This is a genomic window from Microbacterium kyungheense (assembly GCF_006783905.1).
GTDB lineage: Bacteria > Actinomycetota > Actinomycetes > Actinomycetales > Microbacteriaceae > Microbacterium > Microbacterium kyungheense.
On record NZ_VFPE01000003.1, the window covers coordinates 54894 to 167725 of the forward strand.

114 protein-coding genes and 3 tRNA genes (2 of these 117 cut by a window edge) are annotated in these 112832 nt (G+C 69.5%); 50 read left to right on the top strand and 67 right to left on the bottom strand.

Annotation, left to right across the window (positions count from 1 at the left end; genetic code table 11):
- The 18 genes from FB391_RS19705 to FB391_RS12825 all read left to right on the top strand — a co-directional run.
- Positions 1–103, top strand: the 3' portion of a protein-coding gene (locus FB391_RS19705) for a hypothetical protein (protein ID WP_185843055.1). It extends 62 nt beyond the left edge of the window; the window shows 103 of its 165 coding nt (coding positions 63–165); the start codon falls outside the window, past its left edge; the stop codon is at positions 101–103.
- The gene (locus FB391_RS12745; RefSeq protein ID WP_141894840.1) at positions 100–396 is read left to right on the top strand and encodes an HNH endonuclease; all 297 of its coding nucleotides are present in this window, start codon (positions 100–102) and stop codon (positions 394–396) included. Before FB391_RS19705 ends, FB391_RS12745 begins: the two co-directional genes overlap by 4 nt.
- Positions 397–511: 115 nt before the next feature.
- Entirely contained in the window at positions 512–2179 is a 1668-nt protein-coding gene (locus tag FB391_RS12750; protein WP_141894842.1) for a hypothetical protein, read from the top strand.
- Positions 2176–2406 carry a hypothetical protein gene (locus FB391_RS12755; RefSeq protein WP_141894844.1) on the top strand — a complete coding sequence of 77 codons (231 nt, stop codon included), beginning with the start codon at positions 2176–2178 and terminating at the stop codon, positions 2404–2406. The genes FB391_RS12750 and FB391_RS12755 overlap by 4 nt, the downstream gene beginning before the upstream one ends.
- Positions 2403–2807, top strand: coding sequence for a hypothetical protein (locus FB391_RS12760; protein ID WP_141894846.1), 405 nt, complete (start codon positions 2403–2405; stop codon positions 2805–2807). The genes FB391_RS12755 and FB391_RS12760 overlap by 4 nt, the downstream gene beginning before the upstream one ends.
- Before the next feature lie 56 nt (positions 2808–2863).
- On the top strand, positions 2864–3910 hold the full coding sequence (locus FB391_RS12765; RefSeq protein ID WP_141894848.1) for a hypothetical protein: 1047 nt from the start codon (positions 2864–2866) through the stop codon (positions 3908–3910).
- A 4-nt stretch (positions 3911–3914) separates the two neighbouring features.
- A complete protein-coding gene (locus FB391_RS12770; RefSeq protein WP_141894851.1) occupies positions 3915–5576 on the top strand; it encodes a hypothetical protein in 1662 nt (553 codons plus the stop codon).
- Between the two features lie 82 nt (positions 5577–5658).
- Positions 5659–6018 carry a hypothetical protein gene (locus FB391_RS12775; RefSeq protein WP_141894853.1) on the top strand — a complete coding sequence of 120 codons (360 nt, stop codon included), beginning with the start codon at positions 5659–5661 and terminating at the stop codon, positions 6016–6018.
- Positions 6015–6401: a hypothetical protein gene (locus FB391_RS12780; RefSeq protein ID WP_141894855.1), complete on the top strand. Its 387-nt coding sequence runs from the start codon at positions 6015–6017 to the stop codon at positions 6399–6401. Before FB391_RS12775 ends, FB391_RS12780 begins: the two co-directional genes overlap by 4 nt.
- A gap of 4 nt (positions 6402–6405) precedes the next feature.
- Positions 6406–6813, top strand: coding sequence for a hypothetical protein (locus FB391_RS12785; RefSeq protein WP_141894857.1), 408 nt, complete (start codon positions 6406–6408; stop codon positions 6811–6813).
- Between the two features lie 16 nt (positions 6814–6829).
- Positions 6830–7288, top strand: coding sequence for a hypothetical protein (locus FB391_RS12790; RefSeq protein ID WP_141894859.1), 459 nt, complete (start codon positions 6830–6832; stop codon positions 7286–7288).
- Positions 7285–8514: a lysozyme family protein gene (locus FB391_RS12795; protein ID WP_141894862.1), complete on the top strand. Its 1230-nt coding sequence runs from the start codon at positions 7285–7287 to the stop codon at positions 8512–8514. The genes FB391_RS12790 and FB391_RS12795 overlap by 4 nt, the downstream gene beginning before the upstream one ends.
- Positions 8511–8879 (top strand): hypothetical protein, encoded by a 369-nt coding sequence (locus FB391_RS12800; protein ID WP_141894864.1) that lies wholly within the window; start codon positions 8511–8513, stop codon positions 8877–8879. The genes FB391_RS12795 and FB391_RS12800 overlap by 4 nt, the downstream gene beginning before the upstream one ends.
- On the top strand, positions 8876–10522 hold the full coding sequence (locus FB391_RS12805) for a phage head spike fiber domain-containing protein (protein ID WP_141894866.1): 1647 nt from the start codon (positions 8876–8878) through the stop codon (positions 10520–10522). Before FB391_RS12800 ends, FB391_RS12805 begins: the two co-directional genes overlap by 4 nt.
- A gap of 15 nt (positions 10523–10537) precedes the next feature.
- Entirely contained in the window at positions 10538–11455 is a 918-nt protein-coding gene (locus FB391_RS12810; RefSeq protein ID WP_141894869.1) for a hypothetical protein, read from the top strand.
- Positions 11452–12237, top strand: a complete 786-nt coding sequence (locus FB391_RS12815) for a M15 family metallopeptidase domain-containing protein (RefSeq protein WP_141894871.1) — start codon at positions 11452–11454, stop codon at positions 12235–12237. Before FB391_RS12810 ends, FB391_RS12815 begins: the two co-directional genes overlap by 4 nt.
- Entirely contained in the window at positions 12234–12443 is a 210-nt protein-coding gene (locus tag FB391_RS12820; RefSeq protein ID WP_141894873.1) for a hypothetical protein, read from the top strand. The genes FB391_RS12815 and FB391_RS12820 overlap by 4 nt, the downstream gene beginning before the upstream one ends.
- Positions 12444–12459: 16 nt before the next feature.
- Positions 12460–12702: a hypothetical protein gene (locus tag FB391_RS12825; RefSeq protein ID WP_141894875.1), complete on the top strand. Its 243-nt coding sequence runs from the start codon at positions 12460–12462 to the stop codon at positions 12700–12702.
- Positions 12703–12763: 61 nt separating this feature from the next.
- Here the strand turns inward: FB391_RS12825 and FB391_RS12830 are convergent, their stop codons facing one another.
- The 7 genes from FB391_RS12830 to FB391_RS12860 all read right to left on the bottom strand — a co-directional run bounded on the left by FB391_RS12830 (position 12764) and on the right by FB391_RS12860 (position 15893).
- Positions 12764–13033, bottom strand: a complete 270-nt coding sequence (locus FB391_RS12830; RefSeq protein ID WP_141894878.1) for a hypothetical protein — start codon at positions 13031–13033, stop codon at positions 12764–12766.
- Positions 13034–13044: 11 nt separating this feature from the next.
- On the bottom strand, positions 13045–13977 hold the full coding sequence (locus tag FB391_RS12835; RefSeq protein WP_185843056.1) for a tyrosine-type recombinase/integrase: 933 nt from the start codon (positions 13975–13977) through the stop codon (positions 13045–13047).
- A 45-nt stretch (positions 13978–14022) separates the two neighbouring features.
- Positions 14023–14205, bottom strand: coding sequence for a hypothetical protein (locus FB391_RS12840; RefSeq protein WP_141894883.1), 183 nt, complete (start codon positions 14203–14205; stop codon positions 14023–14025).
- Positions 14206–14222: 17 nt separating this feature from the next.
- Positions 14223–14564, bottom strand: coding sequence for a hypothetical protein (locus FB391_RS12845; protein WP_221886306.1), 342 nt, complete (start codon positions 14562–14564; stop codon positions 14223–14225).
- Positions 14565–14660: 96 nt separating this feature from the next.
- Positions 14661–14733 (bottom strand) — tRNA-Arg (locus FB391_RS12850).
- 114 nt (positions 14734–14847) lie between these two features.
- Positions 14848–15237 carry an MmcQ/YjbR family DNA-binding protein gene (locus FB391_RS12855; protein ID WP_246093504.1) on the bottom strand — a complete coding sequence of 130 codons (390 nt, stop codon included), beginning with the start codon at positions 15235–15237 and terminating at the stop codon, positions 14848–14850.
- Between the two features lie 32 nt (positions 15238–15269).
- Positions 15270–15893 carry an asparagine synthase gene (locus tag FB391_RS12860; RefSeq protein WP_141894885.1) on the bottom strand — a complete coding sequence of 208 codons (624 nt, stop codon included), beginning with the start codon at positions 15891–15893 and terminating at the stop codon, positions 15270–15272.
- A 102-nt stretch (positions 15894–15995) separates the two neighbouring features.
- On the opposite strand from FB391_RS12860, the gene FB391_RS12865 reads away from it, so the two are divergent.
- Entirely contained in the window at positions 15996–16844 is an 849-nt protein-coding gene (locus tag FB391_RS12865; RefSeq protein ID WP_185843057.1) for an SDR family NAD(P)-dependent oxidoreductase, read from the top strand.
- 86 nt (positions 16845–16930) lie between these two features.
- A complete protein-coding gene (locus FB391_RS12870; RefSeq protein ID WP_141894887.1) occupies positions 16931–17131 on the top strand; it encodes a hypothetical protein in 201 nt (66 codons plus the stop codon).
- Between the two features lie 83 nt (positions 17132–17214).
- Here FB391_RS12870 and FB391_RS12875 read toward each other — a convergent pair whose 3' ends face one another.
- The 5 genes from FB391_RS12875 to FB391_RS12895 all read right to left on the bottom strand — a co-directional run bounded on the left by FB391_RS12875 (position 17215) and on the right by FB391_RS12895 (position 23289).
- Positions 17215–18159, bottom strand: coding sequence for an aldose 1-epimerase family protein (locus FB391_RS12875; protein WP_141894889.1), 945 nt, complete (start codon positions 18157–18159; stop codon positions 17215–17217).
- A 50-nt stretch (positions 18160–18209) separates the two neighbouring features.
- Positions 18210–19721 carry an L-arabinose isomerase gene (gene araA, locus FB391_RS12880; protein ID WP_141894892.1) on the bottom strand — a complete coding sequence of 504 codons (1512 nt, stop codon included), beginning with the start codon at positions 19719–19721 and terminating at the stop codon, positions 18210–18212.
- A gap of 16 nt (positions 19722–19737) precedes the next feature.
- Positions 19738–21393, bottom strand: coding sequence for a xylulokinase (locus FB391_RS12885; RefSeq protein WP_141894894.1), 1656 nt, complete (start codon positions 21391–21393; stop codon positions 19738–19740).
- A complete protein-coding gene (locus FB391_RS12890) occupies positions 21390–22088 on the bottom strand; it encodes an L-ribulose-5-phosphate 4-epimerase (RefSeq protein ID WP_141895219.1) in 699 nt (232 codons plus the stop codon). The genes FB391_RS12885 and FB391_RS12890 overlap by 4 nt, the downstream gene beginning before the upstream one ends.
- Positions 22089–22293: 205 nt before the next feature.
- Complete coding sequence (locus tag FB391_RS12895) at positions 22294–23289, bottom strand: LacI family DNA-binding transcriptional regulator (protein WP_141894896.1); 996 nt, start codon at positions 23287–23289, stop codon at positions 22294–22296.
- A 72-nt stretch (positions 23290–23361) separates the two neighbouring features.
- On the opposite strand from FB391_RS12895, the gene FB391_RS12900 reads away from it, so the two are divergent.
- Both FB391_RS12900 and FB391_RS12905 read left to right on the top strand, forming a co-directional pair.
- Positions 23362–24213 (top strand): NAD-dependent epimerase/dehydratase family protein, encoded by an 852-nt coding sequence (locus tag FB391_RS12900; RefSeq protein WP_141894898.1) that lies wholly within the window; start codon positions 23362–23364, stop codon positions 24211–24213.
- Positions 24210–24785, top strand: coding sequence for a DnaJ family domain-containing protein (locus FB391_RS12905; protein ID WP_141894900.1), 576 nt, complete (start codon positions 24210–24212; stop codon positions 24783–24785). Before FB391_RS12900 ends, FB391_RS12905 begins: the two co-directional genes overlap by 4 nt.
- A 66-nt stretch (positions 24786–24851) precedes the next feature.
- On the opposite strand, the gene FB391_RS12910 is transcribed toward FB391_RS12905, so the two are convergent.
- A complete protein-coding gene (locus FB391_RS12910) occupies positions 24852–25877 on the bottom strand; it encodes a LacI family DNA-binding transcriptional regulator (RefSeq protein WP_141894902.1) in 1026 nt (341 codons plus the stop codon).
- Between the two features lie 177 nt (positions 25878–26054).
- On the opposite strand from FB391_RS12910, the gene FB391_RS12915 reads away from it, so the two are divergent.
- The 4 genes from FB391_RS12915 to FB391_RS12930 are packed head-to-tail and all read left to right on the top strand — an operon-like array spanning position 26055 to position 31185.
- Positions 26055–27356 carry an ABC transporter substrate-binding protein gene (locus FB391_RS12915; RefSeq protein WP_141894904.1) on the top strand — a complete coding sequence of 434 codons (1302 nt, stop codon included), beginning with the start codon at positions 26055–26057 and terminating at the stop codon, positions 27354–27356.
- A 59-nt stretch (positions 27357–27415) separates the two neighbouring features.
- The gene (locus tag FB391_RS12920) at positions 27416–28348 is read left to right on the top strand and encodes a carbohydrate ABC transporter permease (RefSeq protein ID WP_141894906.1); all 933 of its coding nucleotides are present in this window, start codon (positions 27416–27418) and stop codon (positions 28346–28348) included.
- Between the two features lie 12 nt (positions 28349–28360).
- Positions 28361–29254: a carbohydrate ABC transporter permease gene (locus FB391_RS12925; RefSeq protein WP_141894907.1), complete on the top strand. Its 894-nt coding sequence runs from the start codon at positions 28361–28363 to the stop codon at positions 29252–29254.
- On the top strand, positions 29251–31185 hold the full coding sequence (locus FB391_RS12930) for a glycoside hydrolase family 127 protein (protein ID WP_141894909.1): 1935 nt from the start codon (positions 29251–29253) through the stop codon (positions 31183–31185). Before FB391_RS12925 ends, FB391_RS12930 begins: the two co-directional genes overlap by 4 nt.
- A 7-nt stretch (positions 31186–31192) precedes the next feature.
- Here FB391_RS12930 and FB391_RS12935 read toward each other — a convergent pair whose 3' ends face one another.
- Entirely contained in the window at positions 31193–31483 is a 291-nt protein-coding gene (locus tag FB391_RS12935; protein ID WP_141894911.1) for a DUF4287 domain-containing protein, read from the bottom strand.
- An 18-nt stretch (positions 31484–31501) separates the two neighbouring features.
- Positions 31502–31888 carry a cupin domain-containing protein gene (locus FB391_RS12940; protein ID WP_141894912.1) on the bottom strand — a complete coding sequence of 129 codons (387 nt, stop codon included), beginning with the start codon at positions 31886–31888 and terminating at the stop codon, positions 31502–31504.
- Between the two features lie 45 nt (positions 31889–31933).
- Between FB391_RS12940 and FB391_RS12945 the strand changes: the two genes are divergently transcribed.
- Positions 31934–32923, top strand: a complete 990-nt coding sequence (locus tag FB391_RS12945; protein ID WP_141894914.1) for an ArsR/SmtB family transcription factor — start codon at positions 31934–31936, stop codon at positions 32921–32923.
- A 188-nt stretch (positions 32924–33111) separates the two neighbouring features.
- Positions 33112–34383, top strand: coding sequence for an MFS transporter (locus FB391_RS12950; RefSeq protein WP_141894916.1), 1272 nt, complete (start codon positions 33112–33114; stop codon positions 34381–34383).
- A gap of 12 nt (positions 34384–34395) precedes the next feature.
- Here the strand turns inward: FB391_RS12950 and FB391_RS12955 are convergent, their stop codons facing one another.
- From FB391_RS12955 to FB391_RS12985, 7 genes are all read right to left on the bottom strand, one after another.
- Positions 34396–35412, bottom strand: a complete 1017-nt coding sequence (locus FB391_RS12955; protein ID WP_141894917.1) for a LacI family DNA-binding transcriptional regulator — start codon at positions 35410–35412, stop codon at positions 34396–34398.
- Positions 35413–35518: 106 nt separating this feature from the next.
- On the bottom strand, positions 35519–36559 hold the full coding sequence (yjfF, locus tag FB391_RS12960; protein ID WP_141894919.1) for a galactofuranose ABC transporter, permease protein YjfF: 1041 nt from the start codon (positions 36557–36559) through the stop codon (positions 35519–35521).
- On the bottom strand, positions 36556–37602 hold the full coding sequence (locus FB391_RS12965; protein ID WP_141894921.1) for an ABC transporter permease: 1047 nt from the start codon (positions 37600–37602) through the stop codon (positions 36556–36558). Before FB391_RS12965 ends, yjfF begins: the two co-directional genes overlap by 4 nt.
- Entirely contained in the window at positions 37599–39206 is a 1608-nt protein-coding gene (locus FB391_RS12970) for a sugar ABC transporter ATP-binding protein (protein ID WP_141894923.1), read from the bottom strand. The genes FB391_RS12965 and FB391_RS12970 overlap by 4 nt, the downstream gene beginning before the upstream one ends.
- A 75-nt stretch (positions 39207–39281) precedes the next feature.
- Positions 39282–40274, bottom strand: a complete 993-nt coding sequence (locus tag FB391_RS12975) for an ABC transporter substrate-binding protein (protein WP_141894924.1) — start codon at positions 40272–40274, stop codon at positions 39282–39284.
- Between the two features lie 257 nt (positions 40275–40531).
- The gene (locus FB391_RS12980) at positions 40532–41380 is read right to left on the bottom strand and encodes an ion transporter (RefSeq protein WP_246093505.1); all 849 of its coding nucleotides are present in this window, start codon (positions 41378–41380) and stop codon (positions 40532–40534) included.
- Between the two features lie 73 nt (positions 41381–41453).
- A complete protein-coding gene (locus tag FB391_RS12985; RefSeq protein WP_141894926.1) occupies positions 41454–42215 on the bottom strand; it encodes a DUF1684 domain-containing protein in 762 nt (253 codons plus the stop codon).
- A 143-nt stretch (positions 42216–42358) separates the two neighbouring features.
- Here FB391_RS12985 and FB391_RS12990 point away from each other — a divergent pair, with 143 nt between their 5' ends.
- Both FB391_RS12990 and FB391_RS12995 read left to right on the top strand, forming a co-directional pair.
- Entirely contained in the window at positions 42359–42748 is a 390-nt protein-coding gene (locus FB391_RS12990) for a PadR family transcriptional regulator (RefSeq protein ID WP_141894928.1), read from the top strand.
- 1 nt (position 42749) lies between these two features.
- Positions 42750–44135 (top strand): permease prefix domain 1-containing protein, encoded by a 1386-nt coding sequence (locus FB391_RS12995; RefSeq protein ID WP_141894930.1) that lies wholly within the window; start codon positions 42750–42752, stop codon positions 44133–44135.
- Between the two features lie 48 nt (positions 44136–44183).
- Here the strand turns inward: FB391_RS12995 and FB391_RS13000 are convergent, their stop codons facing one another.
- On the bottom strand, positions 44184–44522 hold the full coding sequence (locus tag FB391_RS13000) for a sugar ABC transporter ATPase (RefSeq protein WP_141894931.1): 339 nt from the start codon (positions 44520–44522) through the stop codon (positions 44184–44186).
- A 156-nt stretch (positions 44523–44678) separates the two neighbouring features.
- On the opposite strand from FB391_RS13000, the gene FB391_RS13005 reads away from it, so the two are divergent.
- On the top strand, positions 44679–45746 hold the full coding sequence (locus FB391_RS13005; protein WP_185843058.1) for a DNA polymerase IV: 1068 nt from the start codon (positions 44679–44681) through the stop codon (positions 45744–45746).
- 180 nt (positions 45747–45926) lie between these two features.
- On the opposite strand, the gene FB391_RS13010 is transcribed toward FB391_RS13005, so the two are convergent.
- The gene (locus FB391_RS13010; RefSeq protein WP_185843083.1) at positions 45927–46301 is read right to left on the bottom strand and encodes a DUF2255 family protein; all 375 of its coding nucleotides are present in this window, start codon (positions 46299–46301) and stop codon (positions 45927–45929) included.
- Positions 46301–47281: an aldo/keto reductase gene (locus tag FB391_RS13015; protein ID WP_141894935.1), complete on the bottom strand. Its 981-nt coding sequence runs from the start codon at positions 47279–47281 to the stop codon at positions 46301–46303. The genes FB391_RS13010 and FB391_RS13015 overlap by 1 nt, the downstream gene beginning before the upstream one ends.
- 97 nt (positions 47282–47378) lie before the next feature.
- Between FB391_RS13015 and FB391_RS13020 the strand changes: the two genes are divergently transcribed.
- Complete coding sequence (locus tag FB391_RS13020) at positions 47379–48143, top strand: MBL fold metallo-hydrolase (RefSeq protein WP_141894937.1); 765 nt, start codon at positions 47379–47381, stop codon at positions 48141–48143.
- Between the two features lie 15 nt (positions 48144–48158).
- On the opposite strand, the gene FB391_RS13025 is transcribed toward FB391_RS13020, so the two are convergent.
- The 7 genes from FB391_RS13025 to FB391_RS13055 all read right to left on the bottom strand — a co-directional run bounded on the left by FB391_RS13025 (position 48159) and on the right by FB391_RS13055 (position 56350).
- Entirely contained in the window at positions 48159–48974 is an 816-nt protein-coding gene (locus FB391_RS13025; RefSeq protein WP_141894938.1) for a serine hydrolase, read from the bottom strand.
- Between the two features lie 13 nt (positions 48975–48987).
- Entirely contained in the window at positions 48988–49830 is an 843-nt protein-coding gene (locus FB391_RS13030) for a serine hydrolase (protein ID WP_246093506.1), read from the bottom strand.
- A complete protein-coding gene (locus tag FB391_RS13035; protein ID WP_141894940.1) occupies positions 49827–50834 on the bottom strand; it encodes a S66 peptidase family protein in 1008 nt (335 codons plus the stop codon). The genes FB391_RS13030 and FB391_RS13035 overlap by 4 nt, the downstream gene beginning before the upstream one ends.
- A complete protein-coding gene (locus tag FB391_RS13040) occupies positions 50831–52477 on the bottom strand; it encodes an ATP-binding cassette domain-containing protein (RefSeq protein WP_141894942.1) in 1647 nt (548 codons plus the stop codon). The genes FB391_RS13035 and FB391_RS13040 overlap by 4 nt, the downstream gene beginning before the upstream one ends.
- A gap of 1 nt (position 52478) precedes the next feature.
- On the bottom strand, positions 52479–53396 hold the full coding sequence (locus tag FB391_RS13045) for an ABC transporter permease (protein WP_141894944.1): 918 nt from the start codon (positions 53394–53396) through the stop codon (positions 52479–52481).
- Entirely contained in the window at positions 53393–54433 is a 1041-nt protein-coding gene (locus FB391_RS13050; protein ID WP_141894946.1) for an ABC transporter permease, read from the bottom strand. Before FB391_RS13050 ends, FB391_RS13045 begins: the two co-directional genes overlap by 4 nt.
- 87 nt (positions 54434–54520) lie before the next feature.
- The gene (locus FB391_RS13055) at positions 54521–56350 is read right to left on the bottom strand and encodes an ABC transporter substrate-binding protein (protein ID WP_246093507.1); all 1830 of its coding nucleotides are present in this window, start codon (positions 56348–56350) and stop codon (positions 54521–54523) included.
- Positions 56351–56769: 419 nt separating this feature from the next.
- Between FB391_RS13055 and FB391_RS13060 the strand changes: the two genes are divergently transcribed.
- On the top strand, positions 56770–57810 hold the full coding sequence (locus FB391_RS13060) for a C39 family peptidase (protein WP_141894950.1): 1041 nt from the start codon (positions 56770–56772) through the stop codon (positions 57808–57810).
- Positions 57811–57857: 47 nt separating this feature from the next.
- Here FB391_RS13060 and FB391_RS13065 read toward each other — a convergent pair whose 3' ends face one another.
- A complete protein-coding gene (locus FB391_RS13065) occupies positions 57858–58982 on the bottom strand; it encodes a M20/M25/M40 family metallo-hydrolase (RefSeq protein ID WP_141894952.1) in 1125 nt (374 codons plus the stop codon).
- A 106-nt stretch (positions 58983–59088) separates the two neighbouring features.
- On the opposite strand from FB391_RS13065, the gene FB391_RS13070 reads away from it, so the two are divergent.
- From FB391_RS13070 to FB391_RS13105, 8 genes are read left to right on the top strand one after another with little or no spacing between them, the layout of a single operon-like run.
- Positions 59089–59904 (top strand): GNAT family N-acetyltransferase, encoded by an 816-nt coding sequence (locus tag FB391_RS13070; RefSeq protein ID WP_141894954.1) that lies wholly within the window; start codon positions 59089–59091, stop codon positions 59902–59904.
- Positions 59901–60587: a MurR/RpiR family transcriptional regulator gene (locus FB391_RS13075; protein ID WP_141894956.1), complete on the top strand. Its 687-nt coding sequence runs from the start codon at positions 59901–59903 to the stop codon at positions 60585–60587. The genes FB391_RS13070 and FB391_RS13075 overlap by 4 nt, the downstream gene beginning before the upstream one ends.
- On the top strand, positions 60584–61708 hold the full coding sequence (gene menC, locus FB391_RS13080) for an o-succinylbenzoate synthase (protein ID WP_141894958.1): 1125 nt from the start codon (positions 60584–60586) through the stop codon (positions 61706–61708). Before FB391_RS13075 ends, menC begins: the two co-directional genes overlap by 4 nt.
- A gap of 13 nt (positions 61709–61721) precedes the next feature.
- A complete protein-coding gene (locus tag FB391_RS13085) occupies positions 61722–62603 on the top strand; it encodes an aminotransferase class IV (protein ID WP_141894959.1) in 882 nt (293 codons plus the stop codon).
- Positions 62604–62607: 4 nt separating this feature from the next.
- Entirely contained in the window at positions 62608–64428 is a 1821-nt protein-coding gene (locus FB391_RS19950; RefSeq protein ID WP_141894961.1) for a membrane dipeptidase, read from the top strand.
- Positions 64425–66014 (top strand): serine hydrolase domain-containing protein, encoded by a 1590-nt coding sequence (locus FB391_RS13095; RefSeq protein ID WP_141894963.1) that lies wholly within the window; start codon positions 64425–64427, stop codon positions 66012–66014. The genes FB391_RS19950 and FB391_RS13095 overlap by 4 nt, the downstream gene beginning before the upstream one ends.
- Positions 66014–67594 carry an amidohydrolase gene (locus FB391_RS13100; protein ID WP_141894965.1) on the top strand — a complete coding sequence of 527 codons (1581 nt, stop codon included), beginning with the start codon at positions 66014–66016 and terminating at the stop codon, positions 67592–67594. The genes FB391_RS13095 and FB391_RS13100 overlap by 1 nt, the downstream gene beginning before the upstream one ends.
- Positions 67595–67610: 16 nt before the next feature.
- On the top strand, positions 67611–68642 hold the full coding sequence (locus FB391_RS13105; protein ID WP_141894966.1) for a P1 family peptidase: 1032 nt from the start codon (positions 67611–67613) through the stop codon (positions 68640–68642).
- A 35-nt stretch (positions 68643–68677) separates the two neighbouring features.
- On the opposite strand, the gene FB391_RS13110 is transcribed toward FB391_RS13105, so the two are convergent.
- Both FB391_RS13110 and FB391_RS13115 read right to left on the bottom strand, forming a co-directional pair.
- Positions 68678–70315, bottom strand: coding sequence for an FAD-dependent oxidoreductase (locus tag FB391_RS13110; protein ID WP_141894968.1), 1638 nt, complete (start codon positions 70313–70315; stop codon positions 68678–68680).
- A gap of 16 nt (positions 70316–70331) precedes the next feature.
- Complete coding sequence (locus FB391_RS13115; RefSeq protein WP_141894970.1) at positions 70332–70679, bottom strand: UBP-type zinc finger domain-containing protein; 348 nt, start codon at positions 70677–70679, stop codon at positions 70332–70334.
- 78 nt (positions 70680–70757) lie between these two features.
- Between FB391_RS13115 and FB391_RS13120 the strand changes: the two genes are divergently transcribed.
- Both FB391_RS13120 and FB391_RS13125 read left to right on the top strand, forming a co-directional pair.
- Entirely contained in the window at positions 70758–71153 is a 396-nt protein-coding gene (locus FB391_RS13120) for a DUF5684 domain-containing protein (protein ID WP_185843059.1), read from the top strand.
- A gap of 97 nt (positions 71154–71250) precedes the next feature.
- Positions 71251–71760, top strand: coding sequence for an O-acetyl-ADP-ribose deacetylase (locus FB391_RS13125; RefSeq protein WP_141894972.1), 510 nt, complete (start codon positions 71251–71253; stop codon positions 71758–71760).
- A gap of 6 nt (positions 71761–71766) precedes the next feature.
- Here the strand turns inward: FB391_RS13125 and FB391_RS13130 are convergent, their stop codons facing one another.
- Both FB391_RS13130 and FB391_RS20105 read right to left on the bottom strand, forming a co-directional pair.
- Entirely contained in the window at positions 71767–73110 is a 1344-nt protein-coding gene (locus tag FB391_RS13130; protein ID WP_141894973.1) for a D-alanyl-D-alanine carboxypeptidase family protein, read from the bottom strand.
- A 115-nt stretch (positions 73111–73225) separates the two neighbouring features.
- Entirely contained in the window at positions 73226–73792 is a 567-nt protein-coding gene (locus tag FB391_RS20105; protein ID WP_141894976.1) for a TetR family transcriptional regulator, read from the bottom strand.
- Positions 73793–73879: 87 nt separating this feature from the next.
- Here FB391_RS20105 and FB391_RS13140 point away from each other — a divergent pair, with 87 nt between their 5' ends.
- A complete protein-coding gene (locus FB391_RS13140) occupies positions 73880–74785 on the top strand; it encodes an SDR family oxidoreductase (protein ID WP_141894978.1) in 906 nt (301 codons plus the stop codon).
- Between the two features lie 188 nt (positions 74786–74973).
- Here the strand turns inward: FB391_RS13140 and FB391_RS13145 are convergent, their stop codons facing one another.
- Complete coding sequence (locus tag FB391_RS13145) at positions 74974–75573, bottom strand: class I SAM-dependent methyltransferase (RefSeq protein WP_141894980.1); 600 nt, start codon at positions 75571–75573, stop codon at positions 74974–74976.
- 61 nt (positions 75574–75634) lie between these two features.
- Positions 75635–76126, bottom strand: coding sequence for a GyrI-like domain-containing protein (locus tag FB391_RS13150; RefSeq protein ID WP_141894983.1), 492 nt, complete (start codon positions 76124–76126; stop codon positions 75635–75637).
- A gap of 176 nt (positions 76127–76302) precedes the next feature.
- Between FB391_RS13150 and FB391_RS13155 the strand changes: the two genes are divergently transcribed.
- Positions 76303–77061 carry an SDR family oxidoreductase gene (locus FB391_RS13155; RefSeq protein ID WP_141894985.1) on the top strand — a complete coding sequence of 253 codons (759 nt, stop codon included), beginning with the start codon at positions 76303–76305 and terminating at the stop codon, positions 77059–77061.
- Between the two features lie 38 nt (positions 77062–77099).
- Here FB391_RS13155 and FB391_RS13160 read toward each other — a convergent pair whose 3' ends face one another.
- From FB391_RS13160 to FB391_RS13245, 19 genes are all read right to left on the bottom strand, one after another.
- Positions 77100–77543, bottom strand: a complete 444-nt coding sequence (locus FB391_RS13160) for a GNAT family N-acetyltransferase (protein ID WP_246093519.1) — start codon at positions 77541–77543, stop codon at positions 77100–77102.
- An 86-nt stretch (positions 77544–77629) separates the two neighbouring features.
- Positions 77630–78247: a VOC family protein gene (locus FB391_RS13165; protein WP_246093508.1), complete on the bottom strand. Its 618-nt coding sequence runs from the start codon at positions 78245–78247 to the stop codon at positions 77630–77632.
- A gap of 831 nt (positions 78248–79078) precedes the next feature.
- Positions 79079–80611, bottom strand: a complete 1533-nt coding sequence (locus FB391_RS13170) for a family 43 glycosylhydrolase (protein ID WP_185843060.1) — start codon at positions 80609–80611, stop codon at positions 79079–79081.
- A 394-nt stretch (positions 80612–81005) separates the two neighbouring features.
- Complete coding sequence (locus FB391_RS13175) at positions 81006–81272, bottom strand: ArsR family transcriptional regulator (protein ID WP_185843061.1); 267 nt, start codon at positions 81270–81272, stop codon at positions 81006–81008.
- A 35-nt stretch (positions 81273–81307) separates the two neighbouring features.
- The gene (gene kce / locus FB391_RS13180) at positions 81308–82243 is read right to left on the bottom strand and encodes a 3,5-dioxohexanoate:acetyl-CoA acetone transferase (protein WP_141894996.1); all 936 of its coding nucleotides are present in this window, start codon (positions 82241–82243) and stop codon (positions 81308–81310) included.
- A gap of 117 nt (positions 82244–82360) precedes the next feature.
- Complete coding sequence (locus FB391_RS13185) at positions 82361–83602, bottom strand: GDSL-type esterase/lipase family protein (protein ID WP_141894998.1); 1242 nt, start codon at positions 83600–83602, stop codon at positions 82361–82363.
- A gap of 97 nt (positions 83603–83699) precedes the next feature.
- Positions 83700–85349, bottom strand: a complete 1650-nt coding sequence (locus FB391_RS13190) for a bifunctional 3-(3-hydroxy-phenyl)propionate/3-hydroxycinnamic acid hydroxylase (RefSeq protein WP_185843062.1) — start codon at positions 85347–85349, stop codon at positions 83700–83702.
- The gene (locus FB391_RS13195) at positions 85336–86364 is read right to left on the bottom strand and encodes an amidohydrolase family protein (RefSeq protein ID WP_185843063.1); all 1029 of its coding nucleotides are present in this window, start codon (positions 86362–86364) and stop codon (positions 85336–85338) included. Before FB391_RS13195 ends, FB391_RS13190 begins: the two co-directional genes overlap by 14 nt.
- A 100-nt stretch (positions 86365–86464) precedes the next feature.
- Complete coding sequence (locus FB391_RS13200; protein ID WP_185843064.1) at positions 86465–87238, bottom strand: HpcH/HpaI aldolase family protein; 774 nt, start codon at positions 87236–87238, stop codon at positions 86465–86467.
- On the bottom strand, positions 87238–88089 hold the full coding sequence (locus FB391_RS19710) for a cupin domain-containing protein (RefSeq protein WP_185843065.1): 852 nt from the start codon (positions 88087–88089) through the stop codon (positions 87238–87240). Before FB391_RS19710 ends, FB391_RS13200 begins: the two co-directional genes overlap by 1 nt.
- A complete protein-coding gene (locus tag FB391_RS13205) occupies positions 88086–88994 on the bottom strand; it encodes a VOC family protein (protein WP_141895006.1) in 909 nt (302 codons plus the stop codon). Before FB391_RS13205 ends, FB391_RS19710 begins: the two co-directional genes overlap by 4 nt.
- Complete coding sequence (locus FB391_RS13210; RefSeq protein WP_141895009.1) at positions 88991–89464, bottom strand: nuclear transport factor 2 family protein; 474 nt, start codon at positions 89462–89464, stop codon at positions 88991–88993. The genes FB391_RS13205 and FB391_RS13210 overlap by 4 nt, the downstream gene beginning before the upstream one ends.
- Before the next feature lie 134 nt (positions 89465–89598).
- On the bottom strand, positions 89599–90507 hold the full coding sequence (locus FB391_RS13215; RefSeq protein ID WP_185843066.1) for a LysR family transcriptional regulator: 909 nt from the start codon (positions 90505–90507) through the stop codon (positions 89599–89601).
- 203 nt (positions 90508–90710) lie between these two features.
- The gene (locus FB391_RS13220; protein WP_185843067.1) at positions 90711–91919 is read right to left on the bottom strand and encodes a carboxylesterase family protein; all 1209 of its coding nucleotides are present in this window, start codon (positions 91917–91919) and stop codon (positions 90711–90713) included.
- Positions 91916–92221 (bottom strand): carboxylesterase family protein, encoded by a 306-nt coding sequence (locus FB391_RS20110; RefSeq protein ID WP_141895015.1) that lies wholly within the window; start codon positions 92219–92221, stop codon positions 91916–91918. The genes FB391_RS13220 and FB391_RS20110 overlap by 4 nt, the downstream gene beginning before the upstream one ends.
- A gap of 25 nt (positions 92222–92246) precedes the next feature.
- The gene (locus FB391_RS13230) at positions 92247–93416 is read right to left on the bottom strand and encodes an MFS transporter (RefSeq protein WP_141895017.1); all 1170 of its coding nucleotides are present in this window, start codon (positions 93414–93416) and stop codon (positions 92247–92249) included.
- 555 nt (positions 93417–93971) lie between these two features.
- A tRNA-Ser gene (locus FB391_RS13235) sits at positions 93972–94060 on the bottom strand.
- 75 nt (positions 94061–94135) lie between these two features.
- Entirely contained in the window at positions 94136–95488 is a 1353-nt protein-coding gene (locus FB391_RS13240) for an LCP family protein (RefSeq protein ID WP_185843068.1), read from the bottom strand.
- Positions 95488–96765 carry an LCP family protein gene (locus FB391_RS13245; RefSeq protein ID WP_185843085.1) on the bottom strand — a complete coding sequence of 426 codons (1278 nt, stop codon included), beginning with the start codon at positions 96763–96765 and terminating at the stop codon, positions 95488–95490. The genes FB391_RS13240 and FB391_RS13245 overlap by 1 nt, the downstream gene beginning before the upstream one ends.
- A gap of 339 nt (positions 96766–97104) precedes the next feature.
- Here FB391_RS13245 and FB391_RS13250 point away from each other — a divergent pair, with 339 nt between their 5' ends.
- The gene (locus tag FB391_RS13250) at positions 97105–98961 is read left to right on the top strand and encodes a DUF4012 domain-containing protein (protein ID WP_185843069.1); all 1857 of its coding nucleotides are present in this window, start codon (positions 97105–97107) and stop codon (positions 98959–98961) included.
- A gap of 16 nt (positions 98962–98977) precedes the next feature.
- Here the strand turns inward: FB391_RS13250 and FB391_RS13255 are convergent.
- The 3 genes from FB391_RS13255 to serS form a co-directional block, all read right to left on the bottom strand.
- Positions 98978–99062, bottom strand: a tRNA-Ser gene (locus FB391_RS13255).
- A gap of 66 nt (positions 99063–99128) precedes the next feature.
- Complete coding sequence (locus tag FB391_RS13260) at positions 99129–100037, bottom strand: HAD family hydrolase (protein WP_141895022.1); 909 nt, start codon at positions 100035–100037, stop codon at positions 99129–99131.
- Positions 100034–101302, bottom strand: coding sequence for a serine--tRNA ligase (gene serS / locus FB391_RS13265; protein ID WP_141895024.1), 1269 nt, complete (start codon positions 101300–101302; stop codon positions 100034–100036). Before serS ends, FB391_RS13260 begins: the two co-directional genes overlap by 4 nt.
- A 95-nt stretch (positions 101303–101397) precedes the next feature.
- Here serS and FB391_RS13270 point away from each other — a divergent pair, with 95 nt between their 5' ends.
- On the top strand, positions 101398–102699 hold the full coding sequence (locus tag FB391_RS13270; RefSeq protein WP_141895026.1) for a diacylglycerol/lipid kinase family protein: 1302 nt from the start codon (positions 101398–101400) through the stop codon (positions 102697–102699).
- A 59-nt stretch (positions 102700–102758) separates the two neighbouring features.
- Here FB391_RS13270 and FB391_RS13275 read toward each other — a convergent pair whose 3' ends face one another.
- The 5 genes from FB391_RS13275 to FB391_RS13295 all read right to left on the bottom strand — a co-directional run bounded on the left by FB391_RS13275 (position 102759) and on the right by FB391_RS13295 (position 109255).
- On the bottom strand, positions 102759–103643 hold the full coding sequence (locus tag FB391_RS13275) for a carbohydrate ABC transporter permease (RefSeq protein ID WP_425462957.1): 885 nt from the start codon (positions 103641–103643) through the stop codon (positions 102759–102761).
- Between the two features lie 113 nt (positions 103644–103756).
- On the bottom strand, positions 103757–104725 hold the full coding sequence (locus tag FB391_RS13280; protein ID WP_185843070.1) for a carbohydrate ABC transporter permease: 969 nt from the start codon (positions 104723–104725) through the stop codon (positions 103757–103759).
- Between the two features lie 92 nt (positions 104726–104817).
- The gene (locus FB391_RS13285) at positions 104818–106191 is read right to left on the bottom strand and encodes an ABC transporter substrate-binding protein (RefSeq protein ID WP_141895031.1); all 1374 of its coding nucleotides are present in this window, start codon (positions 106189–106191) and stop codon (positions 104818–104820) included.
- A gap of 30 nt (positions 106192–106221) precedes the next feature.
- Complete coding sequence (locus FB391_RS13290; RefSeq protein WP_141895033.1) at positions 106222–107985, bottom strand: glycoside hydrolase family 13 protein; 1764 nt, start codon at positions 107983–107985, stop codon at positions 106222–106224.
- 262 nt (positions 107986–108247) lie between these two features.
- Positions 108248–109255: a LacI family DNA-binding transcriptional regulator gene (locus FB391_RS13295; protein ID WP_141895035.1), complete on the bottom strand. Its 1008-nt coding sequence runs from the start codon at positions 109253–109255 to the stop codon at positions 108248–108250.
- Positions 109256–109372: 117 nt separating this feature from the next.
- Between FB391_RS13295 and FB391_RS13300 the strand changes: the two genes are divergently transcribed.
- A complete protein-coding gene (locus tag FB391_RS13300; protein WP_141895037.1) occupies positions 109373–110728 on the top strand; it encodes a cryptochrome/photolyase family protein in 1356 nt (451 codons plus the stop codon).
- 21 nt (positions 110729–110749) lie between these two features.
- On the opposite strand, the gene FB391_RS13305 is transcribed toward FB391_RS13300, so the two are convergent.
- On the bottom strand, positions 110750–111736 hold the full coding sequence (locus FB391_RS13305) for an aldo/keto reductase (RefSeq protein ID WP_141895039.1): 987 nt from the start codon (positions 111734–111736) through the stop codon (positions 110750–110752).
- 83 nt (positions 111737–111819) lie between these two features.
- Here FB391_RS13305 and FB391_RS13310 point away from each other — a divergent pair, with 83 nt between their 5' ends.
- Both FB391_RS13310 and FB391_RS13315 read left to right on the top strand, forming a co-directional pair.
- Positions 111820–112494 carry an NADPH-dependent F420 reductase gene (locus FB391_RS13310; RefSeq protein WP_425462955.1) on the top strand — a complete coding sequence of 225 codons (675 nt, stop codon included), beginning with the start codon at positions 111820–111822 and terminating at the stop codon, positions 112492–112494.
- Between the two features lie 56 nt (positions 112495–112550).
- A protein-coding gene (locus FB391_RS13315; RefSeq protein ID WP_141895043.1) for an LLM class flavin-dependent oxidoreductase crosses the window boundary here: on the top strand, positions 112551–112832 show its beginning. Its footprint extends 792 nt past the window's final position; the window shows 282 of its 1074 coding nt (coding positions 1–282); it begins with the start codon at positions 112551–112553; its stop codon lies beyond the right edge, outside the window.

Sequence of the window (112832 nt, forward strand, 5' to 3'; positions counted from 1 at the left end):
GGCGACGTCGATCCGTCGACGTGGCGGATACCTCCGCATCTACCTCTGCGCGTGCGGCGCGTACCACCTGACCCACAAGCGACGGGCGGACCTCGGCCGATGAGCCAGCACCACCGAGCGAGCAAGCACACGAGCGCGACGCACAAGCTCCGCCCCGAGATCGAGGCACGCCTGCCGCTCCCGTGCGTCGAGTGCGGCCGGCCTGTCGAGAAGGGCATGCGCTGGCACGTGGCCCACCTGACCCCGGCGTCGAAGGGTGGCCGCACGACGCGCGCCAACACGGGAGCCGCCCACGCCGGATGCAACCTCCGAGCCGGCGGCAAGCTCGGCGCAGCCAAGACCAACCAGCGACGTCGCACGTCGCACGACAACCGCGAAGGAATCCGCCCGTGGTGATCCATGTCCTCGACATCATCGGCGCGGCGATCCTCGCCGTCGTCGTGATCGTCATCGCTGTGTTCGGAGGCGACCGTTGACCCGTTCTTTTGAGGTTGCGTTTGAACCTCCGCCTGTGGGCAGCACCGAATTCTCTCTCTACTTGTGGGATTCGGTCAGAAACCGCGGGATCAAGCCGGAATTCTACGGGCCGCTCCTGGAGGACGACGAGCTGCGCCGCGAGTTCCTCGCCGGCGCCCGATCGATGGGCTACGAGCTGGTCGACCTCGACGACCTCGACGCGATCGAGGCGCTCGGCGCGATGTCACCGAAGCGCTATCCGCTCCAGCCTCAGCAGCTCTGGATGGTCGACGCGCTGAACGCCGCCGGCAACGTCGACGACATCGACGAGGCTGTCATCGAGGCGATGCGCCGCAGCTCGAAGACGACAACCATCTTCATGTGGTGCCACGGGCGCTGCCTATCGCGGCCCGGCTATCAGGTCACCTTCTCCGCACAGTCCGGAGTCAAGTCGTCCGCCCGCCTCCGCGAGTGGAAGTCTCGCCTCGACCGCACCGACCCCGACCCCGACGCCCTCGCCGGCATCCCGCCGTGGAAGCGAGGCATCCGCACACAGCCCAAGGGACTCGCGCAGCAGCTCGCGCTCTTCGGCGACGACTTCCTGCCCGAGCCCGCAGCGCCGACCGAGCCCGACGGGCGCCGGTTCCGCATCCTCATGGGCGAGGTCGGCAAGGGCATCTACTACACCAACGATTCCCAGTTCCTCGTGCTCAAGCCCGACGCCGACGCCTACCGAGGCGAAGCCGGCGACGTCTCGTGGGTGGACGAGGCGCAAGAGCTGGACCCCGAGACCGGCGCCGACCTGCTCGCCGGCATCATCCCCCTGCAAGACACCCGACCGAACTCGGCGCTCGTCGTGTCCGGCACAGCCGGCGAGGTTCGCATCGGCCCGCTCTGGGAGCGCATCGACAAGCTGCGCAGCGGCGCGCCGATCGCGGGCGCTGACTACTGCTTCCCACCCGACACGCTGTGGGAGTCGATCGAGAACGAAGACACGGCCGTCGAGCTGATCGAGCGGCACCACCCCGGCGTCGGCACCCTCACCACCCTCGCGAAGATGCGCACCAACTGGCGCAAGATGGACAAGCCCAAGTGGGCACGCGAGTACGGATCGCTCTGGCCCGAGACGTTCGGCGAGCGTGCGATCCCCGGCGACTGGTGGACACGAGCCGCCAAGACGAAGCGCCCGAATCGCCCCGCTCGCGTCGCGTTCGGCGTCGCGATCAAGCCCAACGGCTCCGTCGCCGCGATCGTCGCTGCGTGGCGCGACTCGAAGGGCCGCGCCGTCGTCGAGGTCGTCGACCACCGCCCCGGCACCGCATGGCTTCCGAAGCGCATGCAAGAGCTGTCGCTGCGCTACCGCGGATCGTCGATCGCCTACGACGACATCGGAGAAGGCAAGGCGACCGCCGCCGAGGCCGCTCGTCTCCGCCCCAAGCCGCGACTGCGCGTGCAGACCTACACCGAGACCGCCGCCGGCTGCGTGCAGTTCCTCCGCGAGCTGGAGCGCGGGACCCTCATCCAGTTCGGACAGCCCGGCCTTGACGTCGCCGTGGAGCAGGCCGCGAAGCGGTACATGCGAAACGACGAGAAGGTGTGGCTGTTCACGCCGATGGAGAAGGGCGAAGACATCACCTGCCTGGATGCCGCAGTGCGGGCGCTGCGCAACTGGGACCAGCACCACGCCAAGACTCAGACCGAAACAGGGATCGTCGCCGCATGAGCACCACCACCGCACCCAAGATCACGCGCGAAGTCACCCGCAACGGCGTCGTCGTGCAGTACGTCTACTCGTTCTGCAGCTCGTGCTCGTACTGGCACGGATTCGCCTGGACGATGGCCGACGCCTACCTGCAAGGCGAGCGCCACCTGATCGCCGTGCACGACGTCGACCCTCGCACCGCGTCGACCGCACGCCGCGTCGCCGAGAGCCGGGAAGCGCACGCATGATCGACCTGGACCGAGTGAACATCGAGCAGGTCAACTGGGCCGGCGAACGCATCCGCGAGCGGCACCCACTCCCGCCAACCGGCTACCTCGCGGACCTTCCGCGCGCCGAATGCGACGCCTGGATCAAGACACACAACGCGATGGTGAAGGACTACTGCGGCATCATCGGCGCGCTGCGCTCGGGAAACCGTGCATGGCTCGATGTGCAGCTCGCGGACGGGCGATGGGTCGGGCGATGGTTCGACGAGTGTGCCAGCGAGTCCGCGATCCACTGCGTCTACTCGTGGGGTCCGATCATCGCGGCCGGCGTCGGCCTCAAAGACTCCGAGGCCGCTGCGGCGGCGCGCGCAGCTCGCGAGGCATCCGGCGATCTGCTCGTGCTACTCGGCGACGATTGGTGAACGTCGACACGCCGACGATCCGGAGCATGTAACACCTTCTCCGGATCGTTTTAGGCGTGAAGTTCGCACAGCGCCTCGACCTGATCCGCCGCATCCAGCGGACGTCGGCGAAGTCCCACGTGAGCGGGATCGTGAGCCCGTGGAGCGACGGCGAGCTGGAGAAGTTCGTCTGGTCCGACATCCTTGGACTCGACGTCGCCCCGGTCACCCGCAAGGAGGCGATGAGCGTGCCGGCCGTCGCCGCTGCTCGCCACCGCATCATCCAGCTCGCCGACCGTCCCCTGCGCGCGCTCGACAGCGACGACAGCGACGTCACGGCCAAGCACAAGTGGCTGTTCCGCACTGACACCCCGCAGACGCCGTGGGAGCGCATGGCGCACACCCTCGACGACTGGATCTTCTACCCGTGGTCGCTCTGGCTCGTCGCCCGAGGCGCAGCGGCCGACGGCGGGCTGGGCGCGATCGGCGACGCCCGCCACGTGCCGTACGAGCGATGGGGCGTGAACGACGACGGGCAGGTCACCGTCGACGATGAGGTCAAGGGCCCCGCCGAGTACCTGCTGCTGGAAGGTCCGTTCGACGGTCTGCTGTCGGCGGCGCCCGAGACGATCCGCGCGGCGAAGTCGCTGGAGCGGGCGTGGGCCGCGCGGGTGCGGAACCCGACGCCGACCGTGCTGATCGAGGAACAGAACGACGGCGACTTCACCAAGAAGGAAGCCAAGACCTACGTGACGAACGTCGCGACCGCGCTGCGCAACCCAGACGGCGCGGTCCTGTTCGTCCCCGCCAAGGCGAAGATCAACCTCGATCACGCCGAGTCCGGCATCAACGTTCTGACCGAGGCGCGCAACGCCGTGCGCATCGACATCGCGAACTTCCTCAACCTGAACGCGTCCGCGCTCGACGGCGCGAAGCCGCAGTCGACGCTCACATACGAGACGCAGGAGACCGAGGCGACCGAGCTGAACGACCGCATGGCTTTCTGGACGGCGCCCCTGGAGCACGCCCTGTCGGTCGATTCCGTCGTGCCGCGCGGGACTCGCGTGCGCTTCGACTTCTCCAACACGTCCACACCCCAGACCGGAACACCGACGGAGGACTGACCCCATGAACGAGCTGATCGAAATCGAGGGCGGCGAAGTCCTCGCCAACGTCGACGAGCGCACCATCACCGGACTGCTCATCCCGTACGGCGAGGTCGGCCGTACGAACGTGGGCCAGTTCGAGGTGGAGGCCGGCGTCATCACGATTCCCACCGATCCGTCCGTGGTGTCGCTGAACGTCGACCACGACCGCTACTCGCCGGTCGGCCGCGCCACGAAGGTGTGGGAAGAGTCGGCCGGCATCATGGCGACCTTCAAGCTCGCCGAGACCCCGGAGGGTGACGCAGCCCTCGCCGATGCCCGCGACCCGAAGGGCAAGCGTCGCCGACTGTCGGGCGAGTTCCGCACCGGCATCAAGGCCGGCAAGGCGACCGGCGGCAACCTCGCCGCGGCTGGCCTCGTCGAGATGGGCGCGTTCCCGTCGGCGATGGTGCTCGCCGCCGACACCCCCGAGCCCGGCGCCGAGTACGACGCGCCCGAGTCGACCAGCTCCAGCACGTACGTGAACGAGTTCACCGACGAGAAGGGCACCCGCTGGCGCCGCGTCGAAGAGAACGTTCGCACGACCACCGTCACGAAGGTTGACGGCGAAACCCCCGAGGAAGACAAGGAGGCCACCGACGTGGCTGACACCAACACCGAAGTGCAGGCAACCGTGGACCTCCCGAACAAGCCGGGACAGACCAAGGCGCGCACGCCCGAGCGGCGCGACATCCTCGCCGCGATCGCCACGCTCAAGTGGTCGAACCCGTTCGACGAGGGCGCCAAGGGCGTGCTCGCTGCGCTCTCCGACATCAAGCTCACAGGGTCGGGCGCACTGCCCGGCGCCGACGTGCTGCGCCCCAACTGGCTCGGCGCCGTCAATCTCGGCGACGCCTACGTGCGGGAGTACATCGGGCTGTGCAAGCTCGGCACCGACATCACCGCCGCCGGCAAAGCTGACTTCAAGTTCACTCGCCGCGGCACGTGGTCCGACGGCACGTGGACCGGCAACAAGACCGAGATCAACTCGGGCGCCGGCGACACCAGCAAGCGCACGTCGAGCTTCGAGCGCTACGCCCGCGGCGCCGACATCGGCCGCGAGTTCTTCGACCTCCCCGGCGGCGAAGACGTCATCGCCGCCTTCCTCGCCGAACTGGAGGCCGACTACCTCCAGTGGTCCGACGAGAAGGCCCTGGCGCTCATCGTCGAGACGGCCGGCGCCCCGGTCGCGCCCGCCGTCTACCCCGGCGTCGACGGCCACGACTACGCCGGCGCCGTCGGGCAGCTCATCCAGGGCATCCTGGCCGTCAAGAAGCGCAAGGCCGACGGACGCCGCGACACGCCGTCCTTCGCGATCGCGAACGAGCTGGCATACAACGAGCTGATCTACACGCCCAAGGACCTGCTCCCGGAGTTCGTGTCGATCGACGTCAACACCGACGGCACCGGCACCGCCGACGGCAAGGTGCACGTCGTCCAGGGCGACACCGGCGTGGAGGACACGTCGAGCGTCATCGTCGGCGCCGGCTACGGCATCGAGTTCGACGAGCTGCCCGGCGGACCGCTCCACGTCAACGCGCTCGACATCGTGAAGGGCGGCGTCGACGAGGCCGTGCACGGCTACCTCCAGAAGTTCGTGCGCCGCGCCGAGGCGTTCGTCCACATCGGCGTCGCCGACGCGTGACCGACCGCCGCGGCCCGCGCTGACCTCAGCGGCGCGGGTCGCGGCACCACTCCCCATCCGACCAAGCACAGGAGCGCACAACGTGGCCGTGGACTGGATCACCCCCGACGAGCTGGACGACCTGTGGGACGACGCCGACGGCATCGACGACGAGATGCGTCAGGCTCTCCTTGACGCCGCACAGGACGCTTGCGAGGCGTGGGTCCCGGAGGAAGGCGACCCCGAGCGGCCGCGCGACACGACCATTCGCCTCGCGCAGCTCACGCTCGTCCGCGGCCTGTGGAACGACGCGATCGCGGACGAGGGCGGCTCGATCGGCGCCGACGGGTTCGACTACAACCCGCCCTGGCTCGCCCGCGAGGCGCGCCGCATGATGCGACCGCCGCGCGGCGGCACGCCGCCGACCGGCCACGACCCCGAGCCGGAGCCGACGCCGCTATGACCGGGTACGCCGACCTCCGCGCCCGCCTGGAGAACAACCTGCTCGCGCTCGTCGACCCCGACAGGTTCCGATGGGTGCCGACGCAGACGAAGATCGACCGCCCGGCGAAACCGACGCTCATGCTCAAACTCGGCGGCGTCACCCGCTCGACCGTCGCGCAGGGCGTTCTCGTTCCGACGTTCGTGCTCACTGTCGTCTCTGAGCACCTCGACCCGTCGCAGGCCGACGTCGCGCTCGACGAGCTGCTCGACGACCTGCTCGCCCCGATCCAGTCCCTTCGCTGGGTCGCGTTCCGCGGCGCCGAAAAGGTGTCGTTCCAAACCAAGTACATGGCCTACGACCTCCAACTGGAGGCCTTGACCGCGATCAAGAGAGGGGCATAAGCCCATGTTCGATCCGACCTACATGACCGAATCCAAGGTCACACTCGGCGAGGGCGCCGGCCTCGACTACGGCGCCGAGGTCTCCGGCTTCCAGCTCGTGCCGACCTATCAGACCGCGACGTGGAAGGGACTCAAGCCCGGTTCCGTCTACACCAAGTCCGGCAAGGCGACGTGGGTCCTCACGATCAACTTCGGCCAGGACCACGAGGCCGCAACGAGCCTGTCGACGTTCCTGTTCGAGCACGAGGGCGAGACGATGCCGTACGACGTCGAGCCGATCGACGGCGGCACCGCGTTCAGCGGCACCCTCATCGCGCAGGCCGGCCCGATCGGCGGCGAGGTCGACCAGTTCGGCAACGCGACGGTCAACCTGCCCGTCAACGGCAAGCCGACCCGCACGCCCGCGGCCTGACCGCACGAGGTTCCGGATGATCCGCGTCAGCGCCTACAGCAGCCGTGAGCTGCTCGCCGTGCTGCGCGGACTCCGGAACCTCGACCGGGAGACCAAGAAGCAACTCCGCGGCCACCTCCGGCCGATGGTGCTACAGGTCTGGCAGCAAGCCGTCGCCGAACGGGCGTCGACGAAGCTCCAGCGCGTCGTCCTCGCCGACACCGCCCGCGCCAAGGTCTCCGACCAGAACGTACGCCTCACGTCAGCGCAGATCGGCCGTGCCCGATCAGGCGGACTGAAGCCCTCCCAGGACTGGCAGCCCGTCGAGTTCGGCGCCGGTCGCTCCACCCGCAACGCCAAGGCGTTCGGACCGCCAAACCGCAGCGGCAAGGTCGTCTATCCGGCCGCGGCATCCGTCATCCCACGCGTCCTCGCGATGTACGTCCAGACGTTCGTCCGAGCGATCCATGAAGCACTGGAAGGGAAAGCCTCGTGACCAAGGGCATCGACCTCGCGATCGCGGCCGACACGCGCTCCGCGATGTCGGCTATCACGCGGGGCGTCATCGACCCGCTCGAGGACGTGTCAGACCTCCTGGAGCAGATCGGCGACCAGCGCGACACCGACAAGCTCGAGCGCGGAATGCGCGACGCGCAGCGACGCACCGAGGACGCCAAGAGCGAGATTCGCGACCTCCGCGACGAGCTGAACAAGGCAGGCCGCGCAGGCAAGAGCGCCGGCGATGACATCGACGACGGCATGCGGAAGGCCGAGGCCGGAGTCAAGGACCTCAAGGACGAATCGAACTCGACCGCCCGGGAAGCCGCCGCATCCTTCGACGGTTCGGCGGAGTCGATCGCCGACGCATTCCAGGAAGTCGCGGCCAACGCGTTCGCCGGCTTCGGCCCGGCCGGCGCCGTCGCCGGCCTCGCCGTCGCCGCCGGCATCGGTCTCGGCATCGCCGCGATCGACGACATGAACGAGCGCACGAAGCTCTCCGAAGAGAACATCGCGAGCTGGGCGCAGAAGTACGTCGAGTCGGGCGGGCGGATCATCTCGGCATCCGAGGTTGTCGGCGGCGTGATCGCGATCGCCACCGATCCCGAGCAGTTCAAGACAGCCGCCGAGAACGCGAAGAACTGGGGCGTCGACGTGTCGACCGCCATGCGCGCCATGTCGGGCGACGCGACCGCGCTCAACGTCGTTCAGGGGTCCGTGAACGACATGCAACGGGAGTGGTCCTCCATCGTCGACGAGGCCGGCAACGCCTCCGACGGCTACGCGGCGAAGAACCTGAACCTGACCAGCGAGCAAGTGAAGCTGCGCGACCAGCTCTTCGCCGGCGCCGATGCGTTCCGCGAGCTCACAGGCGAAATGAGCGCCGGCAAGGATCGCGCCGACCTCGTGACTGAGAGCCTCGTCGGCCTCATCAACGACACGAAGGGCGCGACCAAGGAAGTCGACGAACTCGGCAACGAGCTGTACACGCTGCCCGACAACACGCAGATCATGATCGACGCCAAGACGGGTCAGGCGACGCAGAACGTCACCACGTTCAAGGGCGACCTCGACGGCATCCCGGAGGCCGTGACGTCGACCGTCAAGCTCCGCGTCGACAAGTCCGAGTGGGACAACCTCAAGCTCAATCCCAAGACGGTCCAAGTACTCACGCAGGGCGGCGCCGTCGGCCGCACCGGAACCACGAGGCAGCTCCTCCAATGACCGCCACCATCACTCGCCTCAGCGACGGCGCCACCACGACGCCCGACATGTTCGCTCTGCCCTACGAGATTGTCGACGAGTCGCGCAACGTCGAAACCGACCTCATCGGCGGCGGCATGGCGATCACGCTCGTTCCCCCGCGGCCCGCCGCCGGCGAGCTGACACTGATCTACGCGACGGAGACGGACGCTCGCGCGGCGCGCCAACTGCACCGTGCGCGGTCCGCGTTCACCCTCGACGACACCGAGAACCCCGCCGCCGGGATGACGTACGCGATCGGTCGTGGAGGCGTCCGCCTGGCGCTCGACGAGGCGACGCAGGACGCGTGGGTGCTGACGGTCTCGTTCCGAGAGGTCGAGCTGTGACGACGCGCCTTCTCGAACCCGTCGCGGTCGCCACGATCGACACGACCGACGTCAAGGTTGCGGGCGGGAAGACCCGGCTCGACTCGTCGACGGTTCCGTACGCGTCCGCGACGCTGGAGTTCCCTCTGCTCGACGACACGCTGCTGGACTGGCTCGACGGCCTCCGAGACGGCGTGCGCATCCCCTACGAGGCCGGCGACGAGGGCGACACGCCGCGACTGTTCGACCTGTCGCTGCGCGGCCGCGAGGTGGATCACACAGAGAAGCGGGTGACGCTCACGCTCGCGTCGGACGAGGCGCTGCTGATCAAGTACCAGCAGCTCACGCTCGATAGCGGCGCCCGCGCGCACGAGACGTCGCTGCGCGCGGTCTGCAACTACGTCCTCGCGAAGATCGGCGCCTCGCTGGAGGCCGGCGCCGACGACGCGGACGTGACGGCCTATTGGGCGGTCACCAACATGCTCCCCAACCCGTCGTTTGAGACGAATCTGACCGGATGGTCGACTGGGTTCGGCGCCACCTCGTTCACGCGGCCCGCGCACGGCGCCACTCCGGCCGGCGCCGGATCGGTGCTTCGATGGGTGGCGAACGCATCGACGAGCGCGATCGTGGCGGCGCCCGGCCCATCCTCGTTTCCAGTGACGCCCGGGCGCTCATACGTGTTCTCGATCTACGCGTACGGCGGCGCCGCGCGTACGGCCTCGGCGCGACTGCAGTGGTTCGCTTCGGACGGCACGGTCCTGATCGGCGAGGTAGCCGGCGCCGCGCAGGTGCTCGACGTGACCGGCGTGTTCAAGCGGTTCACCGTGACAGGCGTCGCGCCCGCCGGCGCGACGACGATGCAACCGATCCTGTACATCCATGCCACCGCGAACGGCGAAGCCTTCATCGCCGACTGCGCGATGCTCTACGAGGGCGACGAAGTGATCCCGTACCACGACGGCGCCACCGCCCCCGCCGGGTACACAGTCGCCTGGAGCGGCACCGCGCACGCCTCGCCCTCGACACGCACGCCAGTCGTCGAGCGCCGCCCCGAGCTGTTCACCATCAAGCCCGGTACATCGCTCTGGGACTTCCTGCTGCCGATCACGTCGCAGGCCGGGATGGTGCTGTGGTGCGACGAGCTGCGGCACTGGCACCTCGCGTTCCCCGAGAGCCGCACCATCCCCACGCTCGTGAGCGTGTCGGAGTCCAACACGTCACTCGGCGTGGACTCGCTCAGTCTCGACGACGAGGGCGCCGTAGTCTCCGGCGTCATCCTTCGATACCGCTGGACGGAGAACGGCGCACAGCAAGAGGCGTACGACACGGCCGGCGACCCCGACAACGCAATCACGATCGACATTCCAAAGCCCTACCCCGGCCCCGGCGCGGCATCCGCGGTCCTCGCCCGCCGCCAGGGTTCGGGGCGCCGGCAGACGGTCAAGACGATCACACAGCAGGCCGCAACACCGGGCATGACGGCGCAGATCAGTCTCCCCGGCGCGCCCGACACGATCGGCCGCATCCAGTCCGTCGAGTTCGACCACGACACCGGCTTCATGGACCTCGACGCGGCCGGCCTCGTCGACATCATCCCCGGCTCTGTCGACGCGCTCGTCGGCACCGTCGACAGTCTCGTCGGCACCGTTGACTCGCTCTAGGAAGGAAGACACCACATGGCTATTGGTGATGACGGAGTGCTCGGCGGGATGCCTCTCGTGCCGGGATCGCTGCCCGCAAAGGACCTCGACACCGAAGACAACCGCAGCCACGACTACATCGCGGGCGGTCCCGCGTTCTGGAAGCCCGGCGTCGTCGTGCCCATCGCGAAGGGCGGCACCGGCGCGGCCACGCCCGCCGACGCACGCGCAGCGCTCGGCGCCGCGCCTTCGGACAAGGTGACCAAGCGGTCGGGTTTCAACGACATCACGCTGTACTGGAACGGCGTGCGGGTGAATGTCAACGTCGACGGGTTCGAGGTGGGCACCATCCCGTACTCCACCGACATCGGCAGCGCCGTCGCCGCAGCGATGGCCGGCTACGTCGCCAAGAGCGGCGACACGATGACCGGGCACCTCTACCTGCCCAACAGCGTGGCCGCATCGACCGGCTACACGATCGCGTACATCAACGGCGACGGGCGCCTGTCGCGCGGCGCCTCTTCGGAGCGATACAAGGACGACATCACCCCGATCGATCCCATCGACCTCGGCGACATCTTCCCGCAGCTCCACACGTTCGTGATGAACGACGACCCCGGGCGGATGGAGCGCGTCGGCTACATCGCGGAGCGCCTCGACGAGTCCGACGATCTGCGCCGGTTCGTGATCTACCAGCGCGAGCCCGTATACGAGGACGTGCTGACGGACATCTTCGACGAGGCCGGCGCGGTCGTCGGTCAGCGCGTCGTCGACCGGCGCGTGGTCGGTTCCACGCGCTCGCGCGACGAGAACGGCGACCCGATCCCCGACTCGATCGACTTCATCGCTCTGCTACTCGCCGAGGTCGCGCAGCTCCACGCACGCGACGAGCAGCGCGAGATGGAGCTGGAGCAGCTCGCCGCCCGCATCGAGGCTCTGGAGGCGCGCGCATGAGCCCGCTCGACGTCATCGAGATTCCCGGCTACCCCGGATGGTTCGCGCGTCGTGTCGCTGTCGAGGCGTGGCAACGTGCCGGCTCGCCTCGGCTTACGTCGGCCGGGCGCCTGTACGCCTCGCAGAAGTACCTCTGGGACGGGTGGGCCGCGCGGCTCCCGGGCTTCAACCCGGCCGACAACCCCGACGACGAGACGCAGCGCCTCGCGCACGTCCGGTTCGTCGCGTTCGACCTCGCGAACCCCAACCACGATCGAGCCGCGATGCAGCGCGCCGGGTTCACGTTCCCTTACTCCTACGAGCCGTGGCACGCCGAACTGCCCAACGTGCGCTCCTACGCGATCGTCCGCGACATCCCGTCCACCGCCGGCGGCAATGCCCGCCCGATCCCCGACACCCCAACCCCAACCCCAACCCTGGAGGACGACATGCCAACTCTCATCACTTCCGCGGGCGGTCAGTCGCTCGCGATCGAGGGCGTCATCGTGCCGCTCACCTCGCCCGCCGAGGTGCAGTCGATCAAGATCACGCCGGGCGTGCTCGAATGCTCGCGATCCGTGCACGAGCGCATCCAGGCGATCGTGGGCGCGAACCGGTCGACGTCGGCGGCGATCCCGCTGCGCGTGTTCGACAAGGGCGGCAACGGCACCGTCTACATCCTCCAGGACGGCAAGCTGCGCCCGCTCGTCGACCCGACCACGCTCACCGAGCTGGACGCCAAGGACGGGCCGACCATCACGCTCTCGCACGTCGAGGTGCAGAACCTCCTCCAGAACGAGTGAGCGACCCCATCTTGATCGCGATCGTCACCGCCCTCGCAGTCGTCCTCGCGGCGATTGTCGCGGGAATGGTGACGCTCGCAATCGCCCTCGTCCGCTGGCACGCCGACAACCGCCGGCTATGGCTGTGGAACCGGCAGCTCGTCGACCACATCTACCGCGGCCTCCCGCCGCCCCCACCACCCCCACCCGCCGAACTGTTCGACTGAACGGAGACCCCACATCATGACCAAGAACGTCACGACAGACGAGGCCGGCACCGCGACCGGCAAGCCGCAGCCCAAGGTGCTCGCCGCTACGGCCGGCGCCGGCGTCGGCGCCGCCGCCGGAACCGTCGTCAACTACCTCATCGAGACGCTCACGCACGTCAACCTGCCCGATACCGTCGAGGGCGCGATCCTCGTGCTCGTGTCGGCCGGCGTCGCGTTCGCCGCCGGCTACGTCAAGCGGCCGTCGGGCATCAACTAGGCACAACGTTCGAGCGGGGTCAGCTGAGCTCAGCTGACCCCGCTCGAACGTATGTCCAGAACTAGGACGAGGCGTCGACCTTCATCGTCGTCGAGCGGAGCAACCAGCGAGCGCCGGCGAGCACGAGCGCGCCGATGAGCGCTACTGCCCCGACGAGCAGCAGGAAGTTGCTCCACGCGTCGAGCGCGGCGGCCGCGATGGGGTCCCCGGTATAGGGGCTCGCCTCCCCCGCGCCGGCGAGCCCGAGTGACAGCGCCACCACGAGCGCCACGCCGCCAACGACGACGAGCGCGATCGCGTAAGGGTTCCGACGGTCGCTACGTGCGTTCATGAGACCTGACCTTATCCGTTGGCGGCGACGAGCGAGCGACCGCCTCGACTCGCACCTTCCAGCACGGCCCGCTTGCGGTCATCGGGCAGCTTCACGTACGTCTTGACCATCGACAGGTTCGCCCACCCCATCAGGTCGGCGACGACGTACGGGTCACCGTCGGCCGACACCCAGAACCGAGTGGCGGCGCGATGCCGCAGCTTGTGGATGGTCCAGTGCCCATCGAGTAGGCGATTCACGCGGAACCCGAGCCAGCGCGCCGACACGTGCCCGCCCTCGTCGCCCGGGAAGAGGTAGCCGCGTCCGCGCGGCAGCTCGTCGACGATGGACAGCAGCGCGGCCGTCATCGCGCGCGTCAGCGGCACGTCGCGCGTCTTGCCGCCTTTCCCGTGCACCACGAGGTCGTGGCCCACCAGCGTCTCCACGATGTCCCACGAGGCGATGCACGCTATCTCGGCGCGACGTAGGCCGTGCTCGGCTGCGAGGTCGATCCACAGCGCCTCGACGGGCGACGCGCGTAGGAGAGCTTCGAGGTACACCCGGTCAGGTACGGGTCGCGGCGTCGGCTCGCTCGGCCGCAGCTTCGCGAGGCCGGCTACCGGATCGTCGACGATGCGACGGGTCGCGACGGCCCACCCATAGAACGCCGCGAACGTCGTGCGGCGACTTCGCCGCGTCTCCTGTGCCCAGTTCTGTCGGGCCAGGAAAACCGCCAGATCGTCCGAGGTTACCTCCCACGGTCCTCGCTCGATCCTGGCGGCAAAGTGCTGTAGGTGCTGGCGGCGCGTGTACGTCGACGTCACGCGGATGCCGCTGGCTACCTGTGCAGTAATGAAATCCTCAATCGCGGCGCCCCAGACGTCGCGGCGCGTATCGGATTCTGACAATGACTCTTCTCCCACTTCATGACCGGTAAAACGCTTACCGATCGAACGTATGCACACGCGGGCGGTCCCCAGCCACCCGCGCGGGCCGTGAATATCAGATCGTTACGAGCGCGCCTCGTGGTCGTAGACCAAGCGCTCGAAGCGCGGCATTGTGATGTCGGCCGGCACCAGCTCGAACGGAGCGAGTGCTTCCTCCAGGCTCGGCAGGTGGCTCGCCACCCACGCCGTCAGCGCGTCCTGTACTGCATCGTCGAGAGGCACTGTGATGAAGTTGCCATCGATCACCAGCGGCCTAGAGATGTTCACGAGGCCACCGCCAACGTCTGGCACCACTCACACCCGTCACCCTTGCAGGCACACACGAACGGCTTAGGCGCGGCGGGTCGCTTCGGCGTGTAGCGCTCTTGCGCGGCCTGGCGGGTGATGCCGAGGGCGTCACCGATGTGTGCCCATGAGCGGCCTCGCGCGCGCTGGCCCTGGATGCCGGTCAGGATCGCCTCTTCGAGCACGGCACGAAGGGCCACCAGCTCTGCCAGCTCGAACTCGTCGGCGTCACCGACGCGCCTGCCAGCGGCGGCGATAGCTCGTGAGGCGAACCCGAGATATTCCATCGTCTCGCGCTCACGGCGCGCCCGACGGGTCATCGGTCCACCTCGACCGGGAACGCAAAACGGGTGTCAGGAGATTCCTGACACCCGACGATGCCCCAGAACAGAGCATCAACTGTCTCAACACAGTCGCGCGCCCGGAGAGACTCGAACTCCCAACCTTCTGATCCGTAGTCAGATGCTCTATCCATTGAGCTACGGGCGCATGTTGTTCGCTCTCGCGCACAACGTCGTCAAGAATACCTCACGCCCCCGTTCGGCGCGAATCGAGGGGAGGATGCCGCGATCCCGGGCGTGTCCGGCGGTGGCGCCGCGTACATCACGGCGCCGCAGCGTCCAACGCGCGCAGCTGGCGCTGCAGCGCCACACGCCTGTACGAGGTGTCGATGAGCTCAGCCAGCAGCGTCCAGTCGCCGGCATCCACCTCCACGCGCAGCGCGAGCCACCCCGAGGCGCCCTCGTACGGCGGGACGAAGACGTCGTCGCGTTCGAGCAGCGCCGGGCGCTCCACGTCGTCCGGGATGAACAGCACCGCCGGGTCGGGACCGACGCCGACGATCGCGAACTGCCGCTTGCCGGCGCGGAAGGTGCATCGGCCGTGCGAGATCACCTCCATCGCCTCGGGGTACTCCAGGCAGAGCGCGCGCACCCGCACCGCGAGCGGGTGCTCGGGCGGGAACCACATCGGATGGGCGGCCGGCTCGTCCACGAGGGCGAGCGTACGCCCACCCATGGACGCCGTCAGCCCTCGAGCTCGCTGACGTCGATGCCCGAGACGCGTGGCGACGGTGTGACCGCGGGCGCCGGCGCGTCCGAGTCCGGCTCGTCGACGCGACGTTTGTGAGCGGCCAGGCGCGGAAGATCGACGAGACGGACCGACTGCATGCGGGCCGCGCGCATGCGCTCGTAGTCGGGATCCAGGTCGGCGCGCATGCCCTCGACCTGCAGCCGGCGCTGCAGGTTGGACTCGACGTCGCCCCAGGCGGCGTCGCGCGACTGCTCGATGAGCGTGCGGACCACATGCGGATCGTCGGCCATGCGGCGCAGCGCCTGCGCGACGCCGGCGTACTGACGGCCGCGCTTGCGCAGGTTGCGGGTGTCGCGGTCGCGGTAGTCGTGCGTGCCGTCGGGGTCGGTGAACTTGCCCCACGCCTTCTTGCGCTGCCGCTTGACCAGTTCGGCCGCCGCAGCCTGCTCGTCGGCGAGCGCGATCAGCATCTCGTGCGCGAAGGGCACGAACCGCGAGACCTCGAAGGGCTCGTCGTTGGCGATTGTGTCGACGAGGATGCGGTTGCGGATCGAGAGCCGCGCCGCGGCGGACGCGATGGACACCCCTTCGGCGATCGCCTCTGCGGTCTTGCCCATCGCACCTCCCGTAAAGAGGCTAGCGTCCGCGGGCGCCTTCCGAGTCAGCGAGAATCGTAGGCGCGATCGTCGACGGGGACGATCCGGAGCGGGAGGCTTCACATGACGACACGGCGACCCCTGGATGTGCGCGGGCGCACCACCGTCATCACCGGAGCGGCGGCGGGCATGGGCGCCGACGTCGCCCGTCAGCTCGCAGCACGCGGGGCGCGCATCGCGCTCGTGGATCGCAACGCCGAAGGACTCGCGGCGGTGGCGGCGAGCCTCGACGGCACCGGGCACACGACGCACGCGGTGGACCTGACCGACGACGCGGCGGTGACGGATGCCGTGGCCGAGGTGGTGGCATCCCATCCGCATATCCAGGCGCTCATCACGTGCGCCGGCTCGTCGATGCTCGGCGACATCGGCCAGCTGACGATGGCCGAGATGCGCTGGCTCATGGACGTGAACCTCTGGGGCACGGTCAACATCACGCAGGCCCTCCTGCCGGCGCTGCAGCGCGAACCGGCGGCGCACATCACGCATCTCGTGTCGATCTACGGGCTTGCGGCTCCTGCCGGCCGCATCCCGTACGCGATGAGCAAGTTCGCCGTGCGCGGGTTCACCGAGGCGCTGCGGCACGAGCTGGAGCGGTCGACCGTCACGGTCGGAGCGGTCTACCCGGCCGGGGTCAAGACCGGCATCATCCTGCGCGGGCGGTTCGCGGCCGCCATCGATCCCGCGGTGGCCCAGCGGGCGGCCGAAGCACAGGCGTCGATGTACCACACCGAGCCCGAGGACGCGGCGGCGCGCATCGTCGACGCGACGATCCGGCGGCGCCCCCGCATCATGATCGGGCGCGAGGCGCGCCTGGTCGACGTGCTCACCCGCGTCACCCCGTCGCACTACTGGGGTCCGATGCGCCGGCCGCTGCGCGACGCGATCGACACGCGCACGCCGGTGCGATAGCAAGCCGACGGCCGCGACGCAACCCCCGTCTTTCCACCCGGGTGTCGCCGTACCGTGGATGCAGCACCCCACGAAAGGAGCGACCGATGGGATTCACGGACGACGCCAAAGAGACCGCGGAAGCCGTCGGCGACAAGCTGAAGGACGTGTGGGAGGACACCACCGATCGGATCGGCGACAAGGTCGACGAGATGAAGGCGGATGCTGACGTCAAGAAGGCCGAGGCCGAGCGCGACTCGGTCAAGACCCGCAACGACATCAAAGAAGACCTGCGCGACGACCACTGATCCGCAGACGACGAAGGCGGAGCCGACCGGGGGGCCGGCTCCGCCTTCGTCATTCGTGCCTGGTGCGGACGAGCGCCGCGGGATCAGCCGATCGCGGCGATGCGCCAGGACGCGGTGGCGGATGCCTCCGGCTCGAGCACGATCAGACCGGCGTCGTACTCGTACGAGGCCGCGTTGAACGCGTCGGGCGCGCACGTCATCGGCTCCACCGCGAGTCCCAGGCGGCTCTGGGCCGGCTCAGGCTTGTCGGCGGTGTGGACCTGCACCCACGGGCACGCGGCATCCCACGTCATCGCGACACCCGAGCCTGCGGCGTCCGTCAGCCGCACGGTGGCGAAGCCGTCGGCGTCACGGATGAGGCCCGTGTACGCGTGGTCGATCTCGGCGGCGCCGATGGTGCGGGCGGCGCGGAAGTCGAAGCGCTGCGGGTCCTCGGCGTCGACCGGGCCGAGCGCGACGGGGCTCAGGCGGTCAGGCGTGACCGAGAGCACCTCGGCGGCGGGGAGCTCCAGCGTCCAGCCGTCGACGTGCCCCTCGCCGGCGACGAGGTACGGGTGCGGGCCGGTGCCCCAGGGCGCCGGCGCGTCGCTCTCGTTGACGGCGGTGACCGACTGGGTCAGGCCGTCCGGGCCGAGCGCGAACGTCGTCGTCACGACCAGTCGCCACGGGTAGAACGTGGCCGGCTGGATGACAGCCGCCAGGGTGACGTGGTCGGGTCCCTTGTCGATCGCCTCGAAGTCCAGCCACGTCGCCAGGCCGTGGAGCGCGTGCGAGCGGGCGGGCTCGGTGAGCGGCAGCTGGAAGTCCTGGCCGCCGAACGAGTAGCGCCCGTCGACGACGCGGTTCGGCCACGGGGCCAGGGTCGCGCCGCGGTGCGCCGGACGCACCTCGTCGGCCTCGAACGGCACGACGAGGTCGCGGCCGCGGTAGGTAAGCGAGCGGAGCGTCGCGCCGACGCTCGCCACGACGGCTTCGTAGTCGCCGGCGCGCAGCGCGTGCTGGGTTCCGGATGCGGGGGGACGTGCCATAGAGGGCTCCTTGCAAGTGAGGGGATGCCGCTGACCAGAGTAGCGGGGCGTCACAGGCCCTGCGCGAGGCGGTAGTACGCCTGGTTCCAGCGCAGCTCGCGCTGGAAGCCGCGCACCGTGGTGTCTTCGTCGATGACGACGAGCTCGGTCGCAGCGATCTCGGCGAAGTCGCGGAACACCTCGATGCCCACGGCGGTCGTCATGACGGTGTGGTGCGCCGCGCCGGCGGCGAGCCAGCAGGCCGCACTGGTGGCGAAGTCGGGCGCGGGCTTCCAGACGGCGCGGCCGACGGGCAGCTTGGGCAGGTCGGGCGCGTCGACGTTCTCGACCACGTTGGCCACGAGCCGGAACCGGTCGCGCATGTCGCTCATCGCGACGACGAGCGCCGGGCCCGGGTCGGCCGTGAAGACGAGACGCACCGGGTCGTCCTTGCCGCCGATGCCGAGCGCGTGCACCTCGAGCCGGGGCTTGGCCGACGTGAGCGACGGCGAGACCTCGAGCATGTGCGCGCCGAGGATCTTCTCGTCGCCCGCGACGAGGTCGTACGTGTAGTCCTCCATGAGGCTCGCCCCTCCGGGAAGCCCCGAGCCCATGACGTTCGCGATGCGCACGAGGATCGCGGTCTTCCAGTCGCCCTCGGCGCCGAAGCCGTAGCCCTCGGCCATGAGGCGCTGGACGGCGAGGCCGGGCAGCTGCTTCAGCGCGCCGAGGTCCTCGAACGAGGTCGTGAAGGCGCCGAAGCCACCCTCCTCGAGGAACGACCGCAGCCCGAGCTCGATCGCGGCGCCGTCGCGCAGCGACTGGTGGCGCTCACCGCCGGGCCGCAGCTCGTCGGCCACGTCGTACGACTCCAGGTACACCGCGACCAGGGCGTCGATGTCGGCGTCGGTGGCGGCATCCACCGCTTCGACGAGCTCGTTCACGCCCCACGTGTTCACCTGCACGCCGAAGCGCAGCTCGGCCTCGGTCTTGTCACCCTCGGTCACGGCGACGTAGCGCATGTTGTCGCCGAAGCGCGCGAGCTTGAGCGAGCGGGATGCCGCCCACCCGGCCGCGGCGCGCTGCCAGTCCTCGATCTGCTGACGCACCGCGGGGTTCGACACGTGGCCGACGACGGTCTTGCGGGCGACGCCCAGGCGGGTCTGGATGTACCCGAACTCGCGGTCGCCGTGCGCGGCCTGATTGAGGTTCATGAAGTCGAAGTCGATGTCGGCCCACGGCAGCTCGACGTTGGCCTGCGTGTGCAGGTGCAGCAGCGGCTTCTGCAGCGCGTCGAGGCCGGCGATCCACATCTTGGCGGGGCTGAAGGTGTGCATCCAGGCGATCACGCCGATGACCTCGTCGCGCGCGTTGACCTCCAGCGCCAGGCGGCGGATGGAGTCCGAGTCCTTCAGGACCGGCTTCCACACGATCTTGACGGGCAGCCCGTCGAGGCCGGCGGCCACCGCCTGCGACTGCTCGGCGACCTGACGGAGGGTCTCTTCGCCGTAGAGGGTCTGGCTGCCGGTGACGAACCAGATCTCGTACGCGTCGAGCGAGGAGGACAGAGGGGTGCGGGTCATGCGAGGTTCCTTCGGATCAGAGGGAGGTGACGGCGACGGCTTCGACAGCGAGGCCGGCGCGATAGCGGTCGAGGTAGGCGGTGAAGCCGGCGACATCCGCGGGCTCGGGGTCGGCGACGTCGATGGCCGCGCCGGCGAACACGTGCTGGTCGAGGTATTCGGGAAGAGTGGATGCCGGGCCCCCCACACTCGTGCGGAGCGAGGCACGAGACGAAGCATCCTGAACCGCCCGGGTGTACGCGGCCAGCACCGCGATGCCCCACGCGCCGCCCTCGCTCGCGGTGTCGCCGACGGCGACCGGGGCGTTCAGCGCCGCGGCGAGGAAGCGCTGGGCGACGCCCGCCGTGCGGAACAGGCCGCCGTGCGCGAACATGCGGTCCAGCTCCACGCCCTCGGCATCGAGCACGCGCATGCCGAGCGCGAGCGTGCCGAACACCCCGTACAGCTGGGCGCGGGCGAAGTTGCCGAGCGTGAAGGCGCTGTCGGGCGTGCGGACGAACAGCGGCCGCCCCTCGTCGAGACCGGCGATCGGCTCACCCGCGAGGTGGTTGTACGCGAGCAGGCCGCCCGCGTCGGCGTCGCCCGAGAGCGCCTCGCGGAACAGCGCGTCGAACACGGCATCGTTGTCGACGGGCACGCCCGCCGCGGCGGCGAAGCGTCCGAACAGGCCCGCCCAGGCGCCCAGCTCACTCGCGCCGTTGTTGCAGTGGACCATGGCGACCGCGTCGCCCGACGGCGTCGTGACGAGGTCGAGCTCGTGGTGCACGGTCGCAAGCGGCCGCTCGAGCACGACCATCGCGAAGATGCTGGTGCCCGCGCTGACGTTGCCGGTGCGCGGCGCCACGGCGTTCGTGGCGACCATCCCAGTCCCGGCGTCGCCCTCGGGCGGGCAGAACGGGATGCCGGCGGCCACGGTCCCGGTCGGATCGAGCAGCGCCGCGCCCTCGGCGGTCAGCACGCCGGCATCCTCACCGGCGATGAGCACGCGCGGCAGCAGGTCGGTGAGAGCGGGAATGCGGCCGGTCCCCGATCCCTGAGCCTGTCGAAGGGCGTCGTACCGGCCGACCAGGTCGGCGTCGTAGTCGCGGGTGGCCGAGTCGATCGGGAACATGCCCGACGCGTCGCCGACGCCGAGCACCTTCTCGCCGGTGAGGCGCCAGTGCACATAGCCCGCGAGGGTCGTGACGAAGCGGATGTCGGGCACGTGCGGCTCGGCGTCGATCACCGCCTGGTGCAGGTGGGCGATCGACCAGCGCAGCGGGATGTTCACCCCGAACAGCTCGGTGAGCTCGCTCGCGGCAGGGCCGGTGTTGGTGTTGCGCCACGTGCGGAACGGCACGAGCTGCTCTCCGGCCTCGTCGAACGCGAGATAGCCGTGCATCATCGCCGAGACGCCGATCGCGCCGAAGGTCGACGGCCGCACGCCGTGGCGGCGCTCGGCGACGGCGACGAGGTCGGCGAACGCCGCCTGCAGTCCCGTCCAGACGTCGTCGAGCGAGTAGGTCCACAGCTTGTCGCGGTACTGGTTCTCCCATTCGAACCCGCCGACCGCGAGCACGCTCGAGGGGTCGTCGGCATCGACGAGGCATGCCTTGATGCGCGTCGAGCCGAACTCGATGCCGAGCGCCGTCCGGCCGTCGAGGATCGCCGCGGCCGCGGCATCCCGCGTCATCGCCCGCCCTCGCGACGCTCGTCGGACGACTGCCCGTAGACGTTCTGGTACCGGTTGTAGAGGCTGTCGATCGCGTCCTGCGGAATCGGGATCAGCGGACCGGCCTCGCGCGCGTGGTGCACGGTGCGGGCGACGTCCTCGACCATGACGGCAGCCTTGACCGCATCCTTCGCCGAGACGCCGATCGTGAACGGGCCGTGGTTCTGCATGAGGACGGCGCGGCTGCGGTGACCGGTCAGCGTCTCGACGATGCCGCGGCCGATCGAGTCGTCGCCGATGATCGCGAAGGGGCCGACCGGGATCGGGCCGCCGAACTCGTCCGCCATGGCGGTGATGACGCACGGGATCTCTTCGCCGCGGGCCGCCCACGCGACGGCGAACGTCGAGTGCGTGTGCACGACTCCCCCGACCTCGGGCATGTGGCGGTACACGTAGGCGTGCGCCGCGGTGTCGCTGGACGGGCTGCGGTCGCTGCCCGGCGTCCCGGCGATGACCTCGCCGTCCAGGTCGCACAGGATCATGTTCTCGGGCGCCAGGTCGTCGTAGCTCACGCCCGAAGGCTTGATGACGAACAGATCGGCGCCGGGCACGCGGCCCGACACGTTGCCGCCCGTCCACACCACGAGGCCGTAGCGCACGAGTTCGCCGTGCAGCGCCGCCACCTCGGCGCGGACGGCGGCGACGGATGCCTCCACCTCGGAAGAGAAGGTCGGCGCGGGTGTCGCCGGTTCGGGGCTGGTCACGGGGTCCTCCGTCGGGTCTCGTGGGGCGGCGCACTCGGCCGCGTGGATGATGTTACCGGTAACAACGATGCTGACCAACCCCGGGGTCAGTTCACGTGGCACGACGCGCGGGAATGGATGCCGCGTGTCGCGCCACCTGAACGTCCGGGGCCGCTCGTCAGCGGGGCGGCGCGGTCGAGGCGCGCGGCAGCAGGCGGGGCGGAGCGGGCTCGGTGGCGTCCGAGCCCAGCACCGTGGCGACGGCGCGGCGCGCCTCGCCTGCCAGGTCGAGCCCGACCGTCGTGAGAGCAGGACGGTAGTGCGCCGCGTCGGGGTTGTCGTCGAAGCCGGTCACGCTGACGTCGCGCGGCACCTCAAGGTCCTCCTCGCGCAGCCCCGCCACGAGCCCCAGCGCCATCTGGTCGTTCGCGACGGCGATCGCCGTCGGACCGCCGGCGGTGCGGACCGCCGTCGCCACGAGCGGAGCCAGGGCCGCGCCCGCAGCGGCGGTCCAGTCCCCCGACCACCGCGGCCCGGGCTCGAGCCCGGCATCGGCGAGCGCGCGCACCGCGCCGGCCTCGCGCGAGCGGGCTTCGAGCCACTCCGCAGGGCCGGCGACGAGGCCGATCCGCCGGTGGCCGAGCGCCACGAGGTGCGCTACGGCGAGCGCGGCGCCGTCGGCCTGCCGATCCGCGCCGGAGCCGGTGTGCAGCGCGGCGACGGCGATCCCGGGATGCGCGTCGGTCAGGGCCGACAGGGTCGCGGCGTGCGGCGCCAGCACGATGAGCCCGTCGACGCCCTGTCCGAGCAGCCGGTCGGCGGCGTCGCGGACGGATGCCTCGCTCGAGGCATCCGCGTACGCCGTCGCGATCCATCGCCCGGCGTCGCGCGCGGCGGCTTCGAGCGCGGCGATGCCGACCGCTGGTCCGTACAGCGTCGCGTCCGACGCGATCACGCCGAGCGTGCGGGTCGTGCGGGTGCCGAGGGCGCGCGCGGCGTTGTTCACGCGGTAGTCGAGAGCGGCGATCGCGGCCAGCACGCGGTCACGCGTCTCAGGACGGATGTTGGGGTGCTCGTTGAGCACGCGCGACACCGTCTGGGTCGAGACCCCGGCCTCGCGAGCGACCTCGCGCACCCCGACCCGGGGCGAGGGGGCACCGCCGCTCTCGTTCATGGCCGCAACCTTAGCCCGACGGATGCGCCGCCTCGTGCCCCTGCGGCCGCGGCGCAGTGGCAGGCTGGTGTCATGCGCATCGCCCTCACCGGTTCGTCCGGAAAGCTCGGAACGGTCGTCGCGCGCGAACTCCGCGCGGGCGGCCATGACGTCATCGGCCTTGATGTGGTCGGAGCCCGCGGTCCGGGCTTCGTGCAGATCGACCTCACGGACTACGGACAGGTCGTCGACGCCCTGACCGCCGTGAACGACCGCCACGACGGGTTCGACGCCGTCGTCCATCTCGGCGCGATCCCGGCCCCCGGCATCCGCTCAGACGTCGCCACGTTCCACAACAACATGAACGCGACGTTCAACGTGTTCTGGGCGGCGGTGCGGCTCGGCATCCGCAAGCTCGTGTACGCGTCGAGCGAGACGGTGCTGGGCCTGCCGTTCGACGTGCCGCCGCCGTACATCCCCGTCGACGAGGAGTACCCGCCCCGGCCCGAATCGGTGTACTCGCTCGTGAAGACCCTCGAAGAGCGCATGGCCGTGGAGCTCGTCCGCTGGCACCCGGACCTGTCGATCACGGGCCTGCGGTTCTCGAACGTCATGGTCCCTGAGGACTACGCGGCGTTCCCGTCGTACGACGACGACGCGACGAAGCGCAAGTGGAACCTCTGGGGCTACATCGACGCGCGCGATGGCGCCCAGGCGGTCGAGCGCGCGCTGCAGGTCGCGCCGCCCGGGTTCGAGACCTACATCATCGCCGCGGCCGATACCGTGATGTCGCGCACGAACGCCGAGCTCGTCGCCGAGGTGTTCCCCGGAGTGGAGACCCGCGAGTTCGGCGAACACGACACGCTCCTGTCGATCGACAAGGCCCGACGCCTGCTCGGCTACGACCCGCAGCACTCGTGGAGGGACCACGTCCCGGGATCATGAGCGAAGACCCGCGCCTCGCCGCCGCCCGGTATCGCGCCGCCCGCAGCGGCGAGGACGCCGACGGCGAGGTGGACGCCGCCGACGCGCCCTCGCAGGCGGCGCAGGCGTACTCCGCGGCCGATCGAGCGGCCGTCGTCGAGACCGCGATCCAGCAGGCGATCCGGCGCGGAGACTTCGACGACCTCCCCGGCGCCGGCAAGCCGCTGCCCGGGCTCGGCGACCACCACGACCCGGACTGGTGGATCCGCCGCAAGATCGAGACCGAGCAGCTCACGGGGCTCGGACCGCCGGCGCTCATGCTCCGCGTCGAGAGCGAGGCTCTGGAGGCGCGACTGGACGAGCACGCTCGCGAGTCCGACGTCCGGATCGAGCTCGAGGACTTCAACCGGCGCGTGATCGAAGCCCGGCGGCAGCTGCTCGGCGGTCCGCCCGTCGTCACCCCGACGCGCGATGTCGAGGCCGAGGTCGCCGCGTGGCACGCGCGGCGCGAGGCTCGCGCCGCGGCGACGGCCGATGACGCGACGGATGCCGCTCCCCGGCCGCGCCGGTGGTGGTGGCGGCGCGGCCGGTAGCGGCGGCACTCGTGCTGAGCGAGGAACGAGACGAAGCATCCACTCGGCTGCGCACGCGGCGGGAGCTCACCGCCGCGGGATCGTGGATCCCCGGATCACCAGCCGCACCGGCAGATGGTGCGTGCCCTGCCCGATGTCGACGCCGTCGATCGCGTCGAACACCCGCTGCGCGGCCTGGCGGCCGAGCTGCTGGAGGTTCGCGTCGATGCTGGTCAGCTGCGGCCGCGAGTTGGTGGCCAGCACCTCCCAGTTGTCGTAGCCGATGACGGCGAGGTCGTCGGGGACGCGGCGGCCGAGGTCGCGGGCGGTGTCGAGCACGCCGCGTGCGATCTGGTCGGATCCGCAGAAGACCGCGTCGACGTCGGGGTGACGCTGCAGCAGCATCGCCGCGGCATCCCTCCCCCAGTGCTCGGTCCACTCCGAGAACATCGGCTCGCCGACGAGCTCCAGCCCGGCGGCGTCCAGTGCCGCCCGGGCCCCCGCGATGCGGTCCTGGGCAGCGGCGTACGCCGGATCACCGGTGATGTGCGCGATGCGGGTGCGGCCGCACGAGATGAGGTGCTCGATCGCCATGCGCCCGCCGACGTAGTTGTCGGGCGTGAGCGAGAGGTCGCGCGGATCGTCCGAGGGCGCGTAGGCGTAGACCACCGGCACGGGGATCTCCTGCCCCAGCGACGGGCGCGGATCGGTCTGACGGCCGACCACGATGATCCCGTCGACGCGGCGGCTGAGCAGCGCCTTGAGGTGGTGCTGCTCACGGATCGCGTCACCGCGGGCGTCGCACAGGAAGACGTTCACCTGCCCCGCCCCGAAGGCGTCTTCGGCGCCCATGAGGATCGGGATCATGAAGCGGCCTTCGAGATCGCTGGTGAGCAGGCCCACCGTCCCGGTGCGACCCGCGAGGAGCCCCTTGGCCATGGCGTTCGGGGTGAACGACAGCTCCTCGGCGGCCCGCAGCACCCGCTGCCGCGTCGCGACCGCGACGTCGTCGCGGTCGTTGAGCGCCTTGGATGCCGTCGCGATCGACACTCCCGCCAGCCGCGCCACGTCACTGAGCGTGGCGGTCCTCGATCCCGTCTCGTTCGCTGCCACCGGCACCCCCTTCGGTGCTTAAACGTTATCGAAGACACTACTTGACGCCACGACAACCCGGGCGATAGCTTGCTCGAAATGGCTTTCGAGGATTTCGAAAGCCTCTTGCACCCCGACGCAGCGGTGCCGACCCGATCGGCGTCATCCGCTCGAAGAAGAGCCAGAGGAGACAGTTGCATGATCACCAACCGACGTCGTGCCGCACTGCGAGCGGCCACGGCATTCGTCACGGCGGGCGCCCTCATCGGCGGCTTGGCCGCGTGCACCGGCAGCGGTGACACCCCCACCCCCGCGGAGTCCATCCCCGCGGACGGCACCGACGACGGCTCGACGCTCACGCTGTGGACGCGTGCGCCGCTCGAGAAGCAGGCCAACCTGCTCGTCGACGCGTACAACGCCTCGCACAAGAACCAGGTCGAGCTCACCGTCGTCCCCAACGACGACTACGTGGCCAAGGTGGGCGCGGCCGCCGGTTCGGGCGGGCTGCCCGACCTGTTCGCCGCCGACATCGTCTACGTGCCCAACTGGGTCGAGCAGGGCCTGTTCCAGGACCTCAGCGCCCAGATCGACGGCCTCGACTACAAGGACCAGATCAACCAGGGCCACCTCTCGGCAGGCACCGATGCCGACGGTAAGGAGCACGTGCTGCCGTTCGTGCTCGACCTGTCGATGCTGTTCTGGAACAAGGAGCTGTTCGCCGAGGCGGGGCTCGACCCCGACAAGGCGCCGGCGACGATGGCCGAGTACGCCGATGCGGCCAAGAAGGTCCAGGCGCTCGGCAAGGACGGCGTCTACGGCACCGCGACCGGCTTGAACTGCGGTGGATGCCTCGTCTTCACGTGGTTCCCCGGCATCTGGGCCTCGGGAGAAGAGGTGCTGAGCGACGACGGACGCGAGTCGCTGCTGGCGAACGACGCCGCCAAGGAGGTCTACGACACGTGGCGCGACCTGTGGGAGTCCGGCGCCGTGCTGCCGAGCTCGCAGGACGAGGCCGGCCCCACCTGGACGGCCGCCTTCACCGAGGGCAACGTCGGCCTGATGTACTACCCCGCGACCCTGCTGTCGTCGACCCCGTTCGACGTCGGCGTCGCCGGCATCCCCGGCGTGGACGGCGGCGCGTCGACCTTCGTCGGCGGTGACGGCATCGGTGTCTCGAAGGACTCCAAGAAGTCCGCGCAGGCGTGGAACTTCCTGACCTGGCTGATGTCGGAGGACGCCCAGGTGGGCGTGCTCGCGAAGGACAACGACGTGGTCTCGCGCGCCGACTTCGCCGACAACGAGTACGCGGCGAAGGACCCGCGCCTGGTCACGATCAACCAGGTCGCCGCGCAGGGCGACACCCCCGTGGCCCTGAACTTCCAGCAGGCGTTCAACGCACCCGGCAGCCCGTGGCTGACGCTCGTGCGCAACGCCGTGCTCGAAGGCACCGACACGGTCGACGCCGACAACGACGGCATCACCGAGATCCTCGCGCAGTAGACCGAGGGCGGTGGCCCGGGCGACCGGGCCACCGCCATCCTTCCCCGGAGAACGAAGACATGACCGCCGAGACGCTGAGTCCGCCGACGAGTCCCCCGACCACCCCGTCGCCACGCCGGCGCACGTCCCGTGCCCGCCGCGACGCCCTGCGCGGCTGGCTCTACGCCTCGCCCACCGCCCTGTTCGTGGTGTTCGTGTTCCTCGTGCCGCTGGCCCTGGTGCTGCAGATGTCGGCCTCCGACTGGCCGCTGCTCTCGGGCAACCAGGGCTGGAACCTGCCCGAGAACTACGTGGATGCCGTCCAGCACCGCCTCTTCTGGGATGCGACCTGGTTCACGCTGAAGTACACCGTCATCACGACGATCCTCCTCATCGGACTGGGCCTCGGGCTCGCCCTGCTGGTGCAGGAGTCGACGCGGTGGAAGTCGATCCTGCGCACGTCGTTCCTCGTGCCGAGCGCCCTCGGCCTGGCCTCGGCATCCCTCCTCTTCTACGTCCTGTACTCGCCGTACGCCGGACCCTTCGCGAACCTCATGCAGTCGTGGGGCTTCACGTTCCTCGGGACGCCCGAGGGCGCACTGTGGTCGACGGTGTTCCTCATCGTGTGGCGGTACGCCGGCTTCTACATGCTGCTGATGCTCGTGGGCCTGCAGGCGATCCCCGACGATGTCTACGAGGCCGCCCGCATCGACGGCGCGTCGACGTGGCAGACCTTCCGGCGCATCACACTGCCGCTGCTGCGTCCCACCTTCGCGCTGACGATCGTGCTGTGCGTGACGGGATCGCTGCTGGCGTTCGAGCAGTTCTACATCCTCACCAAGGGCGGACCCGACAACAGCACCATGACGATCGTGCAGCTGATCTACAACGTCGCCTTCCAGGGCCAGAACAATCTGGGCATCGCCGCCGCGCTGTCGGTCATCGTGCTGCTCGCCCTGATCCTGATCAACATCGCCCAGCTGCGCGCGTTCCGCCGCACCGACGAGGACTGAGGCCGCGCCATCATGACTGTGCAGACCCTTCCCTCCGCGACCCGCCTGATCACGGTGCAGCCGTCGCGACGCGGCAGGCGCTCACCTGCGATGCGGATCGTGTTCGGCATCCCCTACGCGGTGCTGACGACCGCGCTCGCGATCATGTTCCTGTACCCGCTGATCTGGACGGCCGTGTCGTCGGTCGCACCGCGCGCCGGCACGAGCCAGGCAGAGGGCTGGGGATTGGGCAACTACGCGTCCCTGGCGAACTACCAGGCCGGCATCTGGGTCTACCTCGGCAACTCGGCGTTCGTGTCGCTCCTCACGGTGCTGCTCACGCTGGTGGTCTCGACGCTCGGCGGCTACGCGTTCGCGCGCTTCTCGTTCCCGGGCAAGAACCTGCTGTTCCTCACGGTGCTCGCGATCCTGATGGTGCCGTACACGACGCTGCTGATCCCGCTGTACGTGATCCTCAACGCTGTCGGCCTCAGCAACTCGCTGGTCGGCGTCGCCATCGTGCTGACGATGTTCCAGCTGCCGTTCTCGATGTTCATGATGCGGATCTCGTTCGAGTCGGTCCCCCGCGAGCTCGACGAGGCCGCGATGGTCGACGGCGCATCGACGTTCGGGGCGCTCCGGCGCGTGCTGCTGCCGGCGGTCAAGCCCGGCCTCATCACGGTCGGCATGTTCGCCTTCCTCGCGGCGTGGAACGACTTCATGGCGCCCCTGATCCTCATCACCGACACGAACCGGATGACGCTGCCCCTGGCCGTGTCGAACCTCCGCGTGCAGGTGCAGGGCGTCATCGACTACGGAGCGACCGAGGCGGGAGTGGTCGTCCTGGCGCTCCCGTGCATCGTGCTGTTCCTGGTGCTGCAGCGCCACTACGTCCGCGGATTCATGTCCGGAGCTTTCAAGGGATGACCATGCAGAACACGACCACTCTTCAGACGCCCGTCGCCCCGGCCCGTGGACGGCTGCGCCCGCTCGGCCAGCGCGAGGTGCGCATCACCGGCGGCTTCTGGGGCGACCGGCAGCGCGTCAACGGCGCCGCCACCCTCGAGCACATCCAGTCACGGCTGGAGTCCGAGGGCTGGCTCGGCAACTTCGACCGCGCCGCCGCCGGCACGCTCCCCGAGGGCCGCCGCGGGCGAGAGTTCTCGGACTCCGAGGTGTACAAGTTCCTCGAGGCGCTCTCGTGGGAGATCGGGCGCACCGACGACCCGGCACTCGAGGACCGGCTGCGCTCGGTCGTCGCGCGCGTCGCCGCGGCGCAGGAGGCGGACGGATACCTCAACACGATGTTCGGCCGGCCCGGGCAGCGCGACCGCTGGTCCGACCTCGAGTGGGGCCACGAGCTCTACTGCCTCGGGCACCTGTTCCAGGCGGCGGTCGCCCGCGCCCGCACGCGGCCCGACGCCGAGGACGGCCTGCTCGCGATCGCCGTGCGTGCGGCCGATGTGGTGTGCGCCGAGTTCGGCGCCCAGGGCCGCGACGGCATCTGCGGGCACGCCGAGGTGGAAGTGGGGCTCGCCGAGCTCTCTCGCGTGACGGGCGACCCGCGCTATCTCGAGCAGGCGCGCCTGTTCGTCGAGCGCCACGGTCACGGCACCCTGCGCGACATCGAATGGGGTCGCTCGTACTTCCAGGACGACGTGCCGGTGCGAGAGGCCGTCGCGCTGCGGGGTCATGCCGTGCGCGCGAACTACCTCGCCGCCGGCGCGGCCGACGTGGCGGTCGACACCGGCGACGAGGACCTGCTCGCTGCGCTGCACGGGCAGTGGGACCGCACGGTCGCGCGTCGCACCTATGTCACGGGCGGCCAGGGCTCGCACCACCAGGACGAGGCGTTCGGCGAGGACTGGGAGCTGCCGGCCGATCGCGCCTACTCCGAGACGTGCGCGGGCGTGGGCTCGATCATGTTCTCGTGGCGGCTGCTCCTCGCGAGCGGCGATCCGCGCCAGGCGGAGCTCATCGAACGCACGCTGTACAACGTCGTGGCGACCTCGCCGGCTCCCGACGGGCGCGCCTTCTTCTACGCCAACACGCTGCACCAGCGCGTGCCGGGGTCGCCCGCCGATCCCGAGGCGACCTCGCCGCGAGCCTCGTCGTCGCTGCGGGCGCCGTGGTTCGAGGTGTCGTGCTGCCCGCCGAACGTCGCCCGCACGCTGGCGAGCCTGGACGCGTACGTCGCGACCGCCGACGACGACGGCGTGCAGCTGCACCAGTACGCGCCTGCAGCGGTGCGCACGATGCTCGCCGACGGGCGGACGGTGGCGTTCGACGTCGAGACCGACTACCCCGCCTCGGGTTCGATCCGCGTGATCGTCCGGGAGGATGCCGCCACCGCGGCGCCGTGGACGCTCACGCTCCGCGTGCCCGAGTGGGCGACGGGCGCGCACCTGAGCGTCACGTCGGCCGACGGCTCCGTCGACGAGCGCGACGCGGCGCCGGGGACCGTCGAGGTGCGCCGTGCGTTCCGCGCCGGGGATGTCGTGGAGCTCGTGCTCCCGATGACCTCGCGGCTCACCGCGCCCGACGCCCGCATCGACGCGGTGCGCGGGTGCGTCGTCGTCGAGCGTGGGCCCGAGGTGTTCGCGCTGGAGTCCGTCGACGCGGGCGCCGACGTGTCCGGTCTCGCGCTCGCCCCGGGTTCCGCGCCGTTCGAGCGTGACGGCCGGCTGTGGGTCGAGGTGATCGACCGCGGAGGCGAGGACGCCGGCTGGCCGTATCAGGCGTCGGCCGACGAGTCGGCGGAGCGCCCGGCATCCCGAGCCGTTCCCCTCGTGGCGTACCACGAGTGGGCGCAGCGCGGACCGTCGACGATGCGCGTCTGGATCCCCGCGGCGAGCTGAGCCCTGCTCAGGGGTTCGGGTTCGTCGCCTTGCCGTCGAGCCACAGGACGTTCGTGACGTCGGAGTGCGTGCCGTCGGTGCCGACGTGCTTCTCGCTGATCTGCGGACCCTTCGTGATGACGTGCACCAGGGCCATCGCGTGACCGCGGCCGAGGCCGTAGTCCGCGGCGAGCCACTCAATGATGGGCGTCGCCTTGGTCTTCTCGTCGAAGCCCTTCTGGCGCGCTTCATCGACGAGCTGGCGCGGCGTGCGGCCGGTCTTGGTCTCGATGTTGTCGAGGTATGCCTGGAACGACATGTCTGGTTCTCCTGGGTGTCAGTTGCCGGCGCTGGGGATGTCGAGGACTCCGGGAGCATCCTGCCACTCCTGGATGATGCGGTCGGAGGCGTGGACGCACAGGATGCGCAGGCGCCCGGTGCCGCTGTTCTTGAAGCCGTGCCACACGTTCGCGGGGCCGGTGACGGTATCGCCGGCGACGGCGTGCAGCACGGTATCGCCGATCGTGATGCGCGCCTCTCCCTCGAGCAGCACCCAGGTCTCGGCGTACGGGTGGCGATGCAGGTCCGGCCCCTGGCCGGGCTCGTTGTCGACGAAGAAGTACGACACGGCGGCGTCGTGCTCGGCGCCGATGAACCGGCGGGTGCGGCCGGTGCCGATGCCCAACTCGGCCGCGGGGACGATGGCGGGGGTTGCGGTGTTCATGGCCTCAGCCTGGTCCGGCCCGATCTCACGCCCTAGAGTTTCGATGTGGATCGAAAGTACGTCGACTTCCAGCTCGCACCCGACGACCTCACCGCGATCCGGTTCGGCATCTCGCCCGGCCACGAGCTGTGCCACGCCGTGCGGGCGATCCTGCGGCCCGACGAGTACCCGCTGCAGTGGGGGTGGATGCGGTCGAGCCAGGCCGCGATCCCCCGCGAGGACTTCGAGGTGCTCGCCCTGCTGATCCGCGAAGAGGGCTACTTCCCCGACTTCCTCACCACGACCCCCACGTGGGAGCTCACGCCGGAGGCGGAGGCGGAGCGCCTGCGCGACATCGACGACGACCGCTTCGAGGTCGACATGACCAAGGTGCTGGTGCGTTCCGACGGCGCCCGCCGCATCGCCGTGCAGCACATGCTCGATCAGCCCGATCGTGCCCGCGCGATGATCGCCGAGGCGTGGCTGTCGGTGTGGAACAGTGCGATCGCTCCGGTGTGGACGCAGCTGGAACGCCTGCTGCGCGCCGACATCGCAGTGCGCTCGCGCCGCATCGCCGAGAGCGGCATCGGCGGCATGGTCGGCACGCTCCACGACCGCGTCGCGTGGGCCGACGGGGCGGTGCGCGTCACGATGCGCATCTGGAGCGAGGTGGTCGACTGCCACGGCAGCGGGCTCGTCCTCGTGCCGTCGGTCATGGGCGCGACCGGCTGCTTCGTGCTCACCGAGCCACCGGCCCAGCCGACGCTGTTCTACCCCGCACAGGGCGTCACCGCCACCTGGGCGCGCGACGCCGGCGGTGTCGCGGACGCCCTCGGCGCTCTGCTCGGCCCGGCTCGCGCCCGCATCCTGCTCGACGCGCACGAGCCGCGAACGACGTCGCAGGTCGCCCACGACACCGGGCTGGCGATCTCGACCGCATCGCATCACCTCACGGTGCTGCGCGACGCCGGGCTCGTGGCCAGCACCCGCGACGGCGCGCGCGTGCTGCACCGCCGCAGTCCGCTGGGCGAGGCGATGGTCGGCGCCGTGCTCTGACGCCCAGCACGAGGGCGGATGCTTCGTCTCGCTGCTCGCTCAGCACAGCTGCCGTTGCCCGGCCGCCGTCCAGGCTCCGCCGGTAGACTGGCCCCGCCATCCACGATGTGCATCACCTGCCCGCGCCGTCCGCGCGGGGCAAGGCGGCACGAACAGCCGCCGCCGGCGGCCAGAGAGCCAGGAGCCAGATGCACACCGTCACGTCGCCCGCCGACACCCGCGCGCCGCACACCGAGCCGAGCGCCGAACGCGGCCCGAGCCTCATCCGCGAGGCGGGCTACGCCTACTTCCCGATCGCCCTGATCGCCCGGTTGCCGTTCGCCATGATGGTCGTCGGCATCCTGACCCTCGTGGTCTCGGCCCGCGGCTCGCTCGCGCTCGGCGGTGCGACCAGCGCCATGACCGGGCTCGGGACGGCCCTCGTCGGGCCTCTCCTCGGCGCCGCGGCCGATCGTTTCGGCCAGCGCCGCGTGCTGCTCATCGCCGGATCGGCGAACAGCCTGCTGCTGGTCGCGATGGCATGGCTCGCCTTCGCACCCGTGGCCGATGCCGCACTGCTCGGCGTCGCGTTCCTCATCGGTGCGTCCATGCCCCAGGTGGCGCCGCTCTCGCGCAGCCGCCTGGTGGGCATCATCGGCCGCGCCTACCCTGCCGAGCGTCGCACGAAGGTCGTGAACGGCGCGATGGCCTACGAGTCCGCGGCCGACGAGATCGTGTTCGTGTTCGGCCCCGTGATCGTGGGCCTGCTCGCGACCACCATGAACCCCGCCGCCCCCGTGATCGGCGCTGCGGTCCTCGCGCTCGTGTTCGTGAGCGCGTTCGCGCTGCATCCCACCGCCCGCACCGTCGTCGCGCACGACGCCGCCGGTCCTGCGCAGGCACCGGCGCGCGAGCTGTTCCGCGCGCGAGTGCTCGCACCCGCGGCGGGCGCTCTCGGCATGGGCCTCTTCTTCGGGTCGATGCTCACCTCGCTCACCGCCTTCATGGCCGAGCGCGGCGCGCCCGAGCAGGCCGGGCTCGTCTACGGCGCGATGGGCATCGGGTCGGCCGCGCTCGCGCTGGGTGTCGCGCTGTTCCCGGCCCGCTTCACATTGCCCGCGCGCTGGCTGACCTTCGCCGCGATCCTCGTCGCCGGCACCGTCGCGCTGCCCTTCGTCGACAGCGTCGGAGCCATCGCCGTCGCTCTCCTGATCATCGGCATCGGCATCGGCCCGACGCTCGTGACGCAGTACAGCCTCGCCGCGGCGTTCAGCCCGCAGGGCCGGTCCGCCACCGTCATGACGATGCTGGGATCAGCCGTCGTGGTGGGCCAGTCCGCGGCATCCGCCCTCACCGGCCTCGTCGCGGAGTCGGCCGGCGCTCACGCCGCGCTCGTCGCTCCGGTCGTCGCGGCCGGCGTCGTCCTCGTCGCGGGCGTCTGGAACCTGGTGGCCGCACGCCGGGCGCGCACGTCCCGCTAGCCGATTCCCGGGTCAGAGCTCGCGCGTACTGGCACGGACCACGAGCTGCGGCACGCGCGTGGGCGGCGGCATGGTCGCCTCCTCATCCTGCAGCTGCGTGAGCACGGCGGCCATCGCGTCGCGGCCGAGGCCGACGAAGTCCTGCCGCACGGTGGTCAGCGGCGGCGAGAAGTGCGCAGCCTCGGGGATGTCGTCGAAGCCCACCACGCTGACCTCGTCGGGCACGCGCAGGCCGGCGTCGGCGAGGGCGTGCAGCAGGCCGAGCGCCATCTGGTCGTTCGAGACGAACACGGCGTCCGGCATCCCCGAGCGCACCAGGTCGGCGCCGACGCGGTAGCCCGCCTCGGGCGACCAGTCGCCGCGTTCGGGCTCGCGCCCCGCGATGCCCGCCTCGGCCAGGCGGTCGCGCCAGCCGCGCAGCCGCTCCTCGGCGTCCATGGAGCCTTCGGGACCGGCGATGTGCACGACGTCGCGGTGGCCGAGCGCGAGCAGGTGCGACACCGCGGTGCGCGCGCCCTGGTACTGGTCCAGCGCGACGCGGATGCCCCTGCCTCGCGACTCGGACGCGATCGACACGAGCGGCACGCCGAGCTCCCAGCCGTCGAATGCGTCCAGCGCCGCCCTCTCGGCGGCCAGCAGCACGACGGCCTCGACGTTCTGGCGGATGAGCATCTCGGTCGCCGACCGCAGCGTCGCCGCCGCGGCATCGGCGGGATTCGTCGCGATGACGGCATACCCGGCGTCGCGTGCCGACTGGTTGAAGTTCAGCACGACGCTCGACGGCCCGTAGTCGGGCAGCCCCGTCGCGACGAGTCCGATGGTGCGCGAGCGGCGTGTGACGAGGGCGCGCGCGGCCTGCGAGGGCACGTAGCGCAGCTGCGTGATGGCGTTCTCGACGCGCTCGCGGGTGGCGGGGCGTACGTTCGGCAGGTCGTTGAGCACACGCGACACGGTCTGGTGCGAGACACCGGCCAGGCGCGCGACGTCGAAGATCGTCGCGACGCGGTTGCGGTCGCCGTTCGCGCTCACGTGCTGCGCTCGCTCCCCTCGGGAACGTCGTGACGCGTCCCGCCCCCCATTATCGCGGGATGCCGCCGGCCGAGGCCGAAGGCCGGGCCGAGGTGCACGCCGCCCCTCATCGGCGCCGCGCCGTCAGCACGCGCTGGAGCACGATGAACACGAGCAGCAGCACGCCGATGAAGATCTTCGTCCACCACGACGAGAGCGTGCCCTCGAACGTGATGATCGTCTGGATGATGCCGAGCACGAGCACGCCGAGCACCGAGCCGAGCACGAAGCCGTAGCCGCCTGCCAGCAGCGTGCCGCCGATGACGACGGCGGCGATGGCGTCGAGTTCGGTGCCGATCGCGGTGAGCGGGTAGCCCGACAGCGTGTAGAACGTGAAGAGCACTCCGGCAAGGCCCGAGCAGAAGCCGCTCACGACGTACACGAGCACCTTGGTGCGCGCGACCGGCAGGCCCATCAGCATGCCGCTCTGCTCGCCGCCGCCGATCGCGTACACGGTGCGCCCGAACCGCGTGCGGTGCAGCATCCACACCGCGATCGCGACGACGATCAGCGCGATCACGACGCTCCATGTGATCGACATGCCCCCGCCCAGCGGGATGCGGCCGACGGCGAGCGCGATGAAGGCGGGGTCGCTGATCGAGATCGAGCTCTGGCTGATCACGTAGCAGAGGCCGCGGGCGAGGAACATGGCCGCGAGCGTCGCGATGAACGGCTGGACCTTGAAGAAGTGGATCATCAGCCCGACGAGCAGCCCCAGGATGCTGGTGGTGACGAGGATCACCGGGATCACGACGGCCGGCGGCAGTCCGGCCTGCAGCAGGCTCGCGGCGATCATCGTCGACAGCGCGACGACCGCGCCCACCGACAGGTCGATGCCGCCGGTGAGGATCACGAACGTCATGCCGACGGCGAGCACGATGAGATACGCGTTGTCGACGAACAGGTTGAGCAGCACCTGGCCGCTGAGGAAGCCGGGGTACCGGACGCCGCCGGCCACGAACACGGCGACGAACAGCACGGCGGTCACGAGCACCGGCCCGTACTTCGGGCTCGTGAAGGCGTCGCGCACGCGCGCGCCGATTCCGGCGGGCTTGCCGGCGGCGCCGGGCGCGGGCAGGGTCGGCGGAGCGGGAGTGATGGTCGTCATGCGGATGCCACGCCCTTTCCTGCGCGGACGGCGAGGCTTCGCCGGAACGATGAGAGCGCCTGGTTGGTCGTCGGCGACTGCAGCAGGCAGACGATGGTGACCACGGCGGCCTTGAACACCATGGTCGCGATCGGCGGGATGCCGACCGTGTACACCGTGGTCACGAGGGTCTGGATGACGAGCGCCCCGACGAGCGTTCCGACCAGGGAGTACCGGCCGCCCGCGAGCGAGGTGCCGCCGATCACGACGGCGAGGATCGCGTCGAGCTCGATAAACAGCGCGGCGTTGTTCGCGTCGGCCGCCATCGTGTTCGCGGTGAGGATGAGCCCCGCGACGGCCGCGCACACGGCCGAGAAGGTGTACACCACGAACAGCAGCCCGCGGGCACGGATGCCCGCCTGACGGGAGGCCTCGGGGTTGATGCCGACCGACTCGATCATCATGCCGAGGGCGGTGCGGCGCGTGAGCGTCGCGGCCAGTGCGAACACGAACGCCGCGATGTAGACGGCGATGGGGATGCCGAGCCAGAACCCCGAGCCGAGCGCCTTGAACGGCGGGCTCGTGACGGTGAGGATCTGCCCCTCGGTGATGAGCATCGCGACACCGCGGCCCGCGGTCATGAGGATCAGGGTGGCGATGATCGGCTGGATGCCGAGCACGGCCACGAGGAACCCGTTCCACACTCCCAGCACGAGCGAGATGAGCAGCGCCACCACGATCGCGACGGCCACTGTCGCGGGGTTGCCCGGGTCGGGCGAGCCGAGCAGGATGCTGCAGGCGACGGCGCCCGAGATGGCGGCCACGGCGCCGACCGACAGGTCGATGCCGCGCGTCGCGATGACGAGGGTCATGCCGATCGCCACGATGAGCGTGGGGGCGCCGTTGCGCAGGATGTCGATGAGGCTGCCGTACAGGTTGCCGTCGCGCACGGTGATCGAGAAGAAGCCGGGCACCGCGATCACATCGATGATCAGCAGCACGGCGAGCATCACGAGCGGCCAGAACAGCCTGCTCGCGGCGAGTCGGGCCAACAGGGCGGTCATGCGGGTTCCTCCGCGGTCGCAGGGGCGGGACGGGATTCGGACGACGCCTCGGCGTCGTCGCTGCCCTCGGCGATGAGGGCGAGCAGGCTGTCGACGGTCAGGTCGTCGTTCGCGAGGTCGGCGACCTTGCGACGGTCGCGCATCACCACGACGCGGTGGCTCAGGCGCAGCACCTCTTCGAGCTCGGCCGAGATGTAGACGACGCTCATGCCGTTCTCGGCGAGGCTCACGACGAGCTTCTGGATCTCGGCCTTCGCGCCGATGTCGATGCCGCGCGTGGGCTCGTCCAGGATGAGCAGGCGCGGCGCGACGGCGAGCCAGCGGGCCAGCAGGACCTTCTGCTGGTTGCCGCCCGACAGATTGCGCACGACCGCGTCGGCGTCGGCGGGGCGGATGCCGAGCGCCTGGATGTAGCTCTGCGCCAGCTCGTCCTGGCGCTTCTTGGGGATGGGGCGGAACCAGCCGCGGTCGGCCTGCAGCGCGAGGATGATGTTGTCGCGCACGGTGAGCTCGTCGACGATGCCCTCCGAGCGCCGGTTCTCGCTCGAGAACGCGATGCGCTGCGCGAGCGCCTGACGGGGGCTGCGCAGCCGCTTCGCGTCGTCGCGCACGGTGAGTGTGCCGCTGTCGACGCGGTCGATGCCGCCCAGCAGCCGCGCGACCTCGGTGCGCCCGGACCCGAGCAGACCCGCGAAGCCCACCACCTCGCCCTCGTGGATCGTGACGTCGACGGGCTGCACGGCGCCCCGGCGGCCGATCCCCCGCGCCTTCAGGAAGACGGTCGGGTCGGCGGCATCCATGTCGGATTCGCGCACGCGCTGCTCGAGGTCGTCGAGCGCCGTGATCTCTTTGCCGATCATCTTCTGCACGAGGTCGATGCGCAGGAGGTCGGGCGTCAGGTACTCCCCCACGAGGCGGCCGTTGCGCAGCACCGTCAGGCGGTCCGCGATCTCGTACACCTGGTCGAGGAAGTGCGACACGAACAGGATCGCGACGCCCGCGTCCTTGAGCGACCGGATGATCCGGAACAGCTCGGCGACCTCGTCGGCGTCGAGACTGGACGTCGGCTCGTCGAGGATCAGCACGCGCGCGTCGATGTTGATGGCGCGCGCGATCGCGATGAGCTGCTGGATCGCGAGCGAATGCGATCCGAGCAGCGACCCCGGGTCGACGTCGAGTCCGAGCCCCGCGAGCACCTCGCGCGCCCGCGCCCGCATGCGACGCGTGTCGATCGCTCCGAAGCGGCGCGGCTCGCGGCCGAGCATGATGTTCTCGGCGACCGACAGGTTGGGCAGGAGGTTGACCTCCTGGTACACCGTCGAGATGCCGGCGTCCTGCGCCTGCGCGGTCGAGTGGAACGACACCTCGTCGCCGCCGAGCACGATCGTGCCGGAATCGATCTGGTAGACGCCGGTGAGCGCCTTGATGAGCGTCGATTTGCCGGCGCCGTTCTCGCCCATGAGCGAGTGCACCTCGCCCGGGAACATCCGGAACGAGACGGTGTCGAGCGCCTTCACACCGGGGAACGAGATCGAGATGTCGGCCATCTCGACGACGGGCTCGGTGGCGCCGTCGGGGGCGGGTGGACGCGTGTGGTCGGTCATCCTGGTTCTCCGTCGAACGGGGGCCTTCGGCGTGACGAGGGACGGATGCCGGCGGCATCCGCCCCTCGTGCGCGCTCAGTACTTGCGGTCGGGCAGGGCCTCGATGGCCTGCTCCTGCGTGAACGTCGTCTCTTCCGTGATGATGCGCGGCTCGACCGTGCCGCCGTCGTTCAGCGTCTTGATGATGTCGACGAGCTGGGCTCCCAGCAGCGGCGAGCACTCGACGATGAAGTTGATCTTGCCATCAGCGAGCGCCTGCATGCCGTCGTGCACGGCGTCGACCGTGACGATCTTGATGTCCTTGCCCGGGACGAGACCCGCGGCCTCGATCGCCTCGATCGCGCCCAGGCCCATGTCGTCGTTGTGGGCGTAGACGAGGTCGATGTCGGGCTGCGACTTGAGCATGGCCTCCATGACCTGCTTGCCGCCGGCGCGCGTGAAGTCGCCGGTCTGGCTGGCGACGACCTTGAGGTTCTCGTTGTCGGCGATGACCTCGGCGAAGCCCTCGGCGCGGTCGATGGCGGGAGCGGCGCCGGTCGTGCCCTCCAGCTGCACGATGTTGACGGGCTCGGTGGAGTCCTTGTACTGGTCGAGCACCCACTGACCGGCCTTCTTGCCCTCCTCGATGAAGTCCGAGCCGAGGAACGAGACGTACAGCGACGTGTCCTTGCTGTCGACGGCACGGTCGGTGAGGATCACCGGGATGCCGGCGGCCTTCGCCTCGTTGAGCACGGCGTCCCAGCCGGTCTCGACGACGGGCGAGAACGCGATGTAGTCGACGCCCTGCTGGATGTACGAGCGGATCGCCTTGATCTGGTTCTCCTGCTTCTGCTGGGCGTCCGAGAACTTCAGCTCGATCCCCGCCTCTTCGAAGGAGTCCTGGATGTCTTTCGTGTTGGCGGTGCGCCAGCCCGACTCGGCGCCGACCTGCGCGAACCCGACGACCAGGTCGCCGACCGCCTTGGGACCGTCACCGCCGGCGCTGTCGCCGCTGTCGCCCGAGCTCGCGCAGCCCGCGAGGCCGAGCAGCAGCGCACCGGCCGCGACGATCGAGAGCAGCTTCTTCATGTGAGTGAACCTCTCTGTTCAATGTGCCCTGTTCAGTGGGATGCGACGCGTGGACGTCGCCTGCCGGAGGGATGCCGCATCGCTGTGGTTCCGGCGTGCCGACGATGGCCGCGATTCAGGATGTTAGCGCTCACTGTTAGCGCTCACAAGCCTTAGATGCGCGCAGTCGTGCAACGAACGGATAACGGATGTGAGCGCGAACATTCGGCGGCGTCGGCGCGCGGCGCGCGGCGTGGGGCCGACCGCCGCCCGGCGGCTCAGGCGCCGGACTGCGCGAGGAGCCGTCGGATCTCGGCGTTCGTCGCCTCGGACTGCTCGAGCAGGGCACGCAGCCGGGCGGCGTCCGCCTCGGCCGTCGGTGCTGCGGCCGTCGGCGCTGCGGGCGTCGGTGCGTCGGCGGTCGCGGCATCCACGTCCTCATCGACGGGAGGCTCGGACTTCGACGGACCCAGGAACAGGTTCGCGAGGTAGCCGGTGAACGTGCCGAAGATGCCCACGCCGACCACGATGATGACTGCGCCGAGCAGGCGGCCGGCGCTGGTGACCGGATAGGTGTCGCCGTAGCCGACGGTGGCGATCGTGACGATCGTGTACCAGATCGCGTCGGAGGCGGTCGTGATGTTGGAGCCCTCGGCATACTGCTCGAGCGCGAGCATCCACATGCTGCCGAACTCGAGCACGAGGATGCCCATCAGCAGCAGCGTCCACAGAGCGCTGTTCGCGCGGTCCCGCAGCAGCGTGCGCAGCAGCGCGCGGACGCCGAGCTCGCGCATCAGCCGGGTGACGCGGATCAGCCGGAAGACGCGCAGGATCTTGACCTCGGCGAAGGGGAGGCTCGCCAGCAGGTCCGCCCAGCCGAACTCGCGGAAGAAGTACCGGCTCGCCGACGGCGCCGTGACGATCCGATACGTGAAGTCCAGCAGGAAGATGATGCTGAACAGGCCGTTCATGATGCTCAGCACGGTCTGCAGCGACGGGTCGGCGCGGAACACCCACACCAGCACGAGGTTCAGGATCGACAGGACCGACAGCAGCCCGATGAAGATCTCGTACGCGGTGTTCTTCAGCTCGGAGCGGGCTCTTCTCAGTCTCGCCTTCCGGTCCATCGGCTCCACCCCCAGACGGCGGCGCTGCACCGCCCGCGCGCACCATTGTGGCGCACGCGCGGCGGCGGACGCGTCAGGCGCGGTCGGCGATGCGCTCTCCCGCCTCGACGCGCACGGCGAGTCGGTTGTTCAGCGGCGGCAGCGGGCACACGTAGTGGTCGCTGAACGCGCACGGCGGAAGGTAGGCGCGGTTGAAGTCGACGGTGACGCTGCCGTCCGCCGCGGGAACGTCGATGGGCAGGAACCGGAACCGGTACGCGTCGACGTTGCTGGTGCCGTCGGCGATCACGGCCTCGAGCTCATCCTCCAGGTCGCCCCAGACCGTGAGCTCGACGGACTCGCCGCCGACCGAGAGCGCGATGGTGCCGACGGCCGGCTCTTCGCGCTCGTAGCCGTCGACGCTCTCGATCACGATCGACTGGCCCTCGGCCGCAGGGTGGAAGACTCCGGGGATCGCCCAGGCATCGTCGTGCGGGAACGAGAGGATGCCGCGCAGCGATGTGCGTCCGGGCGTCTCGGGGTCGAACACGCGCAGCGCCGGTGCGCCGCCGCGGTTGATCGCCTTGAGGCGCAGCGCGCCGACGTCGAGGTGCTCACCGGCCGACAGCGTCACGTCGGCGGCCTCCTCGGGCAGCCCGGTGCCCACGACCCGGCCGTCCTCGCCGTGCCACCGTCCGGGCGCACCCTCGTACGCGCGCGGCTCGGCGTCGAGCCAGTGCGTGTAGCGGAGGGCGGCGGTGCCATGCGGAGCCGAAACGGCCGCCCAGCGCTCGTCCGCCCGAGGGGCGTCGGCTTCGGCGGCAGCGATGTCGGGGGTGCTCACGGGCGAGGTCATACTCCATCCCAACACGTCCAGGAGGGCGGAATTCCCCCGCGCGGCCCTGTCGTGTCACGCGACGTCATTCGACATGCCTTGCACTTCTAGGTAACTTGTACTTCTATGTATCTTGTGGTTCTAGGTAATGACGGAGGCGCACGATGAAGATCGGCAAAGACCTGGTCGCCGCGGCGGCGACGCCGATGGTCCTCGGCATCCTCGCCGAGGGCGACTCGTACGGCTACGCGATCCTGCAGCGCGTCGGTGAGCTGTCGGGCGGCGAGCTGGAGTGGAGCGACGGCATGCTGTATCCCCTGCTGCACCGCCTGGAACGCCTCGGACACGTCGAGTCATCCTGGGGCGCATCGCCGAGCGGACGACCGCGCAAGCACTACCGGCTGAGCTCCGAGGGACGCGCCGCGTTCGCCGAGCAGCGCCGGCAGTGGACCGTCGTCAGCAAGGCGCTGCAGCAGGTGTGGCACGGCCATGACGGCGGCGACCGGAAGAGCGGCACCGACTTCTTCGGCGCGCCCGCGCTCGGAGGTGCCTGACATGGGAACGGACTTCGGCGGCATGCTCGATTCCGGCACCGAGCAGCAGATCTCGGCCTGGCGCGGCTACGTGTCGCGCCGCGAAGCCATAGACGGCAGGGACGTCGACGAGCTGGAGGACCATCTGCGCGGCGAGATCGCCCGGCTGGCGGCATCCGGGCTGGATCCCGACGAGGCGTTCCTCGTCGCCGTGAAGCGCCTCGGAGCGCTCGACGACCTCTCACGCGAGTTCGCCCGCGAGCACTCCGAGCGACTGTGGAAGCAGCTCATGTTCGCCGACGAGCCGGCCGCGCCGCGCGCCGGCGGCCTGGCGCTCGCGGTGGGCCTCGCGACCGGCGCCGCGATCGCCGTCAAGGTCCCGGCCCTGTTCGGGATCGACTTCACGAGCTCGGGCGACTTCTATCCGCGATTCCTGCCGCTGCTCATCCTCCCCTTCGTCGCGGCGTACTTCCTCGTGCGCCGGCGCGCGTCGCTCACGACCACCCTCATCGTCGCCGCGCCGTTCGCACTGGCCGCGGTGCTGATGGCGGTGTACCCGTTCGCACCGGACGCCGCGACACTCGTGCTCGCCACCACCCACTGCGCCGTCGCACTGTGGCTGGTGATCGGCATCGCCTACGTGAACGGCCGCGTGGGCTCGAGCCGCGCGCGTATGGACTTCATCCGCTTCACCGGCGAGTGGGTCGTGTACCTCGCACTCATCGCGCTCGGCGGCGGTGTGCTCATCGCCCTCACGATGGGCGTGTTCGCCGCCATCGGCGTGGACGCCGGGATGTTCGTGCAGGACTGGATGCTGCCCTGCGGCGTCGCCGGCGCGGTCGTGGTGGCGGCCTGGCTCGTGGAGGCCAAGCAGAGCGTCATCGAGAACATCGCACCCGTGCTGACGAAGCTCTTCACGCCGCTGTTCACGCTGCTGCTGCTCGCCTTCATCGTGGCGGGCATCGTGCAGGGAATCAGCACGGCGTCGGGCGTCGAGGTGTTCGGCCAGCGAGACCTGCTGATCCTCTTCGACGTCGTGCTCGTGGTGGTCGTGGGACTGCTGCTCTACGCGCAGTCCGCGCGTGACCCGCTGGCGCCGCCATCGTGGTTCGACCGCATGCAGCTCGTGATGGTGGCAGCCGCGATCGTGGTCGACCTCATGGTGCTGATCGCGATGATCGGGCGCATCGCGGAGTGGGGGGCCAGCCCCAACAAGCTCGCCTCGCTCGGCCTCAACGTCATCCTGCTGGCGAACCTCGCCGGCGCGGCCTGGCTGCAGCTGCGCTTCGCGATGCACCGCGCCCCGCTGGAGCGCCTGGAACGGTGGCAGACGGCGTTCCTGCCGGTCTACCTCGCGTGGGCGGCGATCGTGGTCATCGTCTTTCCGCCGGCGTTCGGGTACGTGTGACGAGACGGGATGCCGCGCCTCGCGGCATCCCGTCAGCACCGCTGCGGATCAGCGGTCCTCGGGGGAAAGGTCTCCTTGGCCGAGATCGCCGAGCTCGGCCTCCTCGGGCGGCAGCCCCTGCGTCTCAGGCTGGAAGGACTCCGGCGGGAGGTCGGTGCGCGGCACGTCGTCCTCCGGCGAGGCGAGGTGTGCAGGATCGTCGCCGGTCGCCGTCGCGGTGTCGTCCTCGGCGACTCCCGCGTCCTCGGCGGTCGTGCGGTCCCACTCGGCCTGCGCGGGATCGAGCGTGGGGTCGGGCTCGATCGTGGTGTCCCGGTCGCGCATCGGCTGGACGCCGAGCTGACCGTCGGGGGCTTGCGGCACGTCGGGCGGAAGGTTGTCTGACATGGCGTCCTCTCGTGGATCCGCCGGGAGAGTGGCGGCTCCCTGGACGATGAACGCTACGGATCGCACCGCGGGACGGCACGGGGCTTGACGCCCCGCGGAGGTCGCAGTAGCGGCCGGGGTGGAGGCGTGTCGGCGGCGCGGCCTACGCTCGGGTGCATGCACACGTGGGTGCTGCACGTCGATCTCGACCAGTTCATCGCGGCGGTCGAGATCCTGCGCAGGCCGGAGCTCGCCGGCAGGCCGGTGATCGTCGGCGGCCGAGGGGATCCGACCGAGCGCGCGGTGGTCTCGACCGCGTCCTACGAAGCGCGTGAGTTCGGCGTGGGATCGGGGATGCCGCTGCGCATCGCCGCGCGGAAGATCCCGGATGCCGTCATCCTGCCTGTCGATGCGCCCGCCTACCTCGCGGCATCCGAGGAGGTGATGGCGACGCTGCGCGCCCAGCCCGGCGCCGTGGTGCAGGTGCTCGGCTGGGACGAGGCGTTCGTCGGCGTCGAGACCGACGACCCCGAAGGCTATGCCCGCCGACTGCAGGCCGATGTGCTCGAGCGGACGCTCCTGCACTGCAGTGTGGGCATCGGCGACACCCTCGTGCGGGCGAAGGTGGCGACGGGGTTCGGCAAGCCGCGCGGCGTGTACCGGCTCACGGCCGACAACTGGCTCGAGGTCATGGGCGAGCGGCCGGTGGTGGACCTGTGGGGCGTGGGCTCCAAGGTGTCGAAGCGGCTCGCGCTGCTCGGCATCCGGACGGTGCGCGAACTCGCCGTCGGCGACGAGGTCGCGCTGGTCGCGGAGTTCGGGCCAAAGATGGGCCTCTGGTACCGGCAGCTCGGCCGCGGCGACGGCTCGTCGGTCGTCGACGACACGCCGTGGGTGCCGCGCGGTCACAGCAAAGAGACGACGTTCCAGACCGACATCGTCGACCCGGCCGACATCGAGCGCGAGGCCCGGCGCCTGCTCGACCAGGTGCTCTCCGAGGTCGCTGCCGACGAGCGTCCCGTCGTCGGGCTCGGGCTCAAGGTGCGGTACGCCCCGTTCCTCACGAAGACGTTCACCAAGAAGGTCGCGACGACGTTCGATCGCGAGACCGTGATCGACAGGGCCATGGAGCTCGTGGCGAAGATCGAGCCGGGCCGCCCGATTCGCCTGCTCGGGCTTCGCGCCGAGATGGCGATGCCCGACGACGCCCGCGAGGGCCACACCCCGACGCGCAGCGGCTGGTAGCCGCGAGCTGCAGCGCTGAGCGCGATCGCCCCTGAGCCGCTTGCGTCCGCTCACACTCGTCGAGACCGGGGCTCTCGGCTGAGCTCGAGGGCGACACCTCCGGGCTCAGCCCAGTCCCCCGGTCTCGACGGCCGACGCCCCGGTCTCGGCGGCGCGAGCCGCGGGATCGGGGGTGCCGGATCACTCCGGCATGACCACCAACGTCGTGGTGGCGGCATCCGGGCCGGTGATGGCGCCCACCGGTCCCGGCCCGAAGCGGTCGTACTTCGCGTGCAGCGCCGCGCTGACCTCGGGGCCGAGCGCGGGGTCGGCGAGGCCGAACGTGACGTCCTGCTCGACGCCTCCCGACGAGATCCGCCCGGTCCCCGCGCGCAGCGCGCGACGGAACCAGCCGTTCTCGGGGCCGTGAGCGGAACGGAGGTACAGCGCGTCACCGACGCCCACGTGCCAGATCGTCACGTACGGCCGCAGCGTGCCGTCTGGGCGTCGTGACGAGACTCGCAGCTCGGTGGCGGCGCCGATGCGGCGCAGCTCCTCCTCGTCCCACGCGGCCATCACAGTCCCACCATCGCCATGCCGGCGTCGTCGTAGCGGTTGCCCGCCACGTTCGCCCCGAGGGCGTCGAGCGCCGCGAGGTCGTCGGCCGACAGAGCCACGGCGGTCGACCCGGCGTTCTCGTCGACGCGTTCGCGCCGGCGCGTCCCGGGAATCGGGACGATGAAGGGATGCCGCGACAGCAGCCATGCCAGCGCCACCTGCCCCGGCGTGGCGCCGCGCGCAGCGGCGATGTCGCGTACGCCGTCGACGATCGACTGGTTGGCCCGCAGGTTGTCGGGCTGGAAACGGGGCACCCGCCCTCGGATCTCGTCGGCGCCGAAGGTGGCGTCTGCCGCGACCGTCCCCGTCAGGAATCCCTTGCCGAGGGGACTGAACGGCACGAACCCGATGCCGAGCTCGGCGAGCGTCGGCAAGACCTCGGCCTCGGGGTCGCGCGTCCACAGCGAGTACTCGCTCTGCACCGCCGTCACGGGGTACACGGCGTGGGCACGGCGGATCGTCTGCGCGCCGGCCTCCGACAGGCCGAAGTGCTTCACCTTGCCCTCGCGGACCAGTTCCGCGACGGCGCCGGCGACCTCTTCGATCGGCACGTCCGGGTCGACACGGTGCTGGTAGAACAGGTCGATCGTCTCGACGCCCAGCCGCTGCAGCGACGCGTCCGCGACCCGGCGGATGTGCTCGGGGCGCGAGTCGGTGCCCTGCATCCTGCCGTCGACGATGTTCCAGCCGAACTTCGTGGCGACGACGACCTGGTCGCGGATGGGGGCGATCGCCTCCCCCACCAGCACCTCGTTGTCGTACGGACCGTAGACCTCGGCCGTGTCGATGAACGTGACGCCCTGTTCGACGGCGTACCGGAGCACCCCGATCATGTCGTCGCGGTCCCCCGGATTGGGGCCGTAGCTCATCGACATCCCCATCGCCCCGATGCCGAGCGCCGAGACCTCGAGCCCCTGGCCGAGTGTTCTGGTGTGCATGGCTCCTCCTCGCGCCGGCAGGGCGCGTGCCTGCCGCATCCCCATTCCACAACGTCGAAGGGCCGCACGGGAGTCCCCGGACGACCAAGATGGACGGATGCGAGAGCTCATCGAGGTCGCCGACGGCGTGTGGGTCGCGACGAGCGCCATCATGTCCACGACGTCCACGCTGCTGGTCGGCGGCGACGAGGCACTGCTGATCGACCCGTCCTGGCTGCCGAGCGAGCTGGAAGGTCTCGCCGACAACCTCGACGCCCTCAGGCTGACGGTGGTCGGCGGAATCGCGACGCACGCCCATCACGACCATCTGCTGTGGCACGAGCGGTTCGGCGCCGCGCCGCGGTGGGCGTCGGCCACGACCGCCCGGCTCGCCCGCGACGAGCGCGACACGCTCCTCCAGCAGCTCGGCGAGGGCTTCCCCCGCCCGCTCGCCGACCTGATGGGCCGTGTCGAGGGAGTGGATGCCGTCATCCCGCCCGGTTCCGTCCCGAGCGGCTTCGCGCCCGAGCTCGTGGTCCACGACGGCCACGCGCCGGGGCACACCGCCGTGTGGCTTCCCGCGCAGCGCGTACTGGTGGCCGGCGACATGCTGAGCGACCACGAGCTGCCGCTCCCCTTCTGGCCCGACGACGTGGAGTCCTATGTCGCCGCCCTCGACCGGCTCGCGCCGTACATCGCACAGGCCGCGGTGGTGATCCCCGGGCACGGCACGCCCGGGCGCGACGGGCTCGCGCGACTGGACGCCGACCGCCGCTACCTCGACGACGTGGTCGCCGGGAAGGTGCCGACGGATCCGCGGATGACGAATCCCGGCATGGACGAGGAGTACGAGCACCTCAGACGGCTGGTGCAGGGCGCCTGAGCCGATCCCGTCCCGTCACGTTGCGAGCTGTGCGCGCAGCCCGTCGCCGGCCGCCCGCATCACCGCGAGGACCTGATCGCGCGCGTCGACGCCGCGCGGCCAGTTCGCCAGCACCGCGTACGCCAGGCGCCGGTCGGGTGACATGACGAGGCCCATGTCGGCGCGCACGGTCGAGATCGTGCCTGTCTTGTTCCACAGCCACACATCGCGGTCGAAGTAGAAGTGCGCGAGGGGGTCGAGGCCGAACGCCGACGCCACCATCGACAGGTCCATGCCGGCGCCCAGCCACCGCTGCAGCGTGTCGGCGGAGGCGGCGGACAGGTCCGCGGCAGTCGCGGTGCGCGTGACGAACCTCACGAGCTCCGCGGCGGTCGCGTGCGAGAGCGTGCGCGGCGCTCCAGGCGGCAGCGGCCAGCGGACGATGTCATCGAGGCCCGATCGCTCGTAGCCGAGAGCGCGGGTGTGCTGCTGGACGACAGGCAGACCGATGACCCGGCCGAGCGTGTTGGTCGCGGCGTTGTCGCTGACCGCACCGATGAGCGCTGCCACGTCGTACAGCGACAGCGTGTCGGCCTGCAGCAGGTACCACAGGCCCGAGTTGTCCATCCATTCAACCGGCCGGCGGGTGACGCGATCCTCGAGCGAACGTGTGCCCGCGTCGACCTCGGTCAGCAGCCGATGCAGCAGGAAGACCTTGCCGACGCTCGCCGTGTTCAGCTCCTCATCCGGCTGATGACGGAACACCGTCTCGCCAGAGTCGACGTCGACGGCGAGGGCCGAGAAACGCAGCCCCGGCACCTGCTCCTCGAGCTCGTCGAATCCGATCCCCATGCCTCTCCCCCGCTCAGCCGAGCTTCTCGTCGTCCCGCCGGCGACCGGTGACGTGTGCGCGCAGCTCCTCGCCGATGGCGTGCATGGCATCCAGGACCGGCGCGCGCAGGTCGTCGTCGGAGTGCTTCCAGTTCGCGGCCACCGCGTAGGCGACCGATGCCGATGGTCCGGCGAGGTGCCCGATGTCGATGCGCGCGAACGAGGTGCTCCCCGTCTTGTGCCGCAGCACCATGCCCTGGTACTCGGCCTCGACGTGAGCGAGCGGGTCGAGCAGCAGCGCGTCGGCCACCATCGACGTGTCGGTGTCGGCGGCCAGCCAGTCGAGCACGCGTCCGCTCACCGCCGGCGAATCCACCTCTCCGGCCCCGAGCCGGCGCATGAGCTCGGCCAGTTCCGCCGCGGTGCCGTACGACGGCGTCCACGGCAGATCGGGCGTCCGCTCGTTGCGGATGAAGTCGTGCAGCGATGTGTCCGCGAACCCGAGACCGGGCGCCACCGCCCGCACCGCGTCGAGTCCGCACAGCGCCAGCAGCGCGTTGGTGGCGAGGTTGTCGCTGACGGCGCCGACGAGCAGCGCCGCGTCGTCGACCGTCACCCGCTGGTCCCGCATCCGGTACAGCAGCCCGGAGTCGGCCACACGATGTTCCTCGGGGATCGCGATGCGCTGGTCCGGGTCGAGCTCACCGGATTCGAGCCGGCGAGCGACCTCGATGAGCAGGAACACCTTGCCCACGCTCGCCGTCTCGCACTGCTGATACGGCTCGTGCTCGGCGAGGATCCCCGCGCCGACGGCATCCACGATCCTGATCGACCAGCGGACCCGAGGGTCGAGGGCAGGCAGAGTCAGGGCGATCAACGCTGCGCTCCCACCGTGAGTCGCGCAGGTCCGTCGGCGGGCGCGATCAGCGAGCCGTCGACGTTGAGCGGGATGCTGAGCGCGTCGGGATCGTGTCCGAATCCCTGCTCCCACAGCACGGGCACCCCGAGATCGGCGAGGTACTCGCGCATCAGCGCGGCCACACGGCCGAGCGCAGCGGCAGGGTCAGGGCCCTCGGGGCCGTCGGGACCGCCGCACTTGTGCCACGAGCCCAGCACGATGCCGGCGGCGGCGCCGATGCGCCCGGCTCGGCGAAGCGCGAGCAGGAAGCCGTCCAGTCGGTAGGTCTCCTCCTCGATGTCTTCGAGGAAGAGGATGCCGGCCGGCGGGGTCGCGGCTTCGACGGCGCCGAGCGCGCCTGCCAGCAGGCTGAGGTTGCCGCCGGTGAAGCGCCCCTCAGCCGTGCCGGGCACGAGCACCTCGGTGCGCGCACCGGCGATCTCGCGGCCGCGCCACGGCTCGAACAGCCAGCGGCGGACGTCGTCGCGGATGAATTCCGAGTCGCGGAACACGTCGTTGCCGGGCATCGGGCAGAACAGCGTCGGCACGTCCAGGTGCGCCCGGAAGGCCTCGTGCAGTGCCGTGATGTCGGACGATCCGGTGAGCAGCTTCGGCCGGCCGTCGCGACGGAGCGCGGCGGCCTTCAGGTCCTCCCAGTCGAGCCCGTCCAGCAGCCGCATCGCGCCGTACCCGCCGCGCAGGCACACGACCGCGGCGGTGTCCGGGTCGAGCCAGGCGTCGACCAGATCCTTCCGGCGGGCGTCGTCGCCGCCGGCGAGATACTTCGCACGCGGGTGCGGGTCGAGCACGTGGTCGCCCACGACGACGTCGAGCCCCCAGTCGCGGTAGTAGGACACCGCGCGCTCGAGGCTCTCGGCGCTGCCGGGACCCGAAGGCGACACGAAGCGGACGCGATCGCCGGGTTGCAGCGGCGCCGTGTCGAGATACGCGAAGCGGTCGATCGCGACGAGCGGCGCGGTCATGCCAGGCGCCGTTCGATCGTCGGCGCGGCCGCGAGCAGCCGCCGCGTGTACTCGTGCTGCGGATCGAGCAGGACCTGCTCGGTCGGGCCGTACTCGACGAGAGCACCCTGGTACATCACGGCCACCGTGTCGGCGATGTTCCACGCGAGGCCGAGGTCGTGCGTGATGACCAGGGCGCTGAGGTCGAGGCGATCGCGCAGCGACAGGAGCAGCGCCAGGATCTCGCCCCGCACGGAGGCGTCCAGGGACGCGACGGGTTCGTCCGCGACGAGCAGTTGAGGCCCGACCGCGAGCGCACCGGCGATGACCGCCCGCTGGCGCTGCCCGCCCGAGAGCTCCTGAGGGATGGCGGTGAAGAACCGCTCGGGCGGCGTCAGCTCGGCATCCGTCAGGCCCTGCGCCACGCGCTCCTGCTCGTCGCCCTGGTACCGCTGGACGCGCAGGCCTTCGGCGATCGATTCGTAGATGCTGAGCTTCGGATTGAGCGCCGCCGACGGATCCTGCAGCACCATCTGCACCTCGCTGCGGAAGTCGCGCAGCGCGCGACCCTTGCGCGGGATGTCCTTCCCCCGGAATCGGATGGATGACCCCTCGTCGGCGTGCTGGAGCCCGACGATGGTGCGGGCGAGCGTCGTCTTGCCCGACCCCGACTGCCCCACGAGCGCGAGGATCTCGCCGCGCCGCAGTGTCAGGTCGACGTCCTTGACGGCCGCGAGGGGCCTGCCGCGCCCGCGGTACGTCACCGTGACGCCACGGGCCTCCAGCACCACGTCGTCCGAGAGCTCGCGCGTCTTCGCGCCCGTCGATCCGCCCCGCCGTGTCACGGGGTTCAGGCGTGACGACGCATCGCCGATCGTCGGGAACGCCTCCGCGAGCTGGCGCGTGTACGGATGCTGCGGGTTCGTGCACACCTCATACGCGTCGCCGATCTCCAGCAGCTCACCGTCGCGCATGATGGCGATCCGCTCACACGCGGTGGCGAGCACCGACAGGTCGTGGCTGATCATCATCATCGAGATCCCGCGCTCCGCGACGAGCACGCTGATCATGTCGAGGATCTGCTTCTGCACGATGACGTCGAGGGCGGTCGTGGGCTCGTCGGCGATGATGATCTCGGGTTCGCAGGCGAGTGCCATCGCGATCATGACGCGCTGCTTCTGCCCTCCCGACAGCTCGTGCGGGTAGGCGTCTGCCTTCGACGGCGCCAGGTCGACGTCGCGGAGCAGCTCGACGACGCGCGCCTTCCGCGCCTTGTCGGTCTTCCAGCCGTCGGCCACATGCAGCTCGAGCGCCTCGAGGATCTGCTGGCCCACCGTGCGGACCGGGTTGAGCGAGTGCATCGCCCCCTGGAACACGATGGATGCCTCGGCCCACCGCAGGGCCCGCAGCTCGCCGAAGCGCAGATCGGCGACCGCGGTGTCGCCGATGAGCACGCGTCCCTCGATCGTGGCATTCGGCGGCAGCAGCCGCAGCACGCTCATGGCCAGCGTGGACTTGCCCGAACCCGATTCGCCGGCCACGCCCAGAGTGGCACCGGCGGGGAGCTTCAGCGACACGTTCTTCACCGCGGGGATCGCGCCGCGGTCATTGCGGCCGCTCGTGCGGTAGACGATCGAGACGTCGTCGAATGTCAGATCCGGCATCTCAACGGCTCCTCAGTGTCGGGTTGACGATCGTCTCGACGGCCCGCCCGACGAGTGTGAAGGCGAGGACGACCAGCACGATGGCGATGCCCGGCACGAGGACGTACCACCAGTAACCGGCGGTTGCCGCCGACACGTCCATCGAGTTCTTGAGGACCGAGCCCCAGGACTGCAGGGTCGCGTCACCGAGGCCGAGGAACGACAGCGTGGACTCGGCGATGATCGCCGAGCCGACCGTCAGCGTCGTGTTGGCCAGCACCAGCGGCAGCACGGCGGGCAGCAGGTGCTTGACGATGATGTGCCAGTGGCCGGCACCGAGCACGCGCGCGCGCTCGATGTAGTCGCGGGACTCCACCGACAGCGTCTGCGCGCGCACGACGCGGGCGGTGCCCGCCCACGAGGTGAGTCCGATCGCGATCACGATCGTCCACACGCCGCGCGAGAGCACGACCGACAGCACGATCGCGAGGATCAGCGACGGGAGCACGAGGAAGAAGTCGATGATGCGCATCAGCAACCCGCCGGTCCAACCGGTGAAGTGCCCCGCGGCGATACCGACCACCGTCCCGATGATCATCGAGACGGCGGTGGCGGCGAAGCCGACCAGCAGCGACACGCGGGCGCCCCAGATCATCCGCACCCACAGCTCGCGACCCTGATCGTCCGTGCCGAGCGGGTGGTCGAGTGACGGCGGGGCGAAGCGGGGCTGGTCGAGGAGCTTCGTGACGTCCAGCATCCACGCGGGGGCGAGCACGGGCGCGAGCAGCGCCAGCACGATGATCACGACGAGGAACCCGAGCCCGAACATGCCGGAGCGACTGCGTGAGAAGTCTCGGCAGAAGGAGCCGAATGCGCGTCGGCGACGCGCCCAGGCCATGCTGCGCGGCGACCGCGCGGCGGTGTCGACGAAGGCGGTCATCCGCGCCTCACTCTCGGGTCGAGCCGTCGGTACACGAAGTCCGCGACGAGGTTCGTGAAGATGATGATCGCGGAGAAGACCACGAACGTTCCCTGCAGCAGGGGCAGGTCTGGGCCCTGGATGGCCTGATACGTCAGCTTGCCCAGGCCCGGCCACGAGAAGACGGTCTCGACCGTCACCGCGCCGGCCACGAGGCCGCCGATGTGCAGGAACACCAGGGTCACGGTCGGCAGCAGCGCGTTGGGCACCGCGTGCCGCGTGCGCAGGTCGTCGTCCTTCAGGCCCTTCGCGCGGGCGGTGACCAGATAGTCCGCGCTCTTCTCCTCCATGACCGAAGCGCGCATCACCATCACGTACTGCGCGTACACGACGGCGACCATCGTGATGACAGGCAGAACCATGTGCGAGATGACGTCCAGGACCTTGCCCAGTGCGTCGTCGGGCGGGTTCGGCGAGATCATGCCTCCGGTGGGGAACCAGTGCAGCGTTCCGCCGAAGACCATGAGCAGCAGGAGCGCGAGCCAGAAGGTCGGGACCGACCAGAAGACGAGCGACGTGCCGCTGGTGAGCCGATCGAACCGCGAACCTGGCCGCCACCCCGCCTTCTGCCCCAGCCACAGCCCGAGCGCGATCGCGATGACCGCGGACGTCCCGGTGAGCAGGATGGTGTTCCAGAAGTAGTCGCCGATCAGCGAGGCGACGCTCTGCTTGTAGACGTAGCTCTCGCCGAAGTTGAGGGTGAAGACGTTGACGAGATAGTCGCCGAACTGCTGCCAGAGCGGCTTGTCGAGACCGAGCTGCGCCCGCAGCTGGGCGATCTGCTCGGGCGACATGGGGTGCTCGCGGGCGATCTTGGCGACAGGATCGCCCGGGAGGATCTTGAACGCGAAGAATCCGAGCAGGATCACCATCGCGAGACTGATGAGGGCGCCGCCGACCTTGGTGAGCGCGAACTTCACCGCCGGACTGCTGCGGACGGAGGCTTCGCCCTGCTCTTCGAGGATCACCGCCTCGGTGGGGGGAACTGTACTACTCATGCGCTTCTTCGCTGGTCATGGGGCAGGAGGGGTGGGGGCATCCCGTGCATCGGTGGCCGCGGCGAATCGCCGCGGCCACCGAAGGGATCACTCTACGTCAGAGCTCTTGCGCCGCCGGACCACGAAGTAGATCACGCCGCCGATCACGATCAGCGCGATCACGACACCGGTCACGATGAGGCCGACGTTCGGGCCGTCGGATGCCGGCGCCGTTCCGTCCTCGGCCGACACCGGCGCCACGTCCTTGAAGCCCCAGTACCCGGACTGGTTGGCGATGATGCCGCCGTCTGCCGGCATCATGCGGAAGTCCGTGAAGCGGTCGGAGCGGTATGCCTCCAACCCGTTCGCGAACCAGTACGTGATCTGCGCCGTGTCGGTGAAGTTGAGCGCGAGCATGTCGTGCACGATCTTCTCGCGTTCGGCCGGGTCGAGCTCCGTGCGCTGCTGCTGGTACATCTCGTCGAACTCGGCGTTGCACCAGCCGTCCTGGTTCGTCGCCCCCGTGCCGTCGGTCTCGGTGGGGAGGGCCGCGCACGTGTTGATGCCCAGCTGGTAGTCGGGGTCAGGCCCGATGCTCCAGCCGCTCAGGTAGATGTCGTAGTCGCCCGAGACGGCCACCGCGCTGATCGTGTCGGAGTCGGTCGAGACGATCTGGACGTCGATGCCGATCTCTTTCATCCACGGCTGGAAGTACTGCGAGATCGACAGCTCTGTGGGATCGGAGGCGTCCACGGTCAGGCGGATGGACAGCTTCTGGCCGTCCTTGACGCGGATGCCGTCGTCGCCGACGGTCCAGCCATCGGCGTCGAGCTTCTCCTTCGCCTTCTCGGGGTCGTAGGCGAGTTCGGTGACCGCCGGGTCGTCCGTGGGAAGGGTCCACTGCGGGTAGGACGCGGGGATGAAGCTGGTTCCGGGGTCGCCGAGTCCGCCGAGGACCTTCTCCAGCAGCGTGTCGATGTCGGTGCCGAGGCGGATCGCCTGACGCACCTCGACATCCTGCAGCGCGGGGTTGCCGGTGCCGAACGGGCGCCCGTCGACCGTCTTCAGGCCGCTGTTGATGCTGAACGACGAGTAGCGGCGACCGATCCCGGAGTGGACGGTGATGCCCTCGGCGTCCTTGAGCGCGTCGTACTGGGTCGGCGTGAGTCCCGACACGAAGTCGACGTCGCCGGAGCGCAGCGCCTGCACCTGCGCATCGGAGTTCGTGTAGTAGACGTACTGGATCTTGTCGATCTTCGGCGCCCCGTCCCAGAAGGTCGGGTTGGCCTTGAGGGTGATGAACTGGTTCGCCTTGTAGCTCTCCAGCAGGAAGGGACCGGACCCGACGACATCCTTGTCGTTCGCGTATTCGGCGGGGTTGGAGATCTCGGACCAGATGTGCTCGGGGACGATCGGGATCTCGATGGCAGGGTTCGGCGCCTGCGCCTCGATGAGGTTGATGACGACGGTCTTGTCGTCGGGCGCCTCGACGCTGTCGAAGTTGCTGACGAGGCTGCCGTTGGCCACGCTGAGCTCGGGCACGTCCATCATCTGGTCGAACGTGTACTTCACGTCGGCGGACGTGATGGGCTCTCCGTCCGACCATTCGAGGTCATCCTGGAGGGTGAACGTCCACGTCTTGCCGCCGTCGGTCACGTCCCAGTGATCGGCGAGGCCCTTGGTCGGCGAACCGTCGACGTCGCTGTTCTGGACGAGGTTCTCGTACATGTAGCGGATGAGGTTCGTCGGAAGCAGGTAGATCGACACGAACGGGTTGAACGTGTCGACGAATCCGGAGGTCGCGATCCGCATCGTCTTGGCGTCGTCGCCGGACGAGGGAGAATCGGACGGGTCCGCACTGTGGACGCGCGTGGGCGCTGCCGCGTTCGCCGCGGTCGCTGGAGCCACCAGGAGCGCAGCGGCGGCGACGAGTGACATCGCGCGGATCAGATGTGTGCGGTGCCGAGATCGCATGTGAGTCCTTCCGTCGGGGCGAGGTCCGGGGTCCGGACTTCAAGGGATGCAGCAATGCAACATCATGCGGCACCTTCGGTCAACGTATTTGTACCCGATCTTCATGAGACCGTAACCGGACCGGGTCGAGGCGAGGCGTAGGCTCAGCATGATCAGCGATGAACCGCTGTGCGCAGATTGCTCTGAATTTCCGCGGAAACTGGCGGGTCGGATGACACCAAGCGCCTCGGGCGTTGCGCATTCTGCTCATCCGCTGCGCTTGACCATCAGACGCCTGATGCGCGATGATCCGTAGCGGATCATCGTATCCGAACGGAGACCTCGTGCATCCCGACCCGCCTGTTGCTCCGCCGCCGGCCCGCCCGGAATGGCACACCCATCTGGTGCGCGCCGACACGGCGGCCGGATGGGACGGGCGCCGATGGACTTCTGCCGCGCTCTCACCCGTCTTCGCGGCGGACGCCCCGCCCGACGAGGTCGTGCCCTCGTGGAACCTCGAGCCCGGCGCCGGCGCCGACGTCGAGATCCGCGCGCGCAGCGTTGTCGCGGGCTGGCACCCCTGGCAGGACATGGCGCACTGGGGAGCGCCCGGCGACCGTCGGAGCTCCCCGGCGCACGCGCCGAGCGATGCCCCGGACGACCTGCTCCCCGTCGTCGACACCGACATCCTGCGCGCGGCACCGCGGGACAGGTGGGATGCCGTCCAGCTCCGCGTCACCCTGCACGAACCATCGCCGGCATCCGCTCGGCCGCTGAGGCTCGCCGCCGTGAGCTTCACCGCACCGAGGGCATCCGCCGGCCGAGGCCCCGCTGTCGCGGCGGTGCCGCACGCCCTCGCGGTGCCGCCTCTGTCGCAGCGCGCCTACCCCGCTCGGGACGACCTCGGGGGCGGAGGGCCGGCCTGGTGCTCGCCGACGTCGCTGACGATGGTGGCGTCGGCCTGGGGCATGGCGCTCCCGGCGGCCGCAGCAGCGGACGCACCCCACGGCGCCGATCCGCGCGTGCCGGGTGTGGCCCGCGCCGTGTACGACTCGTCGTACGACGGCACCGGGAACTGGGCCTTCAACACCGCCGCCGCCGGCGAGTGGGGACTGGATGCCGTCGTCACGCGTCTGGCGTCGCTGAACGAGGCGAGCACCTTGACGCAGTCCGGCATCCCGCTCATCGCGTCCGTGTCGTTCCGAGACGGCGAGCTGCCCGGCGCCGACTACGCGACGGCGGGCCACCTGCTCGTGATCCGCGGGTTCGATGCGCGCGGCGACGTGCTGGTCGCCGATCCGGCGAACCCCGGAGGCGCGGCCGGCCTGCGCACCTACCCGCGGGACCCGTTCGACACGGCGTGGTCCCACAGCCGGCGCACGGTCTACCTCGTCACACCGCGCGGGCGCGCACTCCCCCCTGCCGCAGGGGAGGCGGCGTGGTGATCCGGCCTGCCGCGGGCCGGCGCCCGCGGCACGGCGGGCAGGCCTCGTCACGCCGGCACGTCGGTGAGCAACGCCTCCAGCAGGTCGATGCGCTCTCGCAGCGACGTGAGCGAGGCGTGCTCCGTGACGGCGTGCGCACCGCCGCCGCGCGGGCCGAACCCGTCGACCGTCGGCAGACCGAGGCTTCCGAGCAGATTGGTGTCACCCGCTCCGCTGGCCGGCCGCGCGGCGATCTCCTGACCGAGGCTCCGCCCCGCCCGGACGATGGTGTCCACGAAGGCGTGATCGCCCTCCGAAGCCCGCCACGCGGGTCGGCTGCTGAGGATGCGTGTCGCGACGACGGCGTCGGGCCGCACCGGTGTGAGTGCGTCGAGGGCGGCGAGCACACGGCGTTCCGCCACGGAATCCACGAATCGCAGCCCGATCTCGGCCTGCGCCTGCGCCGGTACGACGTTGGCGCGGCCGCCGCCGCCGATCGTGCCCACGTTGCAGAGCACCTCCGAGGGCAGGGTGGAGTCCGACACGATCGCACGCACGCGCAGCAGCTGGTCCACGAGCTCGTCGATGGCCGAGATGCCGGCCTCCGGATCGAGCGCCGCATGCGATGCGCGACCCTGCACCTCCACCCGCAGGCGGGTGCTGCCGCGCCGGCCGACCTTGAGCGCGCCGTCGGGGTGCGGCGACTCGAAGCCGACGACGCCCGACACGCCTTCGGCGCAACGGCGCAGCAGCGCCTGCGTCGTGGGCGAGCCGATCTCTTCGTCGCACACGACGACCGCACGCACACTGCGGCGGGGGACGCCGCGCAGGCGCTCCACCGCCCCGAGCATCACGAGCAGCCCGCTCTTCATGTCGTATACGCCGGGTCCGCGCACGATGTCGCCGTCCACCGACCACGGCACGTCGCCCTCGAGAGCGCCCACGGGCCAGACGGTGTCGGAGTGCCCCACCAGGAGCAGCGGGTCGCCTTCGCCCTGGAGCTCCGCGACCAGGCTCGCGCCGGCCTCCGTGCGCTCGAAGCGCACGGTCGCGCCCGCGTCCTGCCACCACTCGGAGAGCTGCGTCGCCATGCGCTCACTGGCATCCGCGTCCCGCGACGGGGACTCGATGCGCACGAGTCGCTCGAGCCGATCCACCAGCTCTCCGGTCGTTCCGCCACGCGTGCGCGTCATCTGTCGTCCCCCTCTCTTTCGAATCATATCTCGTCCTTGATACGGCCTGGCGCGTGCGTTATTTTCGGTAATCGACTTCCCCGCGCGCAAACATAGGATTCGTATCATGCCTCCCGCCTCCCCCTCGTCACTCCGGGCCGAAACGCTCACCACGGGTGAGCAGTTCCGCGCCGCCGCGGACCTGTACACGCGCGTGTTCGGCTACGACCGGGCGGAGTACTCGCTCAATCCGAACCTGCTGAGCGCACTGGCCAGGAACGGCGGATCCGCCGTCGGCGTCTTCACGGCCCAGGACGAGCTCATCGGGTTCGCCTACGGGTTCGCCGGACGCGACCGCGACGGCAGCGAGTTCCACTACTCGCAGGCGGCCGTCGTCGACGCCGCCTATCAGGACGCCGGGGTCGGTCGGCTCACCAAGGAGCACCAGCGCGCCATCGCGCTCGGGTGGGGCCATCGCACGATGCGATGGACGTTCGACCCGATGCTGGCGCGCAACGCGCATTTCAACTTCACGTCCCTGGGCGGCGAGGGCGTGGGATTCGTCGCCGACTACTACGGCCGTCCCGGCACCGACCGCGTGGTGGTCGAGTGGGCACTGGAACGCGGCCACGACCCGTTCGCAGACCTGCGACGGGCGCAGCCGCCCGCGCTGACGCGCGACGACTGGGGACGCGTGACGCGGACCGCCGTGCCCCGGCCGAGTGGGGCGATCCTGGATGCCGCGTGGCTCGCCGTCCCGGCCCGCACGGCGGGCTTCGCCGACGAGGAGCAGATCGCGCATGATCCGCTCCGCGCCCGGGTGCGCGAGGCGCTCACCGCGTTCGCGCGCGAGGGGCGTGTGCTCGTCGCCTGCACGCGGCTCGACACGACGACGGCCGCCTACCTGGCGGTCGGCCGCACCGAGGGGGAGGAAGCGCGATGACGACCGACGACTTCGACGACGGCGAGCGCGACCGTTCGCTGGTCTCGCCCGGCGAACGGTACGGCGATCGTTTCCGCACGAACATCTCGGCGGAGGCGCTGCAGGCCCGCGTCATCGAAGCCGAGACCCGTGCGCTGGCCCGCACCTTCGAGGAGCTCGGCCGCAGCGGCGACGTCCCGCGGGCAGCGGCTCTGATCCTCGGCGCGCGCCGGCGCTACATCACCGGCCGTGGCAAGGCGGCCGCCTATGCGGAGCTGCTCGGCGCGGACCTCGGCGCGACGCTGTCCAACGTGTTCCTCGTCGACGGCAGGGCGCTCACCCCGCTGACGGTGCTCACCGACGTGCGCGCGTCCGATGTGCTGGTCGCCTTCACCATGCGCCGCTATCGCGAAGAGACGGTCCGGTTCGGCGAGCTCTTCCACGAGGCCGGCGGACAGCTCCTGCTCATCACCGACAGCGCGGACGCCCCGCTCACGGACATCGCGGCGACGGTGATCCATGTCCACACCCGCTCGGCCTCGTACGCGGATTCCCCCACCGCCGTGGCCGCCGCGTGCCATCTGCTCAGCACGCTGACGACGGCCAGCGCCAAGGGCGCGCGCCGGCGCCTCACGGTGCGCGACGAGCTCGCGTCGGCACTGCACCTCTACCGACCCGAATCCGACAAGGAGCGCCACGCGTGAGAATCGACAGGGTCCGCCTCTTCGAGGCGAGCCTGCCCCTCGTCCACAGCTTCGAGACGAGCTCCCACCGCAAGTCGGGACTCACTCACGTCCTGGTCGAGGCGACCGACGCCGATGGACGCGTGGGCTGGGGCGAGATCGCTTCGCCCGCCGACCCGTTCTACGGTCCCGAGACGACGGCCACGGCATGGACCATTGCCGAGCGCTATCTGGTGCCCGCCGTGATCGGGTCGGTGTGGGACGTCCCCGAGCAGCTCGAGGAAGGCTGGCATCGCATCCGCGGGCACGAGTTCGCGAAGGCCGGCTTCTCGATCGCGGCGTGGGACCTGTACTCGAGATCGGCCGCGCGCTCCCTCTCCAACGCCCTGGGAGGCACGCGCGCCGACGTGGTCGCGGGGGTCTCACTCGGCATCGAGCCCACGCTCGACCATCTGCTCGTGCAGGTCGCCCGGCAGGTCGAGGCGGGGTATGCGCGGGTCAAGCTGAAGGTCGCCCCGGGCTGGGACGTCGAGCCCGTGCGCGCCGTGCGGTCGGCGTATCCGGATCTCGATCTGCATGTCGACGCGAACGGCGCCTACGCCGACACGGCCGACACCTCCGCGGTGATGCGGAAGCTCGACGCGCACGGCCTCACGATGATCGAGCAGCCGTACGCGCCGCGCGACTTCGTCGCACATGCCCGGCTGCAGGCGACACTGTCGACGCCGATCTGCCTGGACGAGTCGATCGTCGACCTCGCGGACCTGCAGACCATGCTGACCCTCGACGCCGGCCGCATCCTGAACATCAAGGTCTCGCGCATGGGCGGTCTCACCGCCGCGCGTCGCGCGCACGACATCGCCCACAGCGCCGGGGTCCCGGTGTGGTGCGGCGGGATGCACGAGTTCGGGGTGGGTAGGGCGGCGAACGTCGCCCTGTCGTCGCTGCCGAACTTCACGCTGCCCTCGGACGTCTCGGGCTCCGACAAGTACTACGCGCGCGACGTCGTGGTGCCGCCGATCCTCGCCCACGGCGGAGTCGTCCCGGTCCCCACCGCGCCGGGTCTCGGTCACGAGGTCGACGTGGACTGGGTGCGCGAGAACTCCGCGCGCACGCTCGACACCATGGCCGCGGCCCTCTGACCGAAAGGACGCCGTGCTCCCCCTCACCCTCCACCGCCTCGACCTCGCCTCCGACGCGGACCCGGCGGACTGCCTGATCCGCATCGAGCCCGGCGACGGGCTGCTTACCGCCACCGACCTGGCCGCGACGCGCGGTGACGGCATCTTCGAGACCATCGTCGTGGTGGACGGCGTCCCTCAGGCGATGGCGGCGCACCTGGATCGCTTCGAGCGGTCCGCGGCCATGCTCGACCTTCCGGCGCCGCGCCGGGAACTGTGGCTGGCGGCGGTCCTCGCGTCCGCCGAGGCTTTGCGGGAGCACACCGCCCGTGGCGCGGTGAAGTTCGTGATGTCGCGGGGCGACGAGGCGCACCCGGCGGCGCCGAGCGGCTGGGCGCTCGGCTTCGCCCCCCACAGCCGTTCCGCGGCGGGTGCGCCCGAGGTCGACGTCGTGCTGCTGGACCGCGGGTACCGCCATGACGTGGCTCAGACGTCCCCCTGGTTGCTGCAGGGGGCCAAGACCCTCTCGTACGCCGTCAACATGGCGGCCTTGCGCGAGGCCCGCCGCCGTGGCGCGCAGGACGTCATCTTCACGAGCATCGACGGGTTCGTCCTGGAGGGACCCAACTCCACGGTCGTCGCGCGCATCGACGGGGTCTACGTCACTCCGCCGACAGACCTCGGCCTGCTCCCGGGAACGACCCAGTCCGACGTGTTCGCCGCGCTGGAGGGCTGGGGCGAGCTGGTGACGACCCGTCGCATCGAGGTCGGCGAGCTTCGCCGCGCGGACGCCCTCTGGCTATGCTCGAGCACCCGCGGCGCCGCGCCGGTGCGCTCGCTGGACGGCCGGCCGCTCACGGTCGACATCGAGATGAGCGACCGCATCAACGACGCGCTCGACGCACGGAAGGCGTAGCACCATGATCCCCGTCGTCGACGGCCACAACGACCTCGCCTGGGCGCGCCGTGAGCGCTTCGGCTATACGACGGACGGGCTCGACGCCGTCGTCCCAGGTCTGCACACCGATCTCCCGCGCCTGGCCGCCGGCGGTGTGGGCGGCCAGTTCTGGTCGGTGTGGGTCGACCCGGTCCTCCCCGGTGCGGAGCAGGTGACCGCCACGCTCGAGCAGATCGACTTCGTCCACCGGTTCGTGGCCGCCTATCCCGACCGGCTGCGCCTCGCCCGCACGGCGGAGGACGTTCGTGCCTGCATCCGGGAGGGTCGCATCGCCTCGCTGATCGGCGTCGAGGGCGGTGCGCAGATCGACGGATCGCTCGCCGTCCTGCGCCAGTACGCGCGCCTCGGGGCGCGCTATCTCACGCTGACGTGGTCGCGCACGATCGACTGGGCCGATTCGGCGACCGACGACGCCCGCCACGGCGGGCTGACCGCGTTCGGACGCGACGTGGTGCGGGAGCTGAACCGGATCGGCGTGCTGGTGGATCTCGCCCACGTCTCGCCGCAGACGATGCGCGATGCGCTCGAGGTGAGCACGCGGCCCGTCATCGTCAGCCACTCCGCCGCGTACGCATTGTGCCCGCATCCGCGCAACGTTCCGGACGACGTGCTGCGTACCATCGGCGCGCAGAACGGTGTCGTCATGGTCGCCTTCGTCCCGTCGTTCCTCTCCCCCGCCCGCCACGCGTGGGTCCAGGCCGGCGAGCAGGGTGTTGCGCCCCCCGTCGGCATCGCGGACCTGGCCGATCACATCGAGCACGTGAAGGACGTCGCCGGCGTGCACGCCGTGGGGCTCGGCGCCGACTACGACGGCACCGACGCGATGCCTTCGGGACTCGAAGACGTGTCGCGCTACCAGGACCTGTTCAGCGAGCTCCGCCGACGCGGCTGGTCCGAGTCCGACCTGCAGTCGCTCGCGCACGGCAACGTGCTCCGCGTCCTGGAAGCCTCCGACGCGGATCATCTCGCGTTCCTGGCCGGGACCGCCGCGCCTCCGGCGCCTGCCGCGGTGGGCCCCGCAGTGGATGCCGCCGACCGCGCGATCGCTGCCGCTTCCGAGCCGCCTCGCGTCCTGATCGTCGTCAACGCGGCGACGTCAGGACCACGACGCCTGGGCGCGTGGCTGGCGGAGGAGGATGTCGTCACCGACGAGGTGCTGGGCGAGCAGGGCCTTCCGCAGAGCCTCGACGGCTACGCCGGCCTGGTGATGCTGGGCGGTGGGCTGATGCCGGACGACGACGACCGTGCGCCCTGGCTGGCTCAGGAGCGGGCACTGGCACAGGCCGCCATCGACGCCGACCTGCCGACGCTGGGCATCTGCCTGGGCGGGCAGCTGCTCGCCCACGTCGCCGGCGGGGACGTGCGGGCGAAGTTCGGGCCCAGGGAGCGCGGCGCCACCCTCATCACCCCTTCGGACGCCGGTCGCGCAGATCCGCTGGCATCGGCCCTCGGCGAGGGCGCCCCGATGATCGAGAACCACCAGGACATGATCGCGGCGCTGCCGCCCGCGGCCATCCTGCTCGCGTCGAGCGCCGCCGTCGCCAATCAGGCGTTCCGGCTCGGCGAGCGCGTCTACGGCGTGCAGTTCCACCCCGAGGTGGGTGCCGAGGATCTGCTGCGATGGACGGAGCCGGTCACCCCTGTCCCCGGCGATCGCCCGGTCGCCGAGCTGATCGCCGAGGCGCGCCGCGTCGACGAGGAGAACACCCGCTCCGCCAGGGCGCTGGTCGCGGGCTTCGCGGACCACGTCAGGTCCTTCGCGGCGGCGCGGCGGCAGGCATGACGATGCCGACCGCCGAGGTCCCGACCGTCGACCTGGCCGATCATGCGCGCGATGCCCTGTCGGATCGCCTCGACGCGGCGACGCTACGGCGGGCGCCGGCATCCATCGCCGCCGTCGTCGAGCGCGGCCACGTCGTCGCGGTGGCCGCACACGGCGAGCCGCGCCGCGACGGCGCCGTCACGGCACGCAGCACCGTGTTCCGGATCGCGTCGATGTCGAAGAGCTTTCTGGCCGCGACCGCCCTCGCGCTGCGCGACGAAGGCGTGCTCGATCTCCACGCGCCCGCCGCCCAGTACGTGCCCGGCCTGGATCTCGCGCGCTTCGGCGACGACTCCCCGCGTCTCACGCTCGACGCCCTGCTGTCGAACCGCGGCGGGCTGGCCGAGGACAACGCGTGGGGCGACGAGCACCTCGGCTCGTCGCGCGCCGAGCTCGCCGCACTGGTCGCGGCAGGACTGCCCCTCGCCGCGCACCCGGGTGCCGAGTACCACTACTCCAACCTCGGCATCTCGTTCCTCGGCCGCGCGATCGAGGCCGTCACCGGCCGCGACGTCGAAGACGTCGTCCGTGAGCGCCTCCTCGACCCGCTCGGCCTGCGCGCCACCCGCGCCGATGCCGGACTCTACGACGAACATGCCGACCTCGCGGCCGGCTTCCGCACGTTCGACGACGGACTCACCTTCCGCCCCGAGCCGTATGTCGGCTCGGGCGCCCTGGCGTGCATCGGCAGCCTCTTCAGCACCGTCGACGACATCGCGACGTGGATGCACTTCCTCGGATCCGCGTTCGACGAGACCTCGGCCCCCTCGCACCTGCTGAGCGCGGCATCTCGTCGCGAGATGCAGACCGCCCGCACGATGATCCCGGTGAGCGAACGATCGTCGCCCGGACGCGAGCTCGACGGCGCAGGTTACGGGTACGGTCTCGTCGTGGAGCAGGACCGGAGGTTCGGGCGCATGGTGCTGCACGCCGGCGGACTGCCGGGGTTCTCGTCGCACATGCGGTGGCATCCCGCCTCCGGGATCGGTGTGGTCGTCTTCGGAAACTCCGACGCGTACGGGGCGGGCGCTGTCGCCGCCGATGTCCTGCAGGGCGTGCTCACCCGTGTCCGTGCCCCGGCGGCGATCGTGCGTCCGTGGGCGGCGACCTGGGCCGCTGCAGCGCGGATCGACGGCCTCCTCGCCGACGGGCGACCGCTGTCGGAGGCATCCGATGTGCTCGCACGCAACGTGCTGCGGGACGTGCCGGAGGATGTGCGCCGGCGCCGGCTGTCGGAGGCGCTCGCCGAGACAGGACCGGTTCGCACGGATGCCGCACCCTTCGCGGCGCGCGTCCTCTCGGCCGCCGACCGCTCCGCCCTGCGGTGGGTCGTGCCCTGCGAGCGTGGTGCGCTCGTCTGCGACGTGCACATGATCGGCCTGGCCACACCTCTGGTCCAGGAGTTCGCCGTGCACGTCGCCGACGCGACCGGCATGAAGCCGCGGGGAGAGACCGCGCGCGCGACCGACCACCACCGCGTCGCACCGCCGCCGGGGCCTCACCCTTTCGTGACGCTCCGCCACCGAACCGACCCCGAGGGACGCTGATGGCGACGACCCTGTTCCGACATCCCAGAATCCATCTGCTCGACGGCCGTGGCGGCACCGCCGAGGCGATGCTGGTCGTCGACGGCATGATCGCCGCGATCGGCGCGGCGGATGCCGTCCGCGCCGAGGCACCGACGGGCACGGTCGTGCGCGATCTGCCGGGCGATGCCGTGGTGGCGGGATTCCACGACGCGCACATCCACACCGCGAGCCTCGCACGCAGTCTCGAGCAGCTCGATGTGCGCGAGGCTCGCAGCCTCGCCGACGCGCTCGGCCGCATCGCCGCGCACGTGCGCGCTCGGCCGGGTGACGGCTGGGTAGTCGGGGGGAGGTGGGACGCGAATGGGTGGCCGGACGGGCCGCCCACCCGTGCGGCTCTCGACGCCGTGGCGCCGGATCGTCCCGTCTGCCTGTCGAGCGTGGACGGGCATTCGGCGTGGGTGAACGGCGAGGCGCTCCGACGCGCCGGCGTCGACGCCTCCACCCCTGACCCGGTCGGCGGACGCATCGAACGCGACGAGACCGGCACTCCGACGGGGCTCCTCCGCGAGACCGCGGTCGACGCCATCGCGACGAGGGCCGCGCACGAGTCGCCCAGTGACCTGACCACCCTGCTCGACCGTGCCCAGCGGCTGCTGCTGTCGGAGGGGGTGACACACGTCACGGACTTCGACGGCGAGGACGCACGCGAGGCCCTCCTCCAGCTGAAGGATGCCGGCCGGCTGCGGCTGCGCGTGCACAAGGGCACGCCCGCCGACGCGTTGGAGGCGGCCATCGCGTCGGGCCGCCGCACCGGGGCCGGCGACGACTGGTTCACGGACGGGCCGGTCAAGCTGTTCTCGGACGGGGCGCTCGGATCGCACACCGCCCATATGGGCGAAGACTTCGACGGAGAGCCGGGCAACCACGGCATCGAGGTGCTGGATCCGCAGGAGCTCGACCGGCTCGTCGGAAGAGCTGTCGCCGCGGGGATCGCCGTGGCCACCCACGCGATCGGCGATCAGGCGAACGCGCGCGTGCTGGACGCCTACGCCCGCGCGCATCCGGCCGCCGTCCGCGCCGGTCTGCGGCTGCGGGTCGAGCACGCGCAGCACCTGGCCCCGGGGGACGTGGCCCGCTTCGCGCGCCTCGGCGTCATCGCCTCGCAGCAGCCCACCCACTGGGCGAGCGACATCCCGCTGGTGTCGCGGCTCCTGCACGGCCGTGACCTCGACAGCTATGCGTGGGCGGCGCTGCGCGACGCCGGTGCCGTCGTCGCCTTCGGCTCCGATGCGCCGGTCGAGCCGTCGGCGCCGCTGCGCGGCATCCGCGACGCCCTCATCCGCAGCACTCCCGCCTCGCCCAACGGGCCGGAGGACGGAGTCCGCGCGCTGCGGGCTCAAGAGGCGCTGCTCGCCTACACCGCGGCGCCCGCGTACGCCGCGGGCCTCGACCATCGCGTCGGGCGCCTCGCGGTCGGCATGCTCGCCGATTTCGTCGTCCTCGACGGCGATCCCGTCCGCGTCGACGCGGACGACATCGCCGGCATCCGCCCCTTGGCCACCGTCGTCGGAGGCGTGCCGGCATTCGGCCTGGACTGACCGGAGAAGGCTCCCCGTGACATCTGACGAGACCCGCATCCGCCTGGCAGACCTCGGTGTCGGTGCAGGCGCGTTCGCCCGCGGTCGGCACAATGCCATCACCGACGTCCCCGGAGTGCGTGTGGGCCATGCCACGGTCCACAGTGACCGCCTTCACACCGGTGTGACCGCCATCGTCCCCATGGCGCTGGGCGCGGGCCGGCGCTCGCTGCCGGCGGGACTCGCCGTCGGGAACGGCTACGGCAAGCTCGTCGGCGCCACCCAGGTCGAGGAGCTCGGCGCGCTCGAGACGCCCGTGCTGCTGACGAGCACGCTGTCGGTGTTCCGTGTCGCGGACGCCCTGCTCGGGCACATGCTCGACCAGCCCGGCTACGAGCACTCGACCACCCTCAACCCGGTCGTGGGCGAGACGAACGACGGCTTCCTGTCTGACATCCGTTCGCGCCCGCTCGGTGTCGCCCACGTGAAGGAGGCGCTGGACACCGCCGCCGCCGGGCCCGTCGAGGAGGGCAGCGTCGGCGCGGGTGCCGGAACGGTGGCGCTCGGCTTCAAGGGCGGCATCGGAACCTCGTCGCGCGCGGTTCCCGTCGGCGATGACACCTGCACCGTCGGCGCGCTCGTGCAGTCGAACTTCAGCGGCACGCTCTCGATCGCCGGGGTGCCCATGCCCGCCGAAGAGCTCATCTGCGCGCCACCGGCCGAGCCCATCGGCAACTCGTGCATGATCGTCGTGGCGACGGATGCACCACTGGACGCACGTCAGCTCACCCGCGGCGCGCGCCGGGCGATCTTCGCGTTGCGCGGGGTCGGCTCGGACTTCTCCCAGGGCAGCGGTGACTACGCGATCGCGTTCTCCGTCGGGACAGGGATGCCGCCGGCCGACGCCGACCTGTCGCCGCTGTTCCACGCGACACTCGACGCCGTCGAGGAGGCGCTCGTCAACTCGATCCTGATGGCGACGACGCAGGTGCACGCCGACGGGAACTCGGCCCGTGCCATCCCGCTCGACGGTGTCCGCGCGCGGCTCGCGGCGGCCGGGGTGGTCTGACGACTGCTCCGGGCGCGCCGCTCACGGGTTGGTGGTCAGCGCAGCTCCGCAAGGGCGCGATGCACCGACGCCACGGCGCTCGACCCCTCGCCCACCGCTGCCGCGACGCGCTTCATCGATCCGCGGCGCACGTCGCCGGCCGCGAAGATGCGCGGCACCGACGTCTCGAAGGGCAGCGGCTCACGCCCGAGTCCCTGCCAGCGCTGGAGCGACTGCACCGAGACGTCGGTGCCGGTGCGCAGGAACCCGTCGGCATCACGATCCAGCTCGCCGAGCCACGACGTCGCCGGCTCGGCGCCGATGAAGCAGAACAGTCCGCGCGCCGAGACGTCCCCGACGGAGTCGATGCTCACCCGCTCGAGGGTCGCGCCGCCGTCCAGCCCGACGACGCGCGACTGCGTGTGCACCTCGATGCGGCGATCCTCCAGCAGGCGGTCGACGAGGTACGACGACATGCGCGTGCCGAGGTCGGAGCCGCGGACGACCAGGTGCACGGGGCATCCGTTCGCCGCGAGGAAGAGGGATGCCTGACCCGCCGAGTTCGCGCCGCCGACGACGACCACGGGCGATTCGAGCACCTGTCGCAGTTCGAGGGGCGTGGCGGCGTAGAAGATACCGGCGCCCTCGAAATCGCTCCAGCGGTCGAGGTCCAGCGTGCGGTAGGCAGCCCCTGAGGTCACGATCGCCGTGCGGGCGCGGAGCACGCGACCGTCGGTGAGCGTGATGTCGAGCGTGTCTCCGGTGGCGCGCAGCTCGCGCGCCTCGCACGGCGCGTACACCCGCACCCCGAACTTCAGCGCCTGCAGCGACGCCTGGCCGATGAGGTCGCCGCCGCTCACCCCGAACGGGAAGCCGAGGAAGTTCTCGATGCGCGACGTCGCCGCCGCCTGACCGCCCGGCGCGACGGCATCCAGCAGCACCGTGCTGAGTCCTTCGGACGCGCCGTAGATCGCGGCCGCGAGCCCCGCGGGGCCTCCGCCGATGACGACGAGGTCGACCACCTCGTCGGCGTGCGCCTGGTAGCTGAGCCCCAGCCGTTCGGCGACGAGTCCCGGCGTCGCGCGCCGCAGCGGCTCGCCCTGGATGAAGGCGACGGGGAGGTCGGCGGGGGCGATGTCGTGGTCGGCGAGCGCGTCGAGACCATCGGACGGCAGCTCCACCGCCGTGTGCACCAGGTCGAGCCGCTCTGCGAACCGGCGCAATGACAGGAAGTCACGCGACGAGCGGGGTCCGACGAGTTTCAGGGTGAGTGCGGCCGGCCCGCGGCGCAGCATCTCGCGACGGGCCCACAGCGCGTGCAGCACGAGATCGCACAGCTCGTCGTCCTCGGCCATGAGCAGACGCAGGCTGGCTCGGCTCACCCGCAGCATGCGTCCGGCCTGCGTCGCGCGCGCCGACAGGAAGGCGCCCTGGCCGTTCAGCAGTCCCAGTTCGCCGACGAACGACCGCGGACCCATCGTGCCGATCACCGTCTCTTCGACCCACGAGAGCGCATCGCGGACGATCTGCACCTCGCCGGTGTCGACGAGGATCAGGTCGTAGTCGAGGTCGCCCGCGCGGAACAGGTACTCCCCCTCGGCGACGTCGTGCACCTCGCCGAACGACTTCAGCCGCTCCCATTGCGCGTCCGACAGCGACGGCTTCGCGAGCCGCTCGATCTGCGTCTGCTTCATCGCACCCATCGCCGCCTCACCGGTGGATGAGCTGACGCCAGTCGGCCGGCACGCGGCCTTCCGGTCCGGGCGACGGCCAGGACTCGGGCCGCGCCTGAGGCGGCGCCAGCTGCGGCCCGTCGACGTAGTCCTCGGCGACGTAGTCCCAGAACCACTCCTCGCCGGGTTCGAAGCTGCGCATGTAGCGATGCCCGGTCTCTCCGAAGTGTGCTGTCGCGTGCTGGGCCGGCGAGGTGTCGCAGCAGCCGATGTGACCGCACTCGGCGCAGCGGCGCAGGTGCACCCACCAGCCTCCGACGGCGTCGCATTCCTGGCAGCCGGCTCCCGAGGGCACGGCAGTGGGGTCGATCCGCTCCAAGGTCATGTCGCGATGCTAGCCGGGACGACGACACAGACACCTGCCGTTCGCTCTCAGGAGTTTCACAGCCTCTATGCTCGGCGCATGACCTTCATCCAAGACATCGAGCCGATCAGCCAGGGTGTCTCGGCGGGTGCCATGTTCGGGTACATCGTCGTCGGCCTCATCTACTGGGTCGTCACGATCATCGCCTTCTGGAAGACGTTCACCAAGGCGGGCTACCCCGGATGGCTGGCGATCATCCCGATCGTGAACCTGTTCGTCCTCGTCAAGATCGCCGGGTACTCCGCATGGCTGGGCATCCTGTGGTTCATCCCGATCGCGAACATCGTGCTGGGCATCATCGTCGCCCTGCGCAACGGCCGCGCCTTCGGCCACGGCGGCGTGTTCTCGTTCTTCCTGCTGTTCCTGCTCAACCCGATCGGGTACTTCATCACCGGCTACAGCAACGACACGTACACCAGGCCCACCTCGGCCTGACCCGTCCCGTTCGACCTCGGAAGAGGGGATGCCGCGACCCGCGGCATCCCCTCTTCCCCTGTTCCGCGTACCGTTGCCGACGACCAGACTGGTGAGCATGCCGACCCTCACCGCCGTGTACGGGGACATCACGCGACAGGACGTGGACGCGGTCGTGAACGCCGCGAACCGCCGGATGCGCGGCGGCGGCGGGGTCGACGGCGCGATCCACCGCGCGGGCGGCCCGGCCGTGCTGGCCGACTGCATCGAACGGTTCCCGCACGGCCTCGCGACCGGGGACGCGGGATGGACCACGGCGGGCGCGCTGCCGGCGACCTGGGTCATCCACACGGTCGGCCCGAACTTCTCCGCCGGCGAGCGCGACCGGTCGCTGCTGGAGTCGTGCTACCGGCGTTCGCTGGAGGTCGCGGACGAGCTCGGGGTGCGCTCGATCGCGTTCCCCCTCATCAGCGCCGGCATCTACAGCTGGCCACTCGACGACGCGATCGGCGCGGCCGTCGATGTGCTGCGCGGCACGGAGACGGGGGTCGGCGACATCCGCATCGTCGCCTTCTCACCGTCGACGTTCGAGCGGGTCGCGTCGCGCCTCGGCCACTCCGGCCGCTGACGATCCTCAGCCGAGCTCGCCCGGGTTGGTCAGGCGCCACCAGTCGTCGGGCTGCTCGATGCTGCCCTCGATCACGAGCGGGATCGTCGTGGTGTTCGGCCCGGCGGTCCAGGTGATGCTTCCGACGACCTCGTCGTCGGCGTAGCGCTTCGGCGTCGTGGTCTGCATGGTGACGGTGATGGGCGTATCGGACCACGTCAGGATCGACGCCTCCTGCGCGATCACGATCTTCGCGGTCGACCCCCACGGCGTCTCGTACCCGCCCACCTGCTGGCCGTGCGAGGCCACCGGGACGTGATGGAAGCCGTCGCGGATGCTGCCGAGCTCAGCACGCACCGCGTTGTCGACCGACGGTCGCGACATCCCGCCGAGCAGCACGCCGGTGACGGCCAGCCGATCGCCGATGCCGACGTCCATCGAGGCGGTGTACAGCAGGTTGTAGGCGCCGTCGCCCAGGTTGCCCGTCTTCAATCCGGTGATGCCGTCGACGCCGAGCAGATCGTTGGTGTTCGTGATGGTCCCGGCGCCCGGCACCACCATCGAGGGCGTCGCGGCGAGCGCCGCCACGGTCGGGTTCGCCGCCGCGAGCCGGGCGAGGGCGATGAGGTCGGTGGGCGTGCTGGTGTTGCGCGCGCTCATGCCGGTCGGCTCGACGAGCGTCGTGCCGGTGAGCCCGTTCGCCGCGATCCAGCGGCGCGCCGCCGCCACGAACGCACCCTGCGAGCCGAACGCCCAGGTCGAGACGGCCTCGGCATAGTTGCTCGCCGACGGCAGCAGCAGCATGGCGAGCGCGTCCCGCTCCGACATCGAGCTGCCGGTGGGCATCGCGGCGATGGTCGCGCCCATCACGTAGTACTTGTCGTACAGGTCGTGGTCGGCCTTGCTGAACGTGATCGTGGGCCCGGGGTCGTTCGCGTCGGCGAGAGGTCTCGCGTCGAGGATCACGAGCACGGTGATCAGCTTGCTGATGCTCGCCATGGGCACCGCATCGTTCGTTCCGCTGGTCGCCCAGATGCCGCTCGCCCCCGGCCCGAGGTAGGCGTCGGCTCCCGAGACCGAGATGGCCGACGCGGCGGTCGGCAGGGCCAGCGTCACCGCCGGACCCGGTGCCGGCGACCCCGGCTGCTGCGACGTCGCGGCCGGCGCGGGCAGGGGTGCGTTGAGGGCCCACGCGACGTATCCGCCCGCGCTGCCCAGGATGGCGACGAGCACGATCGCGGTGATGACGAGAGCGAGTCGGCGCCGCCGTCGGCGTCTGAGGTGGGCGTCGGGATCGGCCTCGGCGAGTCCCGCGGTCAGTTGCTGCTCTTCGCGCATGAGCTCTGCCAGGTCGGAGAACTCGTCCGTCACTTCTTCGTGGGTCGCGATCGCTGGCCTCCATCTGGAAATCTGGTCCCATCATGCATTATCCGGGCGATCTCGTCTGCTCGGAGTTCGCCCGGAAGCGGGTGGGACCGATCGAGCGTCAGCTCGCGGTGAGTGACCGCAGTGCCCGGAGCGCCTCGTCGATCAGCTCAGGAAGCTCGCGTGTCTCGCCCTCGGCGAGCCAGCCGGCGAACGCCGCACCGAGCACCGCGATGCCGGCCTGCGCGGCGATCGTCGCGACCGGGTCGGCGACCTCACGGTCGCGCAGCGCGGCCGCCATCCCCTCGGCGACCCCGGCCATCTTCAGCAGCTCCCGCTCCTGCAGTCCGGGGTTCGCGGCGATCACGGCCGCACGGACCCGCGCGCCGTCCCGCCGCTCCGGCGGGAAGAAGCCCTGCGCCTCCCGCAGTCCGGCGACGACGGCATCCATCGGCGACGCACCGGCCGGAGCCTCTCGCACGCCGGTGACGAACCGCGACGCGAACTGGCCCTGGTCGGCGAAGAGCACCTCGCGCTTGTCGGTGAAGTAGCGGAAGAACGTCCGCTCGGTCACGCCGGCGCGCTCCGCGATCGCGGCCACCGTCGTCGCGTCGACCCCGCGCTCGGCGAAGAGCTCCACCGCCGCGGTGCGCAGCCTGCCCGCGGCATCGGGCTCCCACCTGACCATGGTCCGATGATAGCTGATGACAGTCAATGACATCAGTGCTATGGTTCGTGATGTCAGTCAATGACATCACTGAATGCAGGAGGAAGAATGCGGTACTTCATCACGGGCGCGTCGGGCTGGATCGGTTCGGCCGTCACACGCGAACTCGTCGCAGCCGGGCATGAGGTCACCGGCCTCGCGCGATCCGACGCGTCCGCCGCGGCCATCACGGCGCTCGGCGGGGACGTCGTGCGCGGCTCGCTCACGGATCCGGCCGTGCTGCGGGACGCCGCGACCGGGAGCGACGTCGTCGTGCACCTCGCGTTCATCCACGACTTCTCCGACTTCCTCACGTCTGTGCAGGTCGACCGAGCCGCGATCGAGACCTTCGCGTCGGCGCTCGACGGCACGGGCAAGACGCTCGCGATCGCCGCGGGCGTCGCCGGCCTCGTCGTGGGGCGGCCTGCCACCGAGGAGGATGTTGTGCAGATCCCGAACCCGCGCGCCGACAACTCGACGTTCGTCCTCTCGCTGGCGGATCGCGGCGTGAAGCCCCTCATCCTCCGGTTCGCACCGAGCGTCCACGGCACCGCGGGCGACCACGGGTTCGTCAAGACGCTCGCCGAGGTCGCGCGCGAACGCGGGGCGTCGGGTTACGTCGGGGACGGCTCCTCGCGCTGGGCGGCGGTGCACCGGGACGACGCCGCGCGCCTCGTCCGTCTCGCGACGGAAGCCCCCGACCGTGGAACCGTGGTCCACGCGATCGCCGAGGAGGGGGTGCCGTCGAAGGCGATCGCCGAGGCATTGGCCGCCCGCCTGGGTGTGCCGACGACGTCGGTGCCGCCGGAGCAGGCGTCCGAGCACTTCGGCTGGGTCGGCGCGTTCTTCGGTCAGGACTTCCCCGCCACCAGCATCCTCACGCGGGAGCGCTGGGGGTGGCAGCCGACGCAGCAGACGCTGCTCGACGACATCGCGGCGGGCGGATACGACGTCGCCGAGAGACTGACCGCGTGACCGCGTGCGGCCCGGTCCGTCCATCCGGTCCCGGGCCGCACGCCCACGCCGACCTGTGTGGCGCCACGGGTCGCGGCGCCCTCTCCTCTAGCCTGTGAGACGTCTGGATGCCCCCCCCGACTCTCGCTTGATTCCCGCCGGCGGATTCCGCACCACTGCGGCCGCCGACCGGGCGAACGGCTCTGGGCCTAGACGCGCACGGCGGTGATGGCCGCGTGCGGACGCACGCCCTGATCAGCCCGTGAGGTCGTCGCGATCACCCGGAAGCCTGCCTCCGACAGCAGGCGGCCGAGCTCGTCGACCGGCCAGAACCACGCGGTGACCACCGCGTGAGGGAACGCCTCGACGCGCTCGCCGGGGAAGAACCCGACGAGCAGTCCGCCGCCAGGCCGGATGACGCGGGCGAGCTCCGTCAGCGCCGCCTCAAGCTCGGCCGGCGGCAGGTGGATCAACGAGTACCACGAGAGGATGCCGGCGGCAGAGGCGTCCGGGACGCCGAGGTCTGGCAGGTTCCCGCCCCGGAACGGCACAGCGGGAAACCGCCGGCGGGCGTGCTCGAGGAACTCGGGCACCATCTCGATGCCCTCGGCCTCGACACCGTGCCGCACGAGGAAGTCGGTCCAGTGCCCCGGGCCGCTGCCGACGTCGAGCACGGGACCGTCGACACCGCGTGCCCACCCGAGGATCAGCGCACGGTCGGCCTCGTGCGCGGCATCCGTCGTTCCGAACAGGTCGATGTACTCGGCAGCGCGCGCGGCGTACGCGGCTGAGACCTCGACGTTGGTCATCCGTGAACTTCCTGTCGTTGCGGAGGCGGTCCGAAGCGCCGGTGGCGCGGGCGTGCGGGATTCAGCGTGTGAGGAACGCGAGTTCGGTCTCCCAGCGGGTCTTGCGGGGCTCCGTGCGCGGATCCGTGATGTAGATCTCGAATCGCCCCGCCCAGTCCGCGCCCGCGTCGGCGTCGGCATCCTCGACATCGAACCGGACTGCGTGGGTGTCGGCCCACCCGAACAGCAGCCGGTGCGCACGCAGCGAGTGGTTGATGTAACGCAGGACGACGTACTCGCCGGCGGGAGCCGTCCCCTGCGCGACCCGATCGTCACCCGCGGCTGTCGCGAAGGCGCCGACCTCGATGTCCATCTCACCGGCCATGTCGACCGTGTGCAGGCGCAGGAAGAACGGCCCGTCCGGCTCGACCCCGTTGGTGTCGAGCCACGCGATCAGCTCCGCGAGGCGGCGATCGCGTTCCGCGAGCATTCCGCGAAAGGGCGTGCGCCCTCTGATGCCGAGCGTCGGGCGCGCGTCGCGGCACTCGAGACGGGGGCCGTCGACGACTTCCACACCTGCTCCTCTCGACGGAGTCCATATCGACCGCAGTGTACGTGGCACGGGCTGCGCGATGAGTGATCCACGCGAGCCGCCGTCACACATCAGATCGCTGCCCTGTCAGTGCTGTGGGCGGTGCGCCACCGCAGCGCGGCACCGCCGACCGGCATCCCATCACGAAGGGCGACACCATGGCCAGCGACTCCGAGAAGACAGGCACCCAACTGCAGGGAAAGGTCGCGCTCGTCACCGGCGCCTCCTCAGGAATCGGGCGGGCGACGGCCCTGGCACTTTCCGAGGCAGGACTTCGCGTCGCCGTCGGGGCACGCCGCACCGATCGGCTGAGCGCCCTGGAGGATTCAGCCCCCGGAGAGGTGCTGAGCCTGCCGATCGATGTGACCAGCTACGACTCCGTCGCACAGGCGGTCTCGCAGGTCGTCGAACGCTTCGGTCGCCTCGACGCGCTGGTCAGCAACGCCGGCGTCATGCTCAACGGACTGATCCTCGACGCCGACATCCGCCAATGGCATCGGATGGTCGACACGAACCTGCTCGGGTCGATGTACGCCGTCCACGCGGCGCTGCCGCACATCATTCAGGCGAAGGGCCACATCGTCCAGGTCTCGTCGACGTCCGGGCGGATCGCATCCCTCGGAAGCGGCGTCTACTCCGCGACGAAGTTCGGTGTCAGCGCGTTCACCGAATCGCTGCGGCAGGAGGTGACCACGCAGGGCGTGCGCGTCACCCTGATCGAACCCGGCTTCGTGGCGACCGAGCTGACGACCCACATCACCGACGAGAACAGCCGCCGGATGGCTTCCGAGATCGCCCAGTCGATGCGCACGCTCCAGGCCGCGGACATCGCCGAGGCCGTGCTCTACGCGCTCCGGCAGCCCGAGCACGTCTCGGTGAACAGCATCCTGATCCGTCCCACCGATCAGGTCCGTTAGGACGCAGCCACGCGCCTCAGCAGCGAGATCCGTCCCGCTCAGGCGTGGCGGTAGCGACTGACCCAGAGGCCGGGAACCGGCTCGAAGTCGGATTGGTGCACGAACCCGAGCGACTCGTAGAGCGCGCGAGCGGGCGTGTTGTCGCGTCCGGTGGCCACCACCGTGATGGGCGCGAGCGACATCACCTCGAGCACGAGCGCGGTGCCGAGGCCTTTACGGTGATGCGCTGGGCTGATCATGAGGCGGTCGAGGTCGACGACGTCCTGGTCGATCGCATATCCGACCGCCCCCGCGATCTGCCGGTCATCGTCGAAGGAGGCGATCCATTCGAGGCCGGACGAGAGCAGGTCCGACTCCGCCTCATGGAGCGGCGGAATCCGGTCGTCACCGATCAGCTCGGCCTCGACCGCATACGCCTTGTGTTGGAGGTCGAGCAGTTGCGGGGCGTGAGCCCGGACTTCTTCAGGGGTCAATCGACGCATCCACACGGTCCCATTCTGCTTCAGGCGGTACGGCGGGAGCGCCCCCAGCCGTCATGCCGGCAATTCGGCGACCGCGCGCTCGTTCGTCAGTGCACCCCGAGGTAGTCCTCGAGCGTCTGCGGCGTCGCGTGCAACAGCGGCTCGTTCACCGGCTCGTCCGGGAACTCGCTCGCCTCGAAGAACCACCGCTTCGAAGCCGGCATGCCCCACAGCTGGGCGCGGCGCGGATCGGTGACGTCCCAGCGGATGGGCGGCACTTCGAGGTCGATGTACTGGTAGTGGGTGTTGAACAGCTCCACGCGGTGCTGGTCGGGGTCCCGCAGGTAGAGGAACAGCGCATTGCTCAGCCCGTGCCGGCCGGGGCCGCGATCGATCTCGTTGCCCGCCCCGAGCGCACCCGCGACGTCGGCGGCGTGGATGATGGCGCTCGCGTCGGGTACCGCGAACGCGAAGTGGTGCAGGCGCGGTCCGCGACCGTTCGTGAACACGAGATCGTGGGTGTTGCCCTTCACCTCCAGCCACGTGCCCCACAGTTCGTCCCCGTCGGGTGCTGCGGTGTACTCCGCCATGCGGAAGCCGAGGTTCGACCAGAAGTCGGTCGCGGTCTGCACGTCGTGCGTCACGACCTGGAAGTGGTCGATGCGCTGCGGAGCACCGGCCGTGAACTCGTGGAACGACTGGTACTTGCGCTCGACGACCTCCATCGAGACTGGAAGCCGGCAACCCGCGAGCGAGTTGCTCACCGACGGGCGTGAGGCCAACGCAGAATGCCACAGTCGATTGACCATCCGGCCGAACCGGCGGACGACCGGGCCATCTTCCACCGCCTCGTGCCCACAGTTGAGCCGGATCGAAACAGGCCGAAGCAGAGGAAACCAACCCAGAAACGCCTCAGAAGGGCGTCAAACCGGGCGAAAACTTGCGGAGACGGAGGGATTTGAACTCCGCCTGACAAGATCCTGCTCGGTCGGTCTCATTCCTTCAGCGCCGGGACTCCGCGGAACCTCAGCTGCTTCTCTCCGTCCCATCCGGCTCCCGGTCAGTGTCACTCCAGCACGTTCGTGGGCACGACGTGGGCACAGTACCCAACGATTCGCCGGGCGAACTTGTGCACCTGATGGGCTGTGGCGACCAGACGTCACTGACCAGTCTGCATCGAGACATCGGCGTCGGGGACTCCGCCTTAGCAGGATGACATCGGCAATCCGTGTCGCGTCGACTCGATGGGCAGGCTTCCGCGGCATCGCACGGATTCACCCATTCACCTGGCGATCTCTAGGTTGCTGCACACCTGAATCGTCTGGCGCCGCCATCCTCGGGATGCTCGGGGACCCCTTGGGGAACCTTGGTCGGATGCGACAACGGGTCTCCCCCGCGCAGTTCGCGAAGATGTCGATCGGCACCCGGTCCGCTGGCCGCGGCGGGATTAGGGCTCGCATCATGGGTTCTAGGGATGACGGACTCAAGCACGATCCGTGAGGTGGGTCTCCAGGTCGCCATCCCTTTCGAGTCGACGGTGGTGGACGGCGCACCCTTCAGAGGCCGCGGGCGAATCCGAGGTATGAGAGGTCGCCGAGTTCCTTGGCCTCCGGACCTGCGATCAGGTAGACCGCATGAACGCCACTGACCTCTGGCATCGGGGCGGAATATGCATCCCATCCGCCGACTGGCCCATCGATCTCGATGGTCGCAATCGGCTGAGCGCTTCGCGGGTCGTCTAGGACGACATCCACTCGACCGCGCACGGTCGGCTTGATCTGGATGCTCACCTGAACGGCCGAGGCGGGGTCAGTGCCGAAGTCGAGGTACTTGTACCCGACGACGCTTCCGGCCCGCAGGCTGGTCACCACGGGCAGCACGCCTTCAGGGTTGTCGTAGTCGCGCTGCACGATGACGGGCGCATTCTTGCCACTAGCGCCCTTTCGGTCGGTCAAGTGGCACGCCATGTACGCCGGCCAGCGATGGAACGCGTCGAGGGGCTTGGTGCTGAAACCCATGGACGTGTGTTCCGCGTGCTCGAATTCGCCGTCGGCTGTGCGGGCCAGGGGCACAGCACAGGCGGCGCGGCCGGCTTTTGTCGGGCGGTGATAGATCTGGTACCACTGCTCGTCGACGTGGAACATGCCGCCGTGGATGTTACCGACGTGGTCGGTGGCGGCCGTCTGGCCGCGGAGTCGCACGTTGCCCAGCGAGACCAGCGGCCCCTTCGGCACAAAGGGCCCCTCCGGTTTGTCTGCGACGGCGTAGTACAGCCCGTTGAAACCGCCATCGCCGGTGGCGTAGTAGCTGAGCACGAACCGGCCGTCGACCTCGCGGATCGATGGTCCGTTGACGAAGTGGGCGTCCTTACGGCGGCCGAACAGCTTGCTGCGGATCAACTGGCCAGGCTTGGCCCGGAATATCTCGGTGGCGTAGCCGCCTGCGGCGTTCTTGACGACGGTGCGCATATCCCGCAGATCGAGTTCCACAACGTAGCAGTTGATGAGACCGAAGTAGAGGAACAGCCGCCCGTCATGGAGCATCACCGCCGGGTCGTATGGGTACTCCTTAAACCTGATTCCCCGTCGGCTGATCGCCGCCTGCCCGCCTTTGAACGCCATGTCACCGTCGTCGAGCCCGTCCTTTCCGTCATGCCAACCGTCGGGCTTCGCGCTATCCGGGTAACGCACCCGCCCCACATACCCGAAAGGACCGATCGGAGAATCCGCAACCGCCACCGCTATCCCCGACCGGGAGGCACCGATGCCGTAGTAGAGGTAGTACTTCCCGTCCACCTCGACCACATCCGGTGCGAAGAGGTGCGACTTCAACATCCCGAGCATGCCGCCACCCGTCGTCGCCGCTCGCGCGAACGGATCCTGGTCGCGCCGATAGATCACACCCTCGTACCGCCACTTGCTCAGATCTGACAGCGGCGCCGAGTAACAGACGTAGTCGCCCGAGCACATCACCGGCGCAGCCTCAGCCAGGTCGTGCGATCCGTACACGTAGACCCGATCACCGAAGACGCGCGGCTCACCATCGGGCACATACTCCGACGCCGGAAGGAACGGGTTGATCGACGACACGAGAGTGCCGTCCGCAACTGGCGCGGAACCGTTGGGGGGCCTAGCGGGTGTCGCACTGGACGACCGTAGCCCGGACGCGGCTGCGGGGGCGTCAGGTGACGGCTCTGTCATGGGAGAGTCCCTTCATTTCGATGGCGCGCCTCAGTTTCATCATCTCTACCGCGTGGCACTTGAACTGGGCCGGCAACTCGAGCATTGGATCAAACGACAATGACGACCTCGACGCGGGCGCGGCGGGCACGGGTCGACCGATCTGCCATGGATGGTTCGGGACAAGCCATTGAACCTGTGCCACAAACAACGCCCGATCGCCGTCGGCGCGGTCACCTGAGCGGCGACTCGGCGTCCACGAAGGGGTACAGCCAATCCTCGAGATGGGTGAAGTGCCGCAGATTCAAATAGTGCAGCTTCCGGTGCCCACTCCGCCGAAGACAACAACACCCGCGTCGTGAAGGATCGAAAGATGGCGGGACGCTGAGAAGCGAGAAAGCTCGGTCTGAGCCGCCAGCCCCGCGATGGAACGTGCGGGTCCGTCTTCTACATCTTGAAGGAGCAGTGCACGCAGCAGCGCCAGGCGATCGCCGTTCGCGAGCGCCTGGAACGTCCGTGTCAGATCGACTGCGTCGGAGGCGGCGTGCGGCTCTTCCTCTCTTGCGCTCACATGGACCTTCACGAGCTGCGGGCGATGACGGAGGACTAGATCGCGGTGGCGCCGGCGCCCTTGAGAGCGAGCATCGCGCGCGCCTCGTCCGGAGTTGCGACTTCCTTGCCCAGATCTTGAAGAACCTGGACGATCTTCTCGACCTGCTGGGCGTTGGAGGTCGCCTTGACACCCTTCTCGATGAAGAGGTTGTCCTCCAGACCGACTCTGACATGTCCGCCCAGCTCGGCGTTGTGCGTAGCGAACTCCATCTGCTTGCGTCCCGCCGCGAACGCGGAGAAGTGGTAGTCATCGCCGAACAACTTGTCGGCGATCTTCACCATGTGCGCGAGATTCTCGTAGTCGGCGCCGATCCCTCCCAGGATCCCGAAGACGCCCTGGATCAGGAAGGGCGGCTTGGCCAGCCCCCGCTCCGCGAAGTGTGCGAGGGAGTACAGGTGGCCGATGTCGTAGCACTCGAACTCGAAGCGGGTACCGCCCCGCTCCCCCAGTTCCCGAAGGGTGTACTCGATCATGTCGAAAGTATTTTGGAACGGGTGTGAGTACGTGCTGAGCACATAGTCTCGCTCCCACCCGAAACGCCACTTCTCGATCCGATCCGCGATCCCCGAGAACACGAAGTTCATCGAACCCATATTCAGCGACGCCAGTTCTGGACTGAACCGGGACGCCGCAGCGAGCCGCTGTTCGATGGTCATGGCCATCGACCCGCCGGTGGAGATATTCACCACTGCGTCCGTCTCGGCGGCGATGCGAGGGAGGAACTCAGCGAACACCTCGGGCTCGAATGCGGGCCGCCCATCAGCGGCTCGTCGCGCGTGCAGATGGATGATTGCCGCTCCCGCACGAGCAGCGCCGATGGCGGCATCCGCGATCTCGTCCGGTGTGATCGGCAGATACTCGCTCATGCTCGGCACGTGCACTGAGCCCGTCACGGCCGCCGACACGATCACTTTCTCAGCGCGAATCATTCTCGCCCTCCTCGTCGCCACGCTCTCATGAGCGAGGGTGATGGTGCTCTGGAGTGCTCGTAGGCGGCGGTGCTACCGCCGCCTACGCGCATGCCTCCCGAGACTTATGGATTTCGGTCAGTTGAACGTGTCCGCGTCGATCGACTCAGCGATCGCGAGATGCCCAGCGGGGTTCGGCCCGAACTGGTTGGCGCTGCGGAATTCCTCGCGGTACTGCCGATTGTCTTCGGGGTCGCGCATGAGGCCGTCGATGTCGATGACCCCGTCGAACTCGCCCGATTCGAGCATCCAGCGGTTGAGGTCCTCCCTGATCGCGTCCTTCTCTTCGCTGTAGTAGCCGGGCGCAGGCACCCCGCGGAACGGTGGCATGGTCGCCGCCAGCACCTTGATACCGCGGACGTGCGCCTTGGCGATCAGCTGGCGATAGGCCGCCTGGAGCGATTCGACGGTGATCCCCAGCGTGTCGCCCGAGTGGTCGTCCGCTGCATCGTCGGATCGCGACCCGTCCGCCTTCAGTGAGACCGTGCCGGCGGTAGCGATGTCCTGTCGAGCTTCCGACACGATGATGTGCGACACACCCGGTAGCGTCGCGACCTCTCGGTCGAAGGTCGCGACCACCCCTTGCCTGCCCGACGGCGCGTGACCGTTGGCGAGGCTTCCGCCCCGCGCCGACAGGTTGACGATCGAGACCTGCTGAGCTTCGCGCTCTGTGTTGAGTCGCCGGGAGAGGTAATCGGGCCACACGCCGAGACCATCGGTGTAGGTGGTGCCGAGCACGGCCACAGTACTCACGCCTTCCTTCGCCAAGACGTCGATCCGCGAGAGGAACGGCAGGTGGACCCCCGGCGTAGTACCGGGAAGGCCGGCCACGGAGGTGAAGTCCCCTTCTTCCGAGATCTCGACTCGTGCGAAGTCGGGCACCGGTACCGCCAGCGGGTGCGTCAGGGGCAGCTCGGGGCCTTGGACGAGGACGGCGCTTTCGGACAGTGTCTCGTTTGGCAGGTAGAGCTTTACGGAGATGTGCTGCCCCGGCTCGACGTCCATGGAGACCTCGTTGCTCAGCACGACCGCACCCGCGGGGATCTCGATCCCGCGCTGTCCCCCGAACGAGAGCGGCGTCGGGTGGTTCTCGACGCCCTGCGTGTCGAATGTCGAGATCGATGCAGCACCCACTCGGATGGGTGTCGTCCCATACTCGTTGGAGAGTGCGATCCGAATCGCCTGTCCGCCGACGCTCGCCTCGATGCGGAGCCGAACGGTCTGATTGTCGAAGACCTGTGGGGCGGGATGCCGGGCGATCGGCCCCGCCCATGCGGCGACCCAGTTCCCCGTTGAAAGGGGGTTGGCAAGTGTGTTCATGATCTTTCCTTTTCGCTGACGAGGTGGTGTCCCGCCGTGGAGTGTGTCGGAGTGGAGGGATGGGATGCCGAAACGACTGGAGGCGCTGAGGGCTGGCTCAGCCTGCGACCGCGTGCGCACGGTCGATTGCCCACCCGTGAGACTCCAGCGTGTCTCCGAGCGAATCGAGCAGCGCAGGTACGTCGTCGATCGTCGGCGCTGCGCCGAAGACGTAGTGGTCGGGGCGAACGAGGAACGCCCTCTGGCCGGTGGCCTGGAACCAGGCGTCGTAGTCGCCGTCGATATCGATGTAGTGGCCGGATCCGGCCGCGCGTGACACATGGACCACCTGCATCGACAGTTCTGCGACGAGCGCCTTCTGCGACTCGCTGAGCAGGTCCTCCGAGACCGGATGCCGAGTGATCAGCTTCCAGCCAGGCTCGACGAACTCGTCGAGCAGGTCGACTCGACCCTGCCATCCGACGCGCGCCTGCAGAGACGGCCTGCCTTCGGCGGGAATCGCGGCCGGGTGGTCCGCGTCACGCACTACACCGACCCCCAGACGGGGGAAGACCTGGCTGGCGTTCTGCGCACCGCCCACTCTGAGCTCCTCGCGAAGTACCTCGGACTCACCGGCTGCGGGCATCACCATCGCGCCCATGGCCATGGCCATGCGGATGATGCCGGTGGCCTGCGGCTCACGCTCGCTGGCATATGTGTCGAGGAAAGCGGCGTCGGCCTTCCCTCGCAGAACGGCGTCGAGCTTCCAGGACAGATTGGCAGCGTCACGGATACCGGCGCAGACACCCTGACCCATGAAGGGAACCGTTGTGTGCGCGGCGTCGCCTACCAGGAACACCCGCCCTTGGCGCCACTGTGTAGCGACGGTGCACTCGAACTTGTACACAGAGTTGCGTGCGATACGTCCCATGTCCGGCGTGAGTCCGAACTTCGCCAGGAAGGACCAGGCGGTCTCCTCTTTCTCGAGGTAGTCGCGGGTTCCGCCTTCGAGCTTGCAGACCTCCACGCGGGAGATGCGCCCCCCGGTCCAACGACCGAAGGTGATGATGTGGTTGTCGTCGAGCAGGTGCCCCGCTTCTCCAAGCGGCACTTCCACATCGGGATCGTTGTATTCGAAGTCGATGGCCAAGTCCTCGAGGATGGGGAAGCCGAGGTCACGCTTGTCGACTCCGAGCCGCTGGCGCACGAAGCTGTTGGATCCGTCGGCGCCGACGATGAACGCGGCATCGATCGTGCAGGTCGCGCCGTCTGGCTCGTCGCTGTCACGGACAATCAACTGTGCTGCATCGGCGGTCTGCGCAATGTCCACGGCAGTGGTGTTCATGAGTACCTGAACACCCAGCGCCTGGCCGCGCGCGTCGATGTGGTCCTCCACCTCGGGTTGGTGGAAGAGATAGCTCTTGTGCCATCCAGAGCCGGCATCCCCGTCCTTCAGGGCAGCAAGAACCTCGTTCGTCGAGGAGACTGCCTGGTAGGAATTCATCTTGCGGACCAGCAGTTCGACTTCACGGGCGATGCCGAGCTGCTGGAACGTGCGCATCGTCTCGCCATCGAAATGACCGGCACGTGGCTTGTCGTAGCGCTGCGGGAATCGTTCGACCACGACGACGCGATGGCCGGCCTGCGCGAGTAGGGCAGCGAACGTGATTCCGACCGGTCCGTACCCCACCACCGCGACATCGCAGGACAGCCGATCGGGAAGTTGGCGTGCGGCGCTCGAGGTCGAGATGGCGTCAGATGTGGACATTGCTCTTCTCCTTGTGGTGCTCAGATCGGGTGTGGTCGGGCGCGTGCTGGACGGGATGGTCACTTCTGGTGAACCGTGGGAAGAGCCGTTCGGCGTTGTCCCGCTCGATGGCTTGGCGCGCACGGTCGTCCAATACGTCAGAGGCCAGCAACTGCTGGATGTTCTCGGTGATGAGTGCTTCGGTCGCAGCGCCATAGTCGGTGCCGAAGAGGATCTGCTCGTAGCCGGTGACTTCGAAAGTGGGCAGCAGCGAGTTGGGGCTGGCCGCCAGCGCTGTTTCGTAGAAGAAGCCGCGCAGCACCGTTTCCACGTGTTGCGCGTCGACCTGGGCATCATGTGGGCCCTGACCGAGGCCGAGATGGCCGGCGATACGCCAGGCGAGCGTCGGCAGCACCCCGCCGCAGTGCGCGAGGACCAGCTTCAGCCCAGGATGCCGTTGGAACACCCCAGTGAGGATCGCGTTCGTGATGTTGCGGGCCGTGTCCATGGGGAATTCGACGAAGGAACCGGCCCGGCCCAGGTTGAGGTCGGGGTGAACACAGTCGATGGGGTGCACGAAGAGCGGGATCTCACGCCGTCCCAGCTCGGCCAGGATCGGTTCCAGATAGGCATCACCGAAGTAGGCACCGCCGACGTTCGAGGACACAGCCACACCGTCGAGGTTCAGGACGTCCAGCGCGTACTCGATTTCGTCGAGGGCAGCGTCGGTGCTGTTGAAAGGCAACGTCGCGAACGCGCCGAACCGCCCGGGGTGACGGGTTGTCACGTCGGCCATTGCCTCATTCAGCTCCCGAACCAGTGGCGCGGGAAAGGCGGGGTCCGTCGCGTTGCCGCGAAGGCTGAATGGGAGGGACAGCATCTGGGAGGCGATGTCGTGGCGATCCATGAATTCGATCGCTGCTTCCGGTGCCCACAGTGGCACCGGGAAGTTCTTGGGGATGAGGCCCGACTGCGTGAGCAGTCGGTAGCCGACCTCCCCCATGTAGTGGCTGTGCACATCGATGCGGCGGCCCATCATGGCTCCTGTCGTTGGTTCTTCGTGGTCTTGATTCGAGTCAGCGGCCTCTGTGGCCGCGCAGTGCGCGTGCCGCTCGAGCGGCCGCCTCGCGAGCGCATCATGGCGTTCCTACGACGGGCCGCGGGATCCCGGCGGAATCAACCACCGCTCGCGCAGCGGCGCCCAGCATGGTCGCGTCGTTTCCGGCGATGACGGCGCTGAACCCTCGGTGCGCGAACTCGGCTGCTGCGCTCCCGTCAGCGCTGCCTGCGATGGCGCACGGAACGTCGTGCGCCAAGCACTGGTCGAGGACCTCGAGCATGTGAGCAGCCACCTGCGGGTGGTCCATAGTCAAACCGAGCGACATGGAGAGGTCCGCAGCGCCCACGAGTACGCCGTCAACGGCCTGCTGGGCCAACATGCTGGGTAGCGCCGCCAGCCCAGCTGCAGATTCGATCTGCACGATGACCTTGACCCGTTCGGCGCTTGCGACGTAGTCAGCGGGGCCGCGGAGATTCCACCCCCCCGCGCGAGACGTGGGGCCCATCCCGCGCCGACCGCGTGGCTCGAAGCGGGCAGCGCTTCGGACGCGAAGGGCCTGGTCGAGGGAATCGACGTGCGGAACGACGATGCCGTGAGCTCCGAAGTCGAGACAGCGCTGTATCCACGTCGGCGACTGGTCGGGGATCCGGACGAAGGGAACCAGTCCGCGTCCGAGAGCGACGCTCGTGAGCACCGATGCTGTCTCTATCGAGAGCGAGGAGTGTTCGAGGTCGATGACGACGAGGTCCATGCCGGCCTCCGCCATCAGTTCGATCGACTCGATCGCCGGCAGCTTGATCCACGTTCCCAGCGCGGCGCGGTCAGCCGGTAGCCCCGGAAAGACGTTCATCAGGATGCGTCCGCGTAGTTGGTGGAATTGAGCACCCATCCCTGCTCGACGAAGTCCTTCCGTACCGGACAGAAGATATCGATCAGTCTGTTGAGTCCGGGTCCGATGGCTTCGCTGGTGTGAATCACCGGTGGCGGGATGATCGTGAGGGATGGGCTTCCGACTGCACGGTGCTCGTCTTCTCGCCACTCGGGCCTCTTGGGGCCCCAAGGGGTTCGGAGGTGGTGGATCCATTCCCCGTCGATCGCCAGAGAGCCCTGCTCGAAGTCATCGTGATGATGCGGTGACAGCCGGTCTGGGTCACGGGGGCCCTGCTGCGGGTCGAGAATGTTCACCAGGAACGTCTCCGAGCGGAAGATCGTTCCGAATCGTCCCGGTTCCGGCGCGTACTCAGACAACAGGAACACTTCGGGACCCGTGCTGGGATGCGTGCGTGGCGCCACGACAAGTTCCGCAACCCTGGGATCGGGTTCCTGATACGTGCCGACGTTGAGACCCTTGCCCACGGTGGAGGCGTCTCGGGTATCGACAAGGTGGACGAACCGCGTGGCGCGATGGACAAGAATTCGGGCAGAACCGGGCGGAAGGACCACGACGGCCGCATCAACCACTCTCACCTTCTCCCCATGCGTCTCGATCTCGATGTCGACGTCCTCATCGGGGATGATCACGACGTGCTCGACGTCGGCACCGGCGGTCAGCGAGTCGCCGGCCCGTGCCTCCACGTAGTCGAGGGTGTAGTTGTGACCTCGCACTGCCCACTGTCGGCCGCCCGCAGGGGTCGGATCCGACGGTTCCCTGGCGAACTCGATGTACTGGGGCGACGCGATCGCCGTGGCCGCGTCGATCATGGAGCTTTCCTCAGAGCCGAGGGCGCCGCCACGTCGACTCGCTTGGCCATCCACGCTTCGGGAATGCTGGATCCCCATTCGTCGACGCCACGCTGATCGTCGAGCGACCAGACCTGGGGTCCGTTCCAGCGCGGGTCTTGCCCGATCCGGATCATTCCGGTTCCCAGCTCGACCATCATTCCCGAGACGTCTTCGATGTAGGCGAAGATGCTGCCCCCGGTACCGTGCCGGCCCATCCCCCAGACGAGGAAGTGCGATTCGTCGACGAAGTTGTCCACCCGGTCGACGATCTCTTGGGCATTGTCGTACTCGTACGAGATGTGGTGCAAGCGAGTGTCTTCGGTCTTCAGCACCGCAACACCGTGGTGAAGTGCGCCATCGACCGGGCAGTGCAGCCAGCCGATCAGCGGGTCTTCCGGGCTGCCAATCCAATCGGAGTTCCGCATTCCGAGGCCGTCCACGAAGAACTGGATGAGGCGCGCGGGGTCGGGCGTCCCGAGGTTGAAATGTGAGAAGTGCTCAGGCTGCGCGAGACCCGGGGTCGGGGCGTGCTCGATCTGGTGGAGGGTCGAATGGATGAGCAGGCCGATTCCGCCGGCTGCTTCGACGATGTGCGCAGTGTCGGCACCGGCGACTTCAACGGTGCCGAGGTCTCGCGCACCCGCGCGAATCGCGCGATCGACGTCGCCGGTGACGTCGTCCGATTCGAAATTGAGGGTTTGCAGAACTGTCCGTTCGTCCTCTGATGCGACGAGGACCAGATCGTGGTGTGAAGCGCGCGCCCGAAGGTAGGCACTGCTGCCACGTCGCTCAGTGACCGTGAGGCCGATGTGATCCGCAAAGAAACCGATCGATGCCTCCAGATCGGGCACTTCGAGGGTGATGGATGCAACGCGCGTGATCATGCGTCTACCTTTCGCTGGCGTGGGGTTTCGGTTGCTTGGGGCTGAGTGGGGACGGCGAACTCGGCGTCCGTCTCCATGAACTGGTTGGTGATCGTGCGACTCGCGATCAAGAGGCCTGCGGACGTGCGCACGAATCGGTCGCGCACGTCGGAGATGGCCACCGGGGTGACCCGTGGCCGGGGCCCGACGCCGTCCTGGGCGTATAGGCACAGCGCGGACATGACCTCAGCGGTATTGCCTTCAAGGCGGGTGATGTGGACGTTGCTGATGATGTGCCGGCTGACGCGCGGTCCTCGGGCCGCTCTCCCGCGGTAGACGCTCTGGATCGCGGTCCGACCCTCGAATCGCGCAGACCCGAAAGTCAGATCCGCATCGGGAGTGAAGAAGAGATGTGCGTCGGCTCCGTCTCGGTGGTCGACCTCGAACCAGAGCGCGGCGAGCACATCGGCAATAGCCTGACTCGAGATCATCTTCGACCACCTACGTCATTGGAGAACGCTCGCAAGAACGAGCCGTGATGACGATCGTCGTTCCTCGCCGCATACGCATCAACGACCAATAGCCGAAGGACTGATCGGCTGCGGCTATGAATGCCCGCCGTCACTCAGATGGCGTTGATCACCTCGGTGGTCACCGCGCGCAGTGCACCGAGCATCTGCGAAACCTCGCGGGTGGCCGTCGCCGTCAGGACGATCGCGCACACGCTGATCCCCACGCCCTCATCAGCCACTCTGCGAAAAGCGAGGCCTGGGACACGATTCAGGCCCACCGCAGGTGCAGGATGAACGCCGATGCCGTAACCACGCGCAACGTGTAAGGACACAGCGTCGTAGTGGGATACCTCCGAAACCGAGCCCATGTCGATCCCAGCTCCGATGAAGGCCCGCTCTATGCGCGCAAATGCCATCTGGTTGTCAGTGCGGGGTGAGACGATCAGCGGCCGGCCGGCGAGTTCGCGCAATGAGATCGGAGACCTGGGCTCGGCAAGCGAGTCGTCGTCGCGGAGGATTGCCACCAACGGCGCGGTGGCCAGGACAACCTGGGTTATCTGATCATTGACCGAGGGTTCCCAGCACAGTCCGACATCGATGGCGCCGGATTGCAAGGCCGCTATCTGCTCGTGCGTGTGCATGGCGAGGGGGCGCCACGAGGGCGGTGCACCTGGCCCCGCGTGGGCGGTCAAGCGGACGAGGCCGGGAAGCAGCGCCTGGCCGAGTTCGGGAGTATGCCCCAACCGAAGCTCGCCACGGTGGTGCCCGTCCGCGACAGCCTTCGCGTACTCCTGGTGGAGTGCTGCGTAGGCCGGTCGCAGGTTCGCGAGTACCCGGCCACCGAAATCAGTGATCGAGACTCGACGCGTCGTTCGATAGAACAGTGGCGCGCCGAGAGCTGTCTCCAAACGCACGATTGACTCGCTGACGCTCGACTGCTTGATCCGCAGCACCATCGCCGCGCGGCCGAAATGGAGCTCGTCCGCGACGGCGAAGAAGATCTCCAAGTCACGCAGATTCACGAGCGACCTCCTCGAACAGATGCCCTTGCGTAAGTCTGTCATCGCGCGGACGTCAACGACGCCTATGCCGACCCGTCCCCCGACCAGCGGTGCTCAGCCGGAGCGCGGCGACAAGACGATGCGTCAGTTCCCCAGGCGCCCGATATGCACAAGACCCGCGCCGAACGTTTTCCGGCGCGGGTCGTTCGCTGATGACAGGCCGCCTATACCGCCGGCGATCCGCTGAACACGTGTGGTGTACGGGAATCGGTCGTCCACGGCGCCCAACGGCCCGGCACCGCCGGCACCCCGTCACGCGCGAACGACGCCCATGCGTGCATCATCTGGCGCGATACGTCCATGCGGCGTGGGTCGGATCCGGTGAGCGGAATGCGCTCGACCGTTCCGAAGACGTACGCAAGATCCAGGCTGTGGCACGCGCCGAGAAGCCCGCCGAGCACGTCGGTGGTCTGCTCGAACTGGTAGGCCCACACGCCAGGACCGCGACCGGCGACCATGTCGGCGATGCGGACACTGCCGCCGCGAAACCCGGTCATCTCCTCGACGACGCGCGCCAGGACCAGGTGGGGCGGGTCGGCGGGAGCTGCGGCCGCCGCGGCGGCGAATCGCGCTGACCCCTCGCCGGGAGCCAACGCCTCGAGCTCGCCGACGGCCTGCTCATCGGTCATGCTCGCAGTGAACCGCGGAAACTCCGCCATCATGAAAGCCGCCTCGTGCGCGGTCCAACCGATCATCAGCGGAATGTCGTCGAAGACGGAAGACGGCGCCTCATCGAAGGGATGCTCGGGGATATCCACGTCGTCGAGAGCAGGCCCGAACCCGGGCAGGGACTCAACGGACCCGCCGACGATGGGCGAGACCTCGTCCATGACCCGTCGTTGCGCGGTCATCAGATCCTCCAGAGGAATCGACCGCAACTCGTCCAAGTCACGAGTTCCGAGCGCGCGAAGGGTCAAATCTCGCACCCTGGCCGCCAGGTCAGGCGTGGCCAACCTCCTGAGCGGGCCACTCTGCATGATGGCGCGGTGGAACAACCCTCGAGCAGCGGGCATTGCCGACAGCGTCGATACCTTGGCGCTCCCCCCTGACTGACCGAAGATCGTCACACGATCCGGATCTCCGCCGAAGGACGCGATGTTGTCGCGTACCCATCGCAGCGCTTCGACGATGTCGAGCATCCCCGCGTTCGCGGATCCTGCGACACCGCCTGCCTCCAGGGCCCGGAGATCGAGGAATCCGGTCAGTCCCAGCCGGTGAGTCACGATCACGACCACGACCTTCTCCGACTTGGCGAGGATGTCTCCATTGAAGACCATCTCGTTACCCGTGCCGTGGGTGAAGATGCCACCGTGGAGCCACACCATCACCGGATAAGGTTCGTCCAGCCGGTCCGTCGGCGCCCACACATTCACTCGCGGCAGTCCTCACTGATTGGACCGCCCTCGAGCGGCGACCCCCCACGGGGGTAGAGCATCGTGAGGACTTCCGGCATCCGCCCGTTCGAAGTCAAGCGGGTGTCGATCTGCGGCGCGGCTGGACCGAACTCGAGCGCCTCCCGAACACCGTCCCATGCTTTCACCGGAACCGGCGGCGCGAAGCGGTTCACTCCGCCCGTGCTCTCTCCGTAGCGCACACCAAGGAAACTTGTCACGCCTCCCGCAGCAATTCCTCGGATGGCGCCCGCTGAGGTGACGATATCGACGAACTCGACCATGTTCTTCTTTCTCTTGCGCGGTGCGTCAGTTGACGCGCCGGATGGGGGTGATGGCGAACGCGCCGATGACGGCCGCGAGCGCCGCGAACACGAACAGTGCGACGTAGCCGCCGGTGATCGTGATGATGACGCCTGCAACGAGCGGCGCGGCAACCTGTGGTGCGGTGGTCGCGATGTTGAGGAGACCGAGATCGCGAGCATTGTCCTCCGACCGCGGCAGCACAAGCGTCATGATCGCCTGGTCCACCGCGAGATACGCGCCGAAGAACGTGCCGACCACGATCGAGTACGCAACCATTCCCGCCCAGGTCGGGGCGAACACGGGGATGAGCGTGCCCGCCGCGATACCGAGAGAAGCAACAACGACGAACAGCTTTCGTTTGCCGAGACGGTCCGAGAGCGGACCAGAGATCAGAGTCGTGACCAATCCGCACCCCAAATTGATCGTCCCGAGTATCGCGACGCCCGTTCCGGCATCGCCGCCCGGGATGTCGTCCACTCCGATGAAGTCTGTAGGGGTGTAGAGCTGGTATGTCGACACCGTCCAGAACCCGGCCATGATGACCACGCGTGCCCAGAACGCCCACGCGAATTCATGGTCGGCGAGGCCAGCGAAGAATGTTCGCAGTGAGCGACGCGTGGCGGGGGGTTCCGCCGTGCTGCCGTCGGAGATCGTCGGGTCCGGCGCAAGGACGCTCATCGTCACCGCTGCGGTGACGAGAACCGTCCCAAGCAGCGCATACCCGGCGATCGGATTCGCAACGAAGGCAGGAGCGGCGTTGATGCCGAAGATGACACCGATTGTTGTGGCGAGGCCGGCGATCGACGACACCAATCCCCGTCGCGACTCGGGCACGCGATCCGGCATCAGGGCGGCGATGACCGCCTGGTATGCGCCCATCGACAACATCACGAGAACGTAGGCGGCCCCGAGCCAGAAGAGGTGGGTCATCCCGCCCATGAGCACCAGGCCGAGCAGCGCGATCGATGCGGAAGAGACGATCCAGGGGGTGCGTCGTCCGAAGCGACTGCGCGTACGGTCCGACATGGATCCGAACAGCGGGTTGGCGACAGCGGCGATGAGGGCGCCAGCTGTGGCCAGGAGCCCGTAGCTTCCGATTCGGCCGTCGGGATCGATTGCAGCAACCTGCGAGGGAAGCAGAATCTGCTGCATGCCGTTGAAGACCGCGTACATCGCAGCGTTCGCGAAGAAGAACGTGACGACGAAGCGAGCGCCGCCCGCGATCTTGTTGGCCCCCCCTGTCGGCGGCTCCAGCTGTGGGTGGGTGGGCGGGCGTGGGTTCGGGCAACTGCTTCTCCTCCTCCATCAGCTCGGGCCGGGCGGCGACCCAACCTCGCAGAAGGCCACGCGAACTGGGGCCGGACTCGACGGCGCGTCTTGCCAACTCAAGTACAGTGCTCGATTGGCCGCGAGAGCTACCGTGTTTCCGATACCCACGGTAAGTAGCGAGACGCGGATTCCAACCTGGTGGAGTCACGGCTCGTGCCGCCGACGAGACCGAGGGAAAGTAGCCCTCCGTCTCCATTCAGCGACGCGCGGTCGAACTGCGCGGACGCAGGCCCGAGCGACACTCATCGACCAAATGCGCACCCGCAAGCCCGACGAGTGCAGCAATCTACTCACCGCTCATCGCGGGACTGCCGTGGCTTCAACCAGGAAGCGTAAGAAATGTGGGCATCCGTGGGCAGAGCCCAACCAGAAAATGCTGTCTATCAGGGTTTTTTACTGCGGAGACGGAGGGATTTGAACCCTCGGTCCCCTTGCGAGGACTCCACCTTAGCAGGGTGGTGCACTAGGCCTGACTATGCGACGTCTCCAGGCATCCTGCACTCGAGAGCAACGGGATGCGCCCAGCAATCATAACCGGTCCGCGGCGGTGCGCCGAACCACGCTCACTTCTGCGGCAGGGTGCACGTGGTGTCCTTCGCCGTCTGACCCGTGATGTTCGACGGGAGCTCCACGCGCTGCTCGGGCGTGGCGGCAGTGCCGCCCCCGGCGTCGGTCGCCGGCGGGGCGGCGGCATCCGTCGCCCCGTCCGCGGGCGCCTGGGTGGCGCCCGTCGTGGGCGTCGTCGCGGGCTGCTGCGCCTCGCCGGTGACCTCGATCGCGCGGCCGCCGCTCGGGTCGCCGGTCAGCGACAGCGGCTGATTCGCGGCGAGCGCGTCGAACAGCACCTTGGCGGCATCCTTCACGGGCAGCACACGGCTGGACGGGCTGCCGTTGAGCCCCGGGGCGTAGACCGTCGGGTACTGCACGAACACGATGTCCTCGAACGGGACGTCCTTGACCGCCATGGCGATCTGCACCATGAGGGTCGGGTTGGTGAGCCCTGAGCTGAGCACAAGCTGGCCCGCCTGCACCTGACCGATCGTCGTGGTGGCGAGGTTGAACAGCGTCGCCGGGTTCGCCAGCACCGAGTCGGACTGCAGCTTGCGCACCAGCGAGCTCATGAACTGCTGCTGGTTCGAGATGCGGCCGAGATCCGAGCCGTCGCCGATGCCGTGACGGATGCGCAGGAACTGCAGCGCCTCGACGCCCGTGAGCGTGTGCGTGCCGGCGGTGAGGTGGAGTCCGGTGTTGACGTCGTTGATGTCGCCCGCGACGCACACGTCGACGCCGCCGATGGCGTTGGAGACGTTGATCACGCCGGTCCAGCGGATCGCTGCCGCGAAGTCGATGGTGATCTGGTCGTTGCCGATCAGGTTTTCGACGGTGTCGACGGTGCAGCCGAGACCGCCGTACCAGTACGACGCGTTGATCATCTGCGACGACATCGCCGAGACCTTGCCGCTGCCGTCCGGCTTCTCGCAGGCGGGAATGGGCACGAGCATGTCTCGCGGGAACGAGACGACGGTCACGCGTCGCGGCTCATCCGAGATGTGCACGAGCATCGTCACGTCGTTGCGCTCGCCCTCGGTGTCACCGGCGCGGCACGCGCCCGAGAGGGACGGGTCCTGACCCTCGCACGAGTCCGTGCCGACGAGCAGGATGTTCACGCCGCCCTCGATGGCGCCGAGCGACGGCGGCAGCGGCTTCTCCTCGTCGAGGACGACGGCGTTCGTCGCGATCGCCTGCGACGCGTCCCACACGTTGTAGGCGGCGAGGCTGACGCCGCTCACGCCGACGACGCCGAGCACGACGCCGAAGACCGACAGGAGCGTGATCAGTGGATGCCGCGTGCGCAGCACTCCGTGGCGCGCAATGGTGACCCGGCCCCCTGCCGAGGGCCGTTTCTCCGCCGCCATCAGCCCTTGGCCCTGACGTTGCCCGCCGAGCAGGTCTGCTGCGCGGCGTTCTGGCCCGGGATGTTCTGCGGGAGCGCGACAGCGGTCTCGGTGGGCGCCGGCGTCCCGGTCGGCTCGGGAGTCGTCACGGGATCGGTGGCGCCTTCCGTCGGCTGGGGATCGGCCACGATGACTCCGCCCGTCTGGTCCTGGTCGTGGGTGACCTCGATGGGCTCGTTGGCCTGGAGTGCCGCCCACAGCTGCTCGGCCGAGTCGCGGTCGGGCACGACGCGGTTCGCGTCCGCGGGGTCGGTGAGCACGGGGTACTGCACGAACACGATGTCTTCGAACGGCACGTCCTTGACGGCGAGCGCGATCTGCACGAGCGTCATGGGGTTGGTCAGCGACTGGCTCGGGGTGATGTTGTCGACCGCGGTCGTCGCGAGCTTGTAGAGCGTCGCCGGGTTGGACAGCACCTCGTCGCTCACGAGCTTGCGCGCGAGGCTCGACATGTACTGCTGCTGGTTCGAGATGCGCGCGAGGTCGCTGCCGTTCTCGAGCCCGTGGCGGGTGCGCAGGAACTGCAGGGCCTCGATGCCTTGGATGGTGCGCTCGCCGGCGGGCCAGTTGATGCCGGTGTAGATGTCTTTGATGCCGCCGTTGCCGATGCACACGTCGACACCGCCGATGGCGTCCGTGATGTTGATCACGTTTCCGAAGCTCACCTTCGCCGCGAACGGGATGTTGAAGCCGCTCAGCTCTTTGATGGTCTTCGCGACGCACGAGAGCCCGCCGTAGCCCCAGGCGGCGTTGATCTGCGTCTTGGAGGTCGCCGAGGTGGTCGATCCGTCCTCACGGGTGCAGGACGGGATCGGCACCATCAGGTCGCGCGGGAACGACACGACCGTCACGCGACGGGGATTGTCGGAGATGTGGACGAGCATGTTGACGTCGTTCAACTGGCCCTCGGCGTCGGATCCCGTGCACCGATCGCCGAAGAGGTACGCGTACTGCTCCTCACACTCGTCCGTGCCGACGAGGAGAAGGTCGACGCCGCCCTCGATCGCGCCGATGTCCGGCGGGACGCTCCCCTGGCCCTCGAGTTCCACCGCGCCGTCGGCGAAGCTGGCGACCACGTCGGTCGCGGCATACGCGGCGACACCGGCGCCCGACACGAGCAGCACCGCCGCGACGATGCCGACAATCTTCAGCAGGAAGCCGACCGGGGTCGGAGAGCGCAGCTCACCGTGGCGCGCCACCGTGCGGCGCCCACGACGAGCATGGCTCGTCGCGCTCATTCCGCCCTTCGAGGACACTGGTATCTCCTGCAGATTCATGCGTGGTTCAGAGTCTGAACTGACAACGTTACGCGTCTGGCCTTCCCGCCAACCTTGCCATGCCGTCCTGGACATCCGCTGATGCCCAGGCGGGTCGAGGCGGCGTCGGTGGTCGGCGATCTCGCAGGATTCCGTTCCGCGGCTACCGGTACTATCACGGGCGTGACCGCCTCTGCGCCCTCGACGGCAACGGACAGCGCCGCGGCCGATCGCGCTCCGCGGCGACGTGGCGTGGCACCGCCGTTCGCCCGCCACGCTGCACGCGAGACCGTGACCGAGCGTCGGCGTCGGCGAGCCCGCTTGGCCGCATGTCTGATCGGCGGCCCGCTGGCGACGATCTTCGCTGTCGCCGCGATCGCCGCCGGGACGTTCGCGATGCAGGTGCTGCAGGTCCGCGACGACATGGAGGCCGCGAAGGCGCAGCTGAAAGTACTCGCCGCCGCCGCCGTGGCGATGGACGTCCCCACGCTCGAGCAGGTCAGCGACGAGATCATCGAGCGGACGCAGCGCGCGCAGGCGATGTCGAACGGGGTGCTGTGGGACCTCGCCGCAGGCGTCCCTCGGGTGGGCAGCAACGTGCTCGCGGTGCGCGCGGTGACCGAGGTGGTCAGCACGATCACCACGCAGTCGCTCCCACCCATCGTCGACATGGTCTCGGCGGCCGACACAGGGGCCAGACCGGCAGGCGGCCTCGGATTCAACGTGCTGCCCTTCCTCGGCGCCGAGACCGTCCTGCCCACCGTCATCGATTCCTTCGAGGACGCCTCGGCCATCGCAGCCGGGCTGGACCGGACGGAAGTCCTCCCCGCCGTGTACGAACCTCTGGACGACATGGTCGGGCTGATCTCTCGGGCGACCCCCATCCTGAAGCTCGCGCAGGAACACCTGCCCGCCATCCTGCACGCCGCAGGTGCGAACGGCCCGATGCTCTACCAGCTGGTGATCCAGACGCCTGCCGAGATCCGCGCGACAGGCGGCGGCCCCGCGCATTGGCTCGTCCTCAAGGTCGAGAACGGCCAGATGGACCTGCTCAGCCAGGAGGACGGCGTCGAGCTGATGTACTCCATGCTCCCTGAGAACGGATTCGACACCGTGAACGGGTCCCTCATCAGACTCCCGTCCGATGTCCGGTCCCTCTACCCCTTCGAGCTGACCAACTGGTCGTCGAACTTCACGATGACACCGCATTTTCCGCGCGCGGTGGAACTCTTCCAGGCCACGCGCGAATGGACCGACCAGCCCGCGTTCGACGGCGTCATCTCGATCGACCCCGTGGTCCTCGCTCACATGCTCGAGGCGACGGGGCCGCTGACACTCGCCTCCGGCGAGGTCGTGGACTCGGCGAACGCCGCCTCGCTGCTGATGAGCGAACCCTACGAGCGATTCGGAACCGACAACGCCGCGATGGACGCGTTCTTCGGTGAGGTGACGACGGTGATGTTCGACGCTCTCACCGGCGGGGATTGGGAGATGGGCGCCATGTGGGACCAGCTCGTGCGCAGCACCGACGAGGGTCGCATCTTCCTCTGGTTCGAGGATGACGGGCTGCAGGGCCTCGCTCACGAGTACGGACTCGACGGCGCACTCCGTGAGGACAACGCGGAGGCGACGCAGCTGGGGATCTACTTCAACGACTACTCGGTGGGCAAGCTCAACTTCTGGCTGGACTACGACCAGCGCGCGACCTGCAACGTCGAAGACCGCACGATCACCGTCACCATGGATCTGCACAGCCGCATCACTGACGCCATCAAGAGCGAGTACACGCTCGGGCTCCGCAACGGCTTCCGCGGGATCGACCCCAGAACGATGATGCTGGACGTGCTGTTCTTCGCTCCGCCCGGCGCGGAGATCCTGTGGACAGACCCCGAACGCGGCGACTGGCAGGACTCTTCCGCCTGGCAGGGCAACAGGTTCCGCGACCGTTCAGGCACCGACCACGGCAACACCGCGCTGAGCAGGACTGTTCTCCTCGAGATGGGCGAGTCCCGCACCATCTCGTACGAGGTGAAGCTGCCGGACGGTGACCTCGGACCGCTCGAGCTGCGTCACTCGCCGGGCGCCAACGAGACGGAAGTGACCGTGGATGCCGGTTGCAGCACGCTCTTCGCGAGCCCCGAGGGCAACCGCAACATCATGCTGTCGACGTTCGACTGAGCAGCGGAACGCACTGCGGAGGGTGTGGGATTCGAACCCACGGGACATTGCTGCCCACTGGTTTTCAAGACCAGGTCCATCGGCCGCTCGGACAACCCTCCCGACCGATGCCCGCCCCGCGGGGCGGCATCCGTCGAATCGCGATCGAGTCTAGCCGACCGGGTCCGTCAGAGCTGCCGCAGCACGGCCGCGACGCCGCCGGCCTCGACCGATGTGGTGGTCTCGCCGGCGGCATCCCGGACCTCCTGAGGACCCTGCGCCATCGCGACGGCGCGGCCGCCATGGTCGAGCGCCCAGCGGAACATGCCCACATCGTTACGCCCGTCGCCCATCACCAGCACGTGGGCGGGATCTATGCCGAGCGCGGTACGCACCCGTTCGAGCCCCGTGCTCTTGTCGACGCCGAAGGGGGCGATGTCGAGCCACGCCGTCCAGCCGACGGCGTACGACACGTGGTTCAGACCGATGCGCGAGACGAGCTCGACGAAGTCCTGCTCGCCCTGATCGGGCGACACCACGACGATGCGGCAGACCGGCTGGGCGCTGAGCTCCTCGAACGTCACGCGACGTGCGCGGGTGAGGTTCCAGTCCTGGAGAGGCTCGGTGTACAGCCGCTGACCGTCGGCGAGCTCGACCATGTAGCGCGCATCCGGAAGGTGTTCGCGCAGCTGCTGCAGCACCTCGTGCGGGTCGAAGGTCTCGACATGCCATCGCTCGTACAGCAGCTCATCGCCTTCGAGGCGCTTGAGCACGACGGCGCCGTTCGAGCAGACCGCGAACTCGGGCGCGATCCCGAGGACGCGCAGGATGCCGCGGGTGCCTTCCCAGCTGCGCCCCGTGGCGACCATCACCTCGTGGCCGGCGCGATGCGCGTGCTCGACGGCATCCACCACTCCCGGGCTGAGCGACTCGTCCTCGAGGATGACGGTGCCGTCGATGTCGAGGGCGATGAGCAGCCGCTCGGTGACGACCCGCGGATCCTCGGTGTCGCGTGCGACCTGCTCGACGAGTTTCGCGGCCTTCTTCGGCTTGACTACCTTGATGGAACCCGTCGCGGGCAGGTGCGCTTCGGTCACGCGATCGGCTCCAGGACGTCGAGTCCGCCGAGGAAGGGCCGCAGCACCTCCGGCACGGCGACCGAGCCGTCCTCGCGCTGATGGGTCTCGAGCAGGGCGACGATCCACCGGGTGGTGGCCAGCGTGCCGTTCAGCGTCGCGACGGGCTGCGTCTTCGACGCGTCGTCGGGGCGGTAGCGGATGTCGAGTCGCCGCGCCTGGTACGTCGTGCAGTTCGACGTCGACGTCAGCTCGCGGTAGGCGCCCTGCGTCGGCACCCACGCCTCGACGTCGTACTTGCGCGCCGCCGACGATCCCAGGTCACCTGCGGCGACGTCGATCACGCGGTACGCGAGACCGAGGTCCTGCAGCATGCCCTCCTGCAGCTCGACGAGACGCCGGTGCTCGGCCTCGGCCTCTTCGGGCGTCGTGTAGACGAACATCTCCAGCTTGTTGAACTGGTGCACGCGGATGATGCCGCGGGTGTCCTTGCCGTACGAGCCCGCTTCGCTGCGGTAGCACGTCGACCAGCCGGCGTAGCGCTTGGCGCCCCGCGACAGGTCGAGGATCTCGCCCATGTGGTAGCCGGCGAGCGGCACCTCGCTCGTGCCGACGAGGTACAGGTCCTGGTCTTCGAGGTGATAGACCTCGGCGGCGTGCTTGCCGAGGAACCCGGTGCCCTGCATGACCTCCGGACGCACGAGCGTCGGCGGGATCATCGGCGTGAAGCCGGCCTGCAGCGCCCGGTCGAGGGCGAGGTTCATGAGCGCGATCTCGAGGCGCGCACCGACGCCGGTGAGGAAGTAGAACCGGCTGCCCGACACCTTCGTGCCGCGCTCCATGTCGATCGCGCCGAGCTTCTCGCCGAGCTCCAGGTGGTCGCGTGGCTCGAAGCCGAAGGCGGGGATCTCGCCGTGGGTGCGCAGCGTGACGAAGTCGTCCTCGCCGCCGGCGGGGACCCCCTCGATCACGATGTTCTCGAGGAGGGCGAACGCCTCGGTGGATGCCTCTTCCGCAGCACTCACGGCGTGCTGAGCCTGCTTCACCCGCTCGCTGAGCTCCTTGGCCTCGGCGACCAGCGCCGCCTTCTCGTCCTTGGGCGCCTGCGCGACGCGCTTGCCGTGCGCGTTCTGGGCAGCGCGGAGCTCTTCGAACGCCGTGATGGCGGCCCGTCGCGCGCGATCCGCCTCGATCGCGACATCGACGGTGTCGGGCGATTCGCCCCGCGCCTCCTGCGAGCGCTTGACCAGCTCGGGATTGTCGCGAAGCAGCACGGGATCGATCACCCTGCAAGCTTAGTCGGCGCCTGCGGAACAGAACCCGGCCGCGAGCTGCGCATCGCTGGCACCCGATGGCGCGCCGGGGTCCTAGGGTGGACCACATGGCGGCATCCGGATCGGGCGAGGACACACCCCCCGAAGACCTGGCGCCCCATCCGGCCGACAAGGTCTACGCGGACGGGCCGAGCACCGCGGAGCTCGATCTGGCGGCCGTCGAGGCGCACGCGGCAGACGCCGAGAGCCCGGCACCCGACGACGGCGCCGCCGAGGACGCGCAGCCCGGCGCCCAGCAGGCGGCGGCACCTGACGACGTGATCCGCGAGCCCGAGGACGTCGAGCCCGACACCGCCGACGACGAGACCGGCCACGCACGGCGTGTCGGCCCCGAAGGCGAGACCCGCCCGATGGCGGACGCCGGCCGACCCTCGCCGAAGGCCGCACTCGTCTACAACCCCATCAAGGCCGACGGCGATGCGCTGCGCGAGACCGTGAGCCGGCTGTCGGCCGAGGCCGGCTGGTCCGAGCCGCTGTTCTACGAGACGACGGTCGACGACCTCGGCGACGATGTCGCCCGGCAGGCACTCTCCGAGAAGGTCGACGCCGTGCTCGTCGCCGGCGGCGACGGCACCGTCCGCGCGGTATCGGAGGCGATGACCGGCTCGGGCGTCCCGTTGGCGATCGTGCCGAGCGGCACCGGCAATCTGCTCGCGCGCAACCTGAAGCTGCCGCTCACAGACCCGACCGCGATGGTGGCGGCGGTGTTCGACGGCGACACGCTCGACATGGACGTCGGCTGGTGCCGCCTCACGCGCCCCGACGGCGAACTGGCCGAGCACGCGTTCGTCGTGATGGGCGGCATCGGCCTCGACGCCGCGATGATCGCGAACACCCGTCCCGAGCTCAAGAAGGCCGTCGGCTGGGTCGCGTACGTCGACGGCGCGGCCCGCGCCCTCCCCCGCGCGAAGTCCTTCCGCGTCATGTACCAGCTGGTCGGCCGGCGCCTGCACTCGACCAAGGTGCAGAGCGTGCTGTTCGCCAACTGCGGGTCGCTGCCGGCCGGACTGGAGCTCATCCCCGAGGCGTCCGTCGCCGACGGCGACCTCGACATCGTGGTCTTCCAGCCCAAGGGCCTCTTCGGCTGGCTCTTCGTGTGGCGGCGCGTCGCGTGGGACAACAGCTTCCTGCGCCGCTTCCGCGCCGGCCGCGAAGTGCTCTCGCTGCGCACGAAGGACAACTCGGTGGTCTACTCGCGCGGCGCCGGGATCGAGCTGGCCGCCCAGGAGGCACGACCCGTGCAGCTCGACGGCGACGAGTTCGGCGAGGCGACCGCCGTCCGCGTGCACGTGGCCGCCGGGGGGCTCAAGGTCGTGCTGCCGAGAGGCCACGACACCGACGGCCTCTGACCCGCAGACCAGGGATGACGTGGATGCCGCGGGCCGCGGCATCCACGTCATCCCTGTCGTCAGCCCTTGACCGCGCCGCCGAGACCCGCCGAGCGCAGGAACACAGACTGGAACAGCAGGAACATCGCGATCGGGATGAGCGTGGCGATGGCGAGCGCCGCGAGGAACACATCGAGCTCCGTCTGCGACTGGACCGCGGGCAGACGCACCGACAGCGGCTGGACGACCGGGTTCGGCAGCACCAGCATCGGCCAGAGGTAGTCCTTCCACGCGGCGATGATCGCGAACACCGAGACCACGCCGAGGATGGGCTTCGACATCGGGAGCACCACCGACCAGAACAGGCGGAACGGGCCTGCGCCGTCGGTCTTCGCCGCCTCGAACACCTCACGAGGCAGATTGTCGAAGAAGCGCTTGACGAGCAGGATGTTGAACGCGTTGGCACCCATCGGCAGCCACACCGCGAGGTAGTTGTTGAGCAGGTTGGCGCCGTCGGGCAGGAACGGCGGGTTGACGATCGTCAGGTACAGCGGCACCAGCAGCACGATGCCGGGGATGAACAGGGTCGCCAGCACGAGCGCGTTCAGGATCGGCGCGTACCTCGGGCGCAGCACCGACAGCGCGTAGCCGGCGGTCGTCGCGATGAACAGCTGTGTGAACCAGGCGCCCAGGGCGATCACGATCGTGTTGAAGAAGTACTGGTCGATGTGGATGTCGTTCCACGCCGTCGACAGGTTCGCCCAGTCCATGCCGTTCGGCCACAGCGCGAACGGCTGCTGGATGGTGTCCTGCGTCGGGGTGATCGCCGACTTCGCGAGCCACAGGATCGGCCCGAGACCGGCGATCACGAGCGTGACGAAGAGGAAGACGTGAGTGATCGACATGCCGATGCGGTTGCCGGTGCGGCGCCGCTCGGAGGCGGAGATGATCGTGCGCTCGGCCATGTCGTCGATCGAGTTCGCCTTGCGGCGTCCGCCCTTCGACAGGCTCAGGGACCGGGAGCGCGAGAGGAAGCCGCGCATGCCCTCGCGGATCGGCGAGGTCGTCAGGGGGGCGCTCATCGGGTGCTCCAGCGGTTGGTCAGCGTGAAGTACAGCCACGACAGGATGCCGAGCACGATCGCCAGCAGCACCGACACGGCCGTGGCCTCGCCGTAGTCGCCGCCCAGGCTGTTGCGGAACGCCTTGTCGTAGATGTACAGCAGGATCGTCTTGGTCGCCCCGGCGGGCCCGCCGCCGGTGAACAGGAACGGCTCGAGGAACACCTGCGCGGTCGCGATGACCTGCAGGATCAGCATGATGAAGAGGATGCCCCGCAGCTGCGGGAGCGTGACATGCCACACCTTGCGCCAGATGCCGGCGCCGTCGACCTCGGCCGCATCATACAGCTCCGGCGGCACCGACAGCAGGGCGGCGAGGTAGATGATGATCGATCCGCCGGCCGCGGCCCACGTGGCCTCCAGCACGAGCGACGGCATCGCCTGCACGGCACTGGAGATCCACGGCTGCGGCGGGATGCCGAACCAGCTCAGCGCCGTGTTGAACACGCCGTTGGGCGACGAGTCGTAGAAGAACTTCCACAGCAGCACCGCGACGACAGGCGGGATCACGACGGGCAGGTACGCGAGCGCGGAGTACAGGCCCTTGCCGCGACGCACCTCGCTCATGAGCACGGCCATCAGCAGCGGGAGCGGGAATCCGAACAGCAGCGCCAGCACCGCGAAGTAGATCGTGTTGATGACCGCGCTGCCCAGCTGCGGGTCGGTGAGCACGGTGATGTAGTTGTCGAGGCCCACCCACTCCGACACGATCATGTTCGTCTTCTGAAGGCTCATGATCACCGACTGCACGATCGGCGACCACGAGAAGAACACGAACACGAACAGCATCGGCAGGACGAACAGCAGGTTCCACAGTCCGCCGCCGCGGTACCAGGTCAACGGGGTCCGCCGGATCTTGCGCCGCACGGGCGCCGGCGGCGGCGGCACGGCAGCGGCTGCCGGTCTTTCGGGAAGGGTCGCGGTCATCATCGGCCTCGGTCGGGTTCGGAGAGCGGGGGCGGAGCGGGGCGAGGAGCGGGTGGATGCCGCGGCCCGGGGCCGCGGCATCCACCCGGCTCTCACTCGTCGAGGATCGCCTGGGCGTCCGTCTGCGCCTGGGCGAGGAGCGCGTCGATGTCGGCGTTCTCGTCGGTCAGGACGGTCTGCACGACCTCGTCGAGCAGAGCGTAGACCTCCTGCGTCGACTTCTTCGGCTCGCCGACCGGCGTCTGGTCCCAGATGTTGTCGGTGAACGGCTTCATCTGCTCGCGCGGCACGTTGATGTACGGCTCGATCCAGGTGAGGGACTCCTCGTACAGCTCACGGCTGAGCACCGGGAGCACCGGGGTGCCGACAGCCTGGTCGGAGTCGGCCAGCGCCTTGGCGTCCTGCACGGCGGCGTCCTCGTTGAGGAGCTTCTGCATGTAGTACCAGTCGATCCACTTGACGCCGGCGGCCTTGGTCTGGTCGTCGATCGTGGGGCTCATCACCGCGATGTCACCGCCGCCCAGGGGGCCGCCGTCCTCGCCCTCGACGGGGATGACGGTCATGCCGTACACGTCGGGGTTGAGACCGAAGTCCCGCACCAGGGCGGTGTAGATGTCGGAGCCGGTGGTGTACATGCCAATGTTGCCGGCGGCGAACTCCTGGTTGATCGTGCCCCAGTCGAGGTCGATCTTGGAGCCGAAGGAGCCGTCCTCCCACTTCAGGTCGTGCAGGAACTGCAGCGCGGCCTTCGTGGCGTCGTTGTCGATCGTCGAGGTGGCAGAGCCGTCCTCGTTGTCGGTCTGCGTGCGACCGCCGCGGGCGGCCGTCGCGGTCGTGAGCTGCCAGCCTCCGGTGTTGTTGATCGCCATCTGCGAGTAGCCGGCCTTGCCGGTCGCGTCCGAGATCTTCTTGGCGTACTCGCGCACCTCGTCCCACGTGGTGGGCGGCGAGTCGGGGTCGAGCCCGGCGGCCTCGAACAGCTCGCGGTTGTACGACAGGGCGTTCGCGTACGCCTGGCGCGGGAAGCCGTAGATGTGACCGTCGTCGCCGGTGACGGCGTCGAGGATGATCGGGTTGAAGCTGTCGGTGTAGCCGAGGTCGTTCATCTCGTCGGTGACGTCCATGAGCTGCTTGTTCTCGAGCAGCGTCTTGGCGTCGGTGAACGGGACGGTGAACACGTCGGGCAGGCTGCCGCCGGCGAGCTGGACCGCGAAGGTCGGCCCTTCCCACTCGTACTCGACACCGATGATGTCGATGTCGGGGTTGAGCTTCTCGAACTGCTTCTCCTGCGTCGCGAACGCCTCGTACGCCGCGGCGTCGGCGCCGGGCGGGAACGTCGCGACGCGGAGCTCGATCTTGCTGTCGCTCTCGCCGCCGTCGCCGCCGGCCGCCGAGCAGCCGACGAGCGCGCCGACGGTCGCCACGGCGGCGACACCGGCGAGCAGGACCCTTGCTGGTGACTTCATCGTCTTTCCTTTCGTGGAGGATGCTCCGCGTCAGCCTCTCGGCGCGGGGATCCCGGGGGTGGTTGTGGTGTGGGAATCGGGTACGAGGTGCAGCCACGCGGCCGCGTTGGCGGGCAGGGCGCCCGCGTGCTGCCCGTCGGCGTCGAGCGGCGAGCTCGAGAGGAGGACGGTCGCGCCGGGGGGCAGCGCGACCGGGTCATCGCCGGCGTTGACGACGCACGCGAAGCGGTCGCCACGCCGGAAGGCGAGGATGTCGGCATCGTGGCCCGTGCCGGTCCGTCCCGCAAGACCCGGCGCGTCGTCCCACCAGGTGAGGGGTCCGTCGCCGAGCTCGGGCAGCTCGCGGCGCAGGCGCAGCGCCTCGCGGTACAGGTTGAGCGTGGATGCCGGATCGGCCTCCTGCGCGGCCACGGTCAGCGCGCGCCAGCCCTCGGGCTGCGGAAGCCACGGGCGGGCGCCGTCGGGGCTGAACCCGAACGGAGCCCGGTCGCCGGCCCACGGCAGCGGCACCCGGCATCCATCCCGCCCCGGATCGGTCCCGCCGGAGCGGAAGTGCATCGGGTCCTCGATGAGGTCGAGCGGCAGGTCCTCGACCTCGGGAAGCCCGAGCTCGTCGCCCTGGTAGATGTACAGGCTGCCCGGCAGGGCCGCGACCAGCAGCGCCGCGGCGCGGGCGCGGTGCAGTCCCAGCTCGGGATCGGTGGGCACGCCGAACCGCTTCTTGAGGAACGCGAACGCGGTGTCCTCGCGGCCGTAGCGCGTGACCGGACGCGTGACGTCGTGATTGCTGAGCACCCACGTGCTGGGAGCCCCGACCGGCGCGTGGGCTTCGAGCGTCGCCGCGATGGATTCGCGGAAGGATGCCGCGCCCCAGGGCCGCGCCAGGAAGTCGAAGTTGAAGGCGGTGTGCATCTCGTCGGGGCGCAGGTAGTTGGTGAACCGCACGATGTCGGGCACCCAGATCTCGCCCACCAGCACCCGGGTGCCGGGGTACGAGTCGGCGATCGCGCGCCACGAGCGGTACACGTCGTGCAGCTCGTCGCGGTCCTCGGTGGGGTGCTGACCCGGCCCCTCCTTCTCGCCGACCTCGGGCAGGTCGGGGTCCTTGACGAGCAGCGCCGCCGAGTCGATGCGGACGCCCGCGACCCCGCGGTCGAACCAGAACCTCAGGATGTCCTCGTGCTCGCGGCGCACGTCGGGGTGGTTCCAGTTGAGGTCGGGCTGCTCGGGCGTGAACATGTGCAGGTACCACTCCCCCGGCGTGCCGTCGGGGTTCGTCGTGCGCGTCCACGTCTCGCCCTGGAAGCTCGACACCCAGTGCGTGGGGATCTCGTCGCCGTCCGGTCCCTTGCCCGGGTGGAACCAGAACCGCTCACGCTCGGGGCTGCCGGGGCCGGCGGCGAGCGCCGCCTGGAACCACGGGTGCTGCTCGGAGATGTGGTTGGGGACGACGTCGATGATGGTGCGGATGCCGAGGGCCAGTGCTTCTTGGATCAGCAGCTCCGCCTCTTCGAGCGTGCCGAACCGCGGGTCGATGTCGCGGTAGTCGCGCACGTCGTACCCGCCGTCTGCCAGCGGGCTCGGGTACCAGGGGTTGAACCAGATGGCGTCGACGCCGAGCTCCTTGAGGTAGCCGAGGTGCGCCCTGACCCCCGCGAGATCGCCGGTGCCGTCACCGTTGCCGTCCGCGAAGCTGCGCACGTAGACCTGATAGATGACGGCCGAGCGCCACCATAGTGCGTCGTCTCCGGCGGGCACGGCGCGGTCGCCGCGCGTGAGGACCTCGGTGTCCACAGATCTCCTCGTTCTCCGTTGAAAAGTCTCGATGGAGAGAATGTACGACGTGGCATGAGTCAACGCAACTCTTTGACAGAACTACGCAAGATTACGATTGTGCAACGACGGCGCCGATGTGGCCGGCGGGCGCGTGCACGCGAAGCTCGGAGAAATCGCGTCGCTCGGATATCTGCCGGTCACACGTCCGAGCGAGGCGAGATCTCCGAGCGAGGCGAGATCTCCGGGGGTGCGGCTGCCGGCGCCGTGGCCGCCCCGAGGGTCAGCGGGCGGCGGGGCCCGTCGAGGCGCGCAGGACGAGCTCGGGCTCGAACAGCAGCTCGTCGCCGGCCTCGGTGGTGCCGGCGATCTGCGAGAGCAGCAGGTCGATGACGGTGCGCCCCATCGACTCGATGGGCTGGCGCACGGTGGTCAGCGGAGGTTCGGTGCAGCTCATGAGGAAGGAGTCGTCGTACCCGACGACGCTGACGTCCTCGGGGACCCCGAGGCCGGCGCGGCGCGCGGCGCGCACGGCGCCGAGGGCGAGCGGGTCGCTCGCGCACACGACGGCGGTCGCGCCGGCGGCGAAGAGACGGGATGCCCCGGCCTGACCGGATTCGAGCGAGTAGAGCCCCCGCACCACCAGGCTCTCGTCGAGCGGCGAGCCCAGACGCTGCAGCACGCGCTGCGCCGCCGCGAGCTTGCGCTGCGAGGGAATGTGGTCGAGCGGGCCGAGCAGCATGCCGATGCGGCGGTGCCCCAGCTGGTGGAGGTGCTGGACGGCCTGCTCGGCGGCGGCCGCGTCGTCGGTCGACACGGTCGCGAAGTCGATGGCGTCGATGCGGGCGTTCACGAGCACCGTCGGCAGGTTCACCTGGCGGATGCGCTCGTAGTGGTCGTGAGCCGCGTCGGCCTGGCTGTAGTTGCCGCCGAGGAAGATGACGCCTGACACCTGCTGCTGCAAGAGCAGGTCGACGTAGTCGGACTCGGTGATGCCGCCGGCGTTCTGCGTGCACAGCAGCGGGGTGTACCCGTTCTGCGTGAGCCCGCCGCCGATGATCTCGGCGAGCGCGGGGAAGATCGGGTTCTGCAGCTCGGGGAGCACGAGACCGACCAGGCGCGCGCGTTCGCCGCGCAGCTTCGTGGGCCGCTCGTAGCCGAGCACGTCGAGCGCCGTGAGCACCGCCTGGCGCGTGGCGTCCGAGACGCCGGGCTTGTCGTTGAGCACGCGGCTGACGGTGGCCTCGCTGACCCCGACCTTGCGCGCCACTTCGGCGAGACGCTTCGACATGCGCTCAGTGTACGCAAGAACTTGCAGGATCGCGCAAGTGGATGCAAGCCACCCGTTCGGGCGGTGGACGTCTGTCAAGCCCCGCCGCCTCTCGCGGACCCCCGGCAGGATGGGGCCATGGCCCGACCATCGATCGTCTGGTTCCGCGACGACCTCCGTCTCGCCGACAACCCCGCCCTGCGTGCCGCGATCGACCGGGGCGAGCCGATCATCGCGCTCTACGTCCTGGACGAGGAGTCGCCGGGGATCCGCGCGCTCGGCGGCGCATCGCGGTGGTGGCTGCACCACTCCCTCGTCTCGCTCGGGGAGCGGCTGCGCGAGCGCGGCGCGACCCTCGTCCTGCGGCGCGGACCCGCGGAGCGGATCGTTCGCGAGCTCGTGACGGATGCCTCCGCCGGCGCCGTCTTCTGGAACCGGCGCTACGGCGGTCCGGAGCGCGCGATCGACGCCGAGCTGAAGTCAGGCCTGCGCGAGCAGGGCGTCGAGGTCGCCTCGTTCGCCGCCTCGCTGCTCTTCGAGCCGTGGACGGTGACGACCGGCGCCGGGACGCACTTCTCGGTGTTCACGCCGTTCTGGCGCGCGTGCCTCGCGCTGCCGTCGCCGCGATCGCCGCTGCCCGAGCCGCGCGAGGTCGACGGCATCCGCCGGAGCATGGCGTCCGATGCCCTCAGGGACTGGGACCTGCTCCCGCGGCACCCGGACTGGGCGGCGGGGCTGCGCGAGACATGGGAGCCGGGCGAGCCTGCGGCACGGCGACGGCTGCGCGCGTTCCTCGAGGACGACCTCGCCACGTACGACCGGGCGCGCGACGAGCCCGCCGCGGGCGCGACCTCGCTGCTGTCGCCGCGACTGCGGTGGGGCGAGGTGAGTCCGTACACCGTGTGGCACGAGACCGTCACGGCGGGTCACGGCGGGCGCTTCCTCTCGGAGCTCGGGTGGCGCGAGTTCGCGTGGCACACGCTGTTCCACTTCCCGGAGCTGGCGACGAAGAACTTGCGACCCGAGTTCGACGCGTTCCCGTGGCCGCCGTTGGAGCCCGCGCACCTCGAAGCGTGGCAGCGGGGGCGCACCGGCGTTCCGCTCGTCGACGCGGGCATGCGCGAGCTGTGGACCACCGGCTACATGCACAACCGCGTGCGGATGGTGACGGCATCCTTTCTCGTGAAGAACCTGCTGATCGACTGGCGACGCGGCGAGGAGTGGTTCTGGGACACGCTCGTCGACGCCGATGAGGCCAACAACCCGTTCAACTGGCAGTGGGTCGCGGGCTCCGGGGCGGACGCCGCCCCGTACTTCCGGATCTTCAACCCCGAACTGCAGGCGAAGAAGTTCGACGCCGACGGGCACTACGTGCGTGAGTGGGCGCCCGAGTCGCTGGGCGACGACGGACCCGAGCCTCTCGTCGACCTCGGCGAGACGCGCACGGCGGCGCTCGCGGCCTACGAGCACGTCAAGCGGGCCGCGCGGTCCTGAGCGCACGGCCCGCTCGGGGCGTCACCAGGCGTAGGCCTCGGGCGCCTGGCCGCCGGGGCCGGGGAACAGCTCGTCGAGGGCGGCGAGGTCCTCCGCGCTCAGCCGGATGTCGAGCGCCGACACGGCGGACTCCAGCTGCGCCACCGTTCGGGGCCCGATGATCGGGCCCGTGACGCCCGGCTGGTGCAGCAGCCACGCGAGGCCGAGCGCCGAGGGCGTCCAGCCGCGTTCCTGCGCGAACGCCTCGTAGTGCGTGAGCTGGTCGCGGCGCTGCTCGCGCTGCGACGTGATGCGCTCGGATCCGGACCGTGCCGCGGCATCCGACGATCCGCCGCTGAGCAGGCCGCCCGCGAGCGGCGACCACGGCAGGATGCCGAGACCGTAGTTCTGCGCCGCCGGGATCACCTCGAGCTCGATCGAGCGCTGCGTGAGGTTGTACAGCGACTGCTCGCTCACGAGCCCGAGGAAGTGGCGCTGGGCAGCGATCTCGTTGGCCTGCGCGATGTTCCACGCCGCGAAGTTCGAGCTGCCCGTGTAGAGCACCTCGCCCTTCGCGACGAGCACCTCCATCGACTGCCACAGCTCCTGCCACGAGATGTGCCGGTCGATGTGGTGGAACTGGTAGAGGTCGATGCGGTCGGTCTGCAGACGCCGGAGCGAGCCGATCGCCTCGCGGCGCACCTGCCAGGCCGACGCACCGCGGGCGTTCACGACATCGCCGTCCGGGGTCGGGTCGACCATCGGCGAGTGCACCTTGGTGGCGAGCACGACGTCGTCGCGAACCCCGGGGCGGGCGGCGAACCACCGGCCGATGATCTCTTCGGTGGCGCCGCGGCCGCCGGCGCCGCCGTAGCCGTTGGCCGTGTCGATGAAGTTGACGCCGAGCTCCAGCGCGCGGTCGAGGATGGCGAACGAGTCCTCCTCCGAGGTGCGGTCGCCGAAGTTCATCGTGCCGAGCACGATCCGCGACACCGAGGTGCCGGTCCGTCCGAGGTGGGTGTAGTCCATGCGGACATCGTCACACGGGACCGCACGGTGGCGGGCCGGATCGCGAAAACGCTTCCTGACTTTCTCCCCCCGACGATCTCGGAATGGGATGCCGCGTCCCGGGGTTGCGCCACGTCATGACGACAATCGGAATCATCGGTGCAGGACACATCGGCAGCGCCCTCGCGCGCGCCTTCTCGGGACTCGGCTACGACGTCGCGATCGCGAACTCGCGCGGCCCCGAGACGTTGGCGGACCTCGTCGCCGAGCTCGGCCCCACGCTCACCGCCGCCACGGCGCAGGACGCGGCGGCAGCCGCCGACATCGCGGTCGTGACGATTCCGCTCTCGGCGCTGAAGGATGTACCCGTGCAGCCGCTCGCCGGCAAGATCGTGCTCGACACCAACAACTACTACTTCGAACGCGACGGGCACATCGACGCCCTTGACCGCGGCGAGACCACCACCTCGCAGCTGCTGCAGGACCACCTGCCGGCCTCGAAGGTCGTGAAGGCGTTCAACCAGATCCTCGCGCCCGACATCAACACGACCGGACTCCCTGCCGGCACCCCGGACCGGCGTGCCCTCGGCACGGCCAGCGACCACGAGGACGGCATCGAGTTCATCACGGGCGTGTACGACGCTCTCGGCTACGACACCGTCAGCGCCGGCCCGCTGAGCGAGTCGTGGCGGCTGGAGCGCGACCGCCCCGCGTACGTCACGCGTCAGACCGCCGACGAGCTGCGGGCGAACCTCGCGATCGCCAGTCGCCTGCCCTGATCCGGAATAGACCTGATCCGGAATAGAGGGGATGCCGCGGCCGGTTGTCGCAGAGGATGAACGACGCAGCTCCCGCCCCAGCTCCCCTGTCCCTCTCGGTGCTCGACCTGGTGCCGGTGCGCACCGGGCAGACGAGTGCACAGGCGGTGGCGGCATCCCTCGGCCTCGTCGACGCGGCCGATCGACTCGGGTACCGGCGCTACTGGTTCGCCGAGCACCACAACATGCCCGCCGTCGCCTCGACGACGCCGCCGGTGCTGGCCGCTGCGGCGGCGGCTCGGACGCAGCGCATCCGGTTGGGTTCGGGCGGTGTGATGCTGCCGAACCACTCGCCGCTC

Coding starts and splice junctions, on each gene's coding strand:
- FB391_RS12745 (WP_141894840.1), top strand. CDS start 100: ATGAGCCAGCACCACCGAGCGAGCAAGCACACGAGCGCGACGCACAAG.
- FB391_RS12755 (WP_141894844.1), top strand. CDS start 2,176: ATGAGCACCACCACCGCACCCAAGATCACGCGCGAAGTCACCCGCAAC.
- FB391_RS12760 (WP_141894846.1), top strand. CDS start 2,403: ATGATCGACCTGGACCGAGTGAACATCGAGCAGGTCAACTGGGCCGGC.
- FB391_RS12770 (WP_141894851.1), top strand. CDS start 3,915: ATGAACGAGCTGATCGAAATCGAGGGCGGCGAAGTCCTCGCCAACGTC.
- FB391_RS12780 (WP_141894855.1), top strand. CDS start 6,015: ATGACCGGGTACGCCGACCTCCGCGCCCGCCTGGAGAACAACCTGCTC.
- FB391_RS12785 (WP_141894857.1), top strand. CDS start 6,406: ATGTTCGATCCGACCTACATGACCGAATCCAAGGTCACACTCGGCGAG.
- FB391_RS12790 (WP_141894859.1), top strand. CDS start 6,830: ATGATCCGCGTCAGCGCCTACAGCAGCCGTGAGCTGCTCGCCGTGCTG.
- FB391_RS12800 (WP_141894864.1), top strand. CDS start 8,511: ATGACCGCCACCATCACTCGCCTCAGCGACGGCGCCACCACGACGCCC.
- FB391_RS12810 (WP_141894869.1), top strand. CDS start 10,538: ATGGCTATTGGTGATGACGGAGTGCTCGGCGGGATGCCTCTCGTGCCG.
- FB391_RS12815 (WP_141894871.1), top strand. CDS start 11,452: ATGAGCCCGCTCGACGTCATCGAGATTCCCGGCTACCCCGGATGGTTC.
- FB391_RS12825 (WP_141894875.1), top strand. CDS start 12,460: ATGACCAAGAACGTCACGACAGACGAGGCCGGCACCGCGACCGGCAAG.
- FB391_RS12830 (WP_141894878.1), bottom strand. CDS start 13,033: ATGAACGCACGTAGCGACCGTCGGAACCCTTACGCGATCGCGCTCGTC.
- FB391_RS12845 (WP_221886306.1), bottom strand. CDS start 14,564: ATGACCCGTCGGGCGCGCCGTGAGCGCGAGACGATGGAATATCTCGGG.
- FB391_RS12860 (WP_141894885.1), bottom strand. CDS start 15,893: ATGGGCAAGACCGCAGAGGCGATCGCCGAAGGGGTGTCCATCGCGTCC.
- FB391_RS12865 (WP_185843057.1), top strand. CDS start 15,996: ATGACGACACGGCGACCCCTGGATGTGCGCGGGCGCACCACCGTCATC.
- FB391_RS12870 (WP_141894887.1), top strand. CDS start 16,931: ATGGGATTCACGGACGACGCCAAAGAGACCGCGGAAGCCGTCGGCGAC.
- FB391_RS12875 (WP_141894889.1), bottom strand. CDS start 18,159: ATGGCACGTCCCCCCGCATCCGGAACCCAGCACGCGCTGCGCGCCGGC.
- araA (WP_141894892.1), bottom strand. CDS start 19,721: ATGACCCGCACCCCTCTGTCCTCCTCGCTCGACGCGTACGAGATCTGG.
- FB391_RS12885 (WP_141894894.1), bottom strand. CDS start 21,393: ATGACGCGGGATGCCGCGGCCGCGGCGATCCTCGACGGCCGGACGGCG.
- FB391_RS12895 (WP_141894896.1), bottom strand. CDS start 23,289: ATGAACGAGAGCGGCGGTGCCCCCTCGCCCCGGGTCGGGGTGCGCGAG.
- FB391_RS12900 (WP_141894898.1), top strand. CDS start 23,362: ATGCGCATCGCCCTCACCGGTTCGTCCGGAAAGCTCGGAACGGTCGTC.
- FB391_RS12905 (WP_141894900.1), top strand. CDS start 24,210: ATGAGCGAAGACCCGCGCCTCGCCGCCGCCCGGTATCGCGCCGCCCGC.
- FB391_RS12915 (WP_141894904.1), top strand. CDS start 26,055: ATGATCACCAACCGACGTCGTGCCGCACTGCGAGCGGCCACGGCATTC.
- FB391_RS12920 (WP_141894906.1), top strand. CDS start 27,416: ATGACCGCCGAGACGCTGAGTCCGCCGACGAGTCCCCCGACCACCCCG.
- FB391_RS12925 (WP_141894907.1), top strand. CDS start 28,361: ATGACTGTGCAGACCCTTCCCTCCGCGACCCGCCTGATCACGGTGCAG.
- FB391_RS12930 (WP_141894909.1), top strand. CDS start 29,251: ATGACCATGCAGAACACGACCACTCTTCAGACGCCCGTCGCCCCGGCC.
- FB391_RS12935 (WP_141894911.1), bottom strand. CDS start 31,483: ATGTCGTTCCAGGCATACCTCGACAACATCGAGACCAAGACCGGCCGC.
- FB391_RS12940 (WP_141894912.1), bottom strand. CDS start 31,888: ATGAACACCGCAACCCCCGCCATCGTCCCCGCGGCCGAGTTGGGCATC.
- FB391_RS12950 (WP_141894916.1), top strand. CDS start 33,112: ATGCACACCGTCACGTCGCCCGCCGACACCCGCGCGCCGCACACCGAG.
- yjfF (WP_141894919.1), bottom strand. CDS start 36,559: ATGACGACCATCACTCCCGCTCCGCCGACCCTGCCCGCGCCCGGCGCC.
- FB391_RS12965 (WP_141894921.1), bottom strand. CDS start 37,602: ATGACCGCCCTGTTGGCCCGACTCGCCGCGAGCAGGCTGTTCTGGCCG.
- FB391_RS12970 (WP_141894923.1), bottom strand. CDS start 39,206: ATGACCGACCACACGCGTCCACCCGCCCCCGACGGCGCCACCGAGCCC.
- FB391_RS12975 (WP_141894924.1), bottom strand. CDS start 40,274: ATGAAGAAGCTGCTCTCGATCGTCGCGGCCGGTGCGCTGCTGCTCGGC.
- FB391_RS12980 (WP_246093505.1), bottom strand. CDS start 41,380: ATGGACCGGAAGGCGAGACTGAGAAGAGCCCGCTCCGAGCTGAAGAAC.
- FB391_RS12985 (WP_141894926.1), bottom strand. CDS start 42,215: ATGACCTCGCCCGTGAGCACCCCCGACATCGCTGCCGCCGAAGCCGAC.
- FB391_RS12990 (WP_141894928.1), top strand. CDS start 42,359: ATGAAGATCGGCAAAGACCTGGTCGCCGCGGCGGCGACGCCGATGGTC.
- FB391_RS12995 (WP_141894930.1), top strand. CDS start 42,750: ATGGGAACGGACTTCGGCGGCATGCTCGATTCCGGCACCGAGCAGCAG.
- FB391_RS13000 (WP_141894931.1), bottom strand. CDS start 44,522: ATGTCAGACAACCTTCCGCCCGACGTGCCGCAAGCCCCCGACGGTCAG.
- FB391_RS13005 (WP_185843058.1), top strand. CDS start 44,679: ATGCACACGTGGGTGCTGCACGTCGATCTCGACCAGTTCATCGCGGCG.
- FB391_RS13010 (WP_185843083.1), bottom strand. CDS start 46,301: ATGGCCGCGTGGGACGAGGAGGAGCTGCGCCGCATCGGCGCCGCCACC.
- FB391_RS13015 (WP_141894935.1), bottom strand. CDS start 47,281: ATGCACACCAGAACACTCGGCCAGGGGCTCGAGGTCTCGGCGCTCGGC.
- FB391_RS13020 (WP_141894937.1), top strand. CDS start 47,379: ATGCGAGAGCTCATCGAGGTCGCCGACGGCGTGTGGGTCGCGACGAGC.
- FB391_RS13025 (WP_141894938.1), bottom strand. CDS start 48,974: ATGGGGATCGGATTCGACGAGCTCGAGGAGCAGGTGCCGGGGCTGCGT.
- FB391_RS13035 (WP_141894940.1), bottom strand. CDS start 50,834: ATGACCGCGCCGCTCGTCGCGATCGACCGCTTCGCGTATCTCGACACG.
- FB391_RS13040 (WP_141894942.1), bottom strand. CDS start 52,477: ATGCCGGATCTGACATTCGACGACGTCTCGATCGTCTACCGCACGAGC.
- FB391_RS13045 (WP_141894944.1), bottom strand. CDS start 53,396: ATGACCGCCTTCGTCGACACCGCCGCGCGGTCGCCGCGCAGCATGGCC.
- FB391_RS13050 (WP_141894946.1), bottom strand. CDS start 54,433: ATGAGTAGTACAGTTCCCCCCACCGAGGCGGTGATCCTCGAAGAGCAG.
- FB391_RS13055 (WP_246093507.1), bottom strand. CDS start 56,350: ATGTCACTCGTCGCCGCCGCTGCGCTCCTGGTGGCTCCAGCGACCGCG.
- FB391_RS13065 (WP_141894952.1), bottom strand. CDS start 58,982: ATGACGCGCACGCGTGGCGGAACGACCGGAGAGCTGGTGGATCGGCTC.
- FB391_RS13070 (WP_141894954.1), top strand. CDS start 59,089: ATGCCTCCCGCCTCCCCCTCGTCACTCCGGGCCGAAACGCTCACCACG.
- FB391_RS13075 (WP_141894956.1), top strand. CDS start 59,901: ATGACGACCGACGACTTCGACGACGGCGAGCGCGACCGTTCGCTGGTC.
- FB391_RS19950 (WP_141894961.1), top strand. CDS start 62,608: ATGATCCCCGTCGTCGACGGCCACAACGACCTCGCCTGGGCGCGCCGT.
- FB391_RS13095 (WP_141894963.1), top strand. CDS start 64,425: ATGACGATGCCGACCGCCGAGGTCCCGACCGTCGACCTGGCCGATCAT.
- FB391_RS13100 (WP_141894965.1), top strand. CDS start 66,014: ATGGCGACGACCCTGTTCCGACATCCCAGAATCCATCTGCTCGACGGC.
- FB391_RS13110 (WP_141894968.1), bottom strand. CDS start 70,315: ATGAAGCAGACGCAGATCGAGCGGCTCGCGAAGCCGTCGCTGTCGGAC.
- FB391_RS13115 (WP_141894970.1), bottom strand. CDS start 70,679: ATGACCTTGGAGCGGATCGACCCCACTGCCGTGCCCTCGGGAGCCGGC.
- FB391_RS13120 (WP_185843059.1), top strand. CDS start 70,758: ATGACCTTCATCCAAGACATCGAGCCGATCAGCCAGGGTGTCTCGGCG.
- FB391_RS13125 (WP_141894972.1), top strand. CDS start 71,251: ATGCCGACCCTCACCGCCGTGTACGGGGACATCACGCGACAGGACGTG.
- FB391_RS20105 (WP_141894976.1), bottom strand. CDS start 73,792: ATGGTCAGGTGGGAGCCCGATGCCGCGGGCAGGCTGCGCACCGCGGCG.
- FB391_RS13140 (WP_141894978.1), top strand. CDS start 73,880: ATGCGGTACTTCATCACGGGCGCGTCGGGCTGGATCGGTTCGGCCGTC.
- FB391_RS13145 (WP_141894980.1), bottom strand. CDS start 75,573: ATGACCAACGTCGAGGTCTCAGCCGCGTACGCCGCGCGCGCTGCCGAG.
- FB391_RS13155 (WP_141894985.1), top strand. CDS start 76,303: ATGGCCAGCGACTCCGAGAAGACAGGCACCCAACTGCAGGGAAAGGTC.
- FB391_RS13160 (WP_246093519.1), bottom strand. CDS start 77,543: ATGCGTCGATTGACCCCTGAAGAAGTCCGGGCTCACGCCCCGCAACTG.
- FB391_RS13165 (WP_246093508.1), bottom strand. CDS start 78,247: ATGGAGGTCGTCGAGCGCAAGTACCAGTCGTTCCACGAGTTCACGGCC.
- kce (WP_141894996.1), bottom strand. CDS start 82,243: ATGATTCGCGCTGAGAAAGTGATCGTGTCGGCGGCCGTGACGGGCTCA.
- FB391_RS13185 (WP_141894998.1), bottom strand. CDS start 83,602: ATGAACACACTTGCCAACCCCCTTTCAACGGGGAACTGGGTCGCCGCA.
- FB391_RS13190 (WP_185843062.1), bottom strand. CDS start 85,349: ATGTCCACATCTGACGCCATCTCGACCTCGAGCGCCGCACGCCAACTT.
- FB391_RS13195 (WP_185843063.1), bottom strand. CDS start 86,364: ATGGGCCGCCGCATCGATGTGCACAGCCACTACATGGGGGAGGTCGGC.
- FB391_RS13200 (WP_185843064.1), bottom strand. CDS start 87,238: ATGAACGTCTTTCCGGGGCTACCGGCTGACCGCGCCGCGCTGGGAACG.
- FB391_RS19710 (WP_185843065.1), bottom strand. CDS start 88,089: ATGATCGACGCGGCCACGGCGATCGCGTCGCCCCAGTACATCGAGTTC.
- FB391_RS13205 (WP_141895006.1), bottom strand. CDS start 88,994: ATGATCACGCGCGTTGCATCCATCACCCTCGAAGTGCCCGATCTGGAG.
- FB391_RS13210 (WP_141895009.1), bottom strand. CDS start 89,464: ATGATCTCGAGTCAGGCTATTGCCGATGTGCTCGCCGCGCTCTGGTTC.
- FB391_RS20110 (WP_141895015.1), bottom strand. CDS start 92,221: ATGGTCGAGTTCGTCGATATCGTCACCTCAGCGGGCGCCATCCGAGGA.
- FB391_RS13230 (WP_141895017.1), bottom strand. CDS start 93,416: ATGTACGCGGTCTTCAACGGCATGCAGCAGATTCTGCTTCCCTCGCAG.
- FB391_RS13240 (WP_185843068.1), bottom strand. CDS start 95,488: ATGGCGGCGGAGAAACGGCCCTCGGCAGGGGGCCGGGTCACCATTGCG.
- FB391_RS13245 (WP_185843085.1), bottom strand. CDS start 96,765: ATGAGCGCGACGAGCCATGCTCGTCGTGGGCGCCGCACGGTGGCGCGC.
- FB391_RS13270 (WP_141895026.1), top strand. CDS start 101,398: ATGGCGGCATCCGGATCGGGCGAGGACACACCCCCCGAAGACCTGGCG.
- FB391_RS13275 (WP_425462957.1), bottom strand. CDS start 103,643: ATGGCCGAGCGCACGATCATCTCCGCCTCCGAGCGGCGCCGCACCGGC.
- FB391_RS13280 (WP_185843070.1), bottom strand. CDS start 104,725: ATGACCGCGACCCTTCCCGAAAGACCGGCAGCCGCTGCCGTGCCGCCG.
- FB391_RS13285 (WP_141895031.1), bottom strand. CDS start 106,191: ATGAAGTCACCAGCAAGGGTCCTGCTCGCCGGTGTCGCCGCCGTGGCG.
- FB391_RS13295 (WP_141895035.1), bottom strand. CDS start 109,255: ATGTCGAAGCGTCTCGCCGAAGTGGCGCGCAAGGTCGGGGTCAGCGAG.
- FB391_RS13300 (WP_141895037.1), top strand. CDS start 109,373: ATGGCCCGACCATCGATCGTCTGGTTCCGCGACGACCTCCGTCTCGCC.
- FB391_RS13305 (WP_141895039.1), bottom strand. CDS start 111,736: ATGGACTACACCCACCTCGGACGGACCGGCACCTCGGTGTCGCGGATC.
- FB391_RS13310 (WP_425462955.1), top strand. CDS start 111,820: ATGGGATGCCGCGTCCCGGGGTTGCGCCACGTCATGACGACAATCGGA.